Origin of the sequence: Chitinophaga niastensis, from assembly GCF_003014755.1 — a bacterium.
Classification (GTDB): Bacteria; Bacteroidota; Bacteroidia; order Chitinophagales; family Chitinophagaceae; genus Chitinophaga; species Chitinophaga niastensis.
The window spans coordinates 230,687-346,029 of sequence record NZ_PYAW01000005.1; the positions used below are offsets into that span (position 1 = coordinate 230,687).

The following is a 115,343-nucleotide window of genomic DNA, read 5'->3' on the forward strand; positions in this document are numbered from 1 at the left end:
AGCTGCTGGAAGTATTAGGAGGTATCCTTGGCATGGCTAATCGTCCTGATAACCTCTTTATTGAAACCACAGGTATTGCAGATGTGGGCAACATCATCGGAATGTTTCATCTGCCGGATGTTAAAAACCACTATGAGCTGATCCGGACTATTTGTATAGTAGATGCGGAAAACGTGGAGGAGCGCCTGGAGCAGGTGCCGGAAACGGGTAAACAAATTTCCTGTGCAGATGTGATCATCATCAATAAAATAAAATCCCTCACTACACCGGCGCTTATCAATTTATATCATCAGCTGGAACAGGCCAACCCATTGGCTTTTATCACGATTTCGGAAAACGGGGAAGTAGCGGTTAAAGACTTACAGCTGTCGGAAAAGCCCCTGCGCCAACAGGCACCGCCGGCACCGGTTAAACATCTCCATAAAATAAATACAGTATTATTTGAATCTCCGGAAGCCTTTGATCTTAACTACCTGGTGTATGTACTGGATTTTCATTTTAACGTATATCCGCACCAGTTATATCGCATAAAAGGATATGTAAGGGCAAAGGACAGTGAAGAAAAGATGCTGGTGCAGTCTACCGGAAAATATCTCAGCATTGTACCTGCGGGCAGTTGGGGCGACATGCCGCCTTCTTCTGTACTCGTATTTATAGGTAAGGAGCTGAAAACTGCTACTATCAAACGTATATTGGAACCGGCACTGAAAAAATAATTGTGTGACGGATATAAAAAATTGCCCTGGTTCCAATAATTTTTCTTTGGAGCAATCTGTAAAAAAAAACAGCAGCGTTTTGCTGCTGTTTTTTTAATAAGTATGTGGTATGTATTCATTTTCTACCTCTCCATTTTCATATAGTTTAAGGATAGCATAACCGGGAGGTGTTTCGAGATAATACCCGGTACCGGCAGAATCCTTATCTCCTTTTCCCCACCAGAACCCGCTCATGGCGCCATTGCAGCAATAGCGGATACCATTGTAAACAGCATTATCCGAAAGATGATTGTGGCCGCTTAAACAAACTTTTACTTTGTCGCGATGCTTATAAAATAAGCTTTTCAGCCGCTGATGATCTTTATGTCCACCACCTACCAGTATGGGTGTAACGCCTAATATGGGGTAGTGGGACATTACGAGGGTAGGTGTGCCCGGCGCCAGTTGCTGCAGGTCCTGCTCCAGCCACTGATACTGTTCTTCATCCAGTGACACATCTTTGTTGTTGCCATCAAGAATGATAAAATGCCAGCCATTTTTGGTAACGCTATAATACCGGTGCGGTATTTTTAATCGTTTTACCACATAGTCTTTGCCATACATATTATCTTCCTGTGAAGGTGCTTTCCACCAGATATCGTGGTTGCCGATACAACTGTAAATGTTGTAAGATTTTAAAGACGCAATGCAGTCGTCCCAGATACTCCAGAGCTGTGTTACCCTTTCTCTTTTTACATCATCGTAGGAAGCATCAAAAATAGCGTCACCGCCATTAAGGAAAAAATCCACGTTCTTTTTTTTGATCTCTTCCAGGCATTTTTTAAAACGTTCCGGTGCATTTTCATCTTGCCGTATATGCACATCCGTTATATGCGCTACCGTTAGCACCGGCTTGCGTTTGTTACTGGTAGCTGCTTTAATAGCGGCCGGACCCAATAGGGTGCCGGCTGCCATTAATCCTGTGTGTTTGAGAATATCTCTCCTGTTCATACAATTATTTATTGCCAGTCAAAAATTTGCTTGAGATTTGGATTCAACACTACCTGCGTGTAAGGAATCGGACGATAATAAAATTTAGGTTCGATGAACTGGCGTTTAGTCGTTTCCGTTACCATGGTGCCACCCGCAGTACCATTCTTCAGGTATACAGTTACATTCTCTCCATAATTACCTGCTTTGTAATACAGCAAGGTTACACCCAGGGAGTTTTTCACTTTCTGGTCTTCTGTTGGAATATCCTGGTCTTTGTCGATGAGAATAATATCTTCTATGCCATCGCCGGTAAGATCATATTTACCAAGCCCGGGGAAATACATTCCTTCCGGTGTTTTCTCCAGCAGCTTGCCTGCATGCCATCTCATCAGGTCATCATACCGGTATCCTTCCATCGCAAATTCAACCCTTCTTTCCCGACGTATTTCCAGTATAACGCCTTTCATAGCACCTATTACATCAGGGTATTTTGCGGCCTGTACAAGATCAGGGTTTGTATTGCTGATAGTCAGGTTCATGGCTGGCATACCGGCGCGTGTACGCAACAGGTTCACTGATTGATCCAGATCTGTTTGCGTGAGGGTACCCAGTTCTGCTTTAGCCTCAGCAAAGGTAAGCAAGGCTTCTGCATAGCGGTAAACAGGGAAGTCCACACTACCGGCAATGATATTATCAGTAGTATTGGTATACCCTTTCAGCTGGTGATAACCAGTGAAGTTTTTACTTAAACGCTGAATGTATGGTTTGGTATCACTTGCCCTGGTAAAGCCTGGTCCTGCCATTGTTTGCTGCATGCGGGGATCTCTGAGATTAAATTCCTGTACAAACTGCATTTTATCATAACCGGGAATGTCTGTAAAACGGCTTCCATCACGCATCAGGTAAGTTTGTATCAGATCCCGTGAAGGTGATTGCTCGTAATCGCCAAATACGGTACCATTGTTATTACCACTACCACTTTTATTGGCATCATATGGATTTGCTAATATGACCTCTTTATTTGGCAGCAGGTCCTGGCTATTAAACAAAGTAGCATAGTCCTGATTCGGTTTCCCTGTGTTATAGATACTGAAATTACCGGAAGAAATAATATCCTGTGTTACTGCTCTTGCCGTATCGAGGAAACGGCTGGCAGTGCTTTGTAAATTCAGTTCTGGATGGTATTTGCGGAAGGTGCCTTCGTAGAGGGCAAACCTGGCGTATAACATCTTTACGGCCCAAACGCCTGGTGTACCGGAAGGTACAGTGGTTCTTACGTGTGTAGCCGCAAATAAGAGATCAGCCATGATGCTATCTACTACCATAGCGCGGGAGTCGCGGCCTTTATACAGTGCAGAATCGCCGGGATTGAGTGTGTGTCCATACCAGGGCACATCAGAAAAAAGGCTGATCTTACCAAAGTAAAAGCTGGCGCGATAATAACGTGCCAGGCCCGCGTAGTGATCTTTTACATCCTGCGTGGCGGTGGCTTTATTATAATTATCTAAAAAATAATTGATGTTGCGCAAACGTCCCCAATCCCAGCCACTGTTAACATTTTGAGAGCTGGGAGATCCGATCATGATATTTTTTATTTCGAGTGCAGCGGTGGAAGCCATGTTATCGCTGCTCTGGTCGCCCAAATATGCGTATGTTCCCGGTAAACTGAGAAGTCCGTTGACATATAGCGTCAGGTCTTCTTCCGATTTAAAAAAGAGCGCAGGAGAGATCGCATCCTGCGGATAACGGTCCAGGAAGCCTTTTTTACAGGAGGCACTGAGTATCAGTACCCCGATGATGATATATATGGAAAATTTCTTCATGTTGCAATGTTTAAAAGATCCGGGAATTACAGGTCAAGATTCAATCCTACAGCATATTTCCGTTGGTAAGGATATGCCCATCCATAACCATCGATAATAGACTCCGGGTCCACATATTTTTTGATAGCAGAAAACTCAAAAATATTTTCACCACTAACGTATATGCGTAAACGATTGATATGATAACGTTTGGTGAGTGATGCCGGTAAGGTATATCCGAGGGTCAGATTTTTTATACGCAGGTAAGCGGCATTCAGCAGGTATTTGGATTGCGGAATATCGAGCCCTTGTCCGGTGTTATTATCTGCCAGCCAGGATTGTAATACCGGGTATTGTGAATTGGTATTGGCGTCAGCGAGTCCTGCTTTAATGTAAGATTCACTATGTTGTGCACGTGTAGCGGCATTATCTGCTGTACCTCTGTAAAAATCAAGGTTCCATGGATATATGTTGGCATAAGGCTGCTGATATGGTCCCCAGAAAAGATAGTGATGCGGGTAATAATCCATTTTTGCAATTCCCTGCATGAAGACAGACAGGTCAAAGCCATTCCAGTTCATATCGAGGTTAAACCCAAAGCGGTAATGCGGGCTGGTATTACCTATTACACGCATGTCTTTAGGATCTTTTACAGAAGCGCCTTGTTCAATTTTACCATTACCGTCCAGGTCTTTGTACTTAGGCCATCCCTCTACTATTGGAAGAGCGCCCCATGGAATAATGGCAGATTCATCGAGTTTATTAATTTCATCTTTACTCTTGAAATAACCATCATTTGTTAATCCCCATAATTCGCCGATGGTTTGTCCTTCCCTATAGTTACCGAATAATTGCTGGTCATTTTTGAAGCGGGTGATTTTTGTTTTATCATCTGACAAAATGAACTTAACACCAAAGTTCAACGGTTTGGCAGCTACAGTAAAATCATTGCGGTAGCCTACACTCAGCTCCCAGCCGCGTGTAGAGAGATCGGCTGAATTTTGTTGTGGTGCAGAGGTACCCAGTACTGCCGGCAACTCGGCGCCCTGTGTAAGCATACCTTTGGTATTGCGCACATAGTAATCAAAAGTAGCCTGGAATTTATTTTGCAGGAAGCCCATATCTGTACCTACGTTGGCAGTAGTTACTTTTTCCCAGGTATAGCTACGTGGGTCTACGTTCAGTTTAGGGGCATTGCTGATAATGGTTTGTTTGGCATTGCCATCTATCAGATAGCCAGATGCACCAGTTGGGAGCGTTTGCAGGTAGCCAAAGTAATCCACATTCTGATTACCCAGACTGCCATAAGAACCCCTGAATTTGAGGGTGGAAATAATAGAAGACAGTGGCTTCAGGAAATTTTCCTCGCTGGCGATCCAGGCAGCTGAAACAGAAGGGAACATGCCCCAGCGGTTACTGGACGGGAAACGGGAAGATCCGTCGTACCTGCCATTGGCTTCCAGTATGTAACGATCCTTGAAAGTATAGTTAATCCTTCCAAAGAAACTCCTGATGGCATAGGAATAATATTGTGAGCCAACAGCAGCATCTCCGCTGGTAAGTGTAATATAGGGCAGGGAAGAGGATATCAGTTTTTGTTTGCTGGCGTCAATCCGTTGCCATTCATAGCTTTCCTGGTTATAGCCTGCCAGTAAAGTGATGGTATGATTTTTTGTAAGTGCTTTATGATAGTTTGCAAACAGATCAATAACATCGTGGTTAATAGTTCCGTTATTTTCCGTTACCGAGCCACTGCCGCCTTCCTGGCGAACATCATTGGGACCATAGCCAATGTTATATTTTTTCTGATCGGTATGATATTTCCACAACTCTCTTTTAAAGCTGGCATCACCGGTTACCTGCAAATCGTTGTTCAGGAAAGAAGCTACGCCTCTTACTACATCCTGGAAGCCGAAGCGGATACCTGTATTACGTCCGCCATCTACCAGCTGAGCAGCCAGTCTGCCAGCTCCTGTATTAGCCCAGGTGCCGTCCGGATTCACTGCTACCTGTGTAGGTTGCAAATAATACACATTGGTGATATTATTGGCAGGGGCATCAGTTTTAGTCTGATAAATACTCAGGTTATTATCTACCTGCAACCAGCTGATTGGTTTTAAGTTGATTTTAGCACGCAGGCCATAACGTCCCCAATCATCTTTAGCCAGTCTGTTTAACCCGTTTTCTTTGGTATAATCAGCAGATAATAAATATCCGATGGGCGATTTTTTGGCTGTCTCCGCAGTACCGCTGAGTGTCAGGCCATGGTATTGGGAGAAATTATTTTTACTGAAGAAATAATTATTCCAGTTATTGCTACCCATATATGCCCATTTGGTAGGGTCGGTAGGATCTATGCGGGTATCAGGCAGGGAAGGATCTTCAGATCGTTGTTTCGCCCATTTAAAATATTCATCGGAATAATTTACATAGTTCCAGGGTGTATTGTTGGTAGCCGTTTCGAGTACACGGGAGTAGATATAGGGGTCCGTAACCGGCTCCGGGAGTACAGTTGGACGGGACATTGCAAAGTAATTGCTATAGCTCAGTGTTTGTTTACCACCAGGGGAACCCTGTTTGGTGGTAATCAGGATTACACCGTAGGAAGCGCGTGCGCCATAAATAGCAGCGGAAGCAGCATCCCGTAGAATAGAAATAGAAGCAATGTCTGAAGGATTCAGACGCATCATATCATCTGTAACGGAGGATATACCATCAATGATGATCAGCGGTGCCGCATTGGGAGCATTGATAGAGGCAAAACCACGTATATTGATGGTAGGTGTCTGGCCGGGTCTTCCACCTGGATAACTGATATTCAGTCCCGGGCTGAGTCCCTGTAAACCTTGCATTACATTGGATATAGGCCTTGCTGCCAGCTGTTTGCCGGAGATCTGGTCTATGGCGCCGGTAACATTTATTTTCTTTTGGGTACCATAACCTACCACAATTACTTCTTCCATAGAATTTTTGGAAGGCTCCATTGTTACGGTTAATGATTCTCTGCCATTCAGCGATACTTCCTGCTGATCAAAACCAATATAAGTAAAGATCATTACTGCATTTTCAGGCACCTTCAGTTCAAAGGTTCCTTTTGCGCCGGTGGTAGTGCCGATGCTGGTATTCTTTAACCGAATACTCACACCCGGCAATGCTTCGCCGGTAGTATTTGTTACAAGGCCCTTTACCAGGATATCCTTGCTAACTACTTCGGCAGGCGCAATCACAATAAGCTTATCAGACATCCTCCTGAAATGAAGAGAGGTGTGGTCCAATATTTTATTCAGTACCATATCGATGCTCCAGTCCTTTGCATCCAGGGATACTTTATGATTTAAAGGAAGATTATCATCATTGTAAACAAACCGGTAATGGCTGTTCTTCTCCAACAAGGACAATGCCTTCTCCAGCTGTACCTGCGACAGCTTTACGGTGATGGTGGATTGAGAATGCACGGTAGCGCTCACATGTAAGCAGGCAACCGTGACGAGCAGCATAGAAAGCTTCATAAAAATTAACAGTTTATACAACTTCCGTGTAGGCGGAAGCCAATTGTCCACTGTGTTTTTTTTCATACATTTGTTTTGTTGGTTAATTAATTGTTGATGGAACGTATACCCAATACAAAACTGTTAACCGATATTACACGGGGAATGGTACGAACATTTCCCGTTTTTTTTCGGCTTCAGTTATCGGTGCGAGATTAAAAAAGTTGCTGATTGTTTATGCCATAAAGTGGTTTTTTTCGTTGTTCAATTGTATTATCTACTCAATCCATATTTTGCCGGCAGCGTCTTTGGTCCACTTAAATGAAAGGGTGGTTTCCAGCGCATCCAGTATCTGTTCCAGGCTTTCTGTTTCAAAAACACCGGTAAAATATAATTGCTTTTTACTATCATTTTCAAAGCCTATTTCCACACCATACCATTGGTCCAGCAAGGCAGCCACTTTTTCCAGTTCCAGGTGTTTAAAGGCCAGTTTATTTTGTACCCATGCTGTTTCCGTAATGATGCTATCCTGTACAGGCGTAAGTTTACTCCTGTATACCGGCATTACCTGCTGAGGGGAAGCAGTAGTGGTGGTACTGTTATTTAATGTTGGCGGATGTACGGGAACGGTAAGCTTTTCATTAGGTCGTAATGCTACTACCTGTTGTCCGGCTTCATCCAGCATCACTTCTACGGAGCCCTGTACCAGTGAAGCCACTGCACTATCTTCCCCGGGATAAGCCCTTACATTAAAAGAGGTGCCCAATACCCGGATATGAAATGCGCTGGTATGCACTTTAAAAGGCCGGCTGGCATCTGCTGTTACTATAAAAAATGCTTCTCCTTCCAGTGTTACTTCTCTAGGCGTATTTTTCGCAAACTGTTTTGGATAATCCAGTTTACTGCCTGCATTGAGCCATACCCTTGAACCATCCGGTAGCAGCAACTGTGAACGCGTCCCCCTGGCTGTTACCAGTTGTGCCAGTTCCTTTGGGGCATTGCTTTTTTTTGAGAGGAACCAATGTCCTCCAACAAACAGGATGGTGAGTATACTGGCAGCAATGCCGGTATAAAGCAGCCATAAAGGCCGTTTGGCAGGTAATGCTGTGTCATCAGCAGTTGATATGACTTCCTGCATGCGCAGCTGATGCTTTTCCAGCAGTAGCTGTGCCTGTTGTGTATTATATTGTTTGCCCACGGGCACCCAGTTCCGGGCAAAGACTTCCCGGATATAAGAGGCATCCGGGTATTGCTGCAGTAATTGCTGCAATACAGTAGCTTCTTCTTCCGTAAGTACTCCGGCCATTTCGCGGGCAAGGAGGGCGTAAAGTTTTTCCTGATCCATAGCTTCAGTTAAAGGACAAATAGGGAGGGCTTCAATTAAGGTGAAAAATAATGATGATGTACCATTGTTTGTCCTTCCAACTATAAGAAGGACAAATAAACATCCGATAATTCCCTAAAGAAAGTAAAAAATAATTATGAATCCTGGTGGAGATAGGTTTGGGCCAGTTCATCAGATAAATCAAAGCGGATCGCCTGGGAGATTTTTTTAACGGCAATCGTCAGCTGTGCATCCACTGTTTTAGTGGAAATTTCCAGCAGCTGGGATACTTCCCGATAGCTGAGCCGGTCTTGTTTAATGAGGCGGAATATCAGCTGGCAGCGGGCGGGCAGGCTACGAACAGCACGTTCAATTTTTTGTGCTACTTCAGCAGATACCATTCCGTTTTCTGCTTCGGGGGCAATGGCCAGCATTTCAGTATCCAGCGTGTCCAGGCTATGATGCCGGTGCCGCTTTTGTTGCTGCAATGTGTTCAGGGAAAGGTTTTTTGTACTCACATACAGGTATACCACCGGATTATTTACATGCGATAACTGGTTACGCTTTTGCCAGAATACCATAAAAACATCCGACACAATTTCTTCTGCCAGGTGATACGAGGAAACAATGGATGCAGAAAAATGGATAAGCCGGGAACACAGCGTTATGTACAATTCATTGTACGCCTGAATACTGTTCTCATAGCAGACCCTTTCAAAAAGTGTTTTTATCTGCTCATTCTCTCTCATGGCGCAAAAGTATATAAATCAGGATAAGTCTGTTATTAACTGTATGTTACGATTTTGGCTATTGCGTGTTCTTCTTCATTGTTCAATACTGTGGCAAGATATGGAATTTTCTATTTCGTGCAACTTTTCCCGGATGTATTACTATGCTAAGCGGCTGAAGATCATCTAATCCGTGTTTTGTTTATCTTTACGTACACAGCCAATGAATGCACTTCCTTCCATAAAGCTTTCCGTCCTCACGGGTAAAATTCAGCAAGCGCTCTCCGATGTGTTTGCGGAACAAACCTGGTGGGTAGTGGCGGATGTAACCAATTACTCTTTCTACGCTCAAAAGGGCTATCACTATTTTGACCTGGTAGAAAAAGATCCCAATGCAGGTGGTATTGTAGCCAAAGTATCTGCAGTGGCCTGGGGAAACGGGGCTATACGTATTAAAGAATTTGAAATAGTTACCGGTCAGCAGTTTAAAAATGATATTCATGTACTGATTAAAGTATCGGTAGCCTATCACCAGGTGCATGGTTTACAAATTACGCTGCTGGATATTGACACCAACTTTACGGTGGGGCAGCTGGAACAACAGAAGCAGCAAACGCTGATCCGGCTCACCACGGAGTGTGCAGACTTTATCCGCAAGGTGGGCGACCGCTACATTACGCGGAATAATCAGTTGCCTTTGCGGTCAGTTATTCAAAAAATTGCAGTGGTTACTTCCGGTAATTCCGCAGGTTACCAGGACTTCCGGCATACACTGGATCATAACCATTTCGGCTATACGTTTTTTATAGATAACTATTTTACCGTAGTGCAGGGCGAAACCAAGGCGGAGCTGGTACAACAACGGCTGATAGATATTTATAATAGCGGCATCCCTTATGATGCGGTGGTTATCATCCGTGGTGGCGGCGCGCAAACAGACTTCCTCATTTTCGACACCTTTATACTGGGCAGGGCAGTGGCTAAATTTCCGATTCCAGTCATCACCGGCATCGGACACCAGAAAAATGAAACCATCACGGACCTGATGGCACATAGTGCCACTAAAACCCCTACCAAAGCAGCGGAACTTATTATTGCACATAACAGAACGTTTGAAGAATCAGTGATCAGCATGCAGCAAACCATCCTGATCCGGTCGCAGCAGCTGTTTTCGGCACATTTTCAGGCATTGTCTTCCCTTAATGCAGGTATCATTAATCAAACAAGAACGATTTTAGCAACACATAAAGAAGAGCTGCACACCTATAACAGTATCGTGCTGCATACTTCAAAGTCCATTCTGCTGCATCATCACCGGGAGCTGATCACCATATCCAATGCAGTGCTGGCAAGGCCCAGGATCATGGTGGCCAATAAGCTTAATGACCTGGATAATATAGTAGCCAACTTCCGTTCCTTCAGCAGGATGTACATACAGAGCAAACGGGCGCAGGTGGCGCATTACGATTCTTTATTTAAACTGATGAGTCCAGCCAACATCCTGAAACGGGGCTTTGCCATCATTTACCAGGATGGGCATATCATCAGCAACGCACAATCCCTCCAGCCCGGCAGCCACATTAAAGTGGTGTTGCAGGATGCAGAGCTGGAGGCTACCATTACAACAAAAAATAATACACATGAGCCAGGAACTAACATATGAAGCTGCCTACAGCGAATTACAACTCATAGCGGAAGAAATAGAAAATGAAGCTGTTTCCGTAGACCTGTTGGCAGAAAAAGTAAAACGTGCTTCTATGCTGATTGAATTTTGTCAGCAGAAACTGCGTGCTACAGAGGCAGAAGTGAATAATATTATTAAGCAGATGGAGGTGAATAAAGGAGAGAAGTAACAACATTTTCATAAAAACAGTTTAGCAGCGCAGGCAATCGCTCGCCTGGCTGCTATCCCGGATATGGAGGTTAACAAATTAGTCAGTTAATAGCTGTGTTACAGCGGCAGTGTTCAGCGCCCATTGCATCGTATATACTTCATCGGCCTGCAGGTTATCTACGATCTCCAGTTGCTGGGCGGTTGCTTTGGCATAGAGCAGCTCACCAATGCTTAACTTGCTGTCCAGTTTTTTCAGGATGGACGTCACATTTTTAAGATCCAGTTGTTGTATGATCTGACCATCGAAGGCCATTTCCAGCCAGATGATTTCACGGGTGGCCACTTCCAGTACACCGAATACAAGCCCTTTGGCCAGTCCGCGGGTAATACGCACCATGTGCTGTACACAGGAAGGGTCGTAGGTTACACCGGTTTTCTCGGATACTTTCATCGGGTGTTTACTGTCCATCCATCCCAGCACGAGGTTAGGCGTGATGGCGCCTTCTGAATAGGCATTGCAGGTAAAAGTAACGTAACGTGCACCTGCCGCAGCCAGTGCTGGTATGTCTATGTGGATGTATTCCGCTGTACCGATCATGTTTGGAATTGAGCGAATATCACCACTATGCAGGCACCCTGTTGTTTGCAAACGACTGAAAGAGCAGATATCTGTTTTGCTATCATAGGCAATGTAGCAACTCAGGTCCATGTCCAGGTGTTGTTCCGGTAAACCTTTACCCCATTCCATGAACAGGCATATTTTATCGCCTTTTATTGCATAACGGGTACCTATCAACGCAGCTGGCAGATCCTGGATTTGTTCACTACGATCGCCAATAGGGAGCGGTATTTTATACAGCGCAGGTGCTATGTAAATTGTTTTGGCAGTTGTTTTAACGGCAGCAAAACGTTTTTTCATGGCAAGGATACACAGGTCAGTGACCGCTTGCTGCATGTCCTGCAATTGCTGATCGTCGTACATCGCCAGCAGCTTATTGCCCGGTACTGTTTTGCCAACACCTCCCAATGGTTTTACCGCACGGGTAGTTGTCTTATCAAAATAATAAGTAGCATACATCTGCAGGGTTAATAACAGTCGTGCCGGAACTTTATCTACTATTTCCGCAAAAGCTGCTGTAACGGGAGCAGCTCCGAACCATAATATGTTGGCAAACAGAGAACGTGCAAACAAGCCAGGGCGCTGCTTCAGGAGTTCCATAGTGCTATTGATATCATATCGTAAACGAAAATGATTTACATGTCCCTGCCATACGGTATAGTCCTGCTGATAAAATTTATCCATCAGGGTACGCAGTTGTGAAAACCCTTTACGCTGGCTGAATTCAGGCAGGCGCAGGGCGCGGATAAAACGTACCCACATGTTGCGTTTAGGATGCATGATTTCACACATCGAGGTAGTATCCATAGGCAGGCTATGCAGCCAGGAAGCGACCATCAGTCCGTCTTTACGGCTGTATTTTAATTTCAGCGCAGCCGCATGTTGTACTTTGGTTTTCGCTGCTATGCCTATATGCTGATTATTTTTCGCCTGACGTTTAAGAATTGTTTTAGGTTCAATGATTTGCAGGAAGCCGGTATGTTTGTACCAGAGGTAACGGAGTATATCCGTTGGCGTAGTAAACAGCGTTGCTGCCTGTTGTGCCTCATCTTTGCTGATCAAAGTATCTATCACCGTCATCAACGTTTCTTTCATGCCGATTTTTACGGCAGGCAGCGGAAGAGCTGTCAGCAATGCTTTCAGGCTATCAATTTGTGTGGCGTCGAGCGCTGTTTTAGATACCAGTAAATCATTCAGACAGGTAGTTGCGTCTCCAGCGGTCCATAGTTCCAGTACACGTATTTCGCTGCCTTGTTTAAAGTTTTCTATTTCTCCGGCAACAAAAGGTGTACCGCAGAAAGGGCAACCATTGTACCTTTCCAGCGGAAAAGTGTTGGGAGGAATGATATGTCCGCAGGGCAGGGTAGTACCTGCTCCTCCGAAGATATTGGTAAAGTAGGTAATGATATGATCGGCGATGTTTTCATTGGTAGGGATCAACCAGTTTTTAACCAATGGCGTCCAGTTTTTATTTACGCCCATTACTTCCCGGAAAGTTTCCAGTATAGTGGCCTGATAGGCAGGTGAGGTATGTTGCAGGGCAAACAACAATGGTTCGGATATACCAAATCCCAGTTTAGCGAGATTGGCCACCAGTAATGCGGTAGTAGGGGTAACGTATTGTTTATCGGTATTGAGAAGTGCGTCTGGAATAAAGATAGCCTGTTGGCGTAATCCTATCTGTAAAAAAGTGTTCATAATAGTTGTTATTAATAATCAGATAATGATGTTGCTGTTTTACCAAAAAAAAGAAGTAAGCAACAATTGACCTCGATTTTGTAAAGCAGGTTGGAGTCGAACCAACATCACCAGTACCTGGGATGATTGAAATAAGTTTTAATTGACCTTCAGGTAATTTTTAAAACTATCTACTGGTGTTTTACCATTAAACTACTGCTTTTCCATCGGGCGATAATTGTGAATGTTTCTTAGCTGAGTGGAGTAACATTTACTTGACCGCTTCCGATGACACAAAGATGCCAATGCAAGTGCGCAGTGGACTTGCGCATTTAAAATAAATTTAAAAATTTATTTTAAACAGATGATTATCAATATCTTATTAAGAATTTTATTTTTTAAAAGATAAAAATGCGCAGATATATTGCGTAGTGTTTTATTTTTATTGCAGAAAAGCACGCTATGTCTATTAATAAATTCGCTCTGATCAGATATAAAACCATCGATGATTGTTTGCGCAACCGCTACCGGAAGTGGACACTGGAAGATCTCATTGAAAAAGTAGCCGATGTAATATATGAGTACGAAGGCATTGCCTCCGGCGTGAGTAAACGGACTATACAGGCAGACATACAACTGATGCGCAGCGACAAACTCGGTTATAATGCCCCCATCATTGTGAAAGACCGTAAATACTATGCTTACAGCGATCCGGCATATAGTATCACCAACGCGCCCATCAATGAAGGGGATGTAGATAAGATGAAAGAAATTGTAGCGGTATTGAAACAATTTAACGGCTTCAGTTACTTCGATGAAATGAGCGATATGATTGCCCGGCTGGAAAATAACCTGTATAAATCTACCGACGAAAACCGCAACTGTATTCAGTTTGAGAATAATCACCAACTACAGGGACTGGGACATATTAATCCACTCTACCAGGCTACCAGGCATAAAAAAGCATTGCTGATTGAATATAAATCTTTCAAAGCCAGCAAAGCGCAGGAACATATTTGTTATCCTTACCTGCTAAAGGAATACCGCAACCGCTGGTTCCTGATCGCCCGTATAAAAAATGCGCCGCATCTCATTACCATGGCGCTCGACAGGATCATCGGCTTCCAGGAATTACGCAAAGAAAAGTTTGTTGATTACGAAGGCATCAACTTCGATCAGTATTTTGATAACCTCATCGGTGTTACTAAATCCGAAAAAGAGATAGCGCATAAAGTGGTGCTGCAAATAGATAAAAAACATGCCCCTTACGTAATCACCAAGCCCCTGCATCATTCACAGGAGGTATTAAAAGAAGATGGGGCAGGTACTATCATCTGCATTGAGGTGATCCTTAATTACGAACTGGAACGGGAAATACTGGGTTTCGGTGAACATATTAGGGTATTATCTCCCAAATCATTGGCTACCCGCATTGGGCAACGATTAGAGCAAGCAGCACTGGGTTATAGATAATCTTTAGTACCTTTGCGGACCTTGCAAAAAAGAAAATGAGACATAGGATAAAACGTAGTATCCGTGTGGCGCGTTATGTGATGTATCGGGAAACACTGATAGATAAGAAAAATATTTACTGGTCATTTATAGGCGCTTTCCTGGGAATTGCCAGTGTGGGAATGTTGAGCCACTTTTACCTGGCTGTAAAAGATAATCTTTTCCTGATCGGATCATTTGGAGCTTCGGCAGTACTGATCTATGGCCATACACAAAGCCCTTTGGCGCAACCCCGTAATCTTGTTGGCGGCCACATTTTAAGCGCTATCGTAGGTGTTACCATCCGCTACCTCATTCCATGGCCCGAATGGCAATGGCTGGCTTGCGCTGTAGCAGTCGCATTATCTTTGGTGGTGATGCAGATCACCAAAACGGTACATCCTCCCGGCGGCGCTACTGCCTTACTGGCTATTGCAGGTTCTCCTGCTATCAGCAAACTGGGCTACTGGTATGTATTGTCGCCCGTGGCCAGCGGAGTGGCCATATTATTACTGATAGCAGTGGTGGTCAATAATATGACGGACATCCGCCAGTATCCCGACAAGGGCAAGTGGTGGTAACGTTAACGCCTACACACTTATTTTCTTATAGATGATGGTATCAGATGGCAGTTGTTGCAGATAACCACCGGTATCTATCCGCAGCTTAGGCATACTTTGCTGCAGTTGCTGAATAGTAGCAGGTTTTACGCCCGCCTGATACAGGTACACCTGTTGTAATTTTTTATTTTTCCGGAGAGATAATACCCCGGCATCAGCTGTAGCAGTACCGGTTAGGTTCAGATAACGTAATTCAGTACAGGCCCCCAGCTGATCAAGATGATCACCCTTCACCACCGTATTTTTTATTTCCAGCCGTGTGAGCTTTGAAAACTTTGCTATCACCGGTATAGCAGCATCTGTTACATGCGTTCCGGATATATCCAGCCATATCAACTGTTCTTTCAATGGTAATAATAAAGCCATATCTGCATCTTTAAAATCAATAGCGTTTATACAATTAACCGCGAGGTAATTACTTCCGGCCGCTACCGGCAATACTTTCACGCCTTTTGCGGCCAGGGCAGCAATGCTGTTACCGCTGGCTTTGGATACCATATTTTCCGGTACAAATTCATTTTTATCCAGCGCAGGAGGGGGCTGCATACCCGCCAGCACGGCTAGTATGCGCGGTGTTTTGGTCAGTTCCTTCACCGTTTTGCCAACCGGCGCGCCCTGTGCTATCCACCAGTACAGCAGCTCCAGTTCCTGTGGAGCCACCTGTGGCTTGCCTTTTGGCGGCATACGATGCTCATCTTCTTCCGGTAATATTAAACGTTTAAACAATTCACTTTCTTCCGGCAAACCGTTTTTTAACACGGGACCATGCTCACCACCTTTGCGGATGAGTGCCACAGACTCCAGCCGCAGCCCGCCTTTCAGCTTCTGCTCATTATGACAGCCATAACAACGCGCTGTTAATACCGGACGTACCAGGTCTTCATATAATTTAGCATCACCAATATCCGTGTAGGCGGCTACGTTAGTAGCGGTGTTGCTCATTCCGGTAAGTTTGCGCAAACCAGCCGGCATAGCCTGGGTGAGGTAATCATCGCCATGGGTAAGGGTACCGCCATAATGCCCTGCCGCACTCAATAGTAATATCATGAGCAATGCCACCGGCACCTGCAGCCTGGAAAAGCGGTTATTGGTTTTTTCCAGGATGTACAACACTATACTAATAACGGCTACGCCTATACCGAGTAATTTATGTGTTTGCAATAAGTGTTCGTCGTATCCGCCATCGAGCGACAGCAGATAACCGGTGATACAACTGATCACAGCAGATAATGCAGCAGCCAGCAATACCAGTGGTAGCGCGGATTTCAGGTGTGCCCACTTTTGACGTTGTGCCAGCATGGCCAGCACAAAAGCAATAATTAAGATACCGATAGGCAGATGTACCAGCAAAGGATGTGATCTGCCAATGAACATGCTCCAGCTGCCGGAGCTCAATAATAATTTCATTTCTTGCTATAACGTTGTTTAAGCTGGTTCATCATATACACATTAATATCCCACTGATCAGCCACCGGTTGACGGGTATAAGGTAATGTAGGAAGGTAATCTGCCGGACCAAATTCAGTAAGTATTGTCAGCGGTTTACCGGCGGCCTGGTGGCGTTGCACAACAATATCCCACCAGCCAAAATGTGCTTTCACAGCGTTTTCCCACTCGGGGGCACGGGGATCATTTACCTGCGGGCCTTCCTGGTGACCGATACGTGCATGTATATGTGAGGCGCGGTCCAGCGCTTTGGCTACGGTTTCCGCCTGATCATGCAACAGTGTTTCGTGTACATTGCACCAGTGGGATATGTCCAGCGTAAGCCGCAGATCAGGTTTTGCAGCAATAAATTGTCGCGCTACATGGGCCGCAAACAACATGCGGGAACGATGCGTTTCATGATATACCGGAACACCCGATTGTTTTGATATCCGCAAGGTCATATCTATCAATGCACAGTTCTGTTCAAACGTAAAATAATCTCTTCCGGAATGACAGTTGATATATAAGGGCTTTTGCTTGTTGGCTGCAGTAGCAGCTTTCAGCATTGTTTCAAATTGCGTGGCATGTTTCGTATAGTCGCTATCGTAGCCGGCACATAAATAACCCACCTGCAACTGATGTTTATTGAGTGCAGCAAATAATTCCTGCTGTGCATTGCTGTCTGTAGGCCACCATATTTCGATGCCATCATAACCTGCTTTTTTGGCGGCATCGCAGAATGCATCTATACTACCATTATAGCCCCAGTTGGTGGCCAGTATTATCAGCCGGAACCCTTCTCCGGCAGCGGTATTGGCTAATGCGTTGAAAGCCGGCAATGTAGAAAGGCAAAGGGCAGATCCTAACACTGTTGATTGTTTAATGAAATTTCTTCTATTATTATCCATAGAAACATTTTTGATGCTGACATTTTTTTAAATCAACACCTAACTTAATATTGGTGTGATAACTTTTCCTCCTACATCTGTTAACCGGAAAGGACGCCCCTGGAAATCGTAGGTGAGCTTTTCATGATCAAAGCCCAGCTGTTGCAGGATGGTAGCATGTATATCGTTGATAGCTACTTTTCCTTTGACGGCAGCATAACCTATTTCATCTGTTTCTCCCCATGATCCGCCTTTTTTAATACCGGCACCTGCCATCCACATGGTGAATGCTTCTACGTGGTGATCGCGGCCCATGAAAGGCATTTCTTTTCCGTCGCGGTTTTCCTGCATGGGCGTGCGACCAAATTCGCCACCCCAAACTACCAGCGTTTCATCGAGCAGGCCACGTTGCTTTAAATCCTGCAGCAGTGCGGTAATAGGCCGGTCAATCTCGCGGCATTTATTACGGAAGCCATAGTCAATAGAAAGGGCTTCGTCGGTACCATGACAATCCCAGCCCCAATCGTACAACTGTACAAAACGTACTCCTTTTTCTACCAGCTTACGTGCCAGCAAACAGTTGTTGGCAAAGGATTCTTTACCCGGCTGTGTGCCATACATTTCGTGAATGTAGGCCGGTTCATTGTTGATGTTCATCACATCCGGCACAGAGATCTGCATTTTATACGCCAGCTCATACTGTGAAATACGGGACAGGGTTTCCGGATCGCCGAAGGATTGGTATTCCTGTTTATTGATTTCGTTAATCGCGTCAATAGATTGTTTGCGCAGATCCCGGTTCATGCCGTCAGGATCTGTGAGATATAACACGGGTTCGCCCTGGGTCCTGCATTGTACGCCCTGGTATACGGAGGGCAGAAAGCCGCTGCCCCATACACTTTTACCCGCATCGGGTGTTTTACCACCGGAGGTGAGTACTACAAAACCAGGCAGGTTGCTGTTTTCAGATCCGAGGCCATAGGTTACCCAGGAACCAATGCTGGGTCTTCCTAACCTGGCACTGCCGGTTTGCATGAGCAATTGTGCAGGGCCGTGGTTGAACTGATCTGTTTGCACTGCTTTTAAAAAGCTCACCTCATCGGCCATGGTAGCAAAATGCGGGAGATGATCAGATATCCATGCACGTGATTCTCCGTGTTGCTGGAATACTGCCTGTGGTCCCAGCATTTTAGGTACACCACGTATGAACGCAAATTTTTTACCTTCCAGGAAGGATGGCGGACAGAGTTGATTATGCAGCTTTTGCAGTTCCGGTTTGTAATCAAACAGTTCCAGCTGGGAAGGTGCACCTGCCATATGCAGATAGATCACACTCTTGGCCCTGGCTGCAAAATGTGGTGCGCGTGGTGCCATTGGGTTGCCGCTGGCATCCAGGATATTTTTCCCGCTACTGCTGCCGCAGCCTGTGAGAAAAGCCCCCAGCGCAGCTGCGCCCAGTCCTGTTACGCAATCCAGCAGAAAGTGCCGGCGGGTAAGGTACCGCAGCGTTTCTTCATTTGCTTCCCGTATCAGTCTTTCGTGCATGCTCATACTGCATTATGATTTAGTTAAAAATTCATCGAGGTTCATGATGGCATTGGCTACTATTGTTAAAGCGGCCAGCTCAGCCAGTTGTGGCGTATTGTCTTTGCATTGTACCAGTTTGGCAGCTGCCGCGGTATCTTTACGATATTGCTGTAATGCTTGTGAGTACAGCGTTTGCAGTGCTGCCAGTTTTTTCTCTGGCAATGTTTTATACATAGCGGTTTGATAACCCCAACGAATACACGTAGCTGCATCTGTACCGCCGTTTTGTTGCATATGCAGGGCCAGCGTACGCGCTGTTTCTACATATACAGGATCATTGAGGGTAACGAGTGCCTGTAGCGGGGTGTTAGTCCTGATACGGCGTTGCAGGCATACTTCACGACTGCTGCCATCAAAAGAGAGCATGGAAGGATAGGGGCTGGTGCGTTTCTGGAACACATATACGGCCCTGCGGTATTGATTACCATCATCCGCTTTCTTCCAGTATTCACCGCTCCATACAGTCTGCCAGATGCCTTCCGGCTGATAAGGCATTATACTGGGGCCGTGCAGGTGACGGTTTAACAAGCCACTTACTGCCAATGCCTGATCTCTTACTTCTTCAGCCGTGAGCCTGAAATGTGGTCCTCTTGCCAGTAAGCGGTTGGCAGGATCTTTTTCTTCTTCGGCAGGCGTGGTTTTAGAATCCTGTTTATAGGCGGCCGATAAAACAATTTCACGCAATAATGATTTCATGCTCCATTTGTAATCGTGCATGAATTTATAGGAGAGAAAATCCAGCAGCTCCGGATGAGATGGCAGGAAGCCCTGAGAGCCAAAGTCTTCAATGGTTTCCACTATACCGGTACCAAAGAGTTGTTCCCAGCACCTGTTTACCATTACGCGGGCAGTGAGCGGGTTCTTAGTATCTGTCATCCATTGGGCCAGTCCCAGTCGGTTGCGCGGCGCATTGGCAGGAAAAGGATTGAGCGAATGCGGTACATCCGGTGTTACGGCTTTTCCTTTCACCAGCCAGTTGCCACGTTCAAAAACGTTGGTGGTACGTTGCATGGATGGTGGATTTTCGATCATTACAGGTACATCGGTAGGATTTTTATTGATGACCGACATCATTTCCGTATTGATCTTTTCGTATCCTGGTTTGCCTTTTCCGGGCATGTCCTGGCGGAAGGCGAACCATTCTACCGAACATACTACGTCAGCCGGATTAATGGCTGCATTGCGGAATACGAGGTAAAGATCATGTGTGCCGCTGATCGCTGGTAGTGGCATGCTGATCACCTGACGACCGGTGGTAGGTGCCAGTTGCTGCGTAATAATGGTTTTACCTTTCAGGCTATCGAGTCTGAATTCTACCACATCACCTTTAGTGCCGGTCCAGTAGTTCATGAACAGCTGCGTTTTGCCGTCCAGCGGCTGTTTTGGCAGCCTGCAACTACCATTGTGCCGGATGCCGAGGTATTTGGTATCCACCAATGCACCGTTCGTATAGTCGTCGCAGTTATGCGCGTGTACTTTAGGTTCCAGTACTTTAAGGAACTCCTGTATATCCTGCTGCTGGGCGTTGTTGCCGTATTGTGCTACCCAGGTATTAATTTCCTTTACGGCTGCTGTACTAACGCTGTCGTATAAACGCAGTTTAGGATGTTCCATGTGCGTGTCCTCATCGCGGGTATTGTTGAGAAAGGCCAGCAGTTTATAATAATCTTCAAAATGAAATGGATCGTAAGGGTGGCTATGACACTGCACACAGGCGATGGTGATGCCCTGGAATACATCCATGGTGGTGCTTACACGGTCCATGACGGCGGCGGTGCGGAACTCTTCATCCTGTGTACCTCCTTCATCATTGCTCATAGTATTACGGTTGAATGCCGTTGCAATCAGCTGATCATTGGTTGCATCTGGCAGCAGATCTCCTGCCAGTTGTGCAATAGTGAAAGTATCATAGGGCATATCTTTATTAAAAGCATCTATTACCCAGTCGCGGTACTGCCACATCTGCCTGCTTACATCCCTTTCATAGCCTTTGGTATCAGAATAACGGGCGAGGTCCAGCCACATAGAAGCCCAGCGTTCACCGTAATGAGGCGATTGCAGTAAACTATCCACTAACTGCGTATAGGCGTCAGGGTTTTTGTTAGCTGCAAAGCGACTGGCCATTTCCGGTGTAGGCGGTAAACCGGTGAGATCCAGGCTCACGCGGCGGAGTAATGTCATTTTATCGGCTTCGGGAGCAGGTTTCAGCCCTTCTTTATCGAGGCGTGCCTGTATGAAATGATCTATTTCGTTGCCGTTGGTTACATTGATATCCGGTACTGCAACAGGTTTGAGCGGGATGTAGGCCCAATGCTCGCCCCATTCTGCGCCTTGTTCCACCCATTTGGTCAGGATCTCTATTTCCGCTGCGGTCAGTGGCTCGCCTTTTTGCGGCATTCTCTCTTTCGGATCTTTGCAGGTAAGGCGGCGTATGAATTCACTTTGTTCCGGGTGACCGGGTATAATGGCGCGTTTCCCGGATTTGGTGATGCCGAGGGCTTCTTCCCGGAACAATACACTGAAGCCACCGTTTTGTTTTACACCACCATGGCAACTGATGCAATGTTTATTCAGTACTGGTTTAACTTCTGTGCTAAAGTCTACCTTCCTGTGGGAATGACAGGCCGCCAGCAGTATACTTATACCAGTAGTAAAAATCAGGATCCCTGTGATCCTCAACGTGGAGAAATAACGCATTGAATGTTGATTGACTACCGTAAAAGTAATACTGACCCAACACTTCTTAGCTAGATGATCTGCTGATTATGATGGATTATTTTACGATTCCGCTTTACGTTCCCGGTATTGAATGGGCGACATGCCCATGACTTTGGTAAACAGCCGGGAGAAATAATAGGGATCTTCCATGCCCAGCTGCGCAGCTACTTCTTTAATCCGAAGATTCGTGAAAAGGAGGTACTGGCAAGCCTTCTGCACTTTGAGGTGATTAAAATATTCAATAGGGGAGTAGCCGGTATTGGTTTTAAACAGATAGGAAAAATGGGATTGAGAGAGATTTACGGAATGTGCCATTTGTTGCAGTGTAAGCATTTTATGTAAATGATTATCCATATGATCAATGGCCTGATCCACAATATCGTGGTGTGCAGTGGCTTTATCCGGATGATAAATACCTGGATAGATGCAAGAGGAAAGGAAGGACCAGAAAGTCATATTAGCATAAAAAAGGTTTTCATTGCGGTAGCCTCTTTCCAGCTGCTGATAGATACTGTTGAATAGTTCCAGTCTTTTTTCAGAATGGGGCAGGAATGTTTTATGTCCTTTCCATTGCAGTTGTGCCGTCTCCATAATGGCGTCGGCAGTTTGGCCGGTGAAGTGTGCCCAATAGATCGTCCAGGGGTCCTGCTCATCTGCCTTGTAGGCATGCGCCCATTTGCGGGGAATGAGAAAGCAATCACCCGCCTGTATGGTATGTGTATCTTTTTTTAATGTAATACTGCCTTTGCCTTCAAGGCAATAAATAAGGATATGCTGATCGGCTCCCTGCATCCGTTTCCGGTAATGGAACTTTGCTTTTGGATAATAACCGATGTCTGTAATGTACAACGGTGTGGTAATACGCTCTTTGGCGCATTTGCCCGTGAGGATATTGCGTGGCAGCACAATGGCTTTCTGTCCCTGGAATCCTTCTTTCTTTTTGAGCATACCGGTGCCGATTTTTATCTGAAAGTAAGAAAATCCATCAAAGATGCCATTACTGTTGGTGCTCCCGTATCATAATATATTCCTGGCCATTCTGGTATAATGTAAGTTTTTGCTGAGCGGAGGGCGTTTCTTTTTCAAATTTTATGGTAGCCGGTACAATAGTATAAAAGAAAGAAGTATCTGATGACGGATAGATTTCAAAGCTGGCCTGCGTGCTCAGTTTGGCGAACAGCCGGTCTCCTTTTGCGGTGATGAGCATTTGCATGCCGGGCACCAAAATGGATTTGTAAGAACCGGTTAATGTTTGTAACTGTTTGTCCGCCACAATAATACTATGTGGCAGATTAATTTTTTCAGGGAGTGTATAAGGGGTATCAAATAGTATATGGTCAACAAGCCCCATCAATGTCATCACAGGCTGCCGTTGTTCACTGTTGGATAGCAGGATAATAGTTTTGTGTTTGTCAGTATACCTTGCCATCACCGAAGTATAACTTGCCCAGCTACCACTATGCCAGGTCACACGGCCCCGTGCCGAATCAACAGACAATATCCATCCGAAGCCATAATCTGCCCCCTCTCCGTATCCGGCGTTTCCATCTTTTAAATGGAATGGCGTAAATGCTTCTTCCAGTGTCGCTTTTTTTACCAGTTGCTCTGTATATAATGCCTGATCCCATTGAAGCAGATCTTCTACATTACTGCTAATGCCATAAGGACCGGCGATACCGTCCAGGTAATAATTGTAATGCCCTGGTGCCATACTATCCGCCTCCATAAACTTATTATTGCGTGGGTCCCAGGCATAACTTAATGCATAATCAGTTACCGTTTTTTTTGCACTTCTCCGGGAATATACCATCGTTCTTTTCATGCCGGCAGGTATAAAAACATGCGTTTTCATATATACAGGGAAGGGTTCACCAGATACCTTTTCCACTATTTGCGCCAGCAACAGGTAGTTGGTGTTGGAATAACTAAACAGGGTGCCGGGAGCAAATATAGTACTGTCGTACACCTGTGGGAGTTTTTGTAAGATGTCTGCATTATAATTTACCCGTGAAGTATCCAGCTGTTGCTTATTCCAGCCTAACACATCTGGTATACCGGAAGTATGGGTTAGCAGATGCCGTATAGTCACCCCTTTGAATAATAAAGCAGGGAAATATTTTCCGAGCGCATCATCATAGGAAAGTTTCCCTTGCTCTTTTAGTTGCATAATTGCCATAGCAGTAAACTGTTTGGATACAGAACCCAATTCAAACAGCGTGTTAATACTGAGTGGAATGCCTTTATCAGCGTCGGCATAGCCTATTGCCTTTTCGTAAACAACCTTACCATTTTCGGCCATGAGCACACACCCACTAAAATCCTTGCGGGCGCTCAGGGTATCAAACAAAGTATGCAGATTTGTAATCTTGTCTTGCGCGCTGGCTTGCACCGTTATCATGAATAACAGGCTGAGTAAAGGTTTCATGTTCATCTGTACGGAAATATACCGGCAATATAGGCTGTAGCAGCAATATCAGCAAATGGAAATTGTTTTTCTCCCGATTAGGCTGATTATACTGATTACCATGATTTTGTTTTTCGATTTTTAAATCAAAAAAACAAAATCATGGTAATCAGTATAATCAGCCTAATCGGGAGAAAGACAATCCACGCGTTCATCAAATTTATCTGCATCTTAAAAAAAATAATCTTTTCTTTAGCGGTTGGGTTTATAACGATCGTATAATTTTTAACTGAACAATGAAAAGAAAATTACTATTACTGGCCCTCATTCCTTTGTGTACAAGGGGATGGGCGCAGCAATTACCCACTGAGCTGCAAACACCGGAAGTGGTGTCTGTCAACAGAATGCCGATGCGGGCTTCCTCCTTTGCATATGAAAATCTGTCGCTGGCAGCACAGCAGGAAAAAGAGAAATCAGCTTACTTTTTGTCGCTCAACGGGCAATGGAAATTCAACTGGGTGCAGGATCCGCGCAAACGCCCGGCAGACTTCTACAAAACAGATTTTAATGATGCTGCCTGGGATAATTTCAAAGTTCCGGCCAACTGGGAAGTGAATGGTTATGGATTACCCATTTATGTGAACCAGCCTTATGAGTTTGCCGGCCGTACTAAAGTAGGCGGTGACATGAATCCTCCTTTTGATATTCCGGTAGATAATAATCCTGTTGGCTCTTATCGGAAAAAAATAAATATCCCGCAAAACTGGGATGGGCGCCAGGTATTCATTCACCTGGGTGCGGTGAAATCAGCATTTTTTATTTGGGTGAACGGCGAAAAAGTTGGTTACAGTGAAGATAGTAAACTGGCCGCAGAATTTGATATTACCAAATACGTAAAACCAGGTGAAAACCTCATTGCACTGCAGGTATACCGCTGGAGTGATGGTTCTTACCTGGAGTGCCAGGATATGTGGCGGATCTCCGGTATTGAAAGAGAAGTGTTTGTATATTCCACACCAAAGCTGGATGTACGCGATTTTAAAATTATCTCCACACTGGATAAATCATATACCACCGGTATTTTTAAAATAGATATGGAGGTAGATAATTATCGCATAGATAAGCATACCAACCATAGTAAGCCCGACACTTTTGCAGTGGCGGTGGAACTAAAAGATGCCGCCGGTAAAACGATTTTTAAAGAAGAAACAGCAGATGTAAAAAAAGTACTCGGTAACTATAAAACATCGCTCAGCTTCAGCAAAGAAGTGCCGGCTGTGCAAACCTGGTCTGCCGAAATACCTTATCTGTACACACTCTACATTACACTGAAAGATAAGAACGGTAATATATTGGAAGTGATTCCGCAACGGGTAGGTTTCCGCGCTGTAGAAATTATTGACCGCAACTTCCTCGTGAACGGTAAAAGGGTTTTCCTGAAAGGGGTAAACAGACATGAACACAGTGCTACGCAAGGTCATACGCTTACGCACGAAGATATGCGGAAAGATATGGAGATGATGAAACAGCTGAATGTAAACGCGGTACGTCATTCGCACTATCCTCCTGATCCTTACTGGATGCAGCTTTGCGATGAATATGGTTTGTATGTGATTGATGAAGCCAATATTGAATCACATGGCCGCTACTACGATCTGGCCTATACGTTTGCCAACGACAAACAATGGCGGGTACCGCACCTGGAAAGGATATTGCGGATGTATGAAAGAGATAAAAATCATGCCGCCGTTGTTACCTGGTCGCTCGGTAATGAAGCGGGTAATGGTGCTAACTTCTACGAAGCTTACGACTGGCTGAAGGCACACGATACACGCCCGGTACAATACGAGCGCGCAGAGCATGACTACAATACAGACATGATTGTACCGCAATATCCTGATCCCAACTGGCTGGTGAAATATTCAAAACGTAATCCCGACCGTCCTTTGATCATGAGCGAATACGCACATATCATGGGTAACAGTCTTGGTAACTTCCAGGAATACTGGACTGCTATTGAAAATAATCCTTATCTGCAGGGTGGTTTCATCTGGGAATGGATTGACCAGGGGATTGATACGGTGAAGAATGGTAAGCGTATACTGGCCTATGGTGGCGACTTTCCGCTGAGTGGCCCTGTGAATGAAGACTTCAGTGATAACAACTTTTGTGTAAAAGGAGTGGTAACCGCGCATCGTGGTTTAACACCTATGGCAGTAGAAGTAAAGAAGGTATATCAGCATATCAAAACACTTTACAAAGGAGATAATGCCATCACTGTCAGCAATGGTTATTTCTTCAGAGATCTGGCTAATTACCAGTTGAACTGGGAAGTACTGGAAGATGGAAAAGTGGTAGAGAAGGGCACCATCAAGGATTTAAAGGTAGCGCCTCAACAATCGGTAAGCATCTCCTTACCTCTTAAAACCAGGCCAAAGAATGGCAAAGAATATTTCCTCAACATCCGTTATGCGCTGAAACAAAATGAACCATTTCTGCCTGCCGGTTTTGAAATAGCAAGCGAACAATTTATCTGGCGCAATGAAGGTATTGCTGTAACAAACAATACCAGCAATGATGAGCTCAGTGTGGCCGCAACGCCTGGAAATGCAGTGATCAGTGGTCGCAATTTTCATGTGTCTTTTGATTTAAAGCAAGGAGTGCTCAGCAGTTATGTGCTGCAAGGGGAGCAACTGCTGGAAGGTACTGTGCAGCCGGCATTCTGGCGTGCACCTACGGATAATGATATTGGTGCAGGATTTAACCATTCCCTCCGCAAATGGCGCAATGCTTATGCAGCGGGCAAATTGCTGAATGCCAGCGTGGATAAAACCGATAACGGATATAAAGTAGTACTGAAAAAAGAGCTCTTAAATGGAGAAGCTATTGCCACACAAACATTTACGGTGTATGGCGACGGCGCTATTAAAGTAGATAATCAACTCACGGTTGTTAATGGCAAGTATCCTTTGTTACTGCGTGTAGGCAACGATCTGCAGCTCAATAAACAATTGAACCAGATCCAGTACTATGGCCGCGGCCCATGGGAAAATTATTGGGATAGAAAAACGGCTTCCTTTATAGGTATTTATAACCAGGCGGCTGATAGCCAGTATTTCCCATATGCCCGTCCGCAGGAAAGCGGCAACAAATCAGATGTTCGCTGGGTAAACATGACCAATAAAAAAGGTAAAGGTTTGCGCTTTGAATATGCGGATAGTCTGCTGAATTTCTCTGCCTTACCATATAGCCTGGATGACCTGGATCCGGAGGCTGATAAAAAACAATATCATTCCGGTGAATTGGTGCCACGCAATGAAATATACCTGCATATTGACTTGCAGCAATCCGGTGTACAAGGCATCGACAGCTGGGGATCTATGCCACTGAAGGAGTACAGAATTCCTTACAGTAATCAGCATTATAGTTATTGGATCAAGCCACTGAAATAGGAGATAGGTAATAGTACATTTATAGCCCTGGCCATGTATTTGGCCAGGGCTTTTTATTAGTTAACCGTTAATAAGTATTTTTCTATTCCCAGTCAATCTTATATTTATACAACCAGTCCAATCCTTTTATGCCGAATAGTGTAAGGAAAATACTCATCATTATATTACGGATTTTTGCTTTCAGGGGGCTAAGAGCTTCTTTGTCAGCACTGCGTTTTCTTCCTTCTGCTACAATTTTTTCTACGCGTGGTTTGCGGTCTTTCTCAAATTGAAGGAATGCTGCTTTATAGTTGCCGGCATTATCCCGGAGCAGCTTTGCCAGGTACATAGCATCTTCCAGTGCCATCGATGCACCCTGGCCGGCGTTGGGGCTAACGGCGTGTGCGGCGTCTCCTATCAGTAGTACACGGTCTTTCTGCCATGTAGGGAGCGATTGTATATCGCTGATGTTTAGTTTTATTGGTCGCTCCGTTTTATTTATCAGTGCTGCCACAGGAAGATGAAAATTTTTGTAGATAGTCAGCATCTCCTGTTTAACCTTGTCCAGCGAAATTTCCTGCAAAGCTGCTGCACTCAATTCTGTTTCAGAATGCAGATTAGACCACCACATCGCATACCCCTGATCGGCTCCGCAGTAACCAAAAAATCCTCTTGCTCCGAAGGTATAATTGAGTCTGTTTAGTTCCTGCGCTGTGAGTTCAGGTATATCTGTGATTTTTACAAAACCACCCACACCTATAACGCCTACATAGCCTGGTTGAGGGCCTTCTGGCAAAATAATATTGCGTGTTTTGGAACGAATGCCATCTGCACCTATAAGTATATCTCCACTGCTACTGCTGCCATCTTCAAAATGAGCTTTTACGCCAGTATTATATTGATCAATAGAGAGCAGTCGTTTATTGTATTTTATCTCAATGCCTGATTTATTTATTTCTTTTGTCAGTACTTCATATAAAGCACCCCGTGAAATACTGACTCCTGGTTGGCCATATTTGCTGATGTTTCCGTAGGGTATACGTGCCAGCACTTTTCCGTGTTCACTCCTGAAGCAATGCTCCAGTGTAACACTGCCACGGGCAATGATATCATCAGCAAGGCCCAGGGCGGCCAATATATTCATGCCGTTAGGGGCTATATTTAGCCCGCCACCGGCTCCTTCTTTGTAAGGATATGCCTCATAAACGGCACAGGTAATGCCTGCCTTTTTCAAAAAAAGCGCCAGGGCAAGTCCACCTACGCCGCCGCCAATAATAAGTACATGAAGAGATTTAGCATTGTTGATCATAAAATGAATGTTTATGATGCAAAGCTATTTCCATGTGTGCTGCTCGGCAACGACATGCAGGTAAATCCCGGGAGAATATCCGGTAAAAAAGCTGTTTTAAGCGGTAAAAATTGCGGGAGGGGAAGGTTATTCTACTATCTCCACATCTAATCCATACAGTAATGATAAGGCTTCCGGTAAACTGAATTTTGCTTTCTTCATTTTATTCTCATTCACATTAATGGCATACCGGTGTGCACCTACAAAATTGGCCTGCGTGAGGTCTGTGTCTGAAAAGCGGGCACCTGCCAGATCGGTGCCTTCAAAATTACTCAATGATAAATTACAGGCCGTAAAGTCTACTTCATCTGCCTGACAATTTATAAATATTCCTTTCTTCAGATTTTTACCGGAAAAGCTGCTGTAACTTAAACGACTGTCGTGAAAAGCAACGGTGAGCGGATTGTTGGCGTTATGCCAGGAAATGCCAATGGCTTTGCTGTATTGAAGGACAACGCGACTGAAAGCGGTTTGTTTAAGTTGTATCAACGACAGGTCACATTCTTCAAAAGTACATTTATCAAATACACAATCAATAAAAATACATTCTTTCAGACTGCATTTATAAAAGTGGCAATCAAAAAACTCTCTGCCGGCAATGGTTTTACCTTCCCATATAATGTTTTCAAATTTTTTGTGTTCATGTGTGAGGTCCTGATCGTATGCTGCCATTGTTGAAAAAGTATTGCGGGTAATGCACAAAGATAACATTCTTCCGCGCTGGAAAACCCTGGTGTTTTATTACTTATCCTTCACGCAGCGGAACCCGATATGCGAAGCCCCCGAATCATGCGCAGTGCCTCTCCTGGCACTTGGGCGGTAATTCACGCAATAGTCGTTGGAACAAAGGAAAGAACCTCCTTTGGTTACACGTTGCATGGCGTAAGGATCGTCCGGATCGTATGTTTTCGTAGGACCGGTGGGATTAGCTGTTACCTTTTTAGTATCCATCTTTTTATATTCATTTGCATCGTACCAGTCGGCGGTCCATTCCCATACGTTGCCAATCATATCATATAAGCCGTAGCCGTTGGCAGGAAAACTTCCTACGGGTGCGGTGCCGGCAAAGCCATCTTCTTTGGTGTCTTTATCAGGAAAATGCCCCTGGAAGGTATTGGCCATAAAATGATGTTGTGGTGTAAAGTCATCTCCCCATGCGTAACGTTTTTCGGCTACGCCGCCACGCGCTGCATATTCCCATTCTGCTTCTGTTGGTAATCGTTTCCCAGCCCATTTGGCATAGGCATTGGCATCTTCCCAGGCTACCTGTACCACAGGATGATTCCATCGCCCGTTCAGGTTGCTGCCAGGCCCTTCCGGATGTTGCCAATCGGCTCCCGGCACCCATTTCCACCAGCCGCCGATATTGTCTGTTTTTACCGGATGCGAAGGCGGAATAAATACCATGGAGCCTGGTATCAACTCATCATCCGGTGGGGCAGGGGTACCGGGAGGTAATTGTTGTTTCAGTTCTTCCCATTCAGGTTTACGCTCTGCTATCGTTTTATACCCGGTTGCTTCCACAAACTCCTTGAATTGTTTGTTGGTTACTTCTGTAGCATCCATATAAAACCCTTTTACCTGTACAGGATGTGCAGGTTGTTCGGGTGCATAAGACTGCGCTTCATTGGTGCCCATCTGGAAGCTGCCGCCGTCAATAGCTGTCATACCCGCCGGTACAGTGCCAACGATGGCTACTCCTGCGGCTCCAATAGATTCGGTGTTGTTGGTAGCATTACTATTGTTGCAAGCGCTGAATACTACCGCTATAGCTGGTAGCAGCAAAAATCTACAAGGCATAATTTTCATTTTAATAGATAGTTTTCAATCATATTTTGTGTTAGTGAGTAGTCATCCGTGTTCAGTAATTTTATTCAGGTGGGAATGCCCTGTCAGGATGATGCAGTTGTAAATGCTTAGGAGAGATGTGTTGCTATTTGGGTTAACAGGTCAGCAGCATAGTTTGTTCAAAATAATTAAGCGCGTTTTGCGTATTATACCCTCTTTAAGGGCCGATCTACCTTAAAGATTTGTCTGTATCTTTACTCCGCCGCAGGAGTACAATGGAGAACAAAACAAACAGCATACAACGAAAAATTATTCATATAGATATGGATGCCTTTTATGCATCCGTGGAGCAGCGTGATAATCCTATGTACCGGGGCAAAGCCATTGCAGTAGGAGGTTCTCCGGAAGGCCGTGGTGGCGTGGTGGCAACAGCCAGCTATGAAGCGCGCAAATTTGGTGTTCGTTCTGCGATGCCTTCCAAACGTGCCTTACAACTGTGTCCGGAGCTGCTTTTTGTTCGTCCGCGCTTTGATGCATACAAAGAAGTTTCGCGGCATATTCGTGAAATATTTGGGCGCTATACGGATCTCATTGAACCATTGTCGCTCGATGAAGCCTACCTTGATGTAACAGCAGATAAACAAAACATTGGCTCAGCCATTGAAATAGCGAAACTCATCAAACAGGCTATCAGAGAGGAGTTGCAGCTAACTGCGTCTGCCGGGGTATCTATTAATAAATTTGTAGCTAAAATAGCATCTGATCTCAATAAACCGGATGGCCTCACTTTCATCGGTCCTTCTTCCATTGAGTCATTTATGGAGCAGCTTCCCGTAGAGAAATTTCATGGTGTAGGTAAAGTCACCGCAGATAAAATGAAAAAGATGGGACTCTTCACTGGTGCGGATCTCAAGAAATTATCTGAGCAGGAACTGAAAAACCATTTCGGTAAAGCAGGTACTTTTTATTACAGGATAGTGCGTGGTATTGATGACCGTGAAGTGCAGCCACACCGCGAAACAAAATCACTCGGGGCAGAAGATACCTTCCCTTACGATCTGACACTGGTAGCGGATATGGAGATAGAACTGGAAAAGATTGCAAAAACAGTGTACGACCGATTGCAGCGTTATAACCTGAAAGGCCGCACCATTACACTAAAAATTAAGTACAGCGATTTCAAACAGATTACCCGTAACCAGTCGTTCCCCTTTCCGGTGGGGGATATGGAAACCATTATAAACACTGCCAAACAATTGCTGGCCGCTACCTGGCCGGAAGATAAACGCATCCGGCTGTTGGGTATTACCTTGTCTAATTTTGGAGAAATAACACCTATCGGCGATAAACCTGACCATCCGGGGCAGCTATCACTTTTTGATTTTGAGGAATAACGATGTCTTTAAGTAATATGAAGACAAAGGTTTCACTATCCGGGGTGTATCCCTGGACTCAAAAAGAACTACTGGCTCAGTGGTAAATAAGCTGAATGAGGTGCTGTAGAAGTGATTGAATTGATCGGGCGATTGCTACTTATCGTCTGGCCAATTTATCTGTGTTATGCATTACGCCAGAACCCGGGTAAATCAATCTCTGTTTCAATTTCCTCGCTTCTTTGCCGGATCAGGTCTTTAACATTTTCGTGCAGATCCTGGTGTTCTTCCCAGAAAGGGGTTGGTACATCCAGCACGTTTTTAAGCAGGTCGCCCGGATATAATCCGGCTTCTACTAAAACATTGTCTTTTAAGATCTCAACAGCTAAAGGCACGAGGTAGGTAGGGTTAAATGATTGTCCGATTAACACCCGAAGCTCACTTGCGGTTAACTTTACTACCGGTACTTTGCTTAAGGCTATACATTTTTTAATCAGTCCTGAATCCTCTTCTGTAGCCGTTCCCCAACTCTTATTCTCCAATTGCTCTAAAGATTTATATCTCCAGATATCTTTCTTATTCATAAAACTGTGTCTCGCTTTTCTTTCAATTATTATACAAAATTATGAAGATGATTCCCAAACGCGCAATTTTTTTCTTTTTGATGGTGCTCATCTGCCAGATTTCTGCGGAGTAGTGCAGGTTTTGCGGTAGCCGGTCAGCGCCGACGGTTATAGGAAACCAGGATCAACAAGGATAAATATAAGGAAAATAGTTGAGGGACAAATAATTTTTTGCAATCTTAACATGCTGACCCTTGAACAAATATCTTATATGGTTTTAAAAAATAGTATGAGAATCGTATTATCCTTGCATGTATAGCTGAAAGAGGGAATCCGGTGCAGTGGCGTTTATACCAACAATATTATCTTCCGGAAATTCATGCGTAAGCTTAATTTTCTGGAGAAAATAAGTAAATAAAAAAGTCCTCTGGCAATAGCCGGAGGACTTTTTTGGATAAACTTTAACAGGGGTACACTATGCTGCTGAGTTGTATTTTGGTAACACCAGCTTTTTTACAATCATATGTGCTGTAGCAGATAATATCAGCGCCAATACTATCAGCAGGGCTGATTTGGCGGGTGTATCAAATACATCGATAACACTGGAAACTGATTTTCCTGCATACATGATCGTGATCCCACAAGCAATGATGCCGGTAATCCATAAGGTGATGTGCGACCAGAGATATTTCTGTTTTTGAAAACCTTTCTTTCCGAAAGAAGTGAACAGGAGATAGACATGTGCTACAAAGAACAACAGGGCAATAATTGATAGGGTTGTGAGCATTCCGGTTAATTTAGGTTGTGGAAAAATGGTCTATATAACCAATATACTACTTCCTTTTTATTTGTGCAACAGGCTGCTATCAGAAAAAGCTGTTTATCCAAATGCCGCGGCAACCAGCTCCCGGTTGATGGTGGCTGCTGCCGCTGTACCTGCTGCTACTGCGACAGACAAGGACCGGGAAGGGGTAGTAGTATCACCGGCGGCAAACACACCCGGCACGCTGGTTTGCTGAGAAAGGTTTACTTCAATATGGCCTGTTGCTGTAAGTTGGCATCCCAAAGTTTCCGGAATAGTACAATGCTGACGGAAGGGTGGTCTTGCATACAAGACATTAATAGATTGCCAGGTACCATCTTTAAAAATCAGCTGATGAATTCGTCCCTGTACCTGTGTTATTTCAAGTATTTCTTTATCGTTAACGGCTATACGATTTGCAGATATTTTTTCCAATTGCTCAGCAGGCAGTGTAGCAATACCGTTGGTAAAGAGTGTGAGTGCCTTGGTCCAGTTGCTGATTAGCCGGGCAAATTCAAATGCCACCTCACCGTTGGCCAGAATGCCAGTGGGTGTATTGCGCACTTCATAGCCATGGCAGTAAGGGCAATGTAATACAGAGATGCCCCAGCTTTCAGCAAATCCTTTTATGGCTGGCATTTCATCTACTACGCCGGTGGCAAATAATAACTTTTTAGCCTGGAAATGTTCGCCGGCAGCGGTTTCTATGTGAAAACCTTCCTCGTTGGCCTGCCCTTTTATGGCAATTCCCTTTTTAAAATGCACCGTAGCATACAGTTGTACTTCCGCTCTGGCAGTAGCTGCAATGGCGGCGGGAGTTGCTCCATCATGTGTAAGAAAGTTGTGGGAATGCGGTGTTTGCCGGTTGCAGGGTGCACCGCTGTCGAGTACCAATACCTGTTTGAGCGCACGGCCCAGGCCAAGGGCAGCCGATAAGCCGGCATAGCTGCCTCCTATAATGATAACGTCGTATGATGTGGTCATAAATAATGTATTCCGGCAAATGTAATTATTTTGCAACATTGTTGCAAAATAAAAATATCACTGAGGGGGTATTTATCTCCAGATAAAAATATTAAAGTGATAGACCTGCCTTTGCCCGGATCTGGGATATATGTTCTGCAATCATATGCAGGCGGTAATAATATTTCTCAAAAATATCATCATACATGCGATGCCGGTTTTCCAGAAAGGCATTCAGTGCTTCATAGATAAACTCTTCGAAAGTATTGTGTGCACTCACTTTGATCACGCATTCAAACACCGGTTCCATACTGGTAGCAAATTTTGTTTTTATCTGTATATCTTCCATAGAGGTGATCATGATCTTATATAAATTAGGTGCTTTCGCAAAAGGCACATAATGGATAGCAGTAAATCCGTCTTCATCATACACATATTTATTCACCTCTTCAGCCAGCAGAAACTGTATCACCTCGCGATTATTGTTATGCCGCGTAGCTAATAGCAGCGGGGTGTCCAGGCTATCCAGTACAAAATTAAAATGGATATTATGCTCAATGAGGATCAGCAGTATGTCTGTGATAGCTGCCAGGCGGTGATGTTTGAAAATGTACGCTACTGCAAAAAGATAATCCGGACTATCAATAATGAGTTGTGCACCTTTCTGTAGCGCATAGTGAACAGCCTGTGGTTTGTTGGCACCCACGGCACAAAAAATAATCGGTATAATATCTTCTTTCTTATAATGAATATCCGCTCCACCTTCTTCTATCAACAGTTCTGCTGCCTGAAAAAATATTTCCTGGTACTCGAGTAAATCGCAAAGCAATTCGGACCGTTCCATCACCGTAAACAATGATAAATTAAATCGGATGTAGGTGATGATTTCGTCAGGATCCTGACTGGTTCTCAGTTTGCGCTTTAAGTCGTACAGAGAAATTTTTTGCATATAGCTTCATAGTATAATAGTATCAGGTGGGAGAGAACCATTCCATAGGATGAAAATGTGGTTACAATGATAATGCAATATTAGTTAAAAAAGTTATTTGTTTTCCTGGTGTTTCCATAGCTCCTGAAACGCAGGACTATTGGCACGTAGGTAATGAAAAGTGCCTTCTGCAACAATACGACCCTGGTGTAATACATAAATGTAATCGAACCGGGGCAACAGGTGCAGCCGGTGCATAGAAGAAATAATAGCTTTGTCTGCAAATGTGCGGAACATTTTTTCGTAGATCATAGATTCCGTTTTGGGATCTACACTACTGGTAGGCTCATCCAGCAATAACACCTGGCTATCGCGCGCAGCCAGTATCCCCCGGGCGAGTGCCAGCCGCTGTTTCTGGCCACCAGATAAATTCACGCCTTTCTCCCGGATATCTGATTCCAGTCCTTGTGGCAGCATCTCTACTACTTCGGAAAAGTGTGCGCTGTTACATACGTCCAGAATTTCCTCCGGCGAAAAAGGCAATCCCAGCGTAACATTATAAGCGATAGTGTTCTCAAATATTTCCGGTTCCTGTGGAAAGAGCGTGACAGTTTCATTGAGGGTAGCTAACGGTAACGGATATCCGTCTACCAAAAAGGAGGTGCTTTGTTCCGGTTCGTATAGTCCGCGTAAAATAGCCAGCAACGTGCTTTTGCCGCTGCCACTTTCGCCAATGAGCGCTATCTTTTTTCCTTTGCCTATCTGCACATGCAACTGATGTAAACTTTGCGGGGCATATTCTCCATCGTATTCCGCGAGGTGTGAAAAGCTGAGTTCTTTGAGCTCAATCATTTGCCAGGAAGCGGGGAGGTCTGGTGCCGCATCGGCGCGGTGATGCTGTGTATAGGCCTCGCTGATATTACTGGCGGTTTCTACGGAGGTATTGTATTGCACTACATCTGTATACTGCCAGGCTACATCGTGAAACACACTGGTGAACTGGTTTACATAGCCCAGTAAGGTAATGAGCCCTGCTACATAAAATATTTCTCCCGGCACCCAATGCTGGAAAATATAACCCACAGCAATTACACAATAGATAAGTGTTACCATTATATCTGCTACAAACCATTTCCACTCATTGATCACGGTATTTTTGCGGAAAGGATGCCAGATACGCTGCACTTTCGATAGCAAACCGTTTTCCATGCTCTTTTCCAGTCGCAGCGTAATAACGGTCATGATATTCGAAAGGCTATCAAACAGTGTAGCAGATACTACGTGTTCGCGTTCGTTGATCTCATCCAGTGTTTTGATGAAAGGTTTATCAAACCGCAATACCATCCAAATACAAACTACGCCCAATGCAATACCGATGCCACCATACAAAGGAGAAAAATACAACATGGCGATCATCGAAAACAATAGTTTGCAGATGGCGTGTAAGTACATAAAGCCATGCTCAAAAAAACCTTTCAGGGCTTCATAAGCTTTGCGGATGCGGTTAATGACGGCGCCGCTATGATTGTCCTGGTGCCATTTCACCGGCAGGTGTAACGCCTGATGGTAACGTTCCTGTAAAAAATTACGACTCAGGTTAAAAGCCAGTTGCCTTTCCATTATACGCGCAGGGCCATGGAAACACCATTCCAGCAATTTCAGTCCAAAATAAGCGCCGGCAAAAATGAAAGTATAGCGGGGGAGGTGTGCGGAGTCTTCCTGGATCTTTCCAATAAACCAACCAAATAATACAGGATTCAGTGAAAAGATGATATTAGCGATAAAAAACATTACGTAGATCAGCAGGTATTTTTTACGCTGCCGCCGGGCATACTTCCAGGCGGTTTTCAGTAAAGAAATATAAGGGTTTGGCATGGTATCCGTATTTAATCATCCAGGCATGAAAATAAGCTATTTGCTATGATTATGCATCCTTTGGCCGGGTGAACAAAAAAAGGTAGCTTTCTGTTATGGTACGATATTCGTACTCCTTTCTATGTAAAATCGCGCAATATGAAAAGTTCCTTTGTATTAAAAACAGCATTTCTCTTTTCACTGGCGGCTATCATCTCCACCGGCCTGTTTGCACAGGAAACAAAAGCACAAAAGAAAGCAGAAAAAGCAGCTCAGATTAAATCTATGATTGATGCCCAAAACTATGTTTTTGTGGCGCAAAATGCATTTCCTATGAGCGGGCGTATGCGGAACATCACACCGGATTATAACGTAGCCGTAACGACAGATTCCATTGTAAGTTACCTGCCATTCTTTGGCCGGGCTTACAACGCCCCCATTGGAGAAACCAGATCGCCCCTGGATTTCAAGTCCAAATCGTTTGATTACAAGGTTACTCCGGGCAAAAAAGATGGCTGGTCCATCACCATTAAACCCAAAGATAAGACGTCTGTGCAGTCCATGAACTTTACTGTTTCCAGCGAAGGCTATGCCTCTTTGCAGGTTACCAGTACCGACCGATCGGCTATTAGTTTTAACGGGTATGTAACGGCGCCAAAGGCGAAGAAGAAATAGAGGGAATATTGTCTGAACTGTGATTTTTATGATTAATATGATTATCCTGATGAGCGAAGATTTTAGCGGATATTGTCTGAACCAGGATTTTTAAGATTGAATGGATTACCCTGATGGGTGTTATATTGTTTATCTTGAAGATGTTGGCGATTATCTCCGCTAAAATCTTCGCTCATCAGGATAATCACAAAAATCATAATAATCACAGTTCAGACAATATCCGCGTATCACAGTTCCTTTCTCATTTCATAATTTATTAACACCACTTCACCAATCATCACCTCCTGTTCCGCTACCACCACAAATCCCTGCTTTTCAAAAAACGGCCTGGCCGTTATACTCACGTAAGCGGTTAGCTGCTGCAGCCCCAGCTCTACAGCCTTTTCAAAGATGCCGTTTATCAGCATAGTTGCAATGCCATTGCCCTGAAAGTCTTTGTGTACGTACATCATATCCAGTTCTCCATCATTTTCCAGTGAAGCAAAACCGGTAATCAACCCATCCGGGGTTTCGGCTACATAAAAATACTGTTCATTTATTTTCTTTTGAAGAGAAGTTGTTTTGTCGCCGGTAGCTGCCCATGCGGAGATCTGTTCGGCATTGTAATGGCGACTGTTGATATGCGTAATGGTACCCTGATACAGCGTTTTAAGCTGCTCGGTGTCCTGCAGGGAGGCAGTGCGTAAATGCATACTGATGATTTAATGCAAGGATAACGTTATTTTAGTAACGTAATTAAATCTTTTGGAGATGGATAAACATACCCATATTACTACCTTATTTGTAGACATCGGTGGCGTACTACTGACGAATGGCTGGGACAGAGCCGCCCGCAAGCTGGCGGTACAGACATTTGAACTGGATGCAGTGGAAACAGAAGAACGGCACCACCTGACCTTTGACACTTACGAGGTAGGTAAACTTACGCTGGATGAATACCTGAGCCGCGTGGTGTTTTATCAGAACCGCAGTTTTACCCGTAAGCAGTTCCGCGACTTTATGTTTGCACAATCATCGCCATACACGGATATGATGGAGCTGGTGACCCAGCTGAAAGCAAAGTATAAGCTGAAAATAGCCATCGTCAATAATGAAGGGAGGGAATTGAATGAACACCGCATACACCAGTTTGGTATCAGCCGGTTTGTAGACTTTTACATTTCCTCCTGTTTTGTGCATTTCCGTAAACCGGATGCAGATATTTACCGCATTGCCCTGGATATTGCACAGGTAAAGCCTACGGAAGTAGTGTACCTGGAAGACCGGTCCATGTTTGTAGATGTAGCCAATGGTCTGGGCATTAACGGTGTTTGTCATGTTGATTATGCCAGCACCCTGGAAAAGTTGTCGCAATTCGGCTTGAGCCTGTAGAAGGCCTTTGTCTTACTCCCGATTAGACTGATTATGCTGATTACCTGATTTTTTTTGATTTTAGAAAGATTAGCGAAGAATTAAGCGAGTGTATCCGCTTAATTCTTCGCTAATCTTTTTTAATCGTTTAAAAATCAAAAAAATAAAATCAGGTAATCAGCATAATCAGTCTAATCCTGCTACAGACAAAGGTTGGAGGCATTCGCCTTCCGCTCATATGGTCATTCATTTTTACCGCTGGTGTAATTTTTCCACTGGCCTGCTACTTTATTCCAATTAATTTCTATTTTGGCGCCTGATTCAAATTATCTACGGTTCCACGTTTAACGGTATCTAACCTTTAAAAATTCATTAATAATTGGGGTTACCTATATAAAAGAAAATTTGCCGGCAGCATTTCGCTAAAAGCATTTAGCAAACAAGTATAAACTTTTTAAAAAACCAGATCTATGCTTAGATGGAATAAGTTCCGTCCAAAGTTAAAACAGCTACGTGTGTACGATAGGAGAACTTTGGTATTGATTTTCAGCATTGGCAGTTGTCAGCAGATGATAGCGCAGACCAAATTGCCATTAACAGATTTGTCTGCGTTCCAACAGCCCGCAGCAAGCTGGCGTATAGCCGGTGACGTTAAGGCCGACCTGCAACAGCAGAACTTTCTGCAAACAACTGCAGGCACAGGTATCCTGGTAAACCTGCCGGAAAAGAACACCCATGGAAAAGATCTCTTCAGCTCCCTGCAACATGGTGACCTTGACCTGGAACTGGATTACATGATGGCTAAAGGTTCCAACTCCGGTATTTATTTACAGGGGAGATATGAAATACAATTGTTTGATAGCTGGGGCACTGCGGCGCCCCGGGCGTCAGATAATGGAGGCATCTACGAACGTTGGAACGACAATCAGCCTAATGGACAGCAAGGTTATGATGGCCATCCTCCGCGGCAGAATGCCAGTCGCGCACCAGGCTTATGGCAACATATGAAGATCGCTTTTCAGGCGCCCCGCTTCGATGCTGCCGGTAATAAAATTGCAGATGCGGTTATTTTGAAACTGGTGCTTAACGGTGTCACCATTCACGAAAACGTAGTGCTGTCGGGCCCTACGCGTGGCGCTATGGAAAATAATGAAGTAGCTTCCGGCCCCCTGCGTATTCAGGGCGATCATGGCACGGTAGCTTTCAGGAACATCGTTATCAATAATTATAGTCTGCCTAAACCGGAACTGACAGGGGTAAAATACAGCGCTTATAAAGGTGTTTTTAACGCACCTCCTGATTTTAATACGCTGAAACCAATTGCCAGCGGTACTTCTGCGCAGCTCAGTTCCAATATTGCCGGTTTACCGGACAACGAATTCCTGGTACGTTACAATGCTACACTGGTAGTGAAAGCAGCAGGCAAATATCATTTCAACCTGCATTCCTCCGGTGGCGGCGGATTGATGAATATTAACAATCAGTCCGTAATTCCGAAGAGTGGTACCGATGGCAATGGTAGCATTGAACTGCAACCCGGCAACTACCCGGTAGAAGTGTTATACGTGAAAACCACCGGCTGGGCCAAAGCAGCGCTTACCCTGACGATAAAAGAAGCGGGTCTTCGTGAGGTGGCACTCAGCGATACCAACGTACCGGCAGATGATCCTACGGATCCTATTTTAGTGACGGCTACCGAAAACACCGTATTGCGCAGCTTTATGGATTTACGCGGCGGACCACGTGTAACACATGCCGTATCAGTAGGCAGTCCTGATAAAGTACATTACACCTACGATATGGATAACGGCCTGCCCGTACAGGTATGGCGCGGAGAATTTTTGAACACCACACCTATGTGGCATGACCGCGGTGATGGTTCTTCCCGTCCTATGGGTACCGTGCAGATCCTGGATAACCAGCCTGCATTGGCCATTGAAATGCTGGCTACACCAGAAACAGCCTGGAGTAAAGATACTGTCGGCACGGGTTATCGCCCCGGTGGTTATGCACTCGATGCCAGCGGCAAACCTACTTTCCGTTACACCGTTTACGGTGCTAAGGTGAGCGATAGCCTCAGCGTGCTGCCGGAGAATCAGGGCGTTCATCGTACAGTAACGGTGCAACAACCTGCGGAGCATCTATATCTGCGTATAGCCGTAGGGGATAGTATAGAACAGGTATCTCCCGGTTTGTATGTAATCGGTGATAAATCTTATTATGTGAAGATGGACGACGCTACGGCTACCCCCATCATCCGCAACCAGAACGGCCGCGCGGAGCTGATAGTGCCGGTACAGGCTAAAACAGGCTATGCGGTTATCTTCTAAGCAGCAATACTAATGACTATTATGAAACTGAACTATAAAAGAATAACAGCAGGAATAGCCGCAGGCATGTTCCTGATGACTACTGCTGTCACGGCCGTACAGGCACAGGAATCTCCGAAGGAGGAGGACTTTTTCCGCATTGCACGTATCAGTTCACCGGAAGGCACACTGCTGGAAGTAGGTGGTTTATGTACCCTTCCTAACGGTGATCTGGGTGTGGCTACCCGTCGTGGTGATATTTTTATTGTAGAAAATCCAACCAGCAAACAGCCGTATTTCCGAAAGGTAGCTTCCGGGCTGCATGAGGTGCTGGGCCTGGCTTACAAGAATGGCTCCCTCTATTGCGCGCAGCGCGGAGAACTCACCAAAATGACCGATACCAACATGGACGGTAAAATGGATTTGTTTGAAACCGTATATGCGTGGCCGTTATCCGGTCACTATCATGAATATAGCTTCGGACCGGTACTGGGCCCTGATGGCTCTTTCTTTGTATCCGGCAACGTAGCCTTTGGTGATGAAGAGTGGTGGCGCGGTGAAAGCCGCGTGCCTATGCGTGGCTGGATGATGCACATTACAGACGACGGTAAAATGGAGCCGTGGGCTACCGGATTTCGTTCCCCCTGCGGTTTGGGCACCATCGACGGAGAGCTGTTTTACACAGAAAATCAAGGCGACTGGATTGGTTCCGGCGGACTGACACACGTTAAGAAAGGTAGCTTCGTAGGGCATCCTGCCGGTTTGCGCTGGACAGGCATGCCTAATTCTCCGGTAAAACTTACCACAGAAGAGTTATACAGCAAAGTAGATCCGCGTTATCGCAAGGATGCCAACGGTCGTGCGATTAAACCAGAGAATGTAGAGAACGAAAAATTTGTGACGCTGTTTGATATGAAGAAATATTTTCCTGAAGTACAGCTGCCTGCAGTATGGCTGCCACACGGTGTTTTAGGGGTTTCCAATTCGCAGCTCACCACCATTCCGGAAGGTGCCTTTGGTCCTTTTGCCAAACAGGTACTGATTGGTGATCAGGGGCAGAGCAAGATCATGCGCGTATATCTCGAAAAAGTAAATGGAGAATATCAGGGTGCTGCCTGGGATTTCAGAAGTGGTTTTCAGTCGGGTGTATTGCGCCTTGCCTGGGGTAAAGATGGTTCCTTGTTTGTAGGTGAAACCAACCGTGGATGGGGTTCTGCCGGTGATGCTAACCAGGGACTGCAACGTTTGGTATGGAACAACAGGGTACCTTTTGAAATGAGAACAGTGAGTGCCATGCCTGATGGTTTTGAAATCACTTTCACACAGCCTGTTGATAAAAAATATGCAGAAGACATTGCTTCTTATAATGTTGAAAGCTTTATTTATAAATATCATCCTGTGTATGGCAGCCCTACTGTAAACACGGAGAAGCTTGCTGTAAAAGGCATACAGGTAGCTGCTGATGGTATGAAGGTGCGTATCATCGTAGATGGTTTACGCCGTTATTATATTCACAAACTCTCCCTGAATGGTATTCGTGCCGCCGATCATTCGTATTCACTGGTGCATTCGGATGTTTATTATACACTTAATAATATTCCTGAAGGAGATAAATTAGCCTTGTCTGCGGTGAGCATAAAAAATACTGCTGCTAAACCAGCGGTTACTGCACCTGCCAAAGTTGGTACCAAACCTGCTGCCGGTAAAGCTTTGACTTACGAGCAGGTTAAACCTTTACTGAATAAATACACTTGTTCCTCCTGTCATAATCCTGATAAGAAACAGGTAGGACCAGGATTTAAAGATGTTGCAAAAAGGAATTATTCTGTTGCTAAAATATTGGCGCTGTTAAAAAATCCGAAGCCGGAAAACTGGCCTGGCTATGCAACGCCTATGCCTCCTTTCCCGCAGGTGCCACAAGCAGATGCAGTGAAGATTGCGACATGGATTAATTCGTTGAAGTAAAGCAGGTTTGTCTTTCTCCCGATTAGACTGATTATGCTGATTAGCATGATTTTGTTTTTCTGATTTTGAAAGATTTAAAAAGATTAGCGAAGATCAAAGCGGTATTATACGCTCTGGTCTTCGCTAATCTTTTTATAATCAGAAAAATAAAATCATGCTAATCAGCATAATCAGTCTAATCGGGAGAAAGACAATTTAATTTTTCCTTGACCGCTCGTGAACTTTTTTGAGCGCGGACCTGTTAACTATGTATGACTATGAAAAACAGGTTGAAGACCCATAGCAGCAAGGCCTGCATGGTCTTGTCTTTCACTGGAAATATATTAATATAAAGATACGGTTGATAAAACAGGTACAACATCTTGTAATGGTTCGAGATGTGCAGGGGCGGGCCCTGAACAATGAAGCGCCCGCCCTTTTTTATTTCAGCTTTTTATTACATCCCCGCTATTTCCATCTCCATAAAATTTTCTGGCTACCAGTGATAGTGGTAATCCTATCATTACCATCAGTATGCTGATGCCTATAACGGTGTTGGCTATACGATAATGTCTGGGTGGTATATTACTCATCGGAAGGACAAGGAATTCCATTGCACACCAAACAAGTAGCCCGTAAACCAAACCCGTTACTACCGGGTATTTACGGAGGGCAGGCGCCTTTGGATATACCAGGAAAAAGAGCAGGGTAAAAGAAAAGGCGATGATATAATGAAATAAGAGTCCCCACCATGCCATGGCCGGCCCCGCGCTAAACGCAGTTTTTCCAAAAAAACCGCTGGCAACAAATACCAGCACTTTAGTAAAACTTTTATCGCCGGTAGCGATCATAAAGTGGGTACAGGCAGATATGATGTCTAATGTACCGACCAATAAACCGGTAAGGATGACAGTAGGGATAAAGGAACGACGTGGTAACATGTGGTTGTTTTAGTGAAGATAGTAGAATAGCTGTCCTGATAATTTTCACCGGTAAAAACAGCTTTTTCACCGGATATTCCCCCGGGATTCACCTGTATGCCATTGCCGTGCAGAATGAGTGGAAATAGCTTTGCTAACTTATAAATCCCAAAAGCATTTATAAATTATAAAAATTATCCATAAAAACCTAATAATTGATAAGATTTTCGCTTTTCATGTTATGATATTATTAACAATTGTTCAATATTTATTTATAATCAGATACTTATGAGTATTAAAAATAAATATTTAAACAAACACTTAAATAAACGATTGTTTAAATTAAACGTTTGTTTAACTTTGCTGAGTCAAATCTAAAAGGAACATGGAAGAGTATAATGAAAAACAGCTCTCAATAATTATAGTTGCGGAGCGGCTGTTCGCCGATCAGGGCTTTCATGGCACTTCTGTAAGAGACATAGCGCAGGAAGCGGATGTGAACATTGCCATGATATCCTATTACTTCGGTTCTAAGGATAAATTACTGGAATCAGTATTCAGATATAGAATGGAGGCGTCGCGAAAGTTCATCAATGAACTGGTGCAGAATGATACGATGGAGCCCCTTGAGAAAATAAACAGTCTTATAGACAGGTACATCAATAAAATGCTTGGGGAACAACATTTCCACTGCATCATGAACCGGGAACAATTGAATAAGGAGAAGAGCCCGGTGAGAGACCTTATCTGGGAACTGAAGAGAGAGATGTTGGGACTAATGCAGCCAATCGTTACCCGTGCACAGGAAGCAGGGACTTTTGATAAGGAGGTGGATGTAGTGATGCTGATGACCACTTTATTCGGGACTATTAATCAGGCCATACCTGCCCAGTATATACTAAGAAATGATATTGAATTTGAAAACATGAATGACGATGATTTCAAAGAGTATTTAAGAAATAGGTTAAGTACACATTTAAAAAAATTGTTCAAAGCAATCCTAACACATGAATTCTAAAAGCATATACGCACGATTGTATGCGCTTGCATCGGGAATCCTGCTGACCCTTATCCTTCAGACAGCATCCGCACAACAAAGCGTAAAACCGCTTTCGTTAAATGAAGCCATATCGCTGAGTATACAAAACAGCAAACAATTAAGAGTGAGTCACGCAAGAGTGGATGAAGCAAATGCATCAGTTAAAACGGCCTATGAGCGCCAGTTACCTGATGTGAGTATCTCAGGTTCCTATCTGCGTCTTACACAACCCAACATTGATCTGAAGCTGAACACAGGCGGCAGTAACTCAAACCCGGGAAGCAAGAGTGCATTTCCAACCGTTAATTCGGCTGCTTATGGTTCTGCCAATCTATCGGTGCCTATTTTTGCCGGCATGATGATACAGAGCGGAAAAGAATCAGCACGCTACCTCGCACAGGCAGCTAAACTGGATGTAGACAAAGACAGAGAAGACATCATACAAAATACCATTGCTGCCTACAGCAATCTGTATAAGTCGAAAGCTGCGGTATCACTGGTAGAGGAAAACATTAAACAATCTACCCAACGGGTAAATGAGTTTTCTAACAAGGAAAAAAATGGTCTCCTGCCACGTAACGATCTGTTGAAAGCTGAACTGCAACTGTCTAACTACCAACTGGCACTGATGGACGCAGAAAATAATCAGAAGATCGCTAACCTCAACATGGATATCATGCTGGGCTTGCCGGACAATACGTTACTACAGGTAGATACCACTATTTTCAAAGTAGATAATAATATAGATGCCCGCAATGCATCAGAGTTTGAGCAACTGGCTTACCAGAACCGTAAGGATGCTGCCGCCCTCAATGCACGTGAAAGAGCTGCCTATGCAGGTGTGAAAGGCGCCAAGGGAGAATATTATCCGTCTGTTGCTTTGACTGGTGGCTATATCGCGGCCTATATACCAAATGTAATTACCATTACCAATGCAGTGATGGGAGGTGTAGGATTGAAGTATAATTTATCTTCTCTCTGGAAAACAGGATCTAAAGTAGCTGGTGCAAAAGCCCAACTGGCGGAAGTACAGGCCAACGAAGCGAAACTGGTAGATGGTATTCATCTCGATGTTTATCAATCTTACGAAAACTATCTGCTGAGCCATAAAAAAATGGACACTTATATTAAAGCGATAGAACAATCAGAAGAAAATTACCGGATTACGAAGAACAAGCACGATAATAATCTGGCTACCACAACAGATCTGCTGGATGCAGATGTGGCAAACCTGCAGTCGCACCTGAACTACGCTTACGCGAAAGCTGATGCACTGGTTGCTTATAACAAATTGTTACAAGCTGCAGGCTTACTGGATAATAACAACAAATAATTGCAACAAACCAATAAATATCAAAGCTGTGGAAACGCAAACACAAACAAAACCTACTAACAATACAACCATGCAGGAAACTACCGCGCCTAAAAAGAAAAGCAAAGGATTCGTCATAGTACTGGCAGTGCTGGTACTGGGTGGAGGCGCATTTGGTGTTACCAAATATATTCATGGTTTGCATCATGAAGAAACTGACAACGCGCAGATTGATGCAAATGTAAGCCCGGTGATACCACGTGTATCCGGTTATGTGAAAGAAGTAAGAGTGAAAGATAACCAGATAGTGAAAAAAGGAGATACCCTGGTAATCCTGGATGATCGCGACCTGGCCATAAAAGTACAACAGGCACAAAATGCACTGTATGCTGCACAGGCTAACCTGGGCGCCGCAGAAGCTACTACCCAGGCAGCTCAGGCAGGTATCAGTTCTTCACAGGCTAATATCGGAACTATAGATGCACAGATAGAAGCAGCGAAAGTAAACTTGTGGAGAGCCAGTCAGGATTTCGATCGTTATAATAACCTGATCAAGGATCACTCTATTACACAACAGGAATACGAACAGGCATCGGCTGCTAAACAAACAGCAGAACGTCAGCTGGATGTATTGGCTAAACAGAAGGCAGCGGCCAGCCGTCAGACGTCTGTAGTAACCTCTCAGAGTGGCGCTACTTCCAAACAGATCAACGTAGCAAATGCCGGTATCAAACAACGTGAAACAGATGTGGATGATGCTAAACTGAACCAGTCATATGCTGTGATCACTGCACCTGAAAACGGTGTGCTGTCAAAGATCTTCGTACAGCCGGGACAGTTTGTTGCTGCTGGTCAGTCGTTATTCAGCGTGGTACTGGATCAAACCCCATGGGTAGTGGCCAACTTCAAAGAAACGCAGCTGGACAGAATGAAACTGGGACAAAAAGTAACGGTGCATATTGATGCTTATCCTGAAAAAGGTCTGGAAGCAAAAGTAACTTCCTTTGCGCCTGCTACCGGTTCTAAATTCGCATTGTTACCTCCGGATAACGCTTCCGGTAACTTCGTAAAAGTGGTACAACGCTTACCTGTGAAGATTGAATTCGTGGACCCTAACAACGAACTGGTAAAACAGTTACGCCCGGGTATGAACGTACTGGTAGACGTGCACCTTAACTAATCATATACATGAGTAACAACATTGTCCGGAGTTAATAATTGATGGGGATCATGCAATCAACATTCGATAGGCGGAAACCATTAGTATTAAACAGATCATCAACAGTACGGTCATGTTCCGCCATTAATTATTAACTCCGGGTGATGTTGTTTTCATTCAAAATATAAGTGCTGCATGCAACAAGAATCATTGATAGAATACGGCCCGCGCAGGGTGATCATCACGATCACCGCTATATTCTGCGCTTTGCTGGAAATAGTGGATACCACTATCGTGAATGTGGCGTTGAATGATATGCGTGGTAATATGGGTGCTACGCTCAGTGAAATTGGATGGGTGATCACCGCATATGCCATCGGTAACGTAATCATTGTACCGATGACCAGTTGGTTATCCCAACAGTTTGGTCGTCGTAACTATTTTGCGGCGTCTATTATCATCTTCACCGTCGCCTCCTTCCTTTGCGGTAACGCAACCACGATGCCGGAACTGATTTTATTCCGCTTTATACAAGGTTTAGGTGGAGGAGCATTGCTGGTAACCTCTCAAACAATTATCACAGAAAGCTATCCTCCGGAAAAACGTGGTACCGCCCAGGCCATCTATGGTTTAGGGGTAATCATAGGTCCTACGTTAGGCCCTCCGTTAGGTGGTTTTATTACAGATAACTACTCCTGGCCTTACATCTTCTACATTAATATACCCATCGGCGTTATAGCCACCCTGCTTACATTGCAGTTTGTGCGTAGCCCGAAATATGGAGAAAAGAGATCAATGAGTGAAATTGATTTTCTGGGTATCGGACTCCTGGCTGTAATGGTAGGCTGTTTACAGTTTGTGCTGGAACGCGGACAGGAAGATGACTGGTTTAATGACCCCACCATTACTGCATTAACCGTAACCAGTGTACTCAGTTTATTCTTTTTTATATGGAGGGAGCTTACGTATAAGAATCCCATTGTGGAACTGAGAGTGCTCAAAAACGGGAACCTGCGGGTGGGAACCATTTTATCCTTTATTATGGGCTTCGGATTGTACGGCTCTACTTTCATCATACCCCTGTATACGCAGGGCTCACTGGGATGGACCGCTACACAATCAGGTATGCTCATGATTCCGGCAGCACTCACCACGGCATTTATGATGCCTATCATTGGTAAAATGCTGGAAAGAGGAATTCCTCAGCAATATCTTGTGGCTGCAGGTATGGCACTTTTCTTTGCCTTTTGTTTCTGGGGATATAAAATAATAACACCGGCTGATACCGGCTCTGATGCCTTCTTCTGGATGCTGATCGTGCGTGGGATAGGTATGGGTTTACTTTTCATTCCAATCACCACTTTATCGCTTTCCTCTTTAAAAGGACAGCAGATCGGGCAGGGGGCAGCCTTTACGGGTATGATGCGTCAGTTGGGAGGTTCTTTTGGAGTGGCTTTGATCACTACATTTATGGCCCGCCGGAACATGGTACACCGCAACGACCTGGTGTCTAAGCTGGATACCAATAACCCGGATGTTATTAACCGCGTAAACGGTCTGGCACATAGTTTTGGCGCCAAAGGTATGGACCCCGCCACCGCCCTTAATAGCGGCTACAAAGTACTGGATTACAGTATTGCCAAACAGGCAGCGGTATTGTCCTATATGGATGTATTTCTGTACCTGGGACTGATGTTCCTGATCTGTGTACCATTTGTATTGATGGTAAAAGGAAATAAAAAAGCAGCTAAACTGGATCCGTCTGCCATGCACTAACGGAGAAAGTTTTTACTATAAAAATATTGTTGCAATAACAGTGTAACAGTTGTAGGTTTAGGTAAATAAGCCCCGATTTTAATCGGGGCTTTGTTTTGCCCGTATTTTTTATGGAGATAATACATCTAACTGGATGCAACCACCTTTTTAAAACATACACTTTCTGTTACACCAACATACTGGCCATAATTTCGAATGATGTCGTAACCATTTTTGAGATATAATGCAATAGCTTCCGGCAGCATTTTTCCTGTTTCCAGTATACAATAGGAAACGTGTAATTCGGCCGCCCATAATTCCAGCGCTTTCAATATTGTCGTAGCAATACCTTTTCCACGAAATGCCGGCGCTACAAACATCCTTTTTATCTCCATACCATCTGTCTCATATGCTTTAATGGCGCCACAACCGGCAGGAACACCGTCTACATATGCTACTATGCTGTGTTTAATATTATCCAGTTTATTGAACTGTTCATAAAAGGACTGATCCTCTCCATTGCGTTTGGCCAATAGTTTGTCCAGTTCCATTACCAGTGATCTGAAGTCAGTATTGTTTGCGTCGGTTCGTATGATGTTGATCATTTTCCCTTGTTTTACTATGAAAGTAGTAAAACAAGGGAAGTATTTAACACCTCAGTTTTGCTCCGGCATGTGATTTCATTACCAGTTCACAGTAGTGGGAGGGAATGAAATGACTAAATCGCCTCTGTAATTCTGAAACCCGATCCTATAAATGGAGGTATTAGCACTGTTAACGACCGTATTTATTTCAATTACCTGGATGAATTGTGTTGACCAGCCTACGCCTATGAGGTTAGAGAAGCGGGGAGGTAAAATGCTGGAATGTTGTAAAATATTCCCCGCATTATCAAGGCGGTCAACCAGTACCCTGTACCAGAAATTATTTTTTGGGTCTACCCTTAAGCAGAGTTTTTTTACATTGGGCCGGTCTCTTCTCGGATCCGGGTTTGCAGGTTCTATGATAGTTTTGAAGAAAAAAGTTGGCTGAATATTGTCCGGATACATTTGTAGCACGGCCAGTGTATCGCCTGCATCAAAATTGATAATATTAACGCCTGCATAGGGAGTATTCATTATGGAAGTGGGATCATCTGGTATGGTACCATGTAAGAGATTACCACCAAATACCTGCTGGCCGCACATACCGGTACCGTTAACCGGCTCACCGGTGGAGTACATGTTGGAGTGCCGCATCCCCAGTGTGTGTCCGATTTCATGGCGCATAACGGTTATTTTCCCGTCAAAAGTTGTTGGAGGACCATCTGCATTGATAGAAATAAAATCACCGATACCATCATTTACCGGAAATTTGGAAGAAGCATAAACAATTGGATTTGAAATGAATCCACAGGCGGGTATAGCAGGAGAATTATCCGGGTAAAATACAATATTGGCCTGGCTCGCTGATGATACCGGCTGAAAAGTAACAGCGCAATTAGGTATATTGGTCCAGTCCTGTGTGGCGGTATTAATAGCACTAATCCAGTCAGCACCGCCGGTAATATTGTTCATCGCCGGATCAATAAAGTATTTGATATTGGCAGTATTATTCCATGCAAGCACACCGGTGACGTCTGTTGCATATTGTTCTGTATGCGGGGTATTATTGTTTGCCCTGGATTTATTGATGGCAGCATAAATAGTTTTCTTATCAATGATAAGATCATTTTCTACTAAATAGTAATCTCCGATTATTTTTACATTACTGGTATCCAGTTTCGTGCATAACAAAAAATTGGCTACTTCTACAGGAAGTTTTTTATTGTTTCCGTTTTTTGAAGCATTATCATCGGAGTAGTTTTTTTCTGACAGGCGGTTAAAAATATGGCTGATAGCAGTAACAGATAAATAGTTTTCATTTCATTCAATTTAGGAGTTAAAAATCTGATGTCTTGAAAAGTAGTTCCGGGAGAGATAGTAATGATAGAAAATTAAGTAATGCCTTGTTTGATTTTTTACGGGGAACTATTCTTGTGTTTAAAGAAAAGGGGAGCTTTTATATATTTCCGCATGATGTGGTTTCTTAGGGATAATGTCTGCCATGGCTTGTTTGCAGGGCGAAAGGATTTAAAGCTTAAAACATTTAATATCTCGCTATGATCTTATCTAGCTGTCGGATTACTTCATAAAATAAAAACGTCACAAGGAATTCATATTAGCATGAATTCCTTGTGACGTTATAATGAAACTATTAAAAATTCAGCGCCACTTTTGTAAACAACCTGACACCGTTAAAGCCCATCTGTACTGCATCCCAGGGACCGCCGGTTTCGCCATCAAAAGCAGACAGTTTTGCTCCTGGTACATAGCCCAGATCAGGATGCACATTAAAAATATTATCCGCTCCCAGGAACCAGCTAACGTGGGAAGAAAAGCGGAAGCTTGCATATAGGTCTGTTACCATTTTACCATTGTAATTAAATTGTTCCGGTACTGCTGTACCATCTTTATCCAGGGCTACCTGTGGGTTAATGCCGGTACCTCCCAGATCGCCCAGGAAGCCATAGCCGAGCAATACAATTTTTCCGAAGTAGTTAAGATGGGTACCGATACTGAACTTCCTGATACCATATTCAAGATTCAATGCCAGCTTGGCTGGTGGGGCAGAGGCCAATACAAATTTCTGTTCCCTGTCGCTGAAAAATTCTCCCCTGTGCACGTAGCTGTCGTTTAATTTATCGGGCACATTTATTTTGTCAATCTTCATGTGTTGAATATTTCCGGTAAATAAGGCACGGAAATGCTGATCAGCCCATTTTTTGTTGTAGTCAATAACAATGTCAATGCCTGTATTGGTAGTGTTTACAGCATTTGCAAAGAACTGCGCATTATCAATCCCCAGGTCTTTGAGTGCTTTCACAAATGCTGAATCGAGGGTGTGGTCGGTTTGGTTGAACTGGCCGGATAATACAATCCTGTCTTTTACTCTTACGAAATAGCCATCCAGTGTGATCGTTAGTTCTGATAATGGTTTCCAGGAAAAGCCCAGGCTGGCATTGATCGATTTTTCCTGCTTCAGTGCGGGTATACCGGCAGATTGTGTAATAGGATTGCCGTTGGGGGCAATTTTTACTTCTGTTATGCGGCCGCCCTGTACATTGGTAAACTGTGAACTGTAATTAATCTGTTGCAGGGACGGTGCGCGATAACCGGTACTAACGGAGCCGCGTATATTAAAATGCGGGGCTACCTTGTAACGTGCTGCCAGCTTATAGTTGCTGGTGAAACCAAAATCATTGTAATTTTCTGCGCGGATAGCTGCACCCAGCAGAAATTTGGTAGTGATATCCCATTCTGCATCTACATAACCGGCTATATTGGAACGGGTGGCGTTGACCACATCACCGGGCTGAAAGCCAGGAAACCCCTGTGCACCACGGGCCTTTTGCACGCTGGTATCATGGTTGTAGTTCTGCCAGGAAGCGTTTTCACCTGCATAAATTTTGTAGTTCTCATAACGGTATTCTGCCCCCAGTGCCAGGTTGAATCCGGCTCCCATGTGCGGAATTTCTTTCGTGAAAGTGAGGTTGGTAGTATTCTGCAAAAAGGAAAAGCCGCCATCATTAAAATGAGTAGGGGTAGCTGCTCCCATTGTTGCATTGAAAGTTTTATCTCCAAAAAAATGAAAGTCATTTTTACCTGTTGTATTACTGAAGTCCCATTTCCAGTCATTACCGGCATTACCTTTTACACCAGCTGCCAGTGAGAAGTCCTGTATATGTGTTTGTATATGCGGGTCAAATGTTGTATCGGCCGGATTTCCCGGTGTGGGAATACTTTTCATGATGTTCGGATAAAAGAGGAGGTTGCCGGCAGCATCTGTTGGAAAACGATCAGGGTGACTACTGGAGAGTGGATTGTAGCCATGAAAAGTTCTCGTATAGGCGAAAGCGTCAGACGATTTATAGTTGTAGCCACCAAAAGCATAGATCGTAGTAGTGCTGCTACCTACAGGCACTTCCATATTTATCATACCGCCACCGGTGGTAACAGAACCATCGCCGTGGGCGCGTCTGCCGGCATTGATCGGCAAGCCATTTGTATGTGTGAGGTCAGTATCTGACACCTGCCGGAATGTTTTTCCCTGTTTCAGGAAGTTACCGGAGAAGTTAATAAACCCGCCGTGTTTGCCCAGTGGGAGCCCGTAATTGGCTCCAACAGTAACGGTGTTACCGTCTATAGGATTTGCGTATTCATACTGCTTTAAATCACGCTTAAAATAAGTATTGTATTTATGATCGTAGTAACCGGCATAGCCGGTGGTAATATTCAGGTGATTGATATCTTTTTTCAGGATGATATTGATTACCCCCGCGATGGCATCAGAGCCGTATTGTGCAGAGGCACCGTCGCGGAGGATTTCCACTCGGTCTATCGATGATTCCGGAATGGCATTTAAATCAGTACCGGAATTACCACGCCCCCTGGTGCCGAATACCGCTACAAAGGCTGTTTGGTGGCGTCTTTTGCCATTAACGAGCACCAGTGTCTGATCGGGTCCCAGTCCTCTTAATGTGGCCAGGTCAATCTGATCGGCGCCATCACTACCACTTTGTTTATTGTAATTAAAAGATGGAGCGGCCGCGTTGAGCAGCGATGTTAACTCCATATTAGCAGTAGGTAGCCCTGCCTGATTTACACTGATTACATCAACGGGTACGGGAGTTTCCGTTTTGGCCCGCCCGCCGCCACGGGTACCTACGGATACAATAGGACCAAGTTCGGCCACCAATGATACCAGTTGGACATTGATCTGCGTTCGTCCATTCACGTTTTGTTGCTGGGGAGTGTAGCCGATGGAACTGAATTCCAGGACATCACTGGCAGCAGCATCCAGTGTGAAAATGCCGGCAGCATTGGTTTGTGTGCCCTTAGCAGCGGATTTAACATGTACCGTAACACCTTCCAGGGACGCGCCTGTACCGGCATCTGTTACTTTACCACTGATTTTTTGAGTTTGAGCAAAAGAGTAAGAAACACACAGCAACATACTTGCGAGACAAGGTAGAAGTTTGAGGTTCATATGCAGGCATTTTCCTGAATTTAATCAAAAAAACCGGAGATTTAAAGCAAATCTCCGGTTAATTATTTCTACCTGATATTATAGCATTGTATATTATAGGCGTATACCGGCTTTCTTATAAATAAAGCTCATGAGCCAGGCCGGTCCTATGAGCAAAAATTGCAGGTCTTTAAAGAAAGATGGTTTTGCACCTTCTATTTTATGTCCTATAAATTGTCCTATCCAGGCCAGCACAAAAATAACCAGGGCTACTTCCCATACTACCAGTCCTGATGCGGCTATCAGCCGCCATAGCCACAAACATAATATGCCGATCAGCAACATGCCGGCTGCCAGTGAAGGAGAGAGCCGGGCATAATAAATAATGAGCAGCAGCAAAGCAATGTGTGCTACTGTAAGCGTAAGATTAAATCCTTTCACCGGCAGCTGTATGGCATATAAAAAGCCAACTATGCTGAAGAAGATAGCAGGTACACATACCCAGTGAATCAGTTTATTGGTATGGTTACGGTGGCTGCTGCCGTATTCATCCAGCCATTGTTGGATTGTTCTCATCGTGGAAGCGGTTTAAGGTGTTATTAAATATAATTTATTTGCCGCTAATTATTACTTTCTTCATTTCCGCAGCAACTGTTCATATGTTTTTTTATGCTTTTTATTTTGACCAGTGGGGTGATAAAACGATAATGCTTCCGCATCAGTGAGCTGGTATATGTAATAACGGGCACCTGTGGTACGGCTACCGGATAAGTTTTGCTGTGCCTGGGCTACAAAACATAATAAGCACAGCAATAGAATAATGTTGCGTTTCAAGATATAAGGATTATGGAAGGAAGATAGGGAAAAGAGGGGAATATAAAAAGCCCTGCCATGATAAGTATGGCAGGGCTTTCCGGTATTTAAACATCTATCATTATGACAAGCTTTTACAACAGCGTTAATGGATATACGAAGAATCGCACACCACGGTTTTTAATGTTGTTGTAAGTCGGTTGAAAATAATAGATTTGAATTATAAATCACTAATAAATAACATCATGGAAACCATTGGATTTATTGGCACTGGTCATCTTGGCTATCCTATTGCTGCAAACCTTCTTAAGGCAGGTTATGGGGTAAAGATTTATAACCGTACCCGCGAAAAGGCGTTGCCATTGGAGCAGCTGGGAGCTGTTTTGGTAAACAGTCCGGAAGAAACAGCTGTGAAAGGAGGGATTGTACTGAGCCTGGTAGCAGACGATAAGGCTGTGGAAGCCATTGCCACAGCTGCATTGTTGGAGGCGTTGGGGCAGGGCGGTATACATGTGTCTATGAGCACTATTTCTCCGGATACATCAAGGGCATTGGCTGCACAGCACTTGCAACAGGGAGTACAATATGTAACGGCACCTGTATTTGCGCGACCAGAAGCGGCCGAAGCCAAAGTTGGTAATGCAGTTATCTCTGGTAATACTGCTGCTAAAGAAAGGATTAAACCCTTATTGCAGGCAGGTTTTGCTAAGCATGTTTTTGATTTGGGAGAAGATGCAGGTAGCGCAAATGTGCTGAAACTTATTGGCAACTTTATGATAGCGGGTGCTATTGAACTGATGGCAGAATCTTTTGCGCTGGCAGAGAAGAATAAGGTCGACCCACGTGTGGCGTATGAAATGTTGACGACTATTTTATTTCCTGGTCCTATTTTCAGCAACTATGGTGCGATGATCCTCGACAGGCAATTTACGGGCAATCCTTCTTTTAGTGCAGCCCTTGGTTTGAAAGACATGGACCTGGTATTACAAACTGCCCGCAGATCTTATACACCGATGCCGCTGGCTAACCTGGTGCAATCCAGGCTTACCACACTATTGGCAAAAGATATAAAGGATGCCGACTGGATAGCATTGGCCAGCGGAGCTTTGGAAGATGCAGGCTTATAATATCAACAGCTATCTTGCTATGGCGAGAACAGCCGCTTTTTTAATTGGTTTGACTGCTATAGTGGTTTTTTCAGGTATTGCGGCGGCTGTTTCTTTTTTCGCTGCTTCTTTAAGATGTAATATTCCCCAATCGGAGATATGCCTTAACATGGCTACCATTGATAACCCCAATGGAGTGAGCTCGTATTCCACACGGGGCGGCACTTCCGGGTATATAACACGTTTAACCAGGTTGTCGTTTTCCAATTCCCGTAACTGCAATACCAATACCCGTTCTGAGATGCCTTCAATAGCTTTTTTCAATTCATTATAGCGTAACTTGGTATCCTGCAGACGCCACAGGATACTGGCCTTCCAGCGTCCACTGATTAATGACAATGTATGAGCAATTCCGCAATCAATATGCAGTTTTCTTTCGTTAAGGGCATTGGTGGAGTTCTCTTTTCGCATACTGTCATTTTTATCTTTCCATCATAAAGATAAGCAATTGACACACTATTATATAGGATAGCGCTTTCCTTAAGGTAACTCTGGTGCCGGACAACATAAATGGCCTTAGGTTTGTTGTATTACAAAAAACTATTAACCATGAAAATTCTTGCACTATTGGGTAGAATACTCTTCTCCCTCATTTTCATTTTTTCCGGACTTAACCATATAACAGGTGCTGGCGCTGATTACGCAGCTAAAGCAGGTGTGCCTGCTGCTGGCTTTTTGGTGCCCTTCGCGGGCTTGCTGGCGTTGGTCGGCGGCCTGAGTGTTTTGCTGGGCTATAAAGTGAAATATGGGGCCTGGCTGATCGTTATTTTTCTGATACCGGTTTCGATAGCGATGCATAACTTCTGGGCAATGAAAGATCCTATGGTAGCCCAAATGCAGATGGCGATGTTTATGAAGAACGTTTCTATCCTCGGCGGCGCTTTATTGCTCGCTTATTTTGGAGCAGGACCTTATAGTATAGATAACGGTAAAGGATAACTTTTTTCGGAAAGCTACCAGGAAAAGAATTACGAATATCGAATATCAAATGACGGATATACGCGAATGCCGCCCGGATCCGCCATTTGCTACTCCCTATTCGTAGTTTTTTTTTATTTTTCAGCTTTATTAACCGAATGTGAGTTGTTTATGCATAAAAACCTGTTGCCCTTTTATTGGTTGCTTGGCCTGATAATAGCTTGTGATGCCCCCGTTGTAGTAGATAAGGCCAATATCACTCATATAGAAAAAATAGAGCGGGAAACAGACGTACTCCCCCAAACACTGAAAAAAGAAGGGAGTGACAATGCCTTAACCGGGAATAGGGTAGAGGAAAAAATAGTGCTCAGTATTTTAAGTTTTAATGGGAGCCCGATTACTAAATATTTTTTATACCGATGATAGCAAAACGTTTGACCATAGCAGCATTGCTCCTTATAGGTTTTAATGCCTGCACTCCTAAAAAACCTTCTGCTAAAATGCTTGAATTCTTAGCAGCATTTGATGGCAAAACAATGGCAGAGGCCAGGGAAATTCTCAGCAACCATGATCAGGAGATAGCTCATTACATTGATTTTCTGAAAGCTTTTAAAGAGGAAGCACCTAAAAGCTATAAAGCTGATGAAGAGAAATTTGATGAACCCTATACTTTACCATCGCCGGAATCAGTAAAAGCAAAATATACCGCATATTTTGCAGCAATAGGCTTTAAACAGCAGGTGGTGTATCCTAATTTCTTAGTTGTCGTGGAGGATACCAGGAGAAGAAGTGATGGATTAGGCGATTTGGAAGTGCCAGGATTTGAAACAGAAAAGATATTCTTTCACGATGGTAGTAGTGACAATAAAAAGTATTTGCTGGATGGTGCCACTAAAATAGTGGCTATTAAAACAGCCGACAGCATTTTAACCAATGTAAACTATAGTTATACCACCAAAATGGTGAAAGTAACCCTGGATAAAAGTAACAGGAGCCAAACTTATAAAGGTGCTGAAATAAAGATTGTTAAGCTGGATGATAACCGGGTAAAGTTAATGATGCGTGATAGTGCTTACCAAAACTATCTGTATGTAGAGGCATTAAATAAAGATGGTAAACCACTTGACTATAGCAGCAGAACCAGTAGCGCTATGGAATCAGCAGATTTTAAAGAGATATTAAATGATTACAGTAAAGCCTTGAAAAATTTAATCAAACAATTTGATAAAGGCGTGTATAAAGACATTGCATCGCTGAAAAAGGCCATTGCTGCCCAGATATCTGATAAGTCCCCTTTTGACGACACTACATCCGGATTTACGGAAAACTATTATCACGGTAATATAGACAAGGTGAACGTTTATTTATCCGATGGCCGTAATAAAATAAAACAGCAAACGGTGCTTCAAAATATCGAACCCAATTACACTGGTTATACGTTGACGCAGGATGAAAAAACAAGTGCTTTGGACTTAAAGATATCACAGGTAAATACGTAATACCTGCTACCTATAAGGATTTAGAGCAAATAAGCCCTTTCTTTTTTTTCAGTAATAATAATGAAGGCTACGAGTTTTATCGACTGGATACCGCCGCTAAAAAGCTGGAGAAAATGAACTACATGGTGTTGCCGTTTAATAATAACCTAGTTACAGTGCAGAACGGTAAAGAAGGAAAGCAAGGAGTAATGGATGCCAGCGGTAAATTGATCATCCCCATGGAATTTGACGGTGTCAGGTATGATAAAAACGTACACCTGATCCTCGCCTTTAAAACAGGCAACGATGAAGCAATACAGGGTTTAACATCTTTCTTTGATATCAATGGTCATCTGATCATGCCTGCGCAATATTATGTATTTGATGAGTTTACTGATGGACTGCTGTTGGTAAAGGACAAGGCCCATAAAAATTATTTCATCGATAGCAAAGGCAAAGTGGTGATTGATGCATCCCAATACTATGATGTTAAGAATTTTTCTGACGGGTTAGCCTTGGTAGGAAATAAAGAACGTAAGTATGGCTTCATCAATAATAAAGGTGTTTTAGTTATTCCCTTTATTTATAACACAGCTTATCCTTTTAATTTAGGTATCACTATGGTGTGCAGGGACAATGGAAATAATACTGAATCAGCACTGATTAACACCCAAAATGCAGTGGTGGTGCCATTTAAGGAATCTCACGCATACTCAGAAAGAGGGGAGGGTATAGAAAAGATCTGGACCATGCAGGGAAAAGATTATGATGCGTGGGGGAAACCAAAATTAAAGTGAAGATTTTGCGGATATTGTCTTACCCAGGATTAAGCTGATTATACTGATTACCCTGATTCTTTTTTAGGATTTTGAAAGATTCAAAAAGATTATCGAAGATCGGAGCGGACATTATTCGCTTTAATCTTCGATAATCTTTTTATAATCAGGGTAAAAATCAGGGTAATCAGTATAATCAGCTTAATCCTGGGTAAGACAATACCCGCTAAAATCACTGCCCTTCCTGCGGTTTCTTATCTGCTTCATTTTTCTTCGCCACCTCTTCCAGCAGTTTCAGTCCCAATAACCCGCTGATAGGGCCGTTGGCGCCGTCGCCACCACTGATGAGTACATCCGGCATGATGCGTATGTGTTGTGCACCTATGGCTTCCATTACTTTCAGTTGTGTGAAGTTGTTACCACCCATGGCTTCCACAGCGAGTTTGTAAGATTCTGCACTGGATTGACCAATAGCCAGGATCTTTTCTGCTTCTGCTCTACCGGTGATAGCAATTTTTTCTGCATCTGCTTTTGCAATCCATTCGGTACGTTCCGCCTCTGCTTTTGCGAGGAGCCTTACTTTTTCTGCTTCACCACCTGCCAGTAATTTCATACGATCACTTTCTGCATTGGCCTGTAAACGTACGCTGTTAGCATCACCTGTGGCTTTCTTTACAGAAGCATCAGCATGTCTTTCGGCAATCCATACACCCTGATCGGCTTTCACTATTTCTTTCTGCATTTCTGCAATGGCGGTTTCTTTTTCGAGTGACTGACGTGTTTCCTGCGCCAGTCTTTCCGTATCGTAAGTGATTTTCTGTTCTTCTGCAATCTTACGGTCGGTCAGTGTTTTCATCAGTGTTTCCGGTGGTACGATATCCCCGATCAGGGTATCTACACCAATTACATTGTACTGATCAAGTACCTGTCCGATATGTTCTTTTGCAGATGATTGTCTTTCTTTACGACTGGTCAGGAAGCTGATCACATCAGAGCCCTGGGCTGAGTTACGGAAGTAGTTACCGATAGTCGGTTCCAATACCTGTGTTACCAGGTTGATCATGTTACCGAAGCGGGCTATTACTTTAGGCGCCTCGTTGGTAGGGATATGAATGATCTGTGCCACGTCGAGGTTAAAGGTAAAACCATCGCGGCTTCTCACGGTAATAGTAGAGAGGTTTTTATCCAGCTGGTGCGCTTCACTTCTGGCAGAGGCCCAGTTGAGTACGAGGTTGGTAGTGGGTACCAGCTCTACTTTCATGATGTAGGGATTCACCGGGTATTTACCCGGACCTAACGGTTCCGACCACACGCCTTTGGTGCCTTTGGCTACGATGTTGCCATGTTTAAATTCTGCACCACTGATGTCTACTCCATCGCTGCCCACAAAGGAGATGACTACGCCTACGTGACCAATGGCGATTTCCGTCATCTTTACCATTTCCAGTTTAGCAAACCAGGGGTTTACAAAGTAAGAACCTGCGAGGATCACCTGTTCCTGTAATCCTTTGTAGCCGCCTTTTTCCAGGAAGGCATCCACATCCTGGAAGTTGTTGTGTGCTGCAATGGTTTTACCTGCAATGGAGCCTGTTTCGATGGCTTGTCCTTCCAGTGTAGTAACAATGCCTACCGCATTATCAGGGATCGATAACATATCTGTCATTTCCACCTCAAACAGAAAGGTGTTGATACGATAAGAACCGGGTGTGATGATAGCTGTTTGCCTGCCTTTGCGGCCACCATTTTGCAGGAATGCAACAGCATCCTGGAAAGAATCGCAGGGTACCTTACGCGCCAGGATGGAGCCGGTTTCCAGCTCTGCGCCATCTTTTGCCAGTACGAGTCCCAGTTTACCGGTAGGGATAATAGTAAAGGGTTGAAATGTAACGCTGTATTGCCACATCCATTTGGCGAAATATACACCGGGCGCCAGTGTTTGCGCCTGGAAACCCGCTTCGCCGCCGGTGGCCAGGATGCGCCCTTCGGGGAGTTCCTGTTTGCCGAAGAGTACAAATTTTTTGGTAACAAGACCAATACGGTCTTCCGGTACTATGACTACGCCAAAGCATATACGTAGAATTACTTTGTACAGAAGAAGGCATAGCAAGGGGATGCCAATGAGCAAAGCCCATTTAAGAACAATTGAATTTTCCATGTTGGGTTGAATTTACATTAGTTGTTTAGGTTAGATACCGGACAATACTGCGTATAACATCGCTGCTGACGGACAGGTCAGTTCAGGGGTAAAATGTGGCAATACTATTCAGGAAAATGGGGGAGAAGTATTATAATTAGTAGCAATAAAAGCTGTAAGGTTGTTGCCGGAGCAATTGTCAGATTCCATTTGAAAAATGAATTACGATGTAAAAGTGATGATTATTTTTCATCTGTCAAAATAATTGTGAAGAGATATTTTTCTCCGAAAACAGGTGCTGGCTTTTAATTTTTAGAAAAAGAGCCTATATTGAGTGTCAATTTACCTTTTTTACTCTGCTAAAACGATTTTTCTGAGGAATAATCAACCAAATAATTTTTATATTTGTAGAGCTTAAACGATTTAGCAACATTCTATCTTGAATTTTTATGAAAAGTTCCACGGCATTAGGAATTGATATTGGCGGCTCACATATCACAGCGGCATTGGTAAATCTGGGAACAAGGACTATAATAGCAGGTTCATGGAACCGTACCCGCATTAACTCTCAGGGCGAAGCAACAGCCATTATTGATGCCTGGGCAGCTGTTATCAGCAGCGTATTTGCTACCGCTCCGGCGGGCATCAAACATATTGGTATTGGTATGCCGGGCCCTTTTAATTATGAAGAAGGGATCAGCCTGATGAAGGATCAGCATAAATACGATGCGCTGTATAACCTGAATGTGAAAACCTTACTGGCGGCCAAACTGGGCATTGAACCGGAACAGATTCGCTTTATCAATGACGCGGGCTGCTTTTTACAGGGCGAAGTATTCAGTGGCGCAGGACGAAATTATGGGCGCGTTATTGGACTTACGCTGGGAACCGGCCTTGGCTCTGCTTCCTATCATGATGGAGTAGCCCACGATGCCAACCGCTGGTGTGCTCCCTTCAAAGACGGCATCGCAGAAGATTACCTGTCTACCCGCTGGTTTGTAAATCGCTACCACGAACTAAGCGGCGAAGCTATCCCGGATGTAAAAGCATTAACAGAACGTATATCCGTTGACGATAGGATACAACAAATATTTAATGAATTTGCCATCAACCTGGCAGCTTTCCTGACAGACTTTGTACATGCAGAAAGACCGGAAGCCATTGTAATTGGCGGCAACATCGCCAACGCATCTGAACTCTTTTTCCCACTGCTGAAAACAACACTGGAGCAACAACATATTCAAATTCCCATTTTCACCGCCACCCTCGGCGAAACGGCAGCCATTATCGGTGCTGCGAGTTTATGGCACTCGTTGCAGGAGGTGTAGATTATCTTTCTCAGGATTAGGCTGATTATGCTGATTATCCTGATTTTATTTTTTTGATTATAAAAAGATTAGCGAAGATCAGAGCGGGTATTGTCTGAACTATGATTTTTATGATTAGTATGATTATCCTGATGAGCGAAGATAATCGCGTATATCTTCAAGATAAGCAATATAACACCCATCATGGTAATCCATTCAATCCTAAAAATCCTGGTTCAGACAATACCCGCTCTGATCTTCGCTAATCAGGATTATCATACTAATCATAAAAATCACAGTTCAGACTCTCCCCTGACATTTTCCCACAAGAACTATTCTTTTTCAAATTCAATTGTAACGGCCCGCAATCCCCATATTTCTGAAGCCATTTACCGCTTATCAATAATGTAGAGGTGTGCTTGCATATCACGATGTTAGATTATATCTTACCAGTCCGACGACCAGGATCTAATAAGACAGTGAATATATTATTATACAGTGAACTAACGTCTATCTATACACGCATTCAATTAAACTAGAATATGGCAAAACAAAACAGCGATTCAAGGCGGAAATTTCTCAGAAATTCCCTGGGAGCGCTGGCTGCTTTTACTATTGTACCCAGGCATGTACTGGGGCGTGGTTATCTGGCACCCAGCGATCAGCTTACTAAAGCCGTAATAGGCACTGGCGGTATGGGACGTGGTCATTTTGGCTATGCGGGCACCCGTGTGGTAGCGATCTGTGATGTGGACCGTAGTCACCTGAAACTGGCCATGGACCAGCTTGGCGACAAAGGCGTAAAAACGTTTAGTGATTACCGTGAGGTGATCACCCTGCCGGAAGTAGACATTGTGCACGTGGCTACACCACCGCACTGGCACGGGATCATTGCCGCTGATGCTGCCCGCGCAGGAAAAGATATCTGGTGTGAAAAACCTATGACCGCCACTATCGGCGAAGGTAAACGCCTGGTAGAAGCCGTACAGCAGCACGGACGGATTTTCCGCCTGAATACCTGGTTCCGCTTTGAAGACCGGTTTTATGGAATGGGTACTACCGTGAAACCTATCAAAAAACTGGTAGACAGCGGCTTGTTAGGATGGCCACTCAAAGTAACGGTGAGCAAACATACCGGGTTCGACTGGAAATTTTACTGGGTAGGTAAAACTAACCTGGAAGCAATGCCGGTACCTAAAGAATTGGATTACGATATGTGGCTGGGACCTGCACCCTATCGCCCTTACAACCCGCACCGTGTACACCAGACCTTCCGTGGCTACTGGGATTACGATGGCGGCGGATTAGGCGATATGGGACAACATTACCTGGACCCTATCCAGTATTTCCTGGGTAAGGATGATACCAGTCCTGTTAGTGTAGAAGTAGATGCACCACAACAACACCCGGATGCAGTAGGTACCTGGAGAAGGATCACGTACACCTATGCAGATGGTTGCCAGATCATTCTGGATGGAGATGGTGCCGATGAAAAAGCAGCATATATAGAAGGCCCCAAAGGCAAGCTGTATCCTGGTTTTCGCTCAGATATACAAGATCTGGAAAAGAAACTGGCTGCCTTCCCGGACCCTGCACCACAGCAAACAGATTTTGTAGATGCTGTGAAAAACCGTAAGAAATTTGCACTCAACGAAGAAAATGGTCATCGTTCTGCCACCCTGGTTAATATGGGTAAAATTGCCTTGCGCCTGAACCGCTCTTTGAAATTTGATCCGGTGAAACAGGAATTTATTGATGATGCAGGCGCCAATGGCCTGATATATCAGCCTATGCGTGGGCCATGGACAATCTAATGCAGCCGTAATCAGAACACTCAAGTAATTGAACTATGAAAAAGATATTACACTTACTCATTGCATTGCTGGTTGGCTGGAGTAGCCTGGCTTCCGCACAGGGACCATCAGATCAGCGTGCATTCAATACCAAAATAGCCGATGTGCTGGCGCTGATGCCAGCCCCCAATAAAACGCAGTTTAACACTAATATGGAGGCGATTGCGGCCCTTGGGGAAGAAGGTCTTGCTACGATAGCAGGTATGCTGGCTGCGCCCGGGAAAGGGGATAATACGCAGCTGCAATATGCTATTGGCGGATATGCCTTTTATGTAACGCAACCCGGTAAGGAAGCTGCCCGCAAACAGGCTATAGCAGCACTTTGTAAGGCATTGCCTAAAACCGCTGATCCGGAAAATAAAGTATTTCTGATCACGCAACTGCAAACAGTGGGTGATAATAATGCAGTAGGAACACTACAGCCTTATTTATCAGACAACCGTTTATGTGATCCTGCCGCACGTGCGCTGGTGAAGATAAATACCCCTGCTGCTCAGCAGGTTTTATTACAGGCACTTTCTACTGCTACAGGTAATAACCGCATTACCCTGGTAGAAGCGTTGGGTGATAGCCGTTATGCTGCCGCTGCTGCTGTAATTGCGCCGCTGGCCACTAACGCTGATCAAAAGCTGGCAAAGGTATCCCTGTATTCACTGGCACAGATCGGGTCTCCTGCATCTGCACCGGTACTGGCGGGTGCTGCTGCTAAAAGCAACTATACTTACGAGGTAACAGATGCTACTGCATCCTACCTGTATTATGCCGCTACACTGGCTGCCAACGGTAACAAAGCCGCGGCAGAGCAGATAGTGGAAACACTGCTGAAACAAACTAAAACAGATGCACAGGTGCATACCCGCACGGCTGCGCTGAAACTGCTGACAGATATTCGTGGTGAAAAAAATATTGCTTTGCTCACAGCAGCGGTAGATGATAAAAATGCTGAATACCGCGATGCTGCATTAAAATTTGCAGGCAAGTATGCTATTGCCACCAACGCATTATGGTTAAAGAAACTCGCTACTGCTAATAATGCAGGTAAAGCTGCTATCATGGGTATGTTGGGAGATAATAAAGTAACCGCAGCATTGCCTGCGATACAAAAATTATTAACCGACAAGGATGAAGCGGTGAAGCTGGCAGCTATCAAGGCAGCCGGACAAGCTGGTGGTGCTGCTGCATTACCTGTGTTGCTTAGTACTATGAAAACAGGCAATACAGCTACTGTTGAAGCAGTTCAACAGGCACTGCTTATTATGCCGGGTACTGAAGTGGCGGAGCAATCCGGCGCTGCATTGTCTGCTATGCCGGCGCCCGCACAAGCTGCGCTCCTGGCCGTGCTGTCTGCCCGCAAAGCGGATAGTCGCGTTAACGACGTATTGTCTTTAACCAACAGTACAGATACCAACGTGCGCAATGCTGCCATCGGCGCTTTAAAAGATGTAGCTACCAAAGGAAATCTACCTGCCTTGTTTACCTTGTTAAACAATGCTACAGATGCTACTGATATCAGCAACATCCAGACAGCGCTCATCAACGCAGGCGCTACCAGCGACGAAGTACTGGCACAGATGAAGCAGGTGGCTACGGATAAACAATCCCGCTACCTGGCGGTACTGGCAGGTATTGGTGAATCAACGGCATTGTTGCCGGTAACAACAGCGTTTAATAACGGAGACGCCACTACGAAAAAAGCAGCTGTTGCCGCTTTGTCGAATTGGAAAGATGCCAGTGCTGCACCGGCTTTATTACAGATCGCCAGAGACAATGCCAATAGTGCTTATCGTGAAGCGGCACTGACAGGTTATGTGAATCTTATCAGGAAGTCCGGTTTTCCTGCCGAGCAGCAACTGCTCATGTTGCGTAACGCCATGGAGTTGGCTACCACCGCAACTTTACAGAAAGATATACTGGAAGGAGTAGCACGTTGTAAAATATTACCTGCTTTGTTATTCGCTGGTAACTACCTGGACAATGCACCGGTGCAGCAAGCTGCAGCGAATGCTGTAATGAACATTGCGCTTGCCGATAAAACATATAATGGCGCTACCGTCCGCGCATTGCTAGAGAAAACAGCACAGGTGCTGAAAGGACAGGATGCAGATTATCAACGTCAGTCGATCCGCAAGTACCTCACAGAGATGCCTGCCGGCGAGGGTTACGTTGCCCTCTTTAATGGTAAAGACCTGAGTGGCTGGAAAGGATTGGTAGAAAATCCTGTTGCCCGTGGCAAAATGGATGCTAAAACGCTGAACAAAGCGCAGCAGAAAGCTGATGAAAATATGCGCAAAGGCTGGTCCGTGAAAGACGGATTGTTGGTGTTCGGCGGTGCAGGCGATAATCTCTGTACAGAAAAAAAATATGCTGATTTTGAAATGTTGGTAGATTGGAAGATAACTTCCCAGGGAGATGCCGGTATTTACCTCCGTGGCTCCCCGCAGGTACAGATCTGGGATACTTCCCGCACAGATGTAGGTGCGCAGGTAGGCTCCGGTGGCTTGTACAACAACCAGCAACATGAAAGCAAACCACTGAAACTGGCAGATAATGCCATCGGTGAATGGAATCACTTCCGCATTCTCATGCAAGGCGATCATGTAACGGTGTATCTCAATGGTGTACTGGTAACAGATAACACCATCCTGGAAAACTACTGGGATCGTGGTTTGCCTATCTTCCCGGAAGAACAGATAGAGCTGCAGGCACATGGTACTTACGTGGCTTACCGCGATTTGTATATCAAAGAAATTCCCCGTCCAAAACCATTCACTTTAAGTGAAGCAGAGAAAAAAGAGGGGTACAAAATCCTGTTCGATGGCACTAATATGCACGAATGGACAGGTAATACGAAAGACTATGTAATTGATGAGGGCAACCTGGTGATCTATCCTACTAATGGTGGTCACGGTAACCTCTATACGAAAAACGAGTATAAGAATTTTACTTTCCGCTTTGAATTTCAACTCACTCCCGGTGCCAATAATGGCCTTGGTGTGCGTGCTCCGCTGGAAGGTGATGCCGCCTATGTTGGTATGGAATTACAGATCCTGGATAGCGAAGCGGATATCTACAAAGACCTGCACGACTACCAATACCATGGCTCTGTATATGGTGTTATTCCTGCTAAACGCGGCTTCCTGAAGCCTGTTGGCGAATGGAATGTAGAAGAAGCTATTGTAGATGGCACCCATATCAAAATTACGCTGAACGGCACTGTTATCCTGGACGGTGATATTGCTGATGCCCGTAAAAATGGCACCATCGATCATAAGGAACATCCTGGTTTGAAAAATGAAACCGGTCATATTGGTTTCCTCGGCCATGGTTCTATTGTACGATTCAGAGATATCAGGGTGAAGACATTGTAATGTGAGTATGTATGAAAATAGAGAAAACCGTCCCGGCGAAAGCAGGGGCGGTTTTTTTTGTGTAAATTTTACTACCGGCTTTACAACATACATACTGAAATAGTATAAATCGAATTTGATGATTTATAATTACAATTAAAGTTGTAATAGCTGTTTTCCTTTTTTTTGTTTTCCTTTGTGTGCTATATGCCCATTTGTTTAGTATTCTGAATTGTATTAACTGTGGCATTTAACCCATCATCAATAATACCGTCTTTGCACATACACTCAGGTCTTCGCTAATCGGAGCTCAGAAGCACAAAAACTATTGAGAGATGATCGATTTGAAAAAACAAAGTAAGGAATTATTAAAAATCCTGTGGCTTCCTGGAGAAGATGAAATAATCTTTAATACTAAGAGTGAAAGACCTCTTCCATTAAGCTCCGATTTGTATAGACAGCTTATCCAATATTTGGATATCGATAAGTGGAAGCGTCTGTATGCAGAGGCTTACAAGGATTGGCTAAATGATGATAGCAAATCTGTGTACAAGATTAATGATAAGATCAACTTATCAATAATTGAAGCCTTAGTTAAGTTTAATAAGTCTTTAGATTCTCAAAGCGTTTATTATTGGTTTGATATTGACAGAACCTTTACGGAAGGCTTTACTTGGGAATACTGTCCAATTTCAGGAAAGAAATTAATATATCTTGGTGATGAATATCCTAAAAAGAACGCTTTTGTATCACCTGAGTATCCTCTAATATTACCAGATTATGATATGATGAGTAAGCATAAGCTTAAATAAGCCTTTACATCCCAAAGATTTAAGGGGAGGACCGTTGAAATGTAATGTGTTGAAATAAACCCGAACTAAATAAACCTTTACCAATGAAGCTACTCATTTTATTATTATCATTCAGCAGTTTAACCTGTTTAGCACAATCTTTTGAAGGAAAGATTACCTATGCTAATAGTTGCAAAAGTAAACTACCTAATTTGAAAGATGAACAGCTCAATTCAATGATGGGTACTACACAGGAATATTACATTAAAGGAGATAATTATAAATCTACTTTTAATGGATCTTTTATAAAGTCCCAAATATATAGTGGAGCAGAAAATAGAAGCTATACACTTACTGCTAAATCAGATACGCTTTATTGGGAAGATTATGGCCAAAACAAGGATGTAGCAACAACGTATGAGATCGAGAAAGGTAAGGAAACCATTATGGGAGTGCTTTGTGATGTCTTAATAGTTTCAGCTCCTCATAGTAAAGCTTACTATTATTATAACGGCAAATATGGTATTGACCCTGAATTGTTTAAACGGCATCTTTATGGCAACTGGTACTACTTTATATCAAAAACCCGGTCACTCCCTTTGAAAACTGTCTATGAAAATGATCAGTTTATTTTAACAAGTATAGCAGTAAATATCGCTCCTGCGAAATTAGATGATAGTCTTTTTAAAATATCAGACAGGAATAAAACAGTACCAGCTACCTGGTAAAATATGGTTTCCCTGTATGACAAGACAGATAGCGTTTTTAAATATTAATATTGTAAAAACAACCTCTATTTACAACAGCATTACTGAGTTATAAATGAAAAGCCACAGGTAATACCTGCGGCTTTTCATTTATAAAAGTATTATCCCACACTCCCCGGTTTTCCCGGGTCCTGCCTGAATATCCGCGTCAGCATCTCATACAGCTCCGGATGTTTCTCTGCCAGCAAATCAGGTCTTTCAAAAAAATACTCCGATATCACGGCAAAAAATTCTCCTTCATTAATGGCACCATACGGATTAATATCTGTACGGCCTTCAGAGATTTCGTGGATAGTCTGATGTACAAGTTTCATCCAGGGGATGCTGTAACTATGTTCTATTAGTTTGGTAGGCAGTCCGTCAATAGCGCCATCTGTTTTGTCGAGCAGATGCACGAATTCATGGATGGCAGTATTGCTTTTGTCGGTAACGTTGGAGAAGCCTTCCCGTAATGCAGAGCGGGAGAGGATCATTTGCCCGTTGAGCGGGCCGCTACCTACCATTCCCAGTATGTTGCGGCGGTTGCCTTCGTACTGATAGGTCTCATCAAAAGTATCGGGGTAGAGGATCACGTTAGTGAGATTAAAATACTCCCAATCTTTGAATCCAAAAATGGGGATGATGGCGCTGGCTGCTACCAGCACCCGGTCCAGCGGTTCCACTGCTGTGCCTACGCCCTCTATATGTGTTCTTTTCAGAAAGCGTTGCAGCATTTCTTCAAAACGTTTTTTATCTGCTTCATTCAGTTGCTGATAATAACGTACATGCGTTTGTAATAGCGACTGGTAGTCGGCCGGTACTGCGCTCTTCTTCAGTTTCCTGCGACTGTACATATTCTTAAAGTACAGGAACAGGATTAAAGTAATTAGTATTAATCCGAATAAAACCATCTTACATTATTTTCTATACGCTTTAAACTCTGATCCTGCTTTCCATTTAGGGAAGCTGCTTTCGTTGCTCAGGTGGTATCCCACATCAAACAACAGCCGGATATCTTCTACCATACCATCCATTACCCAGGTGGCCGGATCAAATTCATCGGCAGGGGAGTGATAACGTAAACGATTATACGTAGCAATTTGTTCTTTGCCCCAGCCGGCTTCATGGCCAATGGCATCAGTACCCGGACCAATATACAATCCCGGAACACCTTTCTTCGCGAAGTTGAAATGGTCTGAGCGGAAGAACCAGCCACCTTCGGGATTGGCTTCGCGCGCGATAATGCGCCCTTGTCTGGCAGCAGCACGTTGTGCGTATTCATCCAGCTCCGACTGTCCGTAGCCGATAACAGTAATGTCTTTAGTTCTACCAAAAGTATTCAACACATCCAGGTTAATATCTGCTACTATTTTTTCAATGGCAAAGGTAGGGTGTGCAGCATAATATTCTGATCCCAGCAGACCCTGTTCCTCTCCGGTAACACTAAGGAAGAGCAGGGAACGTGCGGGTTTTTGCGGCAGTTTAGTAAAGGCAGTGGCCAGTTCCAGCAGTCCTGCGGTACCAGTAGCATTATCTACGGCGCCATTGTAAATAGAATCTCCCTTAACAGGCTCGCCTATCCCGAAATGATCCCAGTGAGCGGAATATACGATACATTCCTGCGGACGGGTAGCGCCGGGTAGAATGGCAAGTACATTATGAGAGGTAGATTTTTTGATAGTATTATTAATAACGAGAGATGTTTGCAGATGCAGGTCTACCGGTTTGAAACCTTTTACCCTGGCCTTTTCCATGATATCAGGAGATACACCTGCCAGCTGGAATATTTTCCCGGCAGCATCCAGGGTGATCCAGCCTTCCAGCGCAGTGCGGTGCATATTGTTATCCGGCGTTTGCAGATGCAGTTTGGAGTTAGACCAGCCACTGCGCACTACTTTCCAGGGGTAGCTGGCAGCAGCAGTTTCATGGATGATGATAATGCCGGTGGCACCCCGACGGGAAGCTTCCTCAAATTTATACGTCCAGCGGCCATAATAGCTCATCGTGCGACCTTTAAACAGTGTGCTGTCTGCAAAGCCTGGATCGTTGATCAGTACTATAACGGTTTTGCCCTTTACGTCTAATCCGGCATAGTCGTTCCAGTTATACTCCGGTGCTACAATACCATAGCCGGCAAATACCAGTTCAGAATTTTTGATGCTTACCTGCTCCTGCACACGACGCGTAGCTGCTACAAAATCATCGAGGTATTGCAGGGATACTTCGCCGGTGGCGCCTTTTACAACGAGGTTGCCGGCGGGTTTAGAGCCAATAGATACCATCGGCACATCCTGGAAGTAGCTGTTACCATTACCAGGCTTCAATCCCAGCTGCTTAAACTGAGCAGCCATGTATTGAATAGTACTGTCTTCTCCACGGGTAAAAGGTTTGCGGCCTTCAAAGGCGTCTGATGCAAGTATTTTAATATGTGATGTAAAACTTTCTGCATTAATGGCTTTGATGGCAGCGGAATCCTGTGCGGCCAGCTGCTGACATAGTAAGGTGCCGGCCAGTGAGCATATAATCGTAGCTTTCAATTTACTAGCGGTTTAGTTAAGGGCAAAAATTAGCGGAGTTCAGTTAGAATTCCAAATCCGGGTTACCTTATTAATACCGTTGTACCCTTTCGGAAAATTTTTTTCCCGCTGTCTTTCTCAGTATAATGCAGCATCCAGACATAAGTGCCTATGTCTGCGGGCTTGCCGCCAACAGTGCCGTCCCATTTCCTGGTCCAGTCTGTTGTTTCAAATATCAGTTGCCCGAAACGGTTGTATACAGAAAAATTAAGGTCCAGCGCTTTATAGGCATTTAATGGGTAGAGATAATCATTTTGTCCGTCGTTGTTGGGAGAAAAAGCAGTAGGAACATCTATATAGCAGCTGGTAACCGCTTTAATATAATGATCCGTTGTATCCTGGCAATGCACCCCGTTTTCCACGATCAGACGGATATGATAGATCTCTTCTTTTTGAGATGGGAAGTATTGCATTTGTATGGGCGTAGGACCCGTGCTGGAAGCTCCGTTGCCATATTCCCATTTCCACGTTTGAATGTTGCCAAGACTTTTGTTTTGCAGTATCACTACATCCAGCGGACAATAAGGTCCTGGATCAACATCAAATAACGCACTTACCTCACTTCTGAGAAGAAAGGTTTTATCCTGGGTATCGCTGCATACACCATTGGATACCGTAAGGGTCACCTGCTTGTTACCAAGGCTGGTATACACTTTTGAAGGATTTTGTATTGTATACTGATCTCCGTCATCAAAACTCCATTTCCATGCGTTCACAGCATGTTTGCCGTCATGTGTGAGATTTACAGTGGTAATCCTGCATTGTTGCTGCAAAGTATAATTGAATGCGGCGGATACGGTATCGGCTGTACGAAAATTCAAATGCTGCCCTGCTACGGCCTCTTGCCAGCATTCGCTTTGTAAAGTATTGCCATCAGTGCCTGTAGTAAGTTGTACAACATAATCACCTGCTGTTTGAATAACGTTGGATAGTTTTAATTCAATTGAATCTGCCAGGTTATTACTGTTACAGATGCCTGTTGCCCCTGCAATGTGCACTGCTGTTGGGCCGGTGACAGTAAAATCGCTGCCATCAGGCGCAATGGAAGTACAGCGCACTGGTGTAGATAAACCTACTTTTATGCTGACAGGATTACAAACTGCCGGTGCTGCATCAAGTAATAGTACGGCTGGCTGGGGAGCAATAACAAAAGGTTGGGCCGAGCCCGCGGGCGTTTGCTGCCAGCAGATGCTCTGCAAAGTATTTCCGTCGCTGCCGGATACCAGTTGTACCTGGTAATTACCGGGCAGTAAAATGCGTTTTTTTAGCTGTAGAATAATTGTTTTAGTAAAGCCATCAACATCGCAGGTAGTGGTGGAACTTGTTACCACAACAGGTGAGGGGCCATTGATAATAAAATCGCTGCCATCGCCTGAAACGGAACTACAGCGAACCGGCTGGTCAAATTGCAGTTGTATCTGATCCGGTGCGCAAGGCAGTGGAATGATATTCCCCAATGGTACAAAGGGTTGTGGTGGAATATGAAAACCAGCTACACCTCCGGAGGGTATCAGCACATGGCATTCGCTTTCAAGTGTATTGCCATCAGGGCCATTCACCAGCGTTATTTTATAATCTCCATCCTGCAGAATGCGTTGATCCAGTTGAAGGGTGACAGTTTGCGTAAGACCGTTGGCATCGCAATTGCCGGTGGCGCCCGTAATCCGGATGGGTGAAGGGCCGCTGAGTATAAAGTCGCCGCCACCCGGAGCAATAGTGCTACACCGGATAGGCTGTGGAAACGTAAGTTGTATTTGGTCAGGTGCACAGGGCAATGTGTTTACAGCACCCATGATAGCAGGAGGTGGTGGAACAACAGTAAAACTGATGCGCTGCCCGACTGTAAGTGCGTTGCCGCAGGCATCCAGTAGGGTATTGCCATCAGTGCCTGTTTGTGATACCAGCGTATAATTACCCGGAGCCAGTGGTTTATCCAGTTGCAACACCAGGGAGTCCATATCAAAACCGCTGCTGCAATCAACTCCTTTGGCACTGAGTATTTTAGGCCCTGCGGGAGAAAAAGCAAAATCGCTGCCATCGGCGGCGAGGCTGTTGCATTTTAACCGTTTGCTCAGTTTTATACCAGCGGTAACCGGGCCGCAATAATAGCCGGCATCTTTTAACTGTGCCATGGTAGGATCGGTGATGTTAGCCGTTCCGCCACCAAAAGTCAGCTGGTATCCGATTTGTGAATCGGTGAAGTGGCTGATCAGCAGCAGGTAATTATGCCCTTGCTGCAACGTGGCCATGGAGCTGAATAGCGGCTGATTGTATCCGCCGCAAACGTCCAGGGAGGTCCCTGCGGAGGAGGCGCCGGTGATACCGGATTCGCCTGACCAGTTCATCGATACATACAAGCTCATATCAGTATACACATCATCCGGCTGATGGCCGGTAACGTCAAACAATTGCCAGTCGTAATCATCATTTAATACAATAGGGGTGATGGCAAAGCCCAGTGTGCCGGCCGTGTAACAGGTAAATTTATACCAGAAGGGATTTTTATCCATATGTGGACCATTACCCGGGGTATTGCACTGAGGGCCTGGTATATTCCTGATTCCGCAAATGGGCACCGATTGTTGTTGAAAGGTTTTTGTACCACAAACCGGAAATGCGGTAGACGGATTTTGACCAATGGCTGTACAGGTTTGTGCTGTTGCAGCTTTTGCCAGGATTAACAACGTTATAAAATATGCGAAGAGGATCTTCTGATACATGGGATTCTTATAGAATGCAGGTAATGTTTGCTAATTTAAGATAAATTTTCCCGATCTGTCCCATTTGCGTAAATATCTTCATTTTAACGCTTTCGGTGCCATAACGGGTTAAAATCCGTGTACAATTGATTAATTACAGTAGCATTCCATCGGGTGCAGCCACTTATTTTTGTTACTATTAAAACGGACCGGAAAATGGCAGAAATCAACTGGCAAGGCGTATTTCCCGCATTGCTCACACCTTTTACAGGAGACGATCATATTGATTACGACCTGTTTGATAAAAATCTGGAAGCGCAGGTCGCTGCCGGTGTAAACGGCATTATTCTCGGTGGCTCACTGGGAGAAGCCAGTAGTTTACTGAATGAAGAAAAGTATGCACTGGTAAAACACGCGGTAGCATTTTTAGGGGGAAAATTACCCGTAATCATGAATATTGCAGAGCAAACTACCAGTGCTGCTATTGCGTGCGCTAAAGCAGCAGAAGATGCAGGTGCATCGGGATTGATGCTGTTACCTCCTATGCGTTATAAGGCAGATGACACCGAAACGGTGACTTACTTCCTCGCAGTGGCTAACAGTACTTCGTTACCTATTATGATCTATAATAATCCTGTAGATTATAAGATCCTGGTTACGCTTGATATGTTTGCGCAATTGGCTGCTGCTCCCAATATCCAGGCAGTAAAGGAATCCACCCGCGACATCACCAATGTTACCCGTATGATCAACCGCTTCGGTGATCGTTTCAGCATGCTTTGCGGCGTAGATACGTTAGCGTTAGAGAGCCTGCTCGTAGGTGCCAATGGCTGGGTAGCAGGATTGGTAGATGCTTTCCCACGCGAAACAGTAGCTATCTACCGGTTGGCTAAAGCCGGCCGTATTGCTGAAGCACTGGCTATTTACCGTTGGTTCATGCCGCTGCTGGAGCTGGATATTCATCCCAAACTGGTACAATATATTAAAATGGCGGCTGCAGCTAACGGGATCGGTAGTACGAATGTACGAGCCCCCAGGTTGCTTCCACAGGGAGAGGAGTTGGCACATGTAAATAAAGTGATAGCCGATAGCATCTCCAAACGACCTGTGTTGCCGGAATATTTAAACTTGCCTTCATGAGTATAACTGGCGAAAATATCATTGGTTTCACTACCTCGGCAACGGGAACTGATCAGCTGCGTGCATACGATCCCGTTAGTAATGCCACACTGCCGGAAATTTTTACAATAGCTACGGGTGCAGAGGTAGAACTGGCTGTAAATAAAGCTACCACTGCTTTCAGGGCATACCGTCATACTTCTCCGGAAGTCAGGGCGGTATTCCTGGAAACCATTGCTACTGAAATACTGGCTATTGGTGATCCATTACTGGAGAGGGCAGTAGCGGAATCAGGATTGCCGTTGGCACGTATCACGGGCGAACGTATGCGTACCGTTACCCAGATTAGATTGTTTGCGGCAGTATTGCGCGAAGGCTCCTGGGTAGATGCAATTATCGACCCCGCTCAGCCGGAACGAACACCACTACCGCGACCGGATATACGAAAAATGCTGGTGCCGCTGGGCCCCATACTGGTATTCCCTGCCAGCAATTTTCCACTGGCATTTTCTACAGCAGGTGGCGACACCGCCGCCGCATTGGCAGCAGGTAATCCGGTGATTGTAAAAGCACATGAATCACATCCCGGCACTAATGAACTGGTATCGGTGGCTATACAAAAAGCAGCACAGCAATGTGGTATGCCCGATGGCGTGTTTTCCAGCTTAACCGGTGCCGGCCCCGCATTAGGGCAGCAACTGGTGAAACATAATGGCATTAAAGCCATTGGCTTCACCGGTTCGTTCAAAGCAGGGATGGCTATTTTTGATGCGGTAACGCAAAGACGGGAACCGATCCCTGTATACGCAGAAATGGGCAGCGTAAACCCGGTATTGTTGCTGCCCGCCAAACTGGCTACTGCAGCAGAACAGGTAGCACAGCAATATGCTGCATCTATTACTATGGGAGCAGGGCAGTTTTGCACCAATCCCGGACTGCTCATTACGCTGGCCGGCGAGGCGACAGAGAAATTTGCTGCTGCCCTGCAACAACAGTTGCACAGCATTGCAGCAGGCACTATGTTGAATCCTGCCATCTGTTATCACTACTACGAAAACAGGGAACAGCTGGCACGCAGGAAAGGTGTGCAAACATTGGTGTCTGGTGCCTCTCAGGTGGCACAAACAAAAGGCGCTCCTGCGCTGTATCGCGTAAGTGGCCAACATTTCCTGGCCAGCGAAGAGCTGCAGCAGGAAGTATTCGGACCATCATCACTATTGGTAGTTTGTGCGGATGAGAAAGAATTACAAACCGTGCTTTCGCAACTCCACGGACAATTAACCGCTACGGTAATGGCGGAACCGGAAGATCTTCAGCAGTTTGCGGTAGCGCTGCAACTACTCGCTGATAAAGCCGGCAGAATTATTTTCAATAACGTACCTACCGGCGTGGAAGTGGGTTATGCCATGCATCATGGGGGACCATTTCCTGCTACCACGGATATACGAAGTACTTCTGTTGGCGCATCGGCCATCCTTCGTTTTGCACGGCCATTATGTTTCCAGGATTGGCCACAACAGCTACTCCCGGATGCTTTAAAAGATGGGAATCCATTAAATATCTGGCGCAAAGTAAATGGTGAAATCACAAGAGATGCCGTTAGTAAGTAAGAGGTGATTTTTAATGAGCAATGCAGCGGAGATTAAAGCGGATAACAAAACATATTCAACAAAATGTTTTCATTCGCTGCATTGCTCCCTCCTGACAAGGAGGGGCAGGGGTGGTAATCAAAATTTAATTTTTATATTTTTTAGCAGATGTCAACCAACACTTTCTTTTGTATAGACGCCCATACCTGCGGTAATCCGGTGCGACTGGTAGCCGGCGGTGGCCCCATTCTCAAGGGAAACAACATGATGGAAAAACGCCTGCATTTTTTGCAGGAATATGACTGGATACGCAAAGGCCTCATGTTTGAACCACGCGGACACGATATGATGAGCGGCAGTATCCTCTACCCCCCAACAGACGACGCAAATGACATCGGTGTACTGTATATAGAAACAAGCGGCTGTTTACCGATGTGCGGTCATGGTACTATTGGCACCGTAACAATTGCTATTGAACAGGGGCTGATTACACCTAAAGTGCCAGGTAAACTACGATTGGAAACGCCTGCAGGACTGGTACTGGTGAGCTATGTACAGGAAGGTAAAAAAGTAAAATCGGTAAAATTAACCAACGTAAAATCTTTTCTCGCTGCAGAAAACCTGTCGGTGGAATGCCCCGGATTAGGTACACTACAGGTGGACGTTGCCTATGGTGGCAACTTCTACGCAATTGTAGATCCGCAGGAACATTTCCATGGCCTGGAACATCACACGGCAGATCAGCTGGTGTCCTGGAGCAGGGAACTACGTAAAAGGCTAAACGAAAAGTATACGTTTGTACATCCTGAAAATGAACACATCAAAGGATTGAGCCACCTCTTATGGACGGGTGCAACTATCAGTCCGGATGCTACAGCGCGCAACGCTGTATTTTACGGAGATAAAGCTATCGACCGTTCTCCCTGTGGTACAGGCACTTCCGCCAGAATGGCCCAGTGGCATGCGAAAGGGAAATTAAAAAAAGGCGACCGGTTTATTCATGAAAGTATCATCGGTTCACAGTTTATCGGCACAATCGAAGAAGAAACTACCATCGACGGCAAACCGGCCATTGTGCCGGGTATTGAAGGCTGGGCCATGGTGACAGGCTATAACACTATTTTGTTGGATGACGAAGATCCGTATGTACACGGATTTCAAGTGATTTAAAAATAATTGGAATCCAGGCGGGTGTTGTCTGAACTGTGATTTTTTTGATTTTTATGATTATCCTGATGAGCGGAGATCTTAGCAAGTATTTTCTGAACCAGGATTTAACAGATTGAATGGATTACCCTGATGGGTGTTATGTTGTTTTATCCGAAGATATATGCGAATATTTCTGCTGTAATCTTCGGCATCCATCAGGGTAATCCATTCAATCTGTTAAATCCTGGTTCAGAAAATACTTGCTAAGATCTCCGCTCATCAGGATAATCATAAAAATCAAAAAAATCACAGTTCAGACAATACCCGCTTAGATCCGTAATCGAAATTAAATATGAAAGCAATCATCATAGGAGGTGGTATCATCGGGCTTTGCAGCGCTTATTACCTGCAGGAAAGCGGTTGGGAAGTAACGGTAATGGATAAAGGAGATTTTAAAAACAACTGCTCCTACGGTAATATGGGTATGATAGTGCCCAGTCACTTTGTACCACTGGCTGCACCAGGCATTATATCACAAGGCATCCGCTGGATGTTTGACAGCAAAAGCCCTTTTTATGTGAAGCCGGCACTGAATAAACAACTCATTGGCTGGGGACTTAAATTCATGAAAAGTGCCAACGCCCAACAGGCCGCGGCTGCAGCTATTCCATTACGCGATATCAATTTGTTGAGTCGCTCACTGTTTACAGAGCTGGCACAAAAACCGGGCTTCGACTTCGGGTTGGAACGAAAGGGCATAATCATGTACTATAAAACAGCTGCGGTAGCGGAAGAAGAAGCTCACCTGGCAAAACAGGCCAACGATATGGGATTGGATGCAGCTGTACTGGATAAAGCCGCTCTGCAACAGCTGGAACCCAATGTGGAACTGAATGTGCTGGGAGGCGTGCATTATCGCTGTGATGCACACCTGTATCCGAATGAACTGATGCAGCAACTCATCGCTTACCTGCAAAAGAGTGGCGTACAGTTTTTACCACATACAGAAGTCACAGCTATTAAAACAACACAAGGAAAAGTTAGTGCCGTTGTAGCCGGTGAAGATACGCATACTGCTGATTTGTTTGTAATGGCTGCGGGTTCCTGGACGCCGGCGGTGGCGCGTTTGGCAGGATTTAATATTCCCATGATGCCGGGCAAAGGTTACTCTGTAACACTGGATGCACCGGCAGTGAACTTAAATATACCGGCTATTTTATGTGAGGCAAGGGTTGCCCTGACACCCATGCGCAATAAATTAAGGTATGGTGGAACCATGGAAGTGGCACCTATTAATGATAAGGTGAACATGAACAGGGTAGCGGGTATCGTGGAATCTGTACAGCGTTATTTCGGTAATCTTCCCGTAACAATGCCTGAAAAAGAAGAAGTATGGCATGGGTGCAGGCCCTGCTCCCCGGATGGATTACCTTTTATCGGATATTCAAAACAATATAGTAATTTGCTGCTCGCAGGAGGGCATGCTATGATGGGATTAAGCCTCGGACCTGCCACGGGAAAACTATTGGCACAACTGGCAAACGGTGAACAAACCAGCATTGACCTGACCGCTTTCAGGCCTCAACGTTATAATTAATCGTATGTTTTATCCGGAATATAAACCGCAATCAACCGAAAATGGGCATAGTCGTGATTATGAAAAGGACTATGCAGGCTTCTGGCATGAAATGAAGCAGGATAATGAACAGGGTTTATACAAAATATACCACGAGGTATATGATAACCTGTATCATTATGGTGTGTCGGTAGTACTGGATAAAGCGATGGTTAAAGAGGCCATTAATGATGTTTTTGTAGAGATATGGCAGAAACGCCATCAGCTGGAGATGCCCGGTAACATTAAGGGTTACCTGTTTATCTGCTTCAAACGCAGGTTATATAAAATACTTACTAAGCATAACAAATCCGTGGCCCGCCAGGAAAGTATGCTTTTTAAAGAGCCGGAAGAGCGCTCATATGAAGAAGTATTGATCCGCCAGGAAACAGACCAGCAGGTAAAGGAAAAGCTGGAACGTATGCTGGACCTGCTTACCTGGCGGCAAAAAGAGTTTATTCGTTTACGTTTTTACGATAATTTAAGTATAGAAGAAATTGCAGCTAAAACCGCTGCTACTCCCCGCACCATTTATAATACCATCCACAACGCCCTGGTACGCATCCGCGAAGTATATACGGATGCTTCATTTATCGCGCTGCTGCTGCTTTTGATAGATATCGAAAAAAATTCCTGAATACTTTGGTAAAAATAACCAGGGTATGGCCTCTTTATATAAAATGGCCGGAATGGATCTACAGCAGTATAAGGCGGAAGACTTTATCTTAAACGACTCCTTTGTACGGTACTGTTTACGCAGTAGCGAATCTGACGTGCAGTTCTGGGAAAGCTGGCTGGAAAGGTATCCGCATAAAAAGGCGGAAGCCGAAAAGGCCCGTCAATGGCTGTTTACGCTGGGGCTCCGGCTTACACCAGAAGAAAAGGAAACGGAGTTTGGTAAACTCAAAAGTGCCATCGCCACTTCAGACAAAACAACAGCGGTCGTCATTCCTATACACCGAAGCAGATGGAAACGCTTTTTGCGGATAGCCGCGGCCTTTATGCTTCCTGTAGCAATTGGCGGCTGGTGGCTGGCCACACATCGTCATCATCCCGTTACTAACCCCGAAGCATATACCGTTTATTACGCAGGTGATAGCATGCGCCGTAATATACAGCTGGCAGATGGTAGCCGTGTGATATTGAATGCACACAGTATTTTACATGTGCCTTCTACCTACAATACACAGCAGCGGCAGTTAGCGCTGGAGGGGGAAGCCCTGTTTGAAGTAGCAAAAGCAGTGAACAAACCTTTTATTGTACATATGGGCAACCTTGGCGTACAGGCCCTGGGCACAACTTTTAAGGCCCGTGCATATAGTTTTGATGAGAAGGCTACTGTATCTCTGCTGGATGGAAGTGTACGGATAACACAAGTGCAGGATAGTCTTGAGTTACATCCCGGTGAACAATTAACCACCGGTAAACAGACACCTGCTTTCAATAAACATATTTTTGATAGCAATAAAGAGCTGGATTGGCGCAATGGACGGTTGTCTTTCAATAACGCTTCCATCAATGATATTGCGCAAACGCTGGAGTACTGGTATGGTATTAAAGTAATAATACAACCAGGTAAATATAAGCCTATCCGCTTTAATGGCGTATTCAAAAACAAACCACTGAACGAAGTACTGGCGGCCGTGTGCTTCGTGAATGGGCTGGAATCGGTTACAAAAAATGATACACTGTTTATACTATCAACCAAACATTAGCTAAAGCTAAATAAGCCGTTATGAAAAAAAATTCTCTTTTTAGGGCATGCTGTGGCATGCTCCTGGCTATCCTTTTGCTCAGCTGGATACAGGTAGCGGAAGGTCTGAAAGATAAAATAGACGTAGGGTTCAGGCAAACAAAAGTATTACTCGTATTACAATACCTCGAGAAAAATACCCGCCTGAAATTTTCCTATAATCTCGATGATCTGGAGAAAATAAAACCACTTACCATCGATAAAAAGGAACGTACGGTGGAAAGCCTGTTGCAGGAAATCAGCCATGCTACTTCTTTGCAGTTCAGGTTTACGGAAGATATCATCCTCGTAAAAGTACCTGCGCCAATTAGTATGGTGGCAACAACGGAGGCGCCGTTGCAGGAAAAACCGCTGAAGGGAGTGGTAAAATCTGCTAACGGTGAAACCTTGCCGGGTGTGAGTGTAAGATTGAAAGGAAGTACCAAAGGCGTGCTCACAGATGCATCCGGTGCTTTTAAGTTCACCGACCTGCCGGATGGTGCAGTACTGGAAGTTTCCTACATTGGTTTTGAGAGCCGCGAAGTGCCTGTGAAAGGGCTTTCCGAGCTCTCTGTTACATTGGATGCTTCTACTAAAATACTCGACCAGGTGGTAGTAGTGGGTTATGGCACCCAGAGCAAAAGAAATGTAAGCAGCGCTATCTCCTCTGTAAAAGGTAGTGAGATAGCTAATGTGCCTACCAATAATCCTGTAAATGCGTTGCAGGGAAAAGTAGCAGGTTTAACGGTGGTAAATGTGGGCGGTGCGCCCGGCGGGGTAGCAGATATCAAACTGCGTGGTATCAGCACTTTTGGTGGCCACCAGCCTTTGTTTATTGTGGATGGAACACCTGCTGATCCTTATTATCTCAATAACAATGATATTGCTTCTATAGAAGTGCTGAAAGATGGTGCTGCGGCTTCCATTTATGGTTCTAAAAGTGCAAATGGCGTCATCCTCGTTACAACTAAGAAAGGTAAAAAAGGACCGCCTAAAATTGAATTCAGTGGATATAACAGCATTGTAAGCCCAACAAGCAAAATGCATCTCCTGGATGCTGCCGGCTACCTGAAAGTACACGACATGATGTACAGCAATGCAGGAACACCCGCAGACAAGCGCCCGGCTTATCTTTCAAAACAAGCAGGTGCAAATACCGACTGGCAGAATGAAATTACCCAACAGGCACACGCACAAAACTATAGCCTGAACCTGACTGGTGGCGGCGAATATTTTAACTATGGTCTCAGCGGAAATATCACCAGGGAAACGGGTACTTTTATCGGTACCGATTTCAAAAAGAAATCCCTGCGCGCGCGCAACGAATACAAAAAAGGCCGGTTAAATATTGAAATGAACCTCACCTACGCGGAAACAGAACGCAATGATCTGCAATTCAGCGTAAAGGATGCCTATTTCCAATCACCCCTGCTGCCGGTATATGACAGCAAAGAAAAATACGGATATGCGTTACAGGTAGATCAGTTACCTAAATACCAAAACCCGGTAGGTGTGAACCATTTCAATAGTAATTATAACAAGGGCCAGTATTTCAGTGGCAATGCAAGATTAACACTGCAGCTGATCACCGGGATGAAGTTTGTTACCAATGTAAGTCTGAATAATACGAACTTCTTCGACTACGCCTATCACCCGCCATATCGCGCTAACGCCAATGACCCGATACAGCCTTATGCTCAGCTGACAGACGGCCGTACCAACACCCGCCAGCGTTTGATGGAAAACCTGTTGTACTACGATCGCGCTTTTGGTAAACATAGTATCAACCTGCTGGCTGGTTACACCGCAGAAGAAAATAGCAGTAATAATGTTATCACAGTAGCAGATGGTAAATCCAATGTGTACACTGTAAAAGATGGACAGATAGTAACTTCCATTGTTCCGGGTGGATTTCTGGATCCTTCCTTTAATACCATGGATGGTGCAGCCGGCGGCTCTTTCAGCGCCAGTGGTAGTCGTCCGCAATATGATCGCCTGTCTACTTTAGGACGTATCAACTATAGCTACGATAGCAAATATTTATTACAGGTATCAGTTCGCCGCGATGGTTCTTCCAAGTTTGGTGAAAACCGCCGCTATGGTGTATTCCCGTCTGCTTCCGTGGGTTGGAATATGCAAAGCGAACCTTTTATGCAACAGTTTTCCTGGCTTAATCTCCTGAAACTCCGCGCCAGCTATGGTGAATTGGGAAATGAAAATGCGTTGAGAGAATATGATCACCAGGCACTCATCACCATCAAAAATACCAGAGCTGGTGGCTATGTACAGGGTAGTGGTGCTACAGCCTGGCCCGGTGGTGCATCCTGGGACCTTAAAAATAAAGACCTGCGCTGGGAAACGATCATCAGTAAAAATATTGGTTTCGACTTCGCTATCGTGAGTAAACTCAGCGGTGCTTTTAACGTTTTTAATAATACCACTAAAGACATGCTGATTTACAAAGACCTGGCCCCCAGCGCTGGTTTGAATCAGCCGGTATTGAATGTGGGACGCATAAATAACCGTGGTTGGGAACTGGAATTAACCTGGGCAGATAAAAAATCAGACTGGAATTATAGTGTAACCGGTACCGTTAGTCAGGTGAAAAATGAAGTGCTGGCACTGGCAAACGACGGACAAAAATTATATGGCGACGGCCTGAAATATGGCACTGGGCCAATACCTAACACCACTATGGTAGGTCGCGAAATAGGTGCATTCTTTCTGTACCAGGCAGATGGTATCTTCCAGTCGGATGCAGAAGTGGCTGCTTACAAAAATAAAAAAGGAGAGTTGTATCAACCGGATGCTAAAGCAGGGGATGTACGTTTCCGTGATTCCAACGGCGATGGTGTAATTGATACAAACGATAAAACCTATATGGGTAGCGCCTTTCCAAAAGTGGAATTTGGTTTGAATATGACTGTAGGTTACAAAGGATTTGACCTGCAACTCTTCTGGCAGGGTGTGGCTGGTAATAAGATCTACAATGGCGATAAATATGAACTACAGGGAATGGATGCCGGCCGTAATTTTGATGTGAGCACACTCAAAGCCTGGACGCCAACAAACACCAATACAGACGTTCCCCGCGCAGTATTAGGTGATCCAAATAACAACAACCGTGAATCTACCCGCTTCCTGGAAAAAGGTGATTACTTGCGACTGAAGACATTACAATTGGGATATACCTTTTCACCCCGTTTGCTGGAAAAAGCAAAAATAACACGGTTACGCATATACGCCAGCGCACAGAATATACTCACGTTTACTAAATACTCCGGTCCTGATCCGGAAATTGGCCGCACAGATGTATTAAATAATGGTGTTGATCGCTGGATGTATCCACAGAACAAAACCTTGATGGCAGGGGTACAACTGGAATTCTAACAGCATTTTATGTCTACTAAAAAAACGGTTATGAAAAGATCTTTGCTATATACTTCGTTTTTATGTTTTAGTATGGTCCTCTTTGCGGGCTGTAAAAAAGAATTGCTGGAACAGCAATCTCCTGACAAACTTACAACAGATAATTTCTGGACTACCCGCGATCGCGCATTGACAGGGCTTTCGGCTGCCTACTCACAACTGGAGAGTTTTATTGGCTGGGATAACTTTGTGGAAGCCCGTTCTTGCCGCGAATATTATAGAGAAGACTTTGTAGAACCAGGCAGCGATGCCTACAACTATAGCTGGTGGATGGAAATCTACAATTTCAATTATAACTCCGGTAACTATGCGATAGACCTGTTATGGAGAGATAATTATCGTGGCATAAATTTCAGCAACCAGGTTTTAGAACAGGTAGCAGCCATGAAACCAGAGCAGATAGATGATTCCAGCAGAAACGAGATCCTGGCGGAAGCACATTTCTTGCGTGCCTATTATTACTTTAAGCTGCTGACTAATTATCGGAAGATCATTATCCGCGATAAAGTGCCGCAAGGGGAGACTGATCTGCCTAAGGCACCTGCTACACGCCCTGAAGTGTGGGACTTCATCATCGCAGACCTGAAAGCCGCAGAACCTAAACTGCCATTACGCAGTGAAAGACCCGGCACGGAACTGGGTCGTGTAACCAAAGGCGCTGCCCAGGCTTATCTGGGAAAAGTACTGATTTACCGCGCAGGAGAGGACGCAGCCAACAATAAAACCTATTACGCAGAAGCCGCTACCTGGCTGGAAAAGGTGATAAAATCCAATGAGTATAGTTTGTCTGCTAACTACCTCGGAATGTTCAATGGTACGCTTACAAATAGCACCGAATCTGTATTTGAGTTACAGCAAACCAATGATGAATCTAACGGTGCATACTATAAATCCCAGGTGAGCGACTGGATTGCTGCTTCCGAACTGGGTGGTTATGGCGAAATTTATGGTACGCCACGCCTGCTTACAGAAATGCAGAAAGAAGGGAAAGTAGCGACAGACGGACTATACGATCATCGTATTTACAACACCATATTTTTTAATGATGCTTATTTTAATGACCCGGCTAATCTCCGGGTATATGGTGGGCTTTATAAAGATGTATTCACCACCAATGCCATCGCCTTCCGTAAGTGGATACCCGCAAAGCTGGAACAGTTAGGCAACGACGTCGCTATTAATTTCCCGTTAATGCGTTTGTCAGATGTGAAATTATTAGATGCAGAAGCACAAAACGCGCTGGGTGCCACCGATCTGGCGATGACGCAGATCAATGATGTGCGTGCCCGTGCAGGTATGCCCGCACTGCATCTCACCACTGTACCAGACGTGTTTCATCAGTTGATGCATGAACGTGTTATGGAATTTACCCTGGAAGGCAGCCGTTTTTATGACCTGCGCCGCTGGGGTTTACTTGTGCAAAACATGCATGACGCTGGTCGTGAAATAACAGAAGATAAAGGGTTCTATCCTTTGCCACTGAAAGAAACACTGAATAATCCGCTGGCGAAATAAATTCATTATTCCTTCCCGCCTTCGGCGGGAGAAACTGTCTTTCCCAGGATTAGACTGATTTAGATGATTTTTCTGATTTTATTCTTTTCTGATCTTTGTCTTATACTTATTTTAATACAGGAAAATAATTCAGTAATGAATATTTATTAGTAAAATATAAAATCAGAAAAATCATCTAAATCAGTCTAATCCTGGGAAAGACAATTTTCCGGCCGAAGGCCGGAGATACCCATAACAAAGGCAACCATGAAATATATTTTCAGTCTTTTTTTACTGCTCCCGCTCTTTCTGTTTGCGCAAAACGACTGGGAAAATCCGCTGAAGGTATCTGAAAATACCCTGCATCCACATGCGTCCTACACGCCGTATCCTACAGCGGCAACAGCTTTGGAGCAACAACCTTCTCCACTGATATTATCACTGGATGGGATCTGGCAGTTTCACCTGGCTAAAAATCCCGCTGCCCGTCCGGCTGATTTTTATAAACCCGGCTACGATGTGGCCAACTGGAAAACCATTCCCGTGCCCGCCAACTGGCAAACGCACGGATATGCCCCTTATATTTTTACCGATGTAGAATATCCATTTCCACCCAATCCGCCTTTTGTACCAAAGGAAGATAACCCTGTAGGCTCCTACAGACGCAACTTTGAGCTACCGGCTAACTGGGATGGTAAACAGGTGTGGCTGCATCTTGGTGCAGTAAACGCTTTCTTTTATGCGTGGGTAAACGGACATTATATTGGCTTTAGTAAAGACAGTAAAACACCTGCTGAATTTGATATTACACCATTTTTACAAAAAGGCAGCAACACTATTGCAGTACAGGTATTCCGCTTCAGCGACGGCTCCTACCTGGAAGGACAGGATATGTGGAAGCTCACAGGCATTGAGCGCAGCGTATTCCTGATGGCAAGGTCACCCTTATGCATATACGATTTTTTTGCAAAGCCCAACCTGACCAATAATTATAAGGATGGTTTGCTACAATTAGGCCTTACACTAAATAAAATACCGGCACTAACGGAGAAGGGTAAACGTATTAAAGTGCAGCTACTGGACAAAGGAAAGAACCTGTTTACACAAACACTGATAATAGGCCGTGATAGTGCCTATCAGCTTACACAGCTAATCCCGGGTATCCGCAGCTGGAATGCAGAACAACCTAATCTCTACACCTTACTCATTACATTACAGGATAATAAAGCGAAAGACATAGAAAGTTTTTCGCAGGAGATAGGTTTTCGTAATATAGAAATTAAGCGTGGTCTGTTCCTGATCAATGGAACGGCTGTAAAGATAAAAGGTGTAAACCGCCATGAGCATGATATGCATACGGCCAAAGTAGTGAGCCCGGAAGGGATGTTAAAGGATATCCTTACTATGAAGCGCTATAATATCAACGCTATGCGTTGCAGTCATTATCCTAACCGCGAGGAATGGTACACACTGTGCGATCGTTACGGTATTTATGTGGTGGATGAAGCAAATATTGAATGCGATGGCATGAGCCTTACGCCACTGCAAACCTTGTCAGATAAGCCGGAATGGAAAGCGGCCTACCTGGATCGCACCCGGCGCATGGTGGAGCGTGATAAAAATCATTGCTGTATCATCACCTGGTCTATGGGCAACGAGAGTAAATTCGGAGAGAACCTTATTGCTACCTATCAGTGGACTAAAGCCAGGGATAATACGCGCCCGGCACAGTATGAAGAAGCACGCAATACACCTTATACAGATATTATAGCACCCATGTATAAGCCGGTGAGCTTTATGCTGGAATATGTGCGCGAGCACCGCGACCGGCCGCTGATTCAATGTGAATATGCACACATGATGGGCAATAGTGGGGGCAATTTGAGAGAGGACTGGGACATGATCAATCAGTATGATCAGCTGCAGGGCGGTTTTATCTGGGATTTTTCTGATCAGACTTTCCTGCAAAAGGACTCATTAGGCAGGTCCATCTGGGCATATGGTGCAGACATGGGCACTGTAGGCGCTACCAGCGATACCAGTTTTTGTGCAGATGGCATGCTGGCAGGAGATCGTTCTCCGCACCCACAGGCCTTTGAAGTGAGGAAAGTGTACCAGCCTTTACAGATAACACCCATCGCGCTGACGACTGATTTGATCCGCATTCAAAACCGTTATGATTTTAATGATTTACACAATATCCGCCTGTCGTGGGTTATAAAGGGAGATGGGAAGATAATAGCATCCGGTATGCTACCGGCTACACGAATTTTACCACATCAATCGGATACTGTTCGTTTATCCCTTCCTGTTATACAACCGCAACCAGGCACACATTATTTCCTCCACATACAGGCACAACTGGTAGCGGCAGATGGCTTGCTGCCGGCAGATTTCCCGGTAGCTACGGAACAATACGAGCTTCCTGCATTTATCCCTGTACCTAAAGCAATTGCTACCGGGGCTGCTTTGCAAATGCTTCATCAAAATAATAGCTGGGATATAGGAAACAACCAATTTACGGCACACTTCACTGATGGCTGGCTGAGCCAATACACCACTAACGGTATCACCTATATGCAATCGGCGTTGCAGCCTTGTTTCTGGCGCGCTGCCACCGACAATGATATCGGTAACAGTCAACAGATCCGTTGTGCCATATGGGAGCATGCAGCAGATTCCATGCAGCTCTTATCCTGCAAGGTAACCCAGCGGGATAGTCAGCATGTGCAGATGCAAACGCAGTATTACCTGCCGTTGGTGGATGCACATTACGGGGTAGACTATACGCTTTTTACCAACGGAGATATACAGGTGGCCGTTAAATTTATAGCAGGCGACAGCACATTGCCGGAACTCCCGCGCATGGGCATGCGTTTATTGCTGCCGCCGGCTTTCGACCAGGTATCCTGGCTGGGCCGCGGTCCATTCGATAATTATGCAGATCGTAAATATGCTGCAGATGTAGATGTATACCACCTTCCGGCAGATTCCCTGTTTCACCCTTATCCGCGGGCACAGGAAAGCGGCTATCGCTCTGATGTGCATTGGATGGCCCTCCGCAATGCCGCCGGCAATGGCTGGATGGCGCGCACAGATTCCTTGCTGAATATGGGTGTATTACATTTTGATATGAACCGTTTAAACTTTAACCGTCATCAAAATCAGCATGGTGGCTCTATGTACAATCAACCACTCATCTGGTGGAATATTGATTACCAACAAGCCGGGCTGGGTGGCGACAACAGCTGGGGCGCCAAGCCACATGCAGCTTACACCCTCATCTACCAAAACTACCAGTACAGTTTTACATTAAGACCATTACATACCCAAGATCAGGCTACAGACAAGGCGAAAGAACGATATGAATAAACTTAAATGGTTGTTGTTGCTGCTACTTCCTGTGGCAGCAACAGCGCAACGGAATCAATGGGCGGATATACTGAATACCCGCTACACGGTACAAGACACGGCAGATATTACGGGCACTTTTTTTGCGGACATGGGTGCCTGGCATGCATATGCATTGCCAGAAGATCAGTACACCACCGGGTTTACTGGCCCGCTGCTCATGGATATGAAAGGAGAGTGGCTCAGTAGCTGCATCGCACGGTTACGACTATATGAAAATGGACAGGCACTGCCCTTGCTACAGGTAGATACAGCCACGCATTATTATCCTGGTATGCTGCAGAAAACCTCCCAGGCAGGCGAATTACAGGTAGTTTTACAATTGATTTTCAGTGGCGCGCGGGAAGCGGTGCTGCAAACAACGATCATTAATAACGGTTCGCGCCCCCGCACACTGCAATTGCAATGGGAAGGCGTACCTGCACTGCAACGGGCAGTGGTGCATACAGATGCTAATAATATTCGTATAGGCATTTCCGGTACAGCTCATCAGTTTGATATTCATTATTTATCTACCTGGAATATTACCAGTACTAACCATGGTTATCAGGCCACAAAAACGATGGAACTGCCTGCCAATGGTCGTGTCAAAGAAATACAAACCCAATGTTATTACCTGGATCCGTCGGAAATTCCCGTTCATTATACATTACCGGATACTACGCTGGTCTTCCTGCATAATGCAGCGCGATGGAACGACTACCTGAAAAAATTATTTCAGCGTATGCCCTTCACCGTTAGTGATACCATGCGTAGCCGGCTGGCAGTAAAGAGCATGATTACATTGCTCACCAACTGGCGTAGTCCTGCGGGAAAACTACTGCACGGTGGCCTGTTTCCGTCGATATCTTATCAGGGCTTTTACGGCTTCTGGTCATGGGACAGCTGGAAACAAGCAGCAGGGCTCAGTTATTTCGACACGGCATTGGCACAAAATAATATCCGCGCACTTTTCGACTACCAGGAGCGTACCGGCATGATACCCGATTGTATTTATGCAGATAGCAGCGAAAACAATCACCGTGATACCAAGCCTCCATTGGCTGCGTGGGCAGTATGGGAAGTTTTCCAGGCATCAAAGGATACCGCTTTTTTGCGCAGTATGTATGCACCGCTTTGCCGCTACCATGCCTGGTGGTATACCCACCGCGATCATGATGGTAACGGGTTGTGCGAATATGGTTCCACAGATGGAACGCGCATTGCTGCCGCCTGGGAAAGTGGGATGGACAATGCTGTACGCTTTGACAAAGCAGTGATGTTACAAAATAATCCCGGCGCATGGTCGCTGGATCAGGAATCTGTAGACCTGAACAGTTATCTCTTCAAAGAAAAAATGATCCTCGCACAAATAGCACTGGCACTGCAGCAGCCTAAAGCTGCGCAGGAGTGGCGTTTGCAGGCAGCAGCCCTGCGCCTGAAAATTAACAAGGCCTTTTATGATACCGCTACCGGCTATTATTATGATAGGAAGTTACACGGTGAACTGATTCGCGTAAAAGGAGCAGAAGGCTGGATTCCTCTGTGGTCGGGTGTTGCGTCGGAAACAAAAATGAAAGCTATCGCACTGACGTTAAAAGATACCGCAGTTTTTAATACATTCGTGCCATTACCGGTGCTGGATGCCACAGAACCGGCCTTTGACCCGCAAAACGGTTATTGGCGCGGCCCTGTATGGATAGATCAGTTTTATTTTGCGGTGGCGGGCTTACAGGCATATGGTGCCAAACCGCTGGCAGCAAAGCTTACCGCCAGATTGTGGCAAAATGCGGCCGGTATGCAGGGGAACGGACCACTATATGAAAATTATCATCCGCAAACCGGTAAAGGACTAAATGCACCTAATTTCAGCTGGACAGCCGCACATGTGTTGATGTTGCTGGCCACAGAACAATAATCTGATAGTTATGCTTAATACTTTTTCTACTACTGCCATTATCAACCTGATCGATAAGCATTATGGTTTAACCGTTACTGCAAAGGAATTATCAGGTTATGACGAGGCTAATTATTTCCTGGAAGATACTAACGGTAACGCCTATATCTGCAAAATAGCGGATGAATCCCATCATGAGGCATTCCTGGATGCACAGGTGAAAATATTACAGTATCTGGCTGGAAGCCCCGTTAATAAGGCATTTCAACAGGTAATAAAAAATAGGGAGGAAGAAGGAATAACAACTATTTCATCGCCGGAAAAAATATATTACCTGCGACTGCTTACCTGGCTGGAAGGACAACCCATGGTTACGGTAACGGGCACACGTGAATTAAATGCAGCGCTGGGTAATTTTTTAGGAGAAATGGATCAGTCACTGGCTACTTTTTTCCACCCTGCCATGCATCGTGATTATAGCTGGGATATTGCCCGGGCGCTGGATGCACGCGAAAACCTGGTGCACATCAAAGACCATGAGCAACGCAGACTGGCAGCGTATTTCCTGTTGCAATTTGAAATGGAAGTGTTGCCACATTTGAATAAGCTGCGTAAAGCCGCCATTCATAATGATGCCAACGATTATAATGTATTGGTACAGGGCAATGAAATCAGTGGTCTTATCGACTTTGGTGATATGGTATATACCAACCTGGTAAACAACCTGGCCATTGCCTGCACATATGTGATGTTGTCCGCTCCTGATCCGCTGGCAGCGGCTGTACAAGTGGTAGCCGGCTATCATAAAGCGTATGCATTAACGGTGGAAGAAACAGACCTGCTTTATTACCTGGTGGCGGCGCGTTTATGCATAAGCGTTACTACTTCCGCAGCACACGCCGCAGCAGGTAGTACCAATACATTTCATTTTATTACAGAAGCACCAGCCTGGAAATTATTATCGCAGCTCATCACCATCAATCCAATAGCTGCGCAACAGGCTTTCCGCGAGGCTTGCGGCTTTGCTTCGCTGATTAACCAGGAAGATGATTATGCAGTTTTGTTAGCAGAAAGAAAAGCGAACATAGGCCGTAATCTCAGTATCAGCTACCAAAAACCGCTGAAGATAGTACGGGGTGCGTTGCAATATTTATATGATGACAAAGGCCGTACGTTTATTGACTGCGTAAATAATCCCAGTCATGTTGGGCATTGCCATCCTACAGTGGTAAAGGCCATGCAGCAGCAGATCGCGAAGCTCAACACCAATACGCGCTACCTCAATGATAACCTCATTGACTACGCCAAAATGCTCACCGCTACGTTGCCGCCATCGCTGGAAGTGTGCTATTTTACTAACTCCGGCAGCGAAGCCAATGATCTGGCCATTCGTATGAGCCGTCATTTTACAAAACAACAGGATGTAATTGTGCTGGATCATGCCTACCACGGTACATCTACAGTAGCCATGGAATTAAGTCCGTATAAGTTCGATGGTAAGGGCGGCTTTGGAAAGCCCGCCCATACACATAAAGCGCTGAATCCGGATACTTACCGCGGACCTTACCGCGCAACGGATCCGGCAGCAGGAAAAAAATATGCTGCGGATGTACAGGCCATCATAGCAGGTTTGCAGGAAAAGGGAAAAGGTATAGCAGCTTATATCTGCGAAACTTTATTGGGTGTAGGCGGACAAATACCATTGCCGCAAGGTTATTTAGAAGAAGTGTATACCGCTGTACGTGCTGCTGGTGGTGTTTGCATCGCAGATGAAGTGCAGGTGGGTTTTGGCAGGGTAGGTGATGCATTCTGGGGATTTGAATTACAGGGTGTAACGCCTGATATTGTGGTGTTGGGAAAACCTATTGGCAACGGGCACCCGCTGGCAGCCGTGGTTACTACCCGCGCTATTGCAGATGCCTTTAACAACGGCATGGAGTACTTTAATACTTTTGGTGGCAATCCCGTATCTATGGCTACAGGACTGGCAGTATTGCAGGTAATTCAGGAAGAAGGACTGCAGGAACATGCCCGTGTAACCGGTAATTATTTCATGGAAGGACTGGAAAAACTGAAAGCCAAACATACTATTATCGGTGAGGTACGCGGTCATGGCTTCTTTATTGGTGCAGAGCTGGTACGCAACCGGGAAACACTGGAGCCGGCCGTTCCGGAGATAGATGTAATTGTAGAAGCGATGAAAGAGAGAGGCTTCCTGCTGAGTACTGATGGGCCTTTGCACAATGTCCTGAAAATAAAACCACCCATGGTATTTAATAAGGCCAATACGGATGCTTTACTGCATCACCTGGATGAAGTATTAGGCTCACTGTAATCCCTTATATTTGTTTTATGCAAACAGATATCGGTAAAAAAGCAGCGGGAGAAAAAGCTGCGGAATACATTAAGCCGGGCATGACCGTTGGTCTGGGTACCGGCAGTACGGCATATTACGCTATATTACGTATAGGCGAGCTCGTGAGAGCTGGTATGGAAATAAAAGCGGTGGCTACTTCCGAGCAATCGGAGCAGTTGGCGAGGGAACAGCAGATTCCCATTATCCCTTTTGATAAAGTGGAGAAGATTGATATAGATATTGATGGGGCAGATGAAGCCGATGCACAGTTGCAGCTGATCAAAGGTGGTGGTGGTGCGTTGTTGCGCGAAAAAATTATTGCCGTAGCCGCAAAAGAGATGTTGGTGGTAATGGATGAATCCAAGCTGGTGAAGCAACTGGGTAAATTTCCGTTGCCAGTAGAAATTGCCACTTTTGCCTGGGAGCTGACTTTTAAGCAACTGGCTGCATCAGGTGCTAATCCGGTGCTGCGACTGAAAGATAATAACAGGTTTGTTACAGATAATGGTAATTATATTCTGGATTGCCGGTATCAGAAAATACATAATGCGGCGGCGTTAGAAGCGCAGCTGAATAGTGTTCCCGGCGTAGTGGAAAATGGTTTATTTCTCCACTACGCCAGTAAACTGATCATTGGTTATCAGGATGGGACTGTGCGGGAAATCACGCGTCCTTATCAAGGTAAGAAGTCTTTTTAGTATCCTTTGCGGTAATGTATACCAGCAGTGAAATGAAGATACAACCGGTCACGTACCAGTAATACCATGGTTCGTGACCTATCTTTTTAAAGTATAATGCAATAGATTCTGCTGTGCCTCCAAAGAGGGCTACTGTGAGCGCATAGGGGAAACCCACGCCCAGCGCCCGTATTTCAGCGGGAAACATTTCAGCCTTTACTACTGCATTAATGGAGGTGTATCCGCTAACAATCAGCAATGCCAGTAAAATGAGCCAGAAAGCCATCCATTCTGAAGTAGTTTGACTGATACCGGTCAGGATAGGTACTGTAAACAGGGTGCCCAGCACGCCAAAGGCTATCAGCAGTGGTTTGCGGCCATATATATCGGAAATCCAGCCAAACAGGGGCTGCAGCAAAGCAAAAATCAGCATCAGGAAAAAGGTAATGGTGGTAGCATGTTCTATGCTTAAATGCACCGTATTCACCAGGAATTTCTGCATGTATGTGGTATAGGTGTAAAACGCCAGTGTACCGCCCATTGTCAGGCCTACTACCGTCATTACTGCACGGGGATGCTTTTTAAACAACAGCTTTAAAGTGCCTTTTTCGCGTTCGTTTTTTATTTTTTCATAGGAAGATGATTCCTGCATATTTCTGCGCAAATAGAGTACAGAAAAGGCCAGTGCGGCGCCAATTAAGAAAGGAATGCGCCAACCCCATTCATGAAGTTGCGCAGATGTGAGAAACACCTGTTGCAGCAGCATTTGCACCCCCAAAGCCACCAATTGGCCACCTATCAGGGTTACATATTGAAAGCTGGAGTAAAAGCCCCGCCTGCTGGCCGTGGCTACTTCGCTCAGGTATGTGGCGGAAGTGCCATATTCACCACCTACGCTGAGCCCCTGCAGCAATCTGGCCAGGAGCAGCAGTAGTGGCGCCGCTACCCCGATACTGTTATAGGAAGGGGTGAAGGCAATAACGACTGATCCCATGGACATTAGCAGTACAGATAATGTCATGGCGGTTTTGCGACCGCTTCTATCCGCTATACGGCCAAACAGCCAGCCGCCTATAGGCCGCATCAGAAAACCTACTGCAAAAATGGCTGCCGTATTAAGTAATTGGGCGGTATAACTGCCTTTGGGAAAGAATGCCGGCGCAAAATAAAGGGAAAAAGTAGCGTAGATGTACCAATCGTACCATTCTACCAGGTTGCCTGCAGATCCGGTTAATATAGCTTTTATGCGCCATGCGTCTGGATGTTTCATATGTGATGCGAAAATATATATTAAAGTGTAATTATGTATGGGCCAGTGCGGAACCACGGCAAATAAAAATTAAAATAAATTAGGGTTGTATTCAATAAATCCACTACCTTCGTACAGCTTCTTAAAGATAATGTATTTCAATTCTGTTGGTAGATCACCTCTCACATTCAGCTTTTTCTTACAGTTCTTCTTCTAGTTGCTCAGGTAGCCGCCTGCAAGTTTAAAATGGCGAGAACACGTTCACAATTAAATATTAAATATAATGCAAACAGGTGTAGTAAAATTTTTTAATGAAGCTAAAGGTTTTGGATTCATTAAAATCGAAGGTTCCGGACAAGAAATTTTTGTTCACGTATCTGGTATCAAAGAAAGCATCGGCGAAAATGACCGCGTAGTATTCGACGTGGAAGAAGGCAGAAAAGGCCCGAATGCTGTTAACGTAAGACTGGCATAACTTATTTTATAAATAGTTTTGTTACAAACCGCACTGGCTATGCCAGAGCGGTTTTTTTTTGTCTTTCACAGGATTAGACTGATTATGCTGATTACCCTGATTTTTTTTTGATTTTTGAAAGATTTTAAAAGATTAACGCGGAGAGTGTCTGAACTGTGATTTATATGATTAGTATGATTATCCTGATTAGGGGAGATCTCAGCGGATATTGTCTGAACCAGGATTTTTAGGATTTAAAAGATTACCCTGATGGGTGCCGAAGATTTAAGCGGAGATATTTGCGTAAATATTTTCCAAATAAAACAACATAACACCCATCAGGGTAATCTTTTAAATCCTAAAAATCCTGGTTCAGACAATATCCGCTGAGATCTCCCCTAATCAGGATAATCATACTAATCATATAAATCACAGTTCAGACACTCTCCGCGTTAATCTTTTAAAATCTTTCAAAAATCAAAAAAAAAATCAGGGTAATCATCATAATCAGCCTAATCCTGGGAAAGACTATTCCTGCAGCCACACTACTTTTTGCACTGCTTCGTGCGGAGCACCAATAATATCTCCATATAAATCCGGACGGCGTGCCAGGCGATACCGGTGCCCGCCTGCCTGCTCCAGTTTATTACGTGTAAGCGTTGCCGTTATTACTTCGTTATCCAGTTTACGACATTCAGCAATCACATCTCCAAACGGATCAATGATCATGGAACAACCGTTTTTCAATTGATCATCATCCATACCAATAGGATTGGAGAATACCGCATATACACCATTGTCATAGGCACGTGCCGGCAACCATTTTATGAGCCAGGAGCGCCCTTTCATGCCATCAAATTCCAGTCGCAAAGAGGTAGGGTCAGCATGGCGGTTAAACCAAAGCTGCGGATCTACAAAACCCGCACCGGGACGGGGAGATGGCGTACACATAGTGACGTGCGGCATGAAAATAATTTCTGCTCCCAGCAATGCAGTGGCACGCACATTTTCTATTACATTATTATCATAACAGATTAAAATCCCGCATTTCCATCTTCCCAAATCAAATACCACATACTCATTACCAGGCTGTAAATGAGGATTGATAAAAGGATGCAGCTTACGATATTTAGCTACCAGTCCATTTTTATCTACACATACATAGGCTTTGAATAAATTATCATCGGCATCTTTTTCAAATAATCCTGCCAGCACCGCAATATTATTAGCAGCCGCAATTTCCTGCAAAGCTTTGATGGAAGGCCCGTCAGGAATGAATTCTGCGAGGTCCAGCATTTGTGCTGCTGATAAAGTCCGCGCAAAGGTGTAGCCCGTAACGGAGCATTCATGAAATGCAACGGCTTCCGCTCCCTGTGCAGCAGCTGCTGCAGATAATTGTCTTATAACATCCAGGTTATATGCTTTATCACCACTTTTATTTTCAAATTGTGCAGTGGCAATTTTGATCGTATCCATAGCTGAAAAGTTTTTTACTTGGTAAAAAATAGAACGAAGATACTTCGCATTTAGTTACCCGTGATATCGTCGCTGTTTTCATTGGATTTCTGTATATTCGCCCTTTCAATTTATAATTAAATGCCCCAACCGGATAATACAAATATCATCTTTCACCTGGCGGCAGATTTCATAAACCATACACACCGCCATATCTTCCTTACCGGTAAAGCTGGTACTGGGAAAACTACGTTCCTGAAGTATATCAAAGAACAAACGCGTAAAAATACAGTAGTAGTGGCACCTACAGGTGTAGCGGCTATCAACGCAGGTGGTGTAACCATGCACTCTTTTTTTCAGCTGCCTTTCGGACCTTTTATTCCGGGCACTAAAAGAGGTTTTGGTATGGATGAGATCAGCAGTACAGATAAACATAGTTTATTTCGCAATATTCGTTTTACGAACGATAAAAAAGTGTTGTTACAGGAAATGGAACTGCTCATCATCGACGAGGTGAGTATGGTGCGTTGTGATATGCTGGATGCAATAGATGTAATCCTGCGCCACTTCCGTAATAAGCCACTGCTGCCATTTGGAGGCGTACAGGTGCTGTTCATCGGCGATTTGTACCAGCTGCCACCGGTTGTGCCGGATGCAGAATGGCGCATGCTGTCGGAATATTACAACAGCTCATTTTTCTTTGCTGCCAAAGTGATAGAACAAGCGCCGCCACTATATATTGAGCTGAAAAAAATATATCGTCAGAATGAACAGGAATTTATTGATGTGCTGAACAGGGTACGCAATAATGAAGTGTTGCACGAAGACCTGCAAATGCTCAATGAGCACTACCAGCCCAACTTTAAAGGAGAAGATGAAGAGTACATTGTACTCACTACCCATAACAGGAAAGCCGACGAAATTAATGCCCGCCGCCTGGCAGATATGCCTGGAAAAGTATATCGTTTTGAAGGAAAAATAGAAGGCGACTTTAGCGATAAAGCCCTGCCCACAGAATTGCTGCTGCAACTAAAAATAGGTGCACAGGTGATGTTCCTGAAAAATGACCTGGCACAACCCCGTCGCTATTATAACGGGAAAATTGCCATAGTAAAGGAAATTGACGACGATGAAATTGTACTGGTACTATCAGGCTCGCACGAAGAGCTGAAGCTGGGAAAAGAAACCTGGCGAAATATCCGCTATTCCTATAACCAGGAAGAAAATAGTATTGACGAAGAAGAGATAGGCAGCTTTACACAGTTCCCCATCCGGCTGGCGTGGGCCATTACCATTCACAAGAGCCAGGGACTCACCTTTGAGCGCGCTATCATTGATGCAGGCTACGCCTTTGCACCCGGACAGGTATACGTGGCACTCAGCCGCTGTACCTCGCTGGAAGGATTGGTGCTGCATTCCCGCATCGGGTACGGCAGCATTAAAACAGACAGGCAGGTAATTGAGTTTGCTGAAAAAGAAAATGAAGCCAACGAACTGGTAGTACTGCTGGAAATGGAAAAGAAGAAATTCCAGGCCACCTCTTTACTGCAACTGTTCGACTGGTATCGTATGCAGGCTACTATTCGTAGTCACGCAGTGTGGATACAGGATAAAAAAGTACCCGATTTTGATGCAGCTATACAATTGAGCCGCAGTATGTCGGCCAAAGTAGAACAGCAACAGGAAGTTGCCAATAAGTTTGTGGTGCAACTTCATCAATTGCTGGATACCGCTGTACAAACAGGTGAAATGGAGCAGCTGCAGGCGCGGGTGACCAAGGCCATCGGCTATTTTACACAAAGTATTTATGAAGAGCTGATCAGGCCGATACAAGCACATATTGAGGATGTAAAAAAGGCTAAATCAAAAAAATATCTCCTTCAGCTAATGGCTTTGGAGGCAGATTTCTGGAATAAGTTGCGGCATGTTTGGGAAGTAACCTACGCCGACCTGGTATTTACCACAGGCTTAAAAGATTATACCAAACTGAGGGAAGGCGAAGCTGCTGCCGCCACTGTAGCCGCACCCAAAGCCGCGAAAGCAAAAGTTGAAAAGGGTAGCAGTCGCCGTGGCAGCCTGGAACTATTCCTGAAAGGTAAAACCATACCGGAAATAGCCATCGCACGACAACTGGCCGTAGGTACCATCGAAAGCCACCTGGCACAATGCGTGGAAGCCGGAGAAATGGAAATGGACCGCTTCGTTTCTGAACGCACCATGCGCCTGATTTTAAAGCATATCGGCGAACTGGGAGCTACCGCTGCCGGACCTATCAAGGAACGGGTAGGTGATGCCGCCAGCTTCGCAGAGATCCGCGTGGTGCAGTGGTATCTTAAAAAGAAGCAGGAAGAGAAAATAATGAACGATTAACTGTCTTTCCCAGGATTAGGCTGATTACACTGATTGCCCCGATTTTATTCTTATGATTATAAAAAGATTAGCGAAGATTAAAGCGGGTATTATACGCTTTGATCTTCGCTAATCTTTTTAAATCTCTCAAAATCAAAGAAAGAATCAGTGTAATCAGTGTAATCAGCCTAATCCTGGGAAAGACACAGGACAGACCGGGTTGGCATTGTCAATCCGGTTCTTTATTTTGTACCAGTGAAAAATAAGCCAGTAACCGGTAAAAAAGAGGGAGGATTACTGTTGTGTTGCCTGCTAAATTTGCAGGTCAGCTATGATCATCTAATAAACTACATTATCTGTGAAAGTAGGATTATTTATACCGTGCTATATTGACCAGTTCTACCCACAGGTAGGCATTGCCACACTGCAGTTGTTGCAGAAACTGGGTTGTGAAGTGGAATTTCCGCAGGGGCAAACCTGTTGCGGCCAGCCGATGGCTAATTCCGGCTATGAACATCTTACGCATAACTGCAATAGTTTGTTCATTAAAAATTTCGCCGGCTACGATTATATCGTGGGGCCCTCCGGGAGTTGTGTTTTACATATCAAGGATCATCTGCATGATCCTGCGGCGGAAGCTGAAGCAGCGAAAATACGTACACGTATATACGAATTAACTGAATTCCTGACCGATGTATTAAAAGTGGAATCACTGACAGCGCGTTTTCCCTGTAAAGTAGGTTTGCATCAGAGTTGCCACGGTCAACGCGGCCTGGCACTGGCACAAATGAGCGAGCTGGTAGCTGCGCCGTTTTCCAAGCCGGAACAGTTGCTGAAAATGGTGGAAGGCGTGGAACTGGTGCCACTGGACAGACTGGACGAGTGTTGTGGCTTTGGTGGTACTTTTTGTGTAGCTGAAGAAGCCGTATCCGTGAAGATGGGAAAAGATCGTGTAGCCGATCACGTTAAACATGGCGCACAGGTGATCACCGGTACAGATGTGAGCTGCCTGATGCACCTGGAAGGTATTTTACGCCGGCAACACTCTGAAGTAAAGGTGATGCATATTGCAGAAATTCTCAATCAAACTATCCATGAACAGGCAAACAAGTAATCACGCAACGCTGGCGGACAAGTTCAATGAAGATGAACCACGCGTAAACTGGCATGATGAAACATTGTGGTGGGTGCGCACTAAGCGCGACCGCATGGCATGGAGCATCCCCGAATGGGAACAGTTGCGGGAAGCCGCCTCTCAGATAAAATTAAATGCATTGGGTAACCTGCATGATTATCTCCTGCAATTTGAGCAACAGGCACAGCAAAATGGTGCCATTGTGCATTGGGCGGCAGATGCAGCAGAACAAAACCGTATTGTAACAGATATTCTGAAAAAACACGGAGTGCAACGTATGGTGAAAAGTAAATCCATGCTCACAGAAGAATGCCACCTGAATCCGCATCTGGCGGCCAATGGCATAGAAGTGATTGATACCGACCTGGGCGAACGTATTGTGCAGCTGGCCAAAGAGGCCCCCAGCCATATTGTATTGCCCTGTATCCATAAAAAGAAGGAAGAAATAGGAGAGCTGTTTCATGAACACCTGGGCACGCCTGCAGGAAATGCGGATCCGCAGTTACTCACCGCCGCTGCACGGGAGCATTTGCGCAAAGAGTTCCTGCAATCAAAGGCCGCTATTACCGGTGTAAACTTTGCCGTAGCTGAAACCGGTGAAATGGTGGTATGCACCAATGAAGGGAATGCAGATATGGGCGCTCATCTGGCAGATGTACATATTGCCTGCATGGGTATCGAAAAAATTATCCCGCAACGAAAGCACCTGGGCGTATTTTTACGCTTACTGGCACGCAGTGCTACCGGGCAGCCCATTACCACCTATTCAAGTCATTTCAGGCAACCTAAAGCCGGGCAGGAACTGCATATTGTTTTGGTAGATAATGGTCGTTCAAGACAGCTGGGCCGTGAAGACTTCCGCAATTCGCTGAAGTGTATCCGTTGTGGTGCCTGTATGAATACCTGCCCTGTATACCGGCGCAGTGGCGGACATAGTTACCATACCGCAGTAGCGGGCCCTATTGGCGCTATCCTGGCACCTAACCTGGACATGAAGGATTATGCGGATCTGCCCTTTGCATCCACGCTTTGCGGCTCCTGCTCCAATGTATGCCCGGTGAAAATTGATATTCATCAGCAATTGTATAAATGGAGACAGGTATTGGTGCAGGAAGGACATACCACCGTCACCAAAACTGCCACCATGAAAATCATGAGCGGCGTATTGTCGGCTCCCCGTGCTTACAAAATAGCGGGCAAAATGGGGCGTTGGGTAATGCGCGTTTTCCCCGGTATGGTGAATAACCGCTTTAATCCCTGGTACAAACAGCGCGAGATGCCGGCACCACCAGCCCAATCATTTTCTGAATGGTATGCAAAAAATAAAAAATCATGATGAGCAGCAGGGATAAAATATTAGCCGCAGTAAAACAAAATCAGCCGGATGCCAGTGCATTGCCTTCTTTACAGGGTTTGTCCGGCAACATGCCTGGCACCCTGGATGCTTATCGCAAAGTGTTGGAGGGTTTAGGCGGTAGTTTGTTTGAAATAAAAAACGAAAGTGAGATAACGCCGTTGCTGAAGGAACACTATCCACATTTGCAAAGAATAGTAGTTGCTACAGATGTACAACGGGAATGGTTAAACGAAGATCCGCATCAGCTGGAAAATGTGGATATGGCCATTGTACCCGGACAATGGGGTGTTGCGGAGAATGGCGCTATCTGGCTCACAGAGCAGGAGATAGGAGTGCGGGTATTGCCTTTTATTTGTCAGCATCTGGCTATTGTATTGCCCCGGCAGCAGATTCTGCCTACCATGCATGAAGCCTATGAAAAAATAGGTGCTCCACAAACAGGCTTCGGTGTATTCATTGCCGGCCCTTCTAAAACAGCTGATATAGAACAATCATTGGTATTGGGTGCACATGGTGCAAAAAGCCTGGTAGTATTTATCATCGGTGAATGATGATATGATATAAATTTGTTCCCTGGTTTTTAAATAATAATAACTGCTGTGTATTTTTACGTTGATTCGTTACAGTTAGTTATCCTGAAAGTATCCTCACATAACGGATCTCACTGTTATATGACAGTGAGATCCATCCGCTACATCCCTTTGCTGTTAAGGTTCTTCGATGAGCATCAGATATTTATCTGATCAGTATTTTCGTTAATTTTCAAAAAGTATTTGATTTAATAAATACTTTATTAACTTTATCACGATATATTAGTGATTCGTAAAATTGGTATGGTGTTTGTTCCATATCGCCGAATCACAGAATACATAACGCTGAATTTTAACCATACATTCTTAACCATATTTTGAGCATCAGCGTTAACCGAAAAAAAGAAAAACCATGTACCAGCGAACTAAGAACTTAGAGCATTCAGAAGAGGGTATGTCATTGCTGAAAAAAGTACTGTTGCAGAAACACCAATGTAGCACCGCAAGACATCATTCGTTAATTATTTTTTGTATGAACAGCTGCTGTTGCTGATCCTGCGTTTTTTCGTGTATCCATATTAGTTATTTAGCGGGAAAGTGCCAACCGGGCAGTGTTTAAGCAAGTAGCCACAAATGGATATATGTTTTCATAATCGCTTCTTTAAGTCGGTTCGGGATTCCTATGCACACAATAGTTTTGTAGAGAATGTAAATTTTTTAATTTTTTTTTGATGTTTACTTTTTGATAACAGAACTTATCAATTTTAGTATTTACTTTGTACTAAATTTGAAAACCGGAAGTGCAAATCAGTTATTATCCGATCTGACAATTTAAGCGCAACTATGAAAACCTGATTACACGCAGCTTAGATTGGTAGGACGACTGAATATACATTTAATAACCATATCTTATTATTGAAACCTATGGTGCGTAGTTCATCATGGATTACCCCGTCATGGCTTATTTTGCTGTTAGACCTTGGGTGTTCCGTCATCGCCATCAATTTAGCTTTTCTCCTCAGGCTAAACTTTGATGCAGAGGCCATCGCGCCTTTTCCGTTGGAAAAAATCGGGCTGACTGTATTAGGTGTGAACCTTGTGCTATCGCTGTTGTTGCGTACTTATCGCGGTATTGTAAGATTTACAAGTCTTGCAGACATAGGACGCATTGCCAGTCTGAATATCATCAGCTGCTGTATTTTACTTGCCATTGGTTACAGCCATGGCCTGGATATACAGCTGAATATCTTTCCCATATCTGTTATTCTGATTAACTTCTTTATCAGTTCCTTCTTACTATTATCATATCGCCTGCTGGTGAAGTGGGTATTCAAATATTATAACAATTTTCGCAGTCAAAGCCGTACGCGTGCAGCTATTTACTACACCGGACATTCCAGTTTGATGTTGCGCAAAGCAATCAGTGATAACCCGGAATCAGATATTCGTATTGCAGCATTTCTTGCCGATACAAACGCGCATGCAGGTAAGTCTATAGAGGGATTGCCTGTGTACGCATCCCGCAAAGGACAGCTTTTCAAAATGGTGAAAGAAGGGAAAATTTCTTTACTGCTTATTCCCGATGATCACCTGGATGTTGCGCACCTGAACGAATTGGTAGAAGAGTGTATAGTATTGAATATAAGAGTACAAAAAATTATACCAGTGAGTAAGTGGACAGATGGTAGTAATAATAGTAGCAGTATTCAACTGAAAGACATTAACATTGAAGACCTGTTGGAAAGGTCTGTTATCAATATAAAAAATCAGCAACTCAGTCAGGAGCTGAAAGGCAAGAGTATACTGGTAACCGGCGCCGCAGGCTCTATTGGTAGCGAAATAGTAAGGCAGCTGATAAAGTATGAGCCATCTGTAGTTGTGTTGTGCGATAAGGCCGAATCACCACTGCATGAGCTGGAACTGGAGATTTCAGAAAAATTAGTGACGGTTCCCATTATTCCGTTTATCGGGAATGTATGTGATAAAGTCCGCATGCAGCAACTGTTTGATATTTATGCGCCTGCCATCGTGTATCATGCTGCAGCATATAAGCATGTGCCGATGATGGAAAAAAATCCTTCTATTGCGGTCATGAATAATGTGCTGGGGACCAAGATAGTGGCGGAATTGTCTGTAGATTATGGTGTAGAGAAATTTGTAATGGTGTCTACAGATAAGGCTGTGAATCCTACCAATGTAATGGGGGCTTCCAAACGCATCGCAGAAATATTTTCCCAATCTTTCAGTAATCATCTCAACGAAAAATATCAGAAACTGGGACCTGTATATGGTGCGCCGCCCACACGTTTTATCACTACCCGCTTTGGAAATGTATTAGGATCCAATGGTTCAGTAATCCCCCGCTTCAAACAACAACTGGAAAAAGGCGGCCCCTTAACCGTTACTCATCCGGATATTACCCGTTACTTCATGACGATACCAGAGGCTTGCCAACTTGTACTGGAAGCGGGTTCTATGGGACAAGGCGGAGAGATATTTGTGTTTGATATGGGTAAACCCATGAAGATCGCGGAACTGGCGCGTAAAATGATTCGCATGTCCGGCAAAGAGCCCGGAAAAGATATACAGATTGTTTTTACAGGATTACGTCCGGGTGAAAAATTGTATGAAGAATTGTTGAACAATGCAGAAAATACTTTGCCCACTTATCACGAGAAAATCATGATCGCTAAAGTACGTGCATCTGATTTTGCAGAAGTAAATGAACAGGTAAACCAACTTATAGAGTCTGCAAGAAAACATTATCTCACGCCAACAGTAGCCAGGATGAAACAACTGGTACCAGAGTTTATCAGTAAAAATTCTACTTACGAAGAGCTGGATAAAGATAAAATAAAGATGTAACCGGACGTAGTTATAACCGTAACGCTTATATAAAAATTGATAAGAATAATATGAAGTTTAGTAACAGGGAAAACCGGTTGCCAGGAGGCGTTTTTTGCAGCAACAGATGGTTAGTAAAATGTTTAGTGACAGGGATATTGCTCATGGGATTGTTTTCATGTTCGGGTCCTAAGAATATTGCTTATTTCAGAGATGTACCAGATACAGTGCTTAATACAACTATTGCACAGGCAATTTATAAAACACCGGCCATTCAGATAGATGATATTCTGCAGGTAACAATTCAGACACTGGATCCTGCTGCAACAGCTTTGCTGAATCAGCAGTCAGGGATAGCCTCCGCACAGCAGGCTGGTGTAGCTACTGCTGCCAGTGGCTACCTGGTGGATAAAGATGGCAACATTGCACTGCCGCTGATTGGAAAGGTGAATGTAAAAAGTAAATCTACTGATGAGGTACGGGATGACATTCAGGTCAAAGCAGCAGCTTTATATAAAGATCCTGTTGTGAATGTGCGTTTCGCGAATTTCAAAATTACAGTATTGGGTGAAGTGACAAGACCATCTTCCTATATTATGCCCAATGAAAAAGTGACCATATTGGATGCCCTGGGTGCTGCGGGAGACCTCACTATTTATGGAAAACGTGAAAATGTGTTATTGATCAGAGAAGCAGCGGGAAAGAAAGAATTTGTAAGATTTAATTTGAATAACAGTAATCTGTTTGCATCGCCTTATTATTACCTGCATCAGGGAGATGTAGTGTATGTAGAACCGAATAAGAGCAAGATAGCCGCTACAGATATGCAACAGGTAAAAAGGATTTCAATAATGGCTTCGGTGTTATCATTGTTGATTGTCATTGGCTCAAGGATAAACTTTTAATGTCCGGTATTATGCAGGAAAATCTATATCAACATTTAAACGGTAAGAAGCCTTTGAACGGGCATTCTGGTACACAACATACAGATGAGCCGGCATCTACGCTGGATCTCAGGAAGATACTGGATAGCCTGATGGCCAACTGGTACTGGTTTGTATTAAGCATTTTGCTTACCGGCTCCCTCGGCTTTACCTATTTGCGTTATGCTACACCTGCCTATAAGATCAACGCAAAAATACTGGTGGAAGACCAGCAGAAAGGATCGGATATTCCGGGTGCTGAAATACTGCAACAGATGGAATTGTTTACCAGCAAGAGCAATGTAGACAATGAAATGGAAATTGTAAACTCCCGTTCCCTCATGGAAAAGGTAGTGCGGGATGAACATCTTTATATCAACTATCTGATAGACGGGCATTTTAAGAAGTCTGAATTATATGTGAGTGTACCCTTTACCATGGAGTGGCAAACTTTACGGGATAGCTTGAAAATGATGACCTATGAGGTGAAGCCCGTTGGTACTACTGAATATCTGATCAGCCGGGAAAATGCATTCAGTCGTAAAGCAAAGTGGAACGATACCATTCATTTGCCTGAAGGTATTTTGCAACTGAAGCGAAACAGGGAAGTAGCGCTGGACAGGGATCTCTATACCGTACAATTGAATTCTATAGACAAAACCGTCGCTGAATATCAACGGATGCTGGATGTGAATATTCCGAACAAACAGGTAAGTACTATAGATCTCACGCTTTCCGCTACCATTCCGGCTAAAGGAGAGGCTGTACTGAATAAACTGATAGATGCGTATTTGCATGCCAGCGTGGAAGATAAAAACCGTATTGCAGATAGTACTATTGCGTTTATAGATAAACGTTTGTTAATAGTAACAGGTGAGTTGTCGGGCGTGGAAAAAAACATACAGCACTTCAAGGAAGCTAATGAACTGGCTGATATTGGTGAACAGTCTCGCCAAATGGTAGCCGGCAGTGGTGATTTTCGTAAGCAGCTGATAGATCTGCAGGTGAAGCTTAACGTGGTACAATCGCTGGAACAATATGTAAAAGATGATAAAAACAACAAAAGAGTGGTACCTTCTGCTATTGTGGTGCAGGATCCGACTTTTGTGAGCATCGTTGAAAAATATAATACCCTGCAGCTGGAACGGGAGCGGCTCTTATTATCCAGTACAGATGCTAACCCGCTAATCAGGAATATGGACGGGCAGTTGGCTGGTTTGCGCTTAGATCTGATGCGGAATCTGGGCTCTTTTAAAAATGGCCTCCAGGTGAGTATTGATGAGCTCGAACGAAATTCAGGTATGTTGAATCAAAAGATAAAAAAGGTACCTTCTACTGAAAGGGTATTTCTGGATTATTCCCGGCAGCAGGCTATTAAGCAGGAACTGTATCTTTTTCTACTGAAAAAAAGGGAAGAATCAGCGATTACCAAATCGTCCAATCTGGCTACAGCAAGGATAATAGATGCTGCCAAAAGTGACCCGAAGCCATATAAGCCCAAAGGTTTGTTTATATATCTGATCTCTTTTATCTTTGGTATGGCCTTTCCGGCCGGTATTTTATACCTGCGTGATGTACTCAGCCGCCGTATTACCGGAAGGGAACATATTACAAAGCTAACGCCGGCACCAATTTTAGCGGAGATAGGTCATAATTACGGAGGACAGAAAGTAGTGGTAACGAAAGATACAAGAACTCCTTTAGCTGAGCAGTTTAGAGCCTTGCGCACCAATCTGCAGTTTATTATGCCTAATCAGGAGGAAAAAGTAATTTTGCTTACATCCAGTATGAGTGGGGAAGGGAAATCCTTTGTGGCTACCAATCTGGCGGCTGTATTGGCCTTGTCTGGTAAAAAAGTGGTATTACTGGAACTGGATCTGCGGAAACCCAGGATTTCCGAGCAACTGGGGATCAGTAATCATATGGGATTCAGTACTTATGTAATTGGTAAATCTCCTTTAGAGACTATTATAAAGCCCTCTGGTATACATGATAACTGTTGGTTGATTTCCTCCGGCCCCATACCGCCAAACCCGGCTGAATTGATGCTACTGGATAAAACTGCGCTGCTCTTTGCCGAATTACGTGAGCAATTTGACTACATTGTTGTAGATACCGCTCCGGTTGGGCTGGTGACCGATGCACAGTTACTGGGCAGATTCGCAGATGCTACGCTTTATCTGATGCGTCAGGGCTATACCTTCAAGGAACAGGCTAAATTGTCGAAAGATCTTTATAACAACAGGAAAATGCCCTGTCTTAACCTTATCATTAATGATGTAAAAACCTCCGGCAGCTATGGTTATGGCTACGGTTACGGCTATGGCTATATGGATGATGAGGCAAATGGCAATGTCATAAAAAAGATCAAAAAAGTATTCAGCAAATAATCATTAAACATCGAAAAAATAATAAACGATAACAATATGAATCAGGATATCAAAATAGGAGTGATAGGATTAGGGTATGTTGGCTTGCCACTGGCAGTGGAATTTGCAAAAAAATTTAAAGTGATCGGCTTCGATATCAATGCTGCCAGAGTGCAGGACCTGAACATCGGCAATGATCATACATTGGAAGTATCTGCTGAAAAACTAAAGGAAGTACTGAGCGACTGTAGTACCTCTATTGGCTTGCACTGCACTAATGAACTGAACAAAATTGAATCCTGTAATTACTATATTGTTACGGTCCCTACTCCGGTAGACAAAAATAACCGTCCTGATCTGACACCCTTATTCAAAGCGAGTGAAACAGTAGGGAAAGTACTGAAGAAAGGAGATATTGTAATATATGAATCAACTGTATATCCAGGTGTAACGGAAGATGAATGTGTACCTGTACTGGAAAAAATATCCGGACTGGTATTCAACAAAGATTTTTTTGCAGGATATTCTCCTGAGCGGATCAATCCCGGTGATAAGGAACATACTGTTGCCAAAATACTGAAAGTAACTTCCGGCTCTACACCGGAGGTAGCTGATAAAGTAGATCAGTTGTACCGTTCCGTAATCACCGCAGGCACGCATAAAGCCACCACTATCCGGGTAGCTGAAGCAGCGAAAGTAATTGAAAATGCCCAGCGCGATATAAACATCGCATTCGTGAATGAGCTGGCGAAAATATTTAATCGTTTGGGCATTGATACAGACGAAGTATTGAAAGCGGCAGGTACCAAATGGAACTTCCTGAATTTCAGACCAGGTTTGGTAGGTGGTCACTGTATTGGTGTAGATCCTTACTACCTGGCGCAAAAGGCACAGGAGGCCGGTTATCATCCGGAAATAATCCTCGCGGGAAGAAGGCTCAACGATAGTATGGGAGCGTACATTGCGCAGGAAGTAATTAAGCTCATGGTGAAGAAAGATATGCCGGTGAAAGGTGCTAAAATACTGGTACTGGGCATCACGTTCAAAGAAAACTGTCCGGATGTACGTAATACCAAAGTAGTGGATATTCTCAGTAACCTGGCAGATTACGGTACTGATATCACTGTATATGATCCCTGGGCTACCCCGGCGGAGGTATTGCATGAATATGGCTGGAAGTCGCAGCAGGAGCTGAATGCCGCAGATGAGTATGACGCAGTGATCCTGGCGGTATCTCATAACGAATTTAAATCACTGGATATAAAGAAACTGTGCAAGCCGCGCGCTGTGATTTATGATGTGAAAGGCTTATTGCCTAAAGAAATTGTTGATGGCCGTTTATAATCTCAAAGACATTATCATGTACGAAACACAATATCATACAGGAAATATAATTAGCCAGTCCACTTTCCTGGTAACAGGCGGAGCAGGATTTATTGGTTCCAATATAGTTGAATACCTGTTGAAATACGGTGCACGCAAAGTGCGGGTGCTGGATAATTTTTCTACCGGCAGTGAGGAAAACCTGGCGCCCTTCAAAACAAATCCTGCTTTTGAACTGATGACCGGCGACATCCGTAACCTGGATGATTGCAGGAAGGCTACAGAAGGAATAGACTATGTAACACATCAGGCAGCATTGGGCTCAGTACCCCGGTCTATTAATGATCCCATCACCACCAATGAGGTGAATGTAGCAGGACACCTGAATATGTTGGTGGCTGCACGGGATGCACAGGTAAAGCGGCTGGTATATGCCGCAAGTTCCAGCACCTACGGAGATCACCCCGGATTGCCCAAAGAAGAAGATAAGATCGGTAACCCATTGTCGCCATATGCCATTACTAAATATGTAAATGAGTTATACGGCAGTGTATTTTCAAGAACCTACCAGTTTCATACAATCGGCTTGCGTTACTTTAACGTATTCGGACCGCGTCAAAACCCGCGTGGACCTTATGCTGCAGTGATCCCGCTTTTTATTGAATCCGCGCTGAAAGGAGAAGCCCCTTTTATCAATGGCGACGGAGAAACCAGCCGCGATTTCACATTCGTGGAAAATGCGGTACAGGCAAATATCAGGGCCTTACTGGCTACTGATATCAACACGCATACGGTGGTGAACATTGCCTTTGGTGAGCGAACCACATTAAACCAGTTATGGTACAGGATCACTGAACTGACAAATAAAAACATCACACCTGAATATCGCGAAGAGCGTGCAGGAGATGTAAAACATAGTTTGGCTGATATCAGCAAAGCTGGTTCCCTCATAGGTTACAAGCCTCACTATTCAGTACTGGACGGATTAAAGATAGCAGTAGAATGGTACGAAAAAAATTTACAAGCCAGTAAATAATGTTGAAATATAGTAAACCCGATTTGTTCAGGTATTATGGTAATACCGGATGGAGATCCTTTGCCCGGGGATGGAGAACACCGGGCTACCGATATATTTTCTTCTTCCGCCTGGCAGGCAGGAGCAGTGGGCTTTTGAAGCTTATTGCCCGCTTGCTGCTGAAAAAATACAGTATCCGTTATGGCATACAAATCCCGTATAACACCAATATTGGAGAAGGATTTTATATCGGGCATTTTGGTACCATCGTAGTGAATGAGGGAGCCATCATTGGGAAAAACTGCAACATTGCCCAGGGTGTTACCATCGGTCAGGCTAACCGGGGAAAAGGAAAGGGGGTGCCGGTGTTAGGCAATGAGGTATGGATCGGCGCCAACGCAGTGATTGTAGGGAATGTGAAAATAGGTAATGATGTATTGATTGCACCAAACGCATATGTAAATTTTGATGTGCCGGATCATTCCATTGTATTGGGAAACCCGGGAACCATACGCAGTAGCGAAGCTGCTACAGCTGCCTATATCAACAGGAAGATAGGATAGCTTAGCTGCTGCTGTTGAAAAACCTTTTATGAGTATAACCATATCCATGATCAGGCGAAAGCTGATCAATACCATTGTGCAATACCGCCTGGTAGCAAGAAAAGACGTGTCAGTAACGTTGGGCGAGGCCATGCGCTTCGTTGAAAAGCCAATTATAAAACTGGTGAAAGGTACCCGCTTACACATCGGTAAAAATGTAATTATCAATTCAGACAGGATCGGTTATCATCTCAACATGCATGCACCGTGTAAGTTATTGCTGGACAGAGCCGGCGGTGAAATCTTTATTGGTGATAACAGCCGCATACACGGTACCTGTATCCATGCATACAGCAAAATTACTATTGGAAAAAATTGCCTGATCGCGGCTAATACCCAGATCATGGATGGCAATGGCCACGACCTCTCCTTTCCGGATGTCAGTAATCGCATCAACACGCATGGTACCGTGAAACCGGTTAGCATTGCTGATAACGTATGGATAGGTACCAACGTAGTAATTCTGCCCGGTGTAAACATCGGCGAAGGCAGTATTATTTCTGCCAATAGTGTAGTACATAAAGATATCCCTGCCATGAGCATCGCCGGCGGTAATCCTGCGGTGGTGATAAAACAATATTAACAGTGAAACGATTTTCGAAGGAACATAAAACACTCATTAAAAACTTTGGTGCATTGTCTGTACTGCAGGGACTGAACATGGTTTTACCACTGATAACATTGCCTTACGTGTTACGTGTACTGGGCGCTGAAAAGTACGGTGTGATTGTTATTGCCAACTCTTTACTGGCGTACTTTCAAAGCTTTACTGATTTTAGCTTCAATATCACCGCTACGCGCGATGTGGCCGTGCATCGCCATAGCAACAAAATGCTGAGCCATATTTACAGCAGGGTGCTATCTACCAAAACAATGCTGGTATTAATATCATTCGGATTGTTTTTGCCGGTGGTGCTCCTGGTGCCACAATTTGCTGCTAATAAAACAGTATTCCTGCTTACATTTCCAGCTTTAGCAGGCTATGCGCTTTTCCCTGAATGGTTTTTTCAGGGGATGGAAGAAATGAAATATATCACTATACTATCTGCCTGTATAAAAATATTTTTCACTATTTGTATTTTCTTTTTCATTCGGAAAGAGGCCGATTTTTTCCTGTATCCGCTTTTTAACGCACTTGGATATATCGGTGCCGGCCTGTTTGCACAATATCTCCTGATAACACGCTACAAGCTTCGGTTTAGCTTTATCGGGTGCTCAAGAATATTTGACGTCCTGAAGACTAACTTCAACATTTTTATCAACCAATTTCTACCTAATCTGTATAATAATTCTACTACTTTTTTACTGGGACTGATTGCCGGTAATGCAGCTGTAGGTGTGTACGGAGCGGCAAAGAGCCTTATTGAGGCAGCTAATACTTTTATTAGTATCCTTTCCCGCGTCTTTTTCCCATTCCTCAACAGAAATGGAGGCGCGTTTGAAAAATTCAAGAAGTTAATGCTGTTAACCGGCTTTGCTTTGTTTGCAGGCATTTGCGCCTTATCTAAGCCCATCACATTATTATTTCATCTAAAAGGCAGCAATGCAGTATGGATGCTTTGTATCATGGCACTCAGCGTGCCTTTTATGAGCATGTATTATTGTTATGGCACCAATTATTTTATTGTGAAACGCGAAGACCGCCTGGTGATGAAAAACACCGTGTATGCTTCTATTGCTGGTTTTATAATGGCTTTTCCGCTGATCATGGGCTTTGCCGGTATAGGCGCTGCGTTAAACCTGGTAATAGCGAGAGGCATGATGGGTATAGGATTATGGTGGAAATATAAAACACATAAAAAATGAAATTAGGTATACATCATACACCCGGCA

At 44.5% G+C, this 115,343-nt stretch carries 85 protein-coding genes and 1 tRNA gene (2 of these 86 running past the window's edge); 51 read left to right on the forward strand and 35 right to left on the reverse strand.

The genetic code is table 11. The features are described 5' to 3' along the window. Window positions 1-716, forward strand: partial view of a CobW family GTP-binding protein gene (locus tag CLV51_RS22000; RefSeq protein ID WP_106530251.1) — the 3' portion only. Its footprint begins 223 nt before the window's first position; the window shows 716 of its 939 coding nt (coding positions 224-939); its start codon lies beyond the left edge, outside the window; it ends in the stop codon at window positions 714-716. Between the two features lie 93 nt (window positions 717-809). Here CLV51_RS22000 and CLV51_RS22005 read toward each other — a convergent pair whose 3' ends face one another. The 5 genes from CLV51_RS22005 to CLV51_RS22025 form a co-directional block, all read right to left on the reverse strand. After that, on the reverse strand, window positions 810-1,706 hold the full coding sequence (locus CLV51_RS22005; protein WP_106530252.1) for a metallophosphoesterase: 897 nt from the start codon (window positions 1,704-1,706) through the stop codon (window positions 810-812). A gap of 8 nt (window positions 1,707-1,714) precedes the next feature. Beyond that, window positions 1,715-3,511 carry a RagB/SusD family nutrient uptake outer membrane protein gene (locus tag CLV51_RS22010; protein ID WP_106530253.1) on the reverse strand — a complete coding sequence of 599 codons (1,797 nt, stop codon included), beginning with the start codon at window positions 3,509-3,511 and terminating at the stop codon, window positions 1,715-1,717. Window positions 3,512-3,537: 26 nt separating this feature from the next. After that, on the reverse strand, window positions 3,538-6,999 hold the full coding sequence (locus tag CLV51_RS22015; RefSeq protein ID WP_245898884.1) for a SusC/RagA family TonB-linked outer membrane protein: 3,462 nt from the start codon (window positions 6,997-6,999) through the stop codon (window positions 3,538-3,540). Window positions 7,000-7,255: 256 nt separating this feature from the next. Continuing rightward, window positions 7,256-8,323 (reverse strand): FecR family protein, encoded by a 1,068-nt coding sequence (locus tag CLV51_RS22020; RefSeq protein WP_106530254.1) that lies wholly within the window; start codon window positions 8,321-8,323, stop codon window positions 7,256-7,258. Window positions 8,324-8,457: 134 nt separating this feature from the next. Beyond that, window positions 8,458-9,051 carry a sigma-70 family RNA polymerase sigma factor gene (locus CLV51_RS22025; protein WP_106530255.1) on the reverse strand — a complete coding sequence of 198 codons (594 nt, stop codon included), beginning with the start codon at window positions 9,049-9,051 and terminating at the stop codon, window positions 8,458-8,460. A gap of 202 nt (window positions 9,052-9,253) precedes the next feature. On the opposite strand from CLV51_RS22025, the gene xseA reads away from it, so the two are divergent. Next, window positions 9,254-10,693 (forward strand): exodeoxyribonuclease VII large subunit, encoded by a 1,440-nt coding sequence (xseA, locus tag CLV51_RS22030; protein ID WP_106530256.1) that lies wholly within the window; start codon window positions 9,254-9,256, stop codon window positions 10,691-10,693. Continuing rightward, window positions 10,671-10,883, forward strand: coding sequence for an exodeoxyribonuclease VII small subunit (gene xseB / locus CLV51_RS22035; protein ID WP_106530257.1), 213 nt, complete (start codon window positions 10,671-10,673; stop codon window positions 10,881-10,883). The genes xseA and xseB overlap by 23 nt, the downstream gene beginning before the upstream one ends. 78 nt (window positions 10,884-10,961) lie before the next feature. On the opposite strand, the gene CLV51_RS22040 is transcribed toward xseB, so the two are convergent. Both CLV51_RS22040 and CLV51_RS29215 read right to left on the reverse strand, forming a co-directional pair. Then, window positions 10,962-13,181, reverse strand: coding sequence for a hypothetical protein (locus tag CLV51_RS22040; RefSeq protein WP_106530258.1), 2,220 nt, complete (start codon window positions 13,179-13,181; stop codon window positions 10,962-10,964). 81 nt (window positions 13,182-13,262) lie between these two features. Next, window positions 13,263-13,383: transfer RNA gene (locus CLV51_RS29215), tRNA-OTHER, on the reverse strand. 239 nt (window positions 13,384-13,622) lie between these two features. Between CLV51_RS29215 and CLV51_RS22045 the strand changes: the two genes are divergently transcribed. Together CLV51_RS22045 and CLV51_RS22050 are read left to right on the forward strand one after the other, a co-directional pair. Then, on the forward strand, window positions 13,623-14,633 hold the full coding sequence (locus CLV51_RS22045) for a helix-turn-helix transcriptional regulator (protein WP_106530259.1): 1,011 nt from the start codon (window positions 13,623-13,625) through the stop codon (window positions 14,631-14,633). A gap of 35 nt (window positions 14,634-14,668) precedes the next feature. Beyond that, window positions 14,669-15,232 carry an HPP family protein gene (locus CLV51_RS22050; protein ID WP_106530260.1) on the forward strand — a complete coding sequence of 188 codons (564 nt, stop codon included), beginning with the start codon at window positions 14,669-14,671 and terminating at the stop codon, window positions 15,230-15,232. Window positions 15,233-15,241: 9 nt separating this feature from the next. Here CLV51_RS22050 and CLV51_RS22055 read toward each other — a convergent pair whose 3' ends face one another. The 6 genes from CLV51_RS22055 to CLV51_RS22080 all read right to left on the reverse strand — a co-directional run bounded on the left by CLV51_RS22055 (window position 15,242) and on the right by CLV51_RS22080 (window position 24,322). Then, window positions 15,242-16,678, reverse strand: a complete 1,437-nt coding sequence (locus tag CLV51_RS22055) for a c-type cytochrome domain-containing protein (RefSeq protein WP_106530261.1) — start codon at window positions 16,676-16,678, stop codon at window positions 15,242-15,244. Next, complete coding sequence (locus tag CLV51_RS22060) at window positions 16,675-17,607, reverse strand: sugar phosphate isomerase/epimerase family protein (protein ID WP_106530262.1); 933 nt, start codon at window positions 17,605-17,607, stop codon at window positions 16,675-16,677. Before CLV51_RS22060 ends, CLV51_RS22055 begins: the two co-directional genes overlap by 4 nt. A 39-nt stretch (window positions 17,608-17,646) precedes the next feature. After that, the gene (locus CLV51_RS22065) at window positions 17,647-19,137 is read right to left on the reverse strand and encodes a DUF1501 domain-containing protein (RefSeq protein ID WP_106530263.1); all 1,491 of its coding nucleotides are present in this window, start codon (window positions 19,135-19,137) and stop codon (window positions 17,647-17,649) included. 6 nt (window positions 19,138-19,143) lie between these two features. After that, on the reverse strand, window positions 19,144-21,870 hold the full coding sequence (locus CLV51_RS22070; protein ID WP_106530264.1) for a DUF1553 domain-containing protein: 2,727 nt from the start codon (window positions 21,868-21,870) through the stop codon (window positions 19,144-19,146). An 81-nt stretch (window positions 21,871-21,951) separates the two neighbouring features. Continuing rightward, on the reverse strand, window positions 21,952-22,839 hold the full coding sequence (locus CLV51_RS22075; protein WP_106530265.1) for an AraC family transcriptional regulator: 888 nt from the start codon (window positions 22,837-22,839) through the stop codon (window positions 21,952-21,954). A 49-nt stretch (window positions 22,840-22,888) separates the two neighbouring features. Further along, the gene (locus CLV51_RS22080; protein WP_106530266.1) at window positions 22,889-24,322 is read right to left on the reverse strand and encodes a serine hydrolase domain-containing protein; all 1,434 of its coding nucleotides are present in this window, start codon (window positions 24,320-24,322) and stop codon (window positions 22,889-22,891) included. 269 nt (window positions 24,323-24,591) lie between these two features. On the opposite strand from CLV51_RS22080, the gene lacZ reads away from it, so the two are divergent. Beyond that, on the forward strand, window positions 24,592-27,747 hold the full coding sequence (lacZ, locus tag CLV51_RS22085; protein WP_106530267.1) for a beta-galactosidase, LacZ type: 3,156 nt from the start codon (window positions 24,592-24,594) through the stop codon (window positions 27,745-27,747). A gap of 82 nt (window positions 27,748-27,829) precedes the next feature. On the opposite strand, the gene CLV51_RS22090 is transcribed toward lacZ, so the two are convergent. The 3 genes from CLV51_RS22090 to CLV51_RS22100 all read right to left on the reverse strand — a co-directional run bounded on the left by CLV51_RS22090 (window position 27,830) and on the right by CLV51_RS22100 (window position 30,874). Then, window positions 27,830-29,035 (reverse strand): FAD-dependent oxidoreductase, encoded by a 1,206-nt coding sequence (locus CLV51_RS22090; RefSeq protein WP_106530268.1) that lies wholly within the window; start codon window positions 29,033-29,035, stop codon window positions 27,830-27,832. 126 nt (window positions 29,036-29,161) lie between these two features. After that, window positions 29,162-29,746 (reverse strand): pentapeptide repeat-containing protein, encoded by a 585-nt coding sequence (locus CLV51_RS22095; RefSeq protein WP_158267110.1) that lies wholly within the window; start codon window positions 29,744-29,746, stop codon window positions 29,162-29,164. A gap of 69 nt (window positions 29,747-29,815) precedes the next feature. After that, the gene (locus CLV51_RS22100) at window positions 29,816-30,874 is read right to left on the reverse strand and encodes a formylglycine-generating enzyme family protein (RefSeq protein WP_211302084.1); all 1,059 of its coding nucleotides are present in this window, start codon (window positions 30,872-30,874) and stop codon (window positions 29,816-29,818) included. A gap of 263 nt (window positions 30,875-31,137) precedes the next feature. Between CLV51_RS22100 and dinB the strand changes: the two genes are divergently transcribed. Further along, a complete protein-coding gene (gene dinB / locus CLV51_RS22105) occupies window positions 31,138-32,256 on the forward strand; it encodes a DNA polymerase IV (RefSeq protein ID WP_106530270.1) in 1,119 nt (372 codons plus the stop codon). A gap of 164 nt (window positions 32,257-32,420) precedes the next feature. Here dinB and CLV51_RS22110 read toward each other — a convergent pair whose 3' ends face one another. From CLV51_RS22110 to CLV51_RS22130, 5 genes are all read right to left on the reverse strand, one after another. Then, window positions 32,421-32,819, reverse strand: coding sequence for a contact-dependent growth inhibition system immunity protein (locus CLV51_RS22110; RefSeq protein WP_106530271.1), 399 nt, complete (start codon window positions 32,817-32,819; stop codon window positions 32,421-32,423). Between the two features lie 454 nt (window positions 32,820-33,273). Beyond that, window positions 33,274-33,585: a hypothetical protein gene (locus tag CLV51_RS22115; protein ID WP_106530272.1), complete on the reverse strand. Its 312-nt coding sequence runs from the start codon at window positions 33,583-33,585 to the stop codon at window positions 33,274-33,276. Window positions 33,586-33,678: 93 nt separating this feature from the next. Then, window positions 33,679-34,584 carry an NAD(P)/FAD-dependent oxidoreductase gene (locus tag CLV51_RS22120; protein ID WP_106530420.1) on the reverse strand — a complete coding sequence of 302 codons (906 nt, stop codon included), beginning with the start codon at window positions 34,582-34,584 and terminating at the stop codon, window positions 33,679-33,681. Between the two features lie 91 nt (window positions 34,585-34,675). Then, window positions 34,676-35,512, reverse strand: coding sequence for an ankyrin repeat domain-containing protein (locus CLV51_RS22125; RefSeq protein WP_106530273.1), 837 nt, complete (start codon window positions 35,510-35,512; stop codon window positions 34,676-34,678). Between the two features lie 93 nt (window positions 35,513-35,605). Next, a complete protein-coding gene (locus tag CLV51_RS22130; protein WP_106530274.1) occupies window positions 35,606-37,366 on the reverse strand; it encodes an ABC transporter ATP-binding protein in 1,761 nt (586 codons plus the stop codon). A 138-nt stretch (window positions 37,367-37,504) separates the two neighbouring features. Here CLV51_RS22130 and CLV51_RS22135 point away from each other — a divergent pair, with 138 nt between their 5' ends. After that, a complete protein-coding gene (locus CLV51_RS22135; RefSeq protein WP_106530275.1) occupies window positions 37,505-38,020 on the forward strand; it encodes a DUF4251 domain-containing protein in 516 nt (171 codons plus the stop codon). Window positions 38,021-38,247: 227 nt separating this feature from the next. Here the strand turns inward: CLV51_RS22135 and CLV51_RS22140 are convergent, their stop codons facing one another. Next, window positions 38,248-38,712, reverse strand: a complete 465-nt coding sequence (locus CLV51_RS22140; protein ID WP_106530276.1) for a GNAT family N-acetyltransferase — start codon at window positions 38,710-38,712, stop codon at window positions 38,248-38,250. 58 nt (window positions 38,713-38,770) lie between these two features. Between CLV51_RS22140 and CLV51_RS22145 the strand changes: the two genes are divergently transcribed. The 3 genes from CLV51_RS22145 to CLV51_RS22155 all read left to right on the forward strand — a co-directional run bounded on the left by CLV51_RS22145 (window position 38,771) and on the right by CLV51_RS22155 (window position 43,644). Next, window positions 38,771-39,391: an HAD family hydrolase gene (locus CLV51_RS22145; RefSeq protein ID WP_106530277.1), complete on the forward strand. Its 621-nt coding sequence runs from the start codon at window positions 38,771-38,773 to the stop codon at window positions 39,389-39,391. Window positions 39,392-39,840: 449 nt separating this feature from the next. Next, window positions 39,841-41,700 (forward strand): 3-keto-alpha-glucoside-1,2-lyase-like domain-containing protein, encoded by a 1,860-nt coding sequence (locus CLV51_RS22150; protein WP_106530278.1) that lies wholly within the window; start codon window positions 39,841-39,843, stop codon window positions 41,698-41,700. A 21-nt stretch (window positions 41,701-41,721) separates the two neighbouring features. Then, window positions 41,722-43,644 (forward strand): hypothetical protein, encoded by a 1,923-nt coding sequence (locus tag CLV51_RS22155; RefSeq protein ID WP_211302085.1) that lies wholly within the window; start codon window positions 41,722-41,724, stop codon window positions 43,642-43,644. Between the two features lie 425 nt (window positions 43,645-44,069). Here the strand turns inward: CLV51_RS22155 and CLV51_RS22160 are convergent, their stop codons facing one another. After that, entirely contained in the window at window positions 44,070-44,564 is a 495-nt protein-coding gene (locus tag CLV51_RS22160; RefSeq protein ID WP_106530279.1) for a DUF1440 domain-containing protein, read from the reverse strand. A gap of 364 nt (window positions 44,565-44,928) precedes the next feature. Here CLV51_RS22160 and CLV51_RS29810 point away from each other — a divergent pair, with 364 nt between their 5' ends. The 4 genes from CLV51_RS29810 (at window position 44,929) to CLV51_RS22180 (ending at window position 49,829) form a co-directional block, all read left to right on the forward strand. Then, window positions 44,929-45,561 (forward strand): TetR/AcrR family transcriptional regulator, encoded by a 633-nt coding sequence (locus CLV51_RS29810; RefSeq protein ID WP_106530280.1) that lies wholly within the window; start codon window positions 44,929-44,931, stop codon window positions 45,559-45,561. After that, window positions 45,551-46,915, forward strand: coding sequence for a TolC family protein (locus CLV51_RS22170; RefSeq protein ID WP_106530281.1), 1,365 nt, complete (start codon window positions 45,551-45,553; stop codon window positions 46,913-46,915). Before CLV51_RS29810 ends, CLV51_RS22170 begins: the two co-directional genes overlap by 11 nt. Window positions 46,916-46,943: 28 nt before the next feature. Beyond that, window positions 46,944-48,074 (forward strand): HlyD family secretion protein, encoded by a 1,131-nt coding sequence (locus CLV51_RS22175; protein WP_245898887.1) that lies wholly within the window; start codon window positions 46,944-46,946, stop codon window positions 48,072-48,074. A 174-nt stretch (window positions 48,075-48,248) separates the two neighbouring features. Continuing rightward, window positions 48,249-49,829, forward strand: coding sequence for a DHA2 family efflux MFS transporter permease subunit (locus CLV51_RS22180; RefSeq protein WP_106530282.1), 1,581 nt, complete (start codon window positions 48,249-48,251; stop codon window positions 49,827-49,829). Window positions 49,830-49,954: 125 nt separating this feature from the next. Here the strand turns inward: CLV51_RS22180 and CLV51_RS22185 are convergent, their stop codons facing one another. The 5 genes from CLV51_RS22185 to CLV51_RS22205 form a co-directional block, all read right to left on the reverse strand. After that, entirely contained in the window at window positions 49,955-50,413 is a 459-nt protein-coding gene (locus CLV51_RS22185) for a GNAT family N-acetyltransferase (protein ID WP_106530283.1), read from the reverse strand. Between the two features lie 78 nt (window positions 50,414-50,491). Further along, complete coding sequence (locus tag CLV51_RS22190; RefSeq protein ID WP_158267111.1) at window positions 50,492-51,583, reverse strand: M57 family metalloprotease; 1,092 nt, start codon at window positions 51,581-51,583, stop codon at window positions 50,492-50,494. A 460-nt stretch (window positions 51,584-52,043) separates the two neighbouring features. Next, window positions 52,044-54,875 (reverse strand): TonB-dependent receptor, encoded by a 2,832-nt coding sequence (locus CLV51_RS22195; protein ID WP_106530285.1) that lies wholly within the window; start codon window positions 54,873-54,875, stop codon window positions 52,044-52,046. A gap of 93 nt (window positions 54,876-54,968) precedes the next feature. Then, complete coding sequence (locus tag CLV51_RS22200; protein ID WP_106530286.1) at window positions 54,969-55,430, reverse strand: Mpo1 family 2-hydroxy fatty acid dioxygenase; 462 nt, start codon at window positions 55,428-55,430, stop codon at window positions 54,969-54,971. 60 nt (window positions 55,431-55,490) lie between these two features. Further along, window positions 55,491-55,688 (reverse strand): hypothetical protein, encoded by a 198-nt coding sequence (locus CLV51_RS22205; RefSeq protein WP_106530287.1) that lies wholly within the window; start codon window positions 55,686-55,688, stop codon window positions 55,491-55,493. A 224-nt stretch (window positions 55,689-55,912) separates the two neighbouring features. Between CLV51_RS22205 and CLV51_RS22210 the strand changes: the two genes are divergently transcribed. Continuing rightward, window positions 55,913-56,794, forward strand: coding sequence for an NAD(P)-dependent oxidoreductase (locus tag CLV51_RS22210; protein ID WP_211302086.1), 882 nt, complete (start codon window positions 55,913-55,915; stop codon window positions 56,792-56,794). 9 nt (window positions 56,795-56,803) lie between these two features. Here the strand turns inward: CLV51_RS22210 and CLV51_RS22215 are convergent, their stop codons facing one another. After that, on the reverse strand, window positions 56,804-57,244 hold the full coding sequence (locus tag CLV51_RS22215) for a winged helix-turn-helix transcriptional regulator (RefSeq protein WP_106530288.1): 441 nt from the start codon (window positions 57,242-57,244) through the stop codon (window positions 56,804-56,806). 138 nt (window positions 57,245-57,382) lie between these two features. Here CLV51_RS22215 and CLV51_RS22220 point away from each other — a divergent pair, with 138 nt between their 5' ends. From CLV51_RS22220 to CLV51_RS22240, 4 genes are all read left to right on the forward strand, one after another. Further along, on the forward strand, window positions 57,383-57,772 hold the full coding sequence (locus tag CLV51_RS22220; RefSeq protein WP_106530289.1) for a DoxX family protein: 390 nt from the start codon (window positions 57,383-57,385) through the stop codon (window positions 57,770-57,772). Between the two features lie 150 nt (window positions 57,773-57,922). After that, the gene (locus CLV51_RS22225; protein WP_146151352.1) at window positions 57,923-58,174 is read left to right on the forward strand and encodes a hypothetical protein; all 252 of its coding nucleotides are present in this window, start codon (window positions 57,923-57,925) and stop codon (window positions 58,172-58,174) included. A 77-nt stretch (window positions 58,175-58,251) separates the two neighbouring features. After that, window positions 58,252-59,250 (forward strand): hypothetical protein, encoded by a 999-nt coding sequence (locus CLV51_RS22230; RefSeq protein ID WP_146151353.1) that lies wholly within the window; start codon window positions 58,252-58,254, stop codon window positions 59,248-59,250. 113 nt (window positions 59,251-59,363) lie between these two features. Then, window positions 59,364-60,026, forward strand: coding sequence for a WG repeat-containing protein (locus CLV51_RS22240; protein WP_106530292.1), 663 nt, complete (start codon window positions 59,364-59,366; stop codon window positions 60,024-60,026). A gap of 211 nt (window positions 60,027-60,237) precedes the next feature. Here CLV51_RS22240 and CLV51_RS22245 read toward each other — a convergent pair whose 3' ends face one another. Beyond that, on the reverse strand, window positions 60,238-62,160 hold the full coding sequence (locus CLV51_RS22245) for an SPFH domain-containing protein (protein ID WP_106530293.1): 1,923 nt from the start codon (window positions 62,158-62,160) through the stop codon (window positions 60,238-60,240). Between the two features lie 428 nt (window positions 62,161-62,588). On the opposite strand from CLV51_RS22245, the gene CLV51_RS22250 reads away from it, so the two are divergent. The 5 genes from CLV51_RS22250 to CLV51_RS22270 all read left to right on the forward strand — a co-directional run bounded on the left by CLV51_RS22250 (window position 62,589) and on the right by CLV51_RS22270 (window position 70,165). Further along, window positions 62,589-63,467: an ROK family protein gene (locus CLV51_RS22250; RefSeq protein ID WP_106530294.1), complete on the forward strand. Its 879-nt coding sequence runs from the start codon at window positions 62,589-62,591 to the stop codon at window positions 63,465-63,467. Window positions 63,468-63,988: 521 nt separating this feature from the next. Then, a complete protein-coding gene (locus CLV51_RS22255; RefSeq protein ID WP_106530295.1) occupies window positions 63,989-65,260 on the forward strand; it encodes a Gfo/Idh/MocA family oxidoreductase in 1,272 nt (423 codons plus the stop codon). Between the two features lie 35 nt (window positions 65,261-65,295). After that, window positions 65,296-68,667 carry a 3-keto-alpha-glucoside-1,2-lyase-like domain-containing protein gene (locus CLV51_RS22260; protein WP_106530296.1) on the forward strand — a complete coding sequence of 1,124 codons (3,372 nt, stop codon included), beginning with the start codon at window positions 65,296-65,298 and terminating at the stop codon, window positions 68,665-68,667. Between the two features lie 314 nt (window positions 68,668-68,981). Continuing rightward, entirely contained in the window at window positions 68,982-69,458 is a 477-nt protein-coding gene (locus tag CLV51_RS22265; RefSeq protein ID WP_106530297.1) for a hypothetical protein, read from the forward strand. 83 nt (window positions 69,459-69,541) lie between these two features. After that, on the forward strand, window positions 69,542-70,165 hold the full coding sequence (locus tag CLV51_RS22270; protein WP_106530298.1) for a hypothetical protein: 624 nt from the start codon (window positions 69,542-69,544) through the stop codon (window positions 70,163-70,165). A 140-nt stretch (window positions 70,166-70,305) separates the two neighbouring features. On the opposite strand, the gene CLV51_RS22275 is transcribed toward CLV51_RS22270, so the two are convergent. The 3 genes from CLV51_RS22275 to CLV51_RS22285 form a co-directional block, all read right to left on the reverse strand. Then, on the reverse strand, window positions 70,306-71,094 hold the full coding sequence (locus CLV51_RS22275) for a M90 family metallopeptidase (protein ID WP_106530299.1): 789 nt from the start codon (window positions 71,092-71,094) through the stop codon (window positions 70,306-70,308). 6 nt (window positions 71,095-71,100) lie between these two features. After that, window positions 71,101-72,720: a M28 family metallopeptidase gene (locus tag CLV51_RS22280; RefSeq protein ID WP_106530300.1), complete on the reverse strand. Its 1,620-nt coding sequence runs from the start codon at window positions 72,718-72,720 to the stop codon at window positions 71,101-71,103. 62 nt (window positions 72,721-72,782) lie between these two features. Further along, complete coding sequence (locus tag CLV51_RS22285; RefSeq protein ID WP_106530301.1) at window positions 72,783-75,479, reverse strand: PKD domain-containing protein; 2,697 nt, start codon at window positions 75,477-75,479, stop codon at window positions 72,783-72,785. 195 nt (window positions 75,480-75,674) lie between these two features. Here CLV51_RS22285 and CLV51_RS22290 point away from each other — a divergent pair, with 195 nt between their 5' ends. From CLV51_RS22290 to rpiA, 12 genes are all read left to right on the forward strand, one after another. Then, window positions 75,675-76,598, forward strand: a complete 924-nt coding sequence (locus CLV51_RS22290; protein ID WP_106530302.1) for a dihydrodipicolinate synthase family protein — start codon at window positions 75,675-75,677, stop codon at window positions 76,596-76,598. Then, window positions 76,595-78,187: an aldehyde dehydrogenase (NADP(+)) gene (locus tag CLV51_RS22295; RefSeq protein ID WP_106530303.1), complete on the forward strand. Its 1,593-nt coding sequence runs from the start codon at window positions 76,595-76,597 to the stop codon at window positions 78,185-78,187. Before CLV51_RS22290 ends, CLV51_RS22295 begins: the two co-directional genes overlap by 4 nt. Window positions 78,188-78,334: 147 nt before the next feature. Beyond that, the gene (locus tag CLV51_RS22300) at window positions 78,335-79,336 is read left to right on the forward strand and encodes a 4-hydroxyproline epimerase (RefSeq protein WP_106530304.1); all 1,002 of its coding nucleotides are present in this window, start codon (window positions 78,335-78,337) and stop codon (window positions 79,334-79,336) included. Window positions 79,337-79,667: 331 nt separating this feature from the next. Then, entirely contained in the window at window positions 79,668-80,912 is a 1,245-nt protein-coding gene (locus tag CLV51_RS22305; protein ID WP_106530305.1) for an NAD(P)/FAD-dependent oxidoreductase, read from the forward strand. A 4-nt stretch (window positions 80,913-80,916) separates the two neighbouring features. Further along, entirely contained in the window at window positions 80,917-81,567 is a 651-nt protein-coding gene (locus CLV51_RS22310; RefSeq protein ID WP_106530306.1) for an RNA polymerase sigma factor, read from the forward strand. A 52-nt stretch (window positions 81,568-81,619) separates the two neighbouring features. Further along, window positions 81,620-82,645: a FecR family protein gene (locus CLV51_RS22315; protein ID WP_158267112.1), complete on the forward strand. Its 1,026-nt coding sequence runs from the start codon at window positions 81,620-81,622 to the stop codon at window positions 82,643-82,645. 20 nt (window positions 82,646-82,665) lie between these two features. Continuing rightward, window positions 82,666-86,052: a SusC/RagA family TonB-linked outer membrane protein gene (locus CLV51_RS22320; RefSeq protein WP_106530308.1), complete on the forward strand. Its 3,387-nt coding sequence runs from the start codon at window positions 82,666-82,668 to the stop codon at window positions 86,050-86,052. A 30-nt stretch (window positions 86,053-86,082) separates the two neighbouring features. Further along, the gene (locus CLV51_RS22325; RefSeq protein WP_158267113.1) at window positions 86,083-87,606 is read left to right on the forward strand and encodes a RagB/SusD family nutrient uptake outer membrane protein; all 1,524 of its coding nucleotides are present in this window, start codon (window positions 86,083-86,085) and stop codon (window positions 87,604-87,606) included. A 246-nt stretch (window positions 87,607-87,852) separates the two neighbouring features. Continuing rightward, window positions 87,853-90,957, forward strand: coding sequence for a glycoside hydrolase family 2 TIM barrel-domain containing protein (locus CLV51_RS22330; RefSeq protein WP_106530310.1), 3,105 nt, complete (start codon window positions 87,853-87,855; stop codon window positions 90,955-90,957). Next, a complete protein-coding gene (locus tag CLV51_RS22335) occupies window positions 90,950-92,893 on the forward strand; it encodes an MGH1-like glycoside hydrolase domain-containing protein (protein WP_106530311.1) in 1,944 nt (647 codons plus the stop codon). The genes CLV51_RS22330 and CLV51_RS22335 overlap by 8 nt, the downstream gene beginning before the upstream one ends. 10 nt (window positions 92,894-92,903) lie before the next feature. Beyond that, window positions 92,904-95,207: an aminotransferase class III-fold pyridoxal phosphate-dependent enzyme gene (locus tag CLV51_RS22340; RefSeq protein WP_106530312.1), complete on the forward strand. Its 2,304-nt coding sequence runs from the start codon at window positions 92,904-92,906 to the stop codon at window positions 95,205-95,207. A gap of 17 nt (window positions 95,208-95,224) precedes the next feature. Continuing rightward, a complete protein-coding gene (rpiA, locus tag CLV51_RS22345; RefSeq protein WP_106530313.1) occupies window positions 95,225-95,926 on the forward strand; it encodes a ribose-5-phosphate isomerase RpiA in 702 nt (233 codons plus the stop codon). On the opposite strand, the gene CLV51_RS22350 is transcribed toward rpiA, so the two are convergent. Further along, on the reverse strand, window positions 95,892-97,175 hold the full coding sequence (locus CLV51_RS22350) for an MFS transporter (RefSeq protein WP_106530314.1): 1,284 nt from the start codon (window positions 97,173-97,175) through the stop codon (window positions 95,892-95,894). The two genes, rpiA and CLV51_RS22350, sit on opposite strands and share 35 nt — an antisense overlap. Window positions 97,176-97,437: 262 nt before the next feature. Here CLV51_RS22350 and CLV51_RS22355 point away from each other — a divergent pair, with 262 nt between their 5' ends. Then, a complete protein-coding gene (locus CLV51_RS22355) occupies window positions 97,438-97,629 on the forward strand; it encodes a cold-shock protein (protein WP_079472790.1) in 192 nt (63 codons plus the stop codon). Window positions 97,630-98,136: 507 nt separating this feature from the next. Here the strand turns inward: CLV51_RS22355 and CLV51_RS22360 are convergent. Beyond that, window positions 98,137-99,084, reverse strand: a complete 948-nt coding sequence (locus CLV51_RS22360; protein ID WP_106530315.1) for a nitrilase family protein — start codon at window positions 99,082-99,084, stop codon at window positions 98,137-98,139. Between the two features lie 120 nt (window positions 99,085-99,204). Between CLV51_RS22360 and CLV51_RS22365 the strand changes: the two genes are divergently transcribed. The 13 genes from CLV51_RS22365 to CLV51_RS22425 form a co-directional block, all read left to right on the forward strand. Beyond that, window positions 99,205-101,433 carry a helix-turn-helix domain-containing protein gene (locus CLV51_RS22365; protein ID WP_106530316.1) on the forward strand — a complete coding sequence of 743 codons (2,229 nt, stop codon included), beginning with the start codon at window positions 99,205-99,207 and terminating at the stop codon, window positions 101,431-101,433. Between the two features lie 337 nt (window positions 101,434-101,770). Continuing rightward, window positions 101,771-102,526 carry a (Fe-S)-binding protein gene (locus CLV51_RS22370; protein WP_106530317.1) on the forward strand — a complete coding sequence of 252 codons (756 nt, stop codon included), beginning with the start codon at window positions 101,771-101,773 and terminating at the stop codon, window positions 102,524-102,526. Continuing rightward, on the forward strand, window positions 102,507-103,883 hold the full coding sequence (locus CLV51_RS22375; RefSeq protein ID WP_106530318.1) for a lactate utilization protein B: 1,377 nt from the start codon (window positions 102,507-102,509) through the stop codon (window positions 103,881-103,883). Before CLV51_RS22370 ends, CLV51_RS22375 begins: the two co-directional genes overlap by 20 nt. After that, a complete protein-coding gene (locus CLV51_RS22380; RefSeq protein WP_211302087.1) occupies window positions 103,880-104,455 on the forward strand; it encodes a LutC/YkgG family protein in 576 nt (191 codons plus the stop codon). The genes CLV51_RS22375 and CLV51_RS22380 overlap by 4 nt, the downstream gene beginning before the upstream one ends. Window positions 104,456-105,358: 903 nt before the next feature. After that, the gene (locus tag CLV51_RS22385) at window positions 105,359-107,299 is read left to right on the forward strand and encodes a polysaccharide biosynthesis protein (protein WP_245898889.1); all 1,941 of its coding nucleotides are present in this window, start codon (window positions 105,359-105,361) and stop codon (window positions 107,297-107,299) included. Window positions 107,300-107,349: 50 nt separating this feature from the next. Next, window positions 107,350-108,183: a polysaccharide biosynthesis/export family protein gene (locus CLV51_RS22390; protein WP_245898891.1), complete on the forward strand. Its 834-nt coding sequence runs from the start codon at window positions 107,350-107,352 to the stop codon at window positions 108,181-108,183. A gap of 11 nt (window positions 108,184-108,194) precedes the next feature. Beyond that, window positions 108,195-110,591, forward strand: coding sequence for a GumC family protein (locus tag CLV51_RS22395; protein ID WP_158267114.1), 2,397 nt, complete (start codon window positions 108,195-108,197; stop codon window positions 110,589-110,591). Window positions 110,592-110,627: 36 nt separating this feature from the next. Continuing rightward, on the forward strand, window positions 110,628-111,914 hold the full coding sequence (locus tag CLV51_RS22400; RefSeq protein ID WP_106530321.1) for a nucleotide sugar dehydrogenase: 1,287 nt from the start codon (window positions 110,628-110,630) through the stop codon (window positions 111,912-111,914). Further along, window positions 111,901-112,929 (forward strand): SDR family oxidoreductase, encoded by a 1,029-nt coding sequence (locus CLV51_RS22405; RefSeq protein WP_245898893.1) that lies wholly within the window; start codon window positions 111,901-111,903, stop codon window positions 112,927-112,929. Before CLV51_RS22400 ends, CLV51_RS22405 begins: the two co-directional genes overlap by 14 nt. Further along, window positions 112,929-113,471: a serine acetyltransferase gene (locus CLV51_RS22410; protein WP_106530322.1), complete on the forward strand. Its 543-nt coding sequence runs from the start codon at window positions 112,929-112,931 to the stop codon at window positions 113,469-113,471. Before CLV51_RS22405 ends, CLV51_RS22410 begins: the two co-directional genes overlap by 1 nt. Before the next feature lie 382 nt (window positions 113,472-113,853). After that, window positions 113,854-114,093 (forward strand): DapH/DapD/GlmU-related protein, encoded by a 240-nt coding sequence (locus tag CLV51_RS29940; RefSeq protein ID WP_425430495.1) that lies wholly within the window; start codon window positions 113,854-113,856, stop codon window positions 114,091-114,093. Between the two features lie 2 nt (window positions 114,094-114,095). Beyond that, on the forward strand, window positions 114,096-115,316 hold the full coding sequence (locus CLV51_RS22420; RefSeq protein ID WP_106530324.1) for an oligosaccharide flippase family protein: 1,221 nt from the start codon (window positions 114,096-114,098) through the stop codon (window positions 115,314-115,316). After that, window positions 115,313-115,343 carry the 5' portion of an ATP-grasp domain-containing protein gene (locus CLV51_RS22425; RefSeq protein WP_106530325.1) on the forward strand. Its footprint extends 1,013 nt past the window's final position, so 31 of the gene's 1,044 nt are visible here — the first part of the coding sequence; its start codon is at window positions 115,313-115,315; the stop codon falls past the right edge of the window. The genes CLV51_RS22420 and CLV51_RS22425 overlap by 4 nt, the downstream gene beginning before the upstream one ends.

Excerpts from the sequence above, each read along its gene's own strand:
- CLV51_RS22005 (WP_106530252.1), bottom strand. The coding sequence starts at position 1,706 with ATGAACAGGAGAGATATTCTCAAACACACAGGATTAATGGCAGCCGGC.
- CLV51_RS22010 (WP_106530253.1), bottom strand. The coding sequence starts at position 3,511 with ATGAAGAAATTTTCCATATATATCATCATCGGGGTACTGATACTCAGT.
- CLV51_RS22015 (WP_245898884.1), bottom strand. The coding sequence starts at position 6,999 with ATGAAGCTTTCTATGCTGCTCGTCACGGTTGCCTGCTTACATGTGAGC.
- CLV51_RS22020 (WP_106530254.1), bottom strand. The coding sequence starts at position 8,323 with ATGGATCAGGAAAAACTTTACGCCCTCCTTGCCCGCGAAATGGCCGGA.
- CLV51_RS22025 (WP_106530255.1), bottom strand. The coding sequence starts at position 9,051 with ATGAGAGAGAATGAGCAGATAAAAACACTTTTTGAAAGGGTCTGCTAT.
- xseA (WP_106530256.1), top strand. The coding sequence starts at position 9,254 with ATGAATGCACTTCCTTCCATAAAGCTTTCCGTCCTCACGGGTAAAATT.
- xseB (WP_106530257.1), top strand. The coding sequence starts at position 10,671 with ATGAGCCAGGAACTAACATATGAAGCTGCCTACAGCGAATTACAACTC.
- CLV51_RS22040 (WP_106530258.1), bottom strand. The coding sequence starts at position 13,181 with ATGAACACTTTTTTACAGATAGGATTACGCCAACAGGCTATCTTTATT.
- CLV51_RS22045 (WP_106530259.1), top strand. The coding sequence starts at position 13,623 with ATGTCTATTAATAAATTCGCTCTGATCAGATATAAAACCATCGATGAT.
- CLV51_RS22050 (WP_106530260.1), top strand. The coding sequence starts at position 14,669 with ATGAGACATAGGATAAAACGTAGTATCCGTGTGGCGCGTTATGTGATG.
- CLV51_RS22055 (WP_106530261.1), bottom strand. The coding sequence starts at position 16,678 with ATGAAATTATTATTGAGCTCCGGCAGCTGGAGCATGTTCATTGGCAGA.
- CLV51_RS22060 (WP_106530262.1), bottom strand. The coding sequence starts at position 17,607 with ATGGATAATAATAGAAGAAATTTCATTAAACAATCAACAGTGTTAGGA.
- CLV51_RS22065 (WP_106530263.1), bottom strand. The coding sequence starts at position 19,137 with ATGAGCATGCACGAAAGACTGATACGGGAAGCAAATGAAGAAACGCTG.
- CLV51_RS22070 (WP_106530264.1), bottom strand. The coding sequence starts at position 21,870 with ATGCGTTATTTCTCCACGTTGAGGATCACAGGGATCCTGATTTTTACT.
- CLV51_RS22075 (WP_106530265.1), bottom strand. The coding sequence starts at position 22,839 with ATGCTCAAAAAGAAAGAAGGATTCCAGGGACAGAAAGCCATTGTGCTG.
- CLV51_RS22080 (WP_106530266.1), bottom strand. The coding sequence starts at position 24,322 with ATGAACATGAAACCTTTACTCAGCCTGTTATTCATGATAACGGTGCAA.
- lacZ (WP_106530267.1), top strand. The coding sequence starts at position 24,592 with ATGAAAAGAAAATTACTATTACTGGCCCTCATTCCTTTGTGTACAAGG.
- CLV51_RS22090 (WP_106530268.1), bottom strand. The coding sequence starts at position 29,035 with ATGATCAACAATGCTAAATCTCTTCATGTACTTATTATTGGCGGCGGC.
- CLV51_RS22095 (WP_158267110.1), bottom strand. The coding sequence starts at position 29,746 with ATGGCAGCATACGATCAGGACCTCACACATGAACACAAAAAATTTGAA.
- CLV51_RS22100 (WP_211302084.1), bottom strand. The coding sequence starts at position 30,874 with ATGCCTTGTAGATTTTTGCTGCTACCAGCTATAGCGGTAGTATTCAGC.
- dinB (WP_106530270.1), top strand. The coding sequence starts at position 31,138 with ATGGAGAACAAAACAAACAGCATACAACGAAAAATTATTCATATAGAT.
- CLV51_RS22110 (WP_106530271.1), bottom strand. The coding sequence starts at position 32,819 with ATGAATAAGAAAGATATCTGGAGATATAAATCTTTAGAGCAATTGGAG.
- CLV51_RS22115 (WP_106530272.1), bottom strand. The coding sequence starts at position 33,585 with ATGCTCACAACCCTATCAATTATTGCCCTGTTGTTCTTTGTAGCACAT.
- CLV51_RS22120 (WP_106530420.1), bottom strand. The coding sequence starts at position 34,584 with ATGACCACATCATACGACGTTATCATTATAGGAGGCAGCTATGCCGGC.
- CLV51_RS22125 (WP_106530273.1), bottom strand. The coding sequence starts at position 35,512 with ATGCAAAAAATTTCTCTGTACGACTTAAAGCGCAAACTGAGAACCAGT.
- CLV51_RS22130 (WP_106530274.1), bottom strand. The coding sequence starts at position 37,366 with ATGCCAAACCCTTATATTTCTTTACTGAAAACCGCCTGGAAGTATGCC.
- CLV51_RS22135 (WP_106530275.1), top strand. The coding sequence starts at position 37,505 with ATGAAAAGTTCCTTTGTATTAAAAACAGCATTTCTCTTTTCACTGGCG.
- CLV51_RS22140 (WP_106530276.1), bottom strand. The coding sequence starts at position 38,712 with ATGCATTTACGCACTGCCTCCCTGCAGGACACCGAGCAGCTTAAAACG.
- CLV51_RS22145 (WP_106530277.1), top strand. The coding sequence starts at position 38,771 with ATGGATAAACATACCCATATTACTACCTTATTTGTAGACATCGGTGGC.
- CLV51_RS22150 (WP_106530278.1), top strand. The coding sequence starts at position 39,841 with ATGCTTAGATGGAATAAGTTCCGTCCAAAGTTAAAACAGCTACGTGTG.
- CLV51_RS22155 (WP_211302085.1), top strand. The coding sequence starts at position 41,722 with ATGAAACTGAACTATAAAAGAATAACAGCAGGAATAGCCGCAGGCATG.
- CLV51_RS22160 (WP_106530279.1), bottom strand. The coding sequence starts at position 44,564 with ATGTTACCACGTCGTTCCTTTATCCCTACTGTCATCCTTACCGGTTTA.
- CLV51_RS29810 (WP_106530280.1), top strand. The coding sequence starts at position 44,929 with ATGGAAGAGTATAATGAAAAACAGCTCTCAATAATTATAGTTGCGGAG.
- CLV51_RS22170 (WP_106530281.1), top strand. The coding sequence starts at position 45,551 with ATGAATTCTAAAAGCATATACGCACGATTGTATGCGCTTGCATCGGGA.
- CLV51_RS22180 (WP_106530282.1), top strand. The coding sequence starts at position 48,249 with ATGCAACAAGAATCATTGATAGAATACGGCCCGCGCAGGGTGATCATC.
- CLV51_RS22185 (WP_106530283.1), bottom strand. The coding sequence starts at position 50,413 with ATGATCAACATCATACGAACCGACGCAAACAATACTGACTTCAGATCA.
- CLV51_RS22195 (WP_106530285.1), bottom strand. The coding sequence starts at position 54,875 with ATGAACCTCAAACTTCTACCTTGTCTCGCAAGTATGTTGCTGTGTGTT.
- CLV51_RS22200 (WP_106530286.1), bottom strand. The coding sequence starts at position 55,430 with ATGAGAACAATCCAACAATGGCTGGATGAATACGGCAGCAGCCACCGT.
- CLV51_RS22210 (WP_211302086.1), top strand. The coding sequence starts at position 55,913 with ATGGAAACCATTGGATTTATTGGCACTGGTCATCTTGGCTATCCTATT.
- CLV51_RS22215 (WP_106530288.1), bottom strand. The coding sequence starts at position 57,244 with ATGCGAAAAGAGAACTCCACCAATGCCCTTAACGAAAGAAAACTGCAT.
- CLV51_RS22220 (WP_106530289.1), top strand. The coding sequence starts at position 57,383 with ATGAAAATTCTTGCACTATTGGGTAGAATACTCTTCTCCCTCATTTTC.
- CLV51_RS22225 (WP_146151352.1), top strand. The coding sequence starts at position 57,923 with ATGCATAAAAACCTGTTGCCCTTTTATTGGTTGCTTGGCCTGATAATA.
- CLV51_RS22230 (WP_146151353.1), top strand. The coding sequence starts at position 58,252 with ATGCTTGAATTCTTAGCAGCATTTGATGGCAAAACAATGGCAGAGGCC.
- CLV51_RS22240 (WP_106530292.1), top strand. The coding sequence starts at position 59,364 with ATGAACTACATGGTGTTGCCGTTTAATAATAACCTAGTTACAGTGCAG.
- CLV51_RS22245 (WP_106530293.1), bottom strand. The coding sequence starts at position 62,160 with ATGGAAAATTCAATTGTTCTTAAATGGGCTTTGCTCATTGGCATCCCC.
- CLV51_RS22250 (WP_106530294.1), top strand. The coding sequence starts at position 62,589 with ATGAAAAGTTCCACGGCATTAGGAATTGATATTGGCGGCTCACATATC.
- CLV51_RS22255 (WP_106530295.1), top strand. The coding sequence starts at position 63,989 with ATGGCAAAACAAAACAGCGATTCAAGGCGGAAATTTCTCAGAAATTCC.
- CLV51_RS22260 (WP_106530296.1), top strand. The coding sequence starts at position 65,296 with ATGAAAAAGATATTACACTTACTCATTGCATTGCTGGTTGGCTGGAGT.
- CLV51_RS22265 (WP_106530297.1), top strand. The coding sequence starts at position 68,982 with ATGATCGATTTGAAAAAACAAAGTAAGGAATTATTAAAAATCCTGTGG.
- CLV51_RS22270 (WP_106530298.1), top strand. The coding sequence starts at position 69,542 with ATGAAGCTACTCATTTTATTATTATCATTCAGCAGTTTAACCTGTTTA.
- CLV51_RS22275 (WP_106530299.1), bottom strand. The coding sequence starts at position 71,094 with ATGGTTTTATTCGGATTAATACTAATTACTTTAATCCTGTTCCTGTAC.
- CLV51_RS22285 (WP_106530301.1), bottom strand. The coding sequence starts at position 75,479 with ATGTATCAGAAGATCCTCTTCGCATATTTTATAACGTTGTTAATCCTG.
- CLV51_RS22290 (WP_106530302.1), top strand. The coding sequence starts at position 75,675 with ATGGCAGAAATCAACTGGCAAGGCGTATTTCCCGCATTGCTCACACCT.
- CLV51_RS22295 (WP_106530303.1), top strand. The coding sequence starts at position 76,595 with ATGAGTATAACTGGCGAAAATATCATTGGTTTCACTACCTCGGCAACG.
- CLV51_RS22300 (WP_106530304.1), top strand. The coding sequence starts at position 78,335 with ATGTCAACCAACACTTTCTTTTGTATAGACGCCCATACCTGCGGTAAT.
- CLV51_RS22305 (WP_106530305.1), top strand. The coding sequence starts at position 79,668 with ATGAAAGCAATCATCATAGGAGGTGGTATCATCGGGCTTTGCAGCGCT.
- CLV51_RS22310 (WP_106530306.1), top strand. The coding sequence starts at position 80,917 with ATGTTTTATCCGGAATATAAACCGCAATCAACCGAAAATGGGCATAGT.
- CLV51_RS22315 (WP_158267112.1), top strand. The coding sequence starts at position 81,620 with ATGGATCTACAGCAGTATAAGGCGGAAGACTTTATCTTAAACGACTCC.
- CLV51_RS22320 (WP_106530308.1), top strand. The coding sequence starts at position 82,666 with ATGAAAAAAAATTCTCTTTTTAGGGCATGCTGTGGCATGCTCCTGGCT.
- CLV51_RS22325 (WP_158267113.1), top strand. The coding sequence starts at position 86,083 with ATGAAAAGATCTTTGCTATATACTTCGTTTTTATGTTTTAGTATGGTC.
- CLV51_RS22330 (WP_106530310.1), top strand. The coding sequence starts at position 87,853 with ATGAAATATATTTTCAGTCTTTTTTTACTGCTCCCGCTCTTTCTGTTT.
- CLV51_RS22335 (WP_106530311.1), top strand. The coding sequence starts at position 90,950 with ATGAATAAACTTAAATGGTTGTTGTTGCTGCTACTTCCTGTGGCAGCA.
- CLV51_RS22340 (WP_106530312.1), top strand. The coding sequence starts at position 92,904 with ATGCTTAATACTTTTTCTACTACTGCCATTATCAACCTGATCGATAAG.
- rpiA (WP_106530313.1), top strand. The coding sequence starts at position 95,225 with ATGCAAACAGATATCGGTAAAAAAGCAGCGGGAGAAAAAGCTGCGGAA.
- CLV51_RS22350 (WP_106530314.1), bottom strand. The coding sequence starts at position 97,175 with ATGAAACATCCAGACGCATGGCGCATAAAAGCTATATTAACCGGATCT.
- CLV51_RS22355 (WP_079472790.1), top strand. The coding sequence starts at position 97,438 with ATGCAAACAGGTGTAGTAAAATTTTTTAATGAAGCTAAAGGTTTTGGA.
- CLV51_RS22360 (WP_106530315.1), bottom strand. The coding sequence starts at position 99,084 with ATGGATACGATCAAAATTGCCACTGCACAATTTGAAAATAAAAGTGGT.
- CLV51_RS22365 (WP_106530316.1), top strand. The coding sequence starts at position 99,205 with ATGCCCCAACCGGATAATACAAATATCATCTTTCACCTGGCGGCAGAT.
- CLV51_RS22375 (WP_106530318.1), top strand. The coding sequence starts at position 102,507 with ATGAACAGGCAAACAAGTAATCACGCAACGCTGGCGGACAAGTTCAAT.
- CLV51_RS22380 (WP_211302087.1), top strand. The coding sequence starts at position 103,880 with ATGATGAGCAGCAGGGATAAAATATTAGCCGCAGTAAAACAAAATCAG.
- CLV51_RS22385 (WP_245898889.1), top strand. The coding sequence starts at position 105,359 with ATGGTGCGTAGTTCATCATGGATTACCCCGTCATGGCTTATTTTGCTG.
- CLV51_RS22390 (WP_245898891.1), top strand. The coding sequence starts at position 107,350 with ATGAAGTTTAGTAACAGGGAAAACCGGTTGCCAGGAGGCGTTTTTTGC.
- CLV51_RS22395 (WP_158267114.1), top strand. The coding sequence starts at position 108,195 with ATGCAGGAAAATCTATATCAACATTTAAACGGTAAGAAGCCTTTGAAC.
- CLV51_RS22400 (WP_106530321.1), top strand. The coding sequence starts at position 110,628 with ATGAATCAGGATATCAAAATAGGAGTGATAGGATTAGGGTATGTTGGC.
- CLV51_RS22405 (WP_245898893.1), top strand. The coding sequence starts at position 111,901 with ATGGCCGTTTATAATCTCAAAGACATTATCATGTACGAAACACAATAT.
- CLV51_RS22410 (WP_106530322.1), top strand. The coding sequence starts at position 112,929 with ATGTTGAAATATAGTAAACCCGATTTGTTCAGGTATTATGGTAATACC.
- CLV51_RS29940 (WP_425430495.1), top strand. The coding sequence starts at position 113,854 with ATGGATGGCAATGGCCACGACCTCTCCTTTCCGGATGTCAGTAATCGC.